This window comes from Halomonas sp. AOP25-F1-15 (assembly GCF_052378675.1).
Lineage (GTDB): Bacteria > Pseudomonadota > Gammaproteobacteria > Pseudomonadales > Halomonadaceae > Vreelandella > Vreelandella casei.
Map to the genome: position 1 here is coordinate 1 of NZ_JBQSXV010000002.1, position 111,189 is coordinate 111,189.

113 protein-coding genes and 4 pseudogenes (1 of these 117 only partly in view) are annotated in these 111,189 nt (G+C 53.1%); 66 read left to right on the plus strand and 51 right to left on the minus strand.

Features of this window, described 5'->3' with window-relative positions:
- The first annotated feature begins 31 nt into the window (after window positions 1-31).
- The 10 genes from ACT3TF_RS03315 to ACT3TF_RS03360 all read left to right on the plus strand — a co-directional run bounded on the left by ACT3TF_RS03315 (window position 32) and on the right by ACT3TF_RS03360 (window position 5,164).
- Window positions 32-358 carry a DUF7709 family protein gene (locus ACT3TF_RS03315; protein ID WP_096279477.1) on the plus strand — a complete coding sequence of 109 codons (327 nt, stop codon included), beginning with the start codon at window positions 32-34 and terminating at the stop codon, window positions 356-358.
- Window positions 359-461: 103 nt separating this feature from the next.
- Complete coding sequence (locus ACT3TF_RS03320) at window positions 462-929, plus strand: hypothetical protein (protein ID WP_444671575.1); 468 nt, start codon at window positions 462-464, stop codon at window positions 927-929.
- Window positions 930-1,016: 87 nt separating this feature from the next.
- The gene (locus ACT3TF_RS03325; RefSeq protein WP_444671576.1) at window positions 1,017-1,499 is read left to right on the plus strand and encodes a shikimate kinase; all 483 of its coding nucleotides are present in this window, start codon (window positions 1,017-1,019) and stop codon (window positions 1,497-1,499) included.
- A gap of 73 nt (window positions 1,500-1,572) precedes the next feature.
- Window positions 1,573-1,974 (plus strand): GFA family protein, encoded by a 402-nt coding sequence (locus ACT3TF_RS03330; protein WP_444671577.1) that lies wholly within the window; start codon window positions 1,573-1,575, stop codon window positions 1,972-1,974.
- A 153-nt stretch (window positions 1,975-2,127) separates the two neighbouring features.
- Complete coding sequence (locus tag ACT3TF_RS03335) at window positions 2,128-2,727, plus strand: pentapeptide repeat-containing protein (RefSeq protein ID WP_444671578.1); 600 nt, start codon at window positions 2,128-2,130, stop codon at window positions 2,725-2,727.
- Window positions 2,728-2,889: 162 nt separating this feature from the next.
- The gene (locus tag ACT3TF_RS03340) at window positions 2,890-3,270 is read left to right on the plus strand and encodes a VOC family protein (RefSeq protein WP_444671579.1); all 381 of its coding nucleotides are present in this window, start codon (window positions 2,890-2,892) and stop codon (window positions 3,268-3,270) included.
- Between the two features lie 158 nt (window positions 3,271-3,428).
- A complete protein-coding gene (locus ACT3TF_RS03345; protein WP_444671580.1) occupies window positions 3,429-3,944 on the plus strand; it encodes a GNAT family N-acetyltransferase in 516 nt (171 codons plus the stop codon).
- A gap of 25 nt (window positions 3,945-3,969) precedes the next feature.
- On the plus strand, window positions 3,970-4,515 hold the full coding sequence (locus ACT3TF_RS03350; protein ID WP_226938651.1) for a hypothetical protein: 546 nt from the start codon (window positions 3,970-3,972) through the stop codon (window positions 4,513-4,515).
- A gap of 92 nt (window positions 4,516-4,607) precedes the next feature.
- Entirely contained in the window at window positions 4,608-4,778 is a 171-nt protein-coding gene (locus tag ACT3TF_RS03355) for a hypothetical protein (protein ID WP_192536229.1), read from the plus strand.
- 71 nt (window positions 4,779-4,849) lie between these two features.
- Window positions 4,850-5,164 carry an antibiotic biosynthesis monooxygenase family protein gene (locus tag ACT3TF_RS03360; protein WP_096282407.1) on the plus strand — a complete coding sequence of 105 codons (315 nt, stop codon included), beginning with the start codon at window positions 4,850-4,852 and terminating at the stop codon, window positions 5,162-5,164.
- Window positions 5,165-5,212: 48 nt separating this feature from the next.
- Here the strand turns inward: ACT3TF_RS03360 and modF are convergent, their stop codons facing one another.
- A complete protein-coding gene (gene modF, locus ACT3TF_RS03365; RefSeq protein WP_096281645.1) occupies window positions 5,213-6,697 on the minus strand; it encodes a molybdate ABC transporter ATP-binding protein ModF in 1,485 nt (494 codons plus the stop codon).
- 140 nt (window positions 6,698-6,837) lie between these two features.
- Complete coding sequence (ilvC, locus tag ACT3TF_RS03370) at window positions 6,838-8,310, minus strand: ketol-acid reductoisomerase (protein WP_096281643.1); 1,473 nt, start codon at window positions 8,308-8,310, stop codon at window positions 6,838-6,840.
- Window positions 8,311-8,534: 224 nt separating this feature from the next.
- Here ilvC and ilvY point away from each other — a divergent pair, with 224 nt between their 5' ends.
- Window positions 8,535-9,413 carry an HTH-type transcriptional activator IlvY gene (gene ilvY / locus ACT3TF_RS03375; RefSeq protein WP_441684892.1) on the plus strand — a complete coding sequence of 293 codons (879 nt, stop codon included), beginning with the start codon at window positions 8,535-8,537 and terminating at the stop codon, window positions 9,411-9,413.
- Between the two features lie 110 nt (window positions 9,414-9,523).
- On the opposite strand, the gene ACT3TF_RS03380 is transcribed toward ilvY, so the two are convergent.
- From ACT3TF_RS03380 to ACT3TF_RS03390, 3 genes are all read right to left on the minus strand, one after another.
- Window positions 9,524-9,655, minus strand: a complete 132-nt coding sequence (locus tag ACT3TF_RS03380; protein WP_217990293.1) for a putative transporter small subunit — start codon at window positions 9,653-9,655, stop codon at window positions 9,524-9,526.
- Between the two features lie 73 nt (window positions 9,656-9,728).
- On the minus strand, window positions 9,729-11,381 hold the full coding sequence (locus ACT3TF_RS03385; protein WP_444671581.1) for a sodium:solute symporter family protein: 1,653 nt from the start codon (window positions 11,379-11,381) through the stop codon (window positions 9,729-9,731).
- 429 nt (window positions 11,382-11,810) lie between these two features.
- Window positions 11,811-12,371 carry a manganese efflux pump MntP gene (locus ACT3TF_RS03390; RefSeq protein WP_096281637.1) on the minus strand — a complete coding sequence of 187 codons (561 nt, stop codon included), beginning with the start codon at window positions 12,369-12,371 and terminating at the stop codon, window positions 11,811-11,813.
- A 589-nt stretch (window positions 12,372-12,960) separates the two neighbouring features.
- On the opposite strand from ACT3TF_RS03390, the gene ACT3TF_RS03395 reads away from it, so the two are divergent.
- The 9 genes and pseudogenes from ACT3TF_RS03395 to ACT3TF_RS03435 all read left to right on the plus strand — a co-directional run bounded on the left by ACT3TF_RS03395 (window position 12,961) and on the right by ACT3TF_RS03435 (window position 21,495).
- Window positions 12,961-13,425, plus strand: a complete 465-nt coding sequence (locus ACT3TF_RS03395; RefSeq protein ID WP_217990292.1) for an Lrp/AsnC family transcriptional regulator — start codon at window positions 12,961-12,963, stop codon at window positions 13,423-13,425.
- Between the two features lie 43 nt (window positions 13,426-13,468).
- On the plus strand, window positions 13,469-15,076 hold the full coding sequence (locus ACT3TF_RS03400) for an aminotransferase class V-fold PLP-dependent enzyme (RefSeq protein WP_444671582.1): 1,608 nt from the start codon (window positions 13,469-13,471) through the stop codon (window positions 15,074-15,076).
- A complete protein-coding gene (locus tag ACT3TF_RS03405) occupies window positions 15,073-16,539 on the plus strand; it encodes an NAD(P)-binding domain-containing protein (RefSeq protein ID WP_444671583.1) in 1,467 nt (488 codons plus the stop codon). Before ACT3TF_RS03400 ends, ACT3TF_RS03405 begins: the two co-directional genes overlap by 4 nt.
- A gap of 52 nt (window positions 16,540-16,591) precedes the next feature.
- The gene (locus ACT3TF_RS03410; RefSeq protein WP_444671584.1) at window positions 16,592-17,086 is read left to right on the plus strand and encodes a CMD domain-containing protein; all 495 of its coding nucleotides are present in this window, start codon (window positions 16,592-16,594) and stop codon (window positions 17,084-17,086) included.
- Complete coding sequence (locus ACT3TF_RS03415; RefSeq protein ID WP_441684881.1) at window positions 17,083-17,661, plus strand: peroxidase-related enzyme; 579 nt, start codon at window positions 17,083-17,085, stop codon at window positions 17,659-17,661. Before ACT3TF_RS03410 ends, ACT3TF_RS03415 begins: the two co-directional genes overlap by 4 nt.
- 47 nt (window positions 17,662-17,708) lie before the next feature.
- A complete protein-coding gene (locus ACT3TF_RS03420) occupies window positions 17,709-18,692 on the plus strand; it encodes a TRAP transporter substrate-binding protein (protein ID WP_444671585.1) in 984 nt (327 codons plus the stop codon).
- 79 nt (window positions 18,693-18,771) lie between these two features.
- Window positions 18,772-19,278, plus strand: coding sequence for a TRAP transporter small permease (locus tag ACT3TF_RS03425; protein ID WP_441684879.1), 507 nt, complete (start codon window positions 18,772-18,774; stop codon window positions 19,276-19,278).
- Entirely contained in the window at window positions 19,275-20,564 is a 1,290-nt protein-coding gene (locus tag ACT3TF_RS03430; protein WP_096281624.1) for a TRAP transporter large permease, read from the plus strand. The genes ACT3TF_RS03425 and ACT3TF_RS03430 overlap by 4 nt, the downstream gene beginning before the upstream one ends.
- Before the next feature lie 246 nt (window positions 20,565-20,810).
- A pseudogene (locus ACT3TF_RS03435) lies at window positions 20,811-21,495 on the plus strand (IS5 family transposase).
- A gap of 14 nt (window positions 21,496-21,509) precedes the next feature.
- On the opposite strand, the gene ACT3TF_RS03440 reads toward ACT3TF_RS03435, so the two are convergent.
- The 4 genes from ACT3TF_RS03440 to ACT3TF_RS03455 all read right to left on the minus strand — a co-directional run bounded on the left by ACT3TF_RS03440 (window position 21,510) and on the right by ACT3TF_RS03455 (window position 25,638).
- Window positions 21,510-22,580 (minus strand): AbrB family transcriptional regulator, encoded by a 1,071-nt coding sequence (locus tag ACT3TF_RS03440; protein ID WP_217990291.1) that lies wholly within the window; start codon window positions 22,578-22,580, stop codon window positions 21,510-21,512.
- Entirely contained in the window at window positions 22,567-24,081 is a 1,515-nt protein-coding gene (locus tag ACT3TF_RS03445; protein WP_096281622.1) for a tripartite tricarboxylate transporter permease, read from the minus strand. Before ACT3TF_RS03445 ends, ACT3TF_RS03440 begins: the two co-directional genes overlap by 14 nt.
- Window position 24,082: 1 nt before the next feature.
- The gene (locus ACT3TF_RS03450) at window positions 24,083-24,535 is read right to left on the minus strand and encodes a tripartite tricarboxylate transporter TctB family protein (protein WP_444671586.1); all 453 of its coding nucleotides are present in this window, start codon (window positions 24,533-24,535) and stop codon (window positions 24,083-24,085) included.
- Between the two features lie 104 nt (window positions 24,536-24,639).
- Window positions 24,640-25,638: a Bug family tripartite tricarboxylate transporter substrate binding protein gene (locus ACT3TF_RS03455; RefSeq protein WP_096282403.1), complete on the minus strand. Its 999-nt coding sequence runs from the start codon at window positions 25,636-25,638 to the stop codon at window positions 24,640-24,642.
- A gap of 179 nt (window positions 25,639-25,817) precedes the next feature.
- Here ACT3TF_RS03455 and ACT3TF_RS03460 point away from each other — a divergent pair, with 179 nt between their 5' ends.
- Both ACT3TF_RS03460 and ACT3TF_RS03465 read left to right on the plus strand, forming a co-directional pair.
- A complete protein-coding gene (locus ACT3TF_RS03460; RefSeq protein ID WP_096281617.1) occupies window positions 25,818-26,501 on the plus strand; it encodes a GntR family transcriptional regulator in 684 nt (227 codons plus the stop codon).
- A gap of 76 nt (window positions 26,502-26,577) precedes the next feature.
- A complete protein-coding gene (locus tag ACT3TF_RS03465) occupies window positions 26,578-27,546 on the plus strand; it encodes a D-2-hydroxyacid dehydrogenase family protein (protein ID WP_096281615.1) in 969 nt (322 codons plus the stop codon).
- A 31-nt stretch (window positions 27,547-27,577) separates the two neighbouring features.
- Here the strand turns inward: ACT3TF_RS03465 and ACT3TF_RS03470 are convergent.
- The 10 genes and pseudogenes from ACT3TF_RS03470 to ACT3TF_RS03515 form a co-directional block, all read right to left on the minus strand.
- A pseudogene (locus tag ACT3TF_RS03470) lies at window positions 27,578-27,865 on the minus strand (IS3 family transposase); the annotation flags it as partial.
- A gap of 186 nt (window positions 27,866-28,051) precedes the next feature.
- Window positions 28,052-29,188, minus strand: coding sequence for a molybdenum ABC transporter ATP-binding protein (modC, locus tag ACT3TF_RS03475; RefSeq protein ID WP_444671587.1), 1,137 nt, complete (start codon window positions 29,186-29,188; stop codon window positions 28,052-28,054).
- Window positions 29,178-29,876 (minus strand): molybdate ABC transporter permease subunit, encoded by a 699-nt coding sequence (modB, locus tag ACT3TF_RS03480; RefSeq protein WP_176483442.1) that lies wholly within the window; start codon window positions 29,874-29,876, stop codon window positions 29,178-29,180. Before modB ends, modC begins: the two co-directional genes overlap by 11 nt.
- Window positions 29,876-30,661: a molybdate ABC transporter substrate-binding protein gene (modA, locus tag ACT3TF_RS03485; RefSeq protein WP_096281607.1), complete on the minus strand. Its 786-nt coding sequence runs from the start codon at window positions 30,659-30,661 to the stop codon at window positions 29,876-29,878. The genes modB and modA overlap by 1 nt, the downstream gene beginning before the upstream one ends.
- A gap of 82 nt (window positions 30,662-30,743) precedes the next feature.
- Window positions 30,744-31,121 (minus strand): winged helix-turn-helix domain-containing protein, encoded by a 378-nt coding sequence (locus tag ACT3TF_RS03490; protein WP_096281605.1) that lies wholly within the window; start codon window positions 31,119-31,121, stop codon window positions 30,744-30,746.
- Between the two features lie 127 nt (window positions 31,122-31,248).
- On the minus strand, window positions 31,249-31,488 hold the full coding sequence (locus tag ACT3TF_RS03495) for a TauD/TfdA dioxygenase family protein (protein WP_141393055.1): 240 nt from the start codon (window positions 31,486-31,488) through the stop codon (window positions 31,249-31,251).
- A gap of 214 nt (window positions 31,489-31,702) precedes the next feature.
- Window positions 31,703-32,359, minus strand: coding sequence for a methionine ABC transporter permease (locus ACT3TF_RS03500; protein WP_444671589.1), 657 nt, complete (start codon window positions 32,357-32,359; stop codon window positions 31,703-31,705).
- Window positions 32,337-32,918: an NIL domain-containing protein gene (locus ACT3TF_RS03505; RefSeq protein ID WP_444671767.1), complete on the minus strand. Its 582-nt coding sequence runs from the start codon at window positions 32,916-32,918 to the stop codon at window positions 32,337-32,339. The genes ACT3TF_RS03500 and ACT3TF_RS03505 overlap by 23 nt, the downstream gene beginning before the upstream one ends.
- Window positions 32,919-32,936: 18 nt before the next feature.
- A pseudogene (locus tag ACT3TF_RS03510) lies at window positions 32,937-33,470 on the minus strand (ATP-binding cassette domain-containing protein); the annotation flags it as partial.
- Window positions 33,467-34,333, minus strand: coding sequence for a MetQ/NlpA family ABC transporter substrate-binding protein (locus tag ACT3TF_RS03515; protein WP_441684867.1), 867 nt, complete (start codon window positions 34,331-34,333; stop codon window positions 33,467-33,469). The gene ACT3TF_RS03515 and the pseudogene ACT3TF_RS03510, both read right to left, overlap by 4 nt.
- A 398-nt stretch (window positions 34,334-34,731) precedes the next feature.
- On the opposite strand from ACT3TF_RS03515, the gene ssuD (ACT3TF_RS03520) reads away from it, so the two are divergent.
- The 6 genes from ssuD (ACT3TF_RS03520) to ACT3TF_RS03545 all read left to right on the plus strand — a co-directional run bounded on the left by ssuD (ACT3TF_RS03520) (window position 34,732) and on the right by ACT3TF_RS03545 (window position 39,806).
- Window positions 34,732-35,868 carry an FMNH2-dependent alkanesulfonate monooxygenase gene (gene ssuD, locus ACT3TF_RS03520; protein ID WP_096281598.1) on the plus strand — a complete coding sequence of 379 codons (1,137 nt, stop codon included), beginning with the start codon at window positions 34,732-34,734 and terminating at the stop codon, window positions 35,866-35,868.
- 53 nt (window positions 35,869-35,921) lie between these two features.
- Window positions 35,922-36,497, plus strand: a complete 576-nt coding sequence (gene ssuE, locus ACT3TF_RS03525) for an NADPH-dependent FMN reductase (RefSeq protein WP_444671590.1) — start codon at window positions 35,922-35,924, stop codon at window positions 36,495-36,497.
- A gap of 21 nt (window positions 36,498-36,518) precedes the next feature.
- A complete protein-coding gene (locus ACT3TF_RS03530) occupies window positions 36,519-37,472 on the plus strand; it encodes a sulfonate ABC transporter substrate-binding protein (protein WP_217990290.1) in 954 nt (317 codons plus the stop codon).
- Window positions 37,473-37,590: 118 nt separating this feature from the next.
- Window positions 37,591-38,838: an acyl-CoA dehydrogenase family protein gene (locus ACT3TF_RS03535; protein ID WP_444671591.1), complete on the plus strand. Its 1,248-nt coding sequence runs from the start codon at window positions 37,591-37,593 to the stop codon at window positions 38,836-38,838.
- 414 nt (window positions 38,839-39,252) lie between these two features.
- Entirely contained in the window at window positions 39,253-39,453 is a 201-nt protein-coding gene (locus ACT3TF_RS03540) for a hypothetical protein (protein WP_444671592.1), read from the plus strand.
- The gene (locus ACT3TF_RS03545; RefSeq protein ID WP_255249109.1) at window positions 39,450-39,806 is read left to right on the plus strand and encodes a serine O-acetyltransferase; all 357 of its coding nucleotides are present in this window, start codon (window positions 39,450-39,452) and stop codon (window positions 39,804-39,806) included. Before ACT3TF_RS03540 ends, ACT3TF_RS03545 begins: the two co-directional genes overlap by 4 nt.
- A 115-nt stretch (window positions 39,807-39,921) precedes the next feature.
- Here the strand turns inward: ACT3TF_RS03545 and ACT3TF_RS03550 are convergent, their stop codons facing one another.
- The 9 genes from ACT3TF_RS03550 to ssuC form a co-directional block, all read right to left on the minus strand.
- Window positions 39,922-41,355, minus strand: coding sequence for an LLM class flavin-dependent oxidoreductase (locus ACT3TF_RS03550; RefSeq protein ID WP_441684857.1), 1,434 nt, complete (start codon window positions 41,353-41,355; stop codon window positions 39,922-39,924).
- Window positions 41,356-41,358: 3 nt separating this feature from the next.
- Window positions 41,359-42,573, minus strand: coding sequence for an SfnB family sulfur acquisition oxidoreductase (locus ACT3TF_RS03555; RefSeq protein WP_444671593.1), 1,215 nt, complete (start codon window positions 42,571-42,573; stop codon window positions 41,359-41,361).
- Between the two features lie 10 nt (window positions 42,574-42,583).
- On the minus strand, window positions 42,584-43,840 hold the full coding sequence (locus ACT3TF_RS03560) for an SfnB family sulfur acquisition oxidoreductase (protein WP_444671594.1): 1,257 nt from the start codon (window positions 43,838-43,840) through the stop codon (window positions 42,584-42,586).
- A 6-nt stretch (window positions 43,841-43,846) separates the two neighbouring features.
- Window positions 43,847-44,653, minus strand: a complete 807-nt coding sequence (locus tag ACT3TF_RS03565; protein WP_441684851.1) for a MetQ/NlpA family ABC transporter substrate-binding protein — start codon at window positions 44,651-44,653, stop codon at window positions 43,847-43,849.
- A 236-nt stretch (window positions 44,654-44,889) separates the two neighbouring features.
- Window positions 44,890-45,474 (minus strand): RBBP9/YdeN family alpha/beta hydrolase, encoded by a 585-nt coding sequence (locus tag ACT3TF_RS03570; protein WP_441684849.1) that lies wholly within the window; start codon window positions 45,472-45,474, stop codon window positions 44,890-44,892.
- Window positions 45,475-45,651: 177 nt separating this feature from the next.
- Complete coding sequence (gene ssuD / locus ACT3TF_RS03575; RefSeq protein ID WP_441684847.1) at window positions 45,652-46,830, minus strand: FMNH2-dependent alkanesulfonate monooxygenase; 1,179 nt, start codon at window positions 46,828-46,830, stop codon at window positions 45,652-45,654.
- 1 nt (window position 46,831) lies between these two features.
- A complete protein-coding gene (locus ACT3TF_RS03580) occupies window positions 46,832-47,806 on the minus strand; it encodes an aliphatic sulfonate ABC transporter substrate-binding protein (RefSeq protein ID WP_444671595.1) in 975 nt (324 codons plus the stop codon).
- 76 nt (window positions 47,807-47,882) lie between these two features.
- Window positions 47,883-48,680: an ATP-binding cassette domain-containing protein gene (locus tag ACT3TF_RS03585; RefSeq protein ID WP_444671596.1), complete on the minus strand. Its 798-nt coding sequence runs from the start codon at window positions 48,678-48,680 to the stop codon at window positions 47,883-47,885.
- A gap of 2 nt (window positions 48,681-48,682) precedes the next feature.
- Window positions 48,683-49,480 carry an aliphatic sulfonate ABC transporter permease SsuC gene (gene ssuC, locus ACT3TF_RS03590; RefSeq protein ID WP_444671597.1) on the minus strand — a complete coding sequence of 266 codons (798 nt, stop codon included), beginning with the start codon at window positions 49,478-49,480 and terminating at the stop codon, window positions 48,683-48,685.
- 241 nt (window positions 49,481-49,721) lie between these two features.
- Here ssuC and ACT3TF_RS03595 point away from each other — a divergent pair, with 241 nt between their 5' ends.
- From ACT3TF_RS03595 to ACT3TF_RS03610, 4 genes are all read left to right on the plus strand, one after another.
- Complete coding sequence (locus ACT3TF_RS03595; protein WP_444671598.1) at window positions 49,722-51,305, plus strand: rhodanese homology domain-containing protein; 1,584 nt, start codon at window positions 49,722-49,724, stop codon at window positions 51,303-51,305.
- Between the two features lie 234 nt (window positions 51,306-51,539).
- Window positions 51,540-52,535, plus strand: coding sequence for an aliphatic sulfonate ABC transporter substrate-binding protein (locus tag ACT3TF_RS03600; RefSeq protein WP_444671599.1), 996 nt, complete (start codon window positions 51,540-51,542; stop codon window positions 52,533-52,535).
- Window positions 52,532-53,389 (plus strand): ABC transporter permease, encoded by an 858-nt coding sequence (locus ACT3TF_RS03605; protein ID WP_444671600.1) that lies wholly within the window; start codon window positions 52,532-52,534, stop codon window positions 53,387-53,389. Before ACT3TF_RS03600 ends, ACT3TF_RS03605 begins: the two co-directional genes overlap by 4 nt.
- 15 nt (window positions 53,390-53,404) lie before the next feature.
- Window positions 53,405-54,139 carry an ABC transporter ATP-binding protein gene (locus tag ACT3TF_RS03610; RefSeq protein WP_441686882.1) on the plus strand — a complete coding sequence of 245 codons (735 nt, stop codon included), beginning with the start codon at window positions 53,405-53,407 and terminating at the stop codon, window positions 54,137-54,139.
- 341 nt (window positions 54,140-54,480) lie between these two features.
- Here ACT3TF_RS03610 and ACT3TF_RS03615 read toward each other — a convergent pair whose 3' ends face one another.
- The 5 genes from ACT3TF_RS03615 to ACT3TF_RS03635 form a co-directional block, all read right to left on the minus strand.
- On the minus strand, window positions 54,481-55,560 hold the full coding sequence (locus tag ACT3TF_RS03615) for a sulfate/molybdate ABC transporter ATP-binding protein (RefSeq protein WP_441686883.1): 1,080 nt from the start codon (window positions 55,558-55,560) through the stop codon (window positions 54,481-54,483).
- Between the two features lie 38 nt (window positions 55,561-55,598).
- Entirely contained in the window at window positions 55,599-56,486 is an 888-nt protein-coding gene (gene cysW, locus ACT3TF_RS03620; RefSeq protein ID WP_176483410.1) for a sulfate ABC transporter permease subunit CysW, read from the minus strand.
- Window positions 56,487-56,498: 12 nt separating this feature from the next.
- The gene (gene cysT, locus ACT3TF_RS03625; protein ID WP_096281592.1) at window positions 56,499-57,329 is read right to left on the minus strand and encodes a sulfate ABC transporter permease subunit CysT; all 831 of its coding nucleotides are present in this window, start codon (window positions 57,327-57,329) and stop codon (window positions 56,499-56,501) included.
- Window positions 57,330-57,390: 61 nt separating this feature from the next.
- Window positions 57,391-58,482 carry a sulfate ABC transporter substrate-binding protein gene (locus ACT3TF_RS03630; protein WP_444671601.1) on the minus strand — a complete coding sequence of 364 codons (1,092 nt, stop codon included), beginning with the start codon at window positions 58,480-58,482 and terminating at the stop codon, window positions 57,391-57,393.
- 132 nt (window positions 58,483-58,614) lie between these two features.
- Window positions 58,615-59,547, minus strand: a complete 933-nt coding sequence (locus ACT3TF_RS03635; protein ID WP_192536049.1) for a CysB family HTH-type transcriptional regulator — start codon at window positions 59,545-59,547, stop codon at window positions 58,615-58,617.
- 186 nt (window positions 59,548-59,733) lie between these two features.
- Here ACT3TF_RS03635 and ACT3TF_RS03640 point away from each other — a divergent pair, with 186 nt between their 5' ends.
- Window positions 59,734-60,144 carry a DUF1090 domain-containing protein gene (locus tag ACT3TF_RS03640; RefSeq protein ID WP_444671602.1) on the plus strand — a complete coding sequence of 137 codons (411 nt, stop codon included), beginning with the start codon at window positions 59,734-59,736 and terminating at the stop codon, window positions 60,142-60,144.
- Between the two features lie 6 nt (window positions 60,145-60,150).
- On the opposite strand, the gene ACT3TF_RS03645 is transcribed toward ACT3TF_RS03640, so the two are convergent.
- The gene (locus tag ACT3TF_RS03645) at window positions 60,151-60,876 is read right to left on the minus strand and encodes a CDP-alcohol phosphatidyltransferase family protein (protein WP_444624627.1); all 726 of its coding nucleotides are present in this window, start codon (window positions 60,874-60,876) and stop codon (window positions 60,151-60,153) included.
- Between the two features lie 368 nt (window positions 60,877-61,244).
- On the opposite strand from ACT3TF_RS03645, the gene ACT3TF_RS03650 reads away from it, so the two are divergent.
- From ACT3TF_RS03650 to ACT3TF_RS03665, 4 genes and pseudogenes are all read left to right on the plus strand, one after another.
- Entirely contained in the window at window positions 61,245-62,225 is a 981-nt protein-coding gene (locus ACT3TF_RS03650; RefSeq protein ID WP_444624628.1) for a zinc-dependent alcohol dehydrogenase, read from the plus strand.
- 78 nt (window positions 62,226-62,303) lie between these two features.
- Window positions 62,304-62,702, plus strand: coding sequence for a 6-pyruvoyl trahydropterin synthase family protein (locus ACT3TF_RS03655; RefSeq protein ID WP_441686892.1), 399 nt, complete (start codon window positions 62,304-62,306; stop codon window positions 62,700-62,702).
- Window positions 62,699-64,636: a glycosyltransferase gene (locus tag ACT3TF_RS03660; protein ID WP_444671603.1), complete on the plus strand. Its 1,938-nt coding sequence runs from the start codon at window positions 62,699-62,701 to the stop codon at window positions 64,634-64,636. The genes ACT3TF_RS03655 and ACT3TF_RS03660 overlap by 4 nt, the downstream gene beginning before the upstream one ends.
- A 43-nt stretch (window positions 64,637-64,679) precedes the next feature.
- Window positions 64,680-65,504, plus strand: a pseudogene (locus ACT3TF_RS03665) (lysylphosphatidylglycerol synthase transmembrane domain-containing protein); the annotation flags it as partial.
- Window positions 65,505-65,609: 105 nt separating this feature from the next.
- On the opposite strand, the gene ACT3TF_RS03670 reads toward ACT3TF_RS03665, so the two are convergent.
- Window positions 65,610-66,509 carry a RibD family protein gene (locus ACT3TF_RS03670; protein ID WP_444671768.1) on the minus strand — a complete coding sequence of 300 codons (900 nt, stop codon included), beginning with the start codon at window positions 66,507-66,509 and terminating at the stop codon, window positions 65,610-65,612.
- A 107-nt stretch (window positions 66,510-66,616) separates the two neighbouring features.
- Between ACT3TF_RS03670 and ACT3TF_RS03675 the strand changes: the two genes are divergently transcribed.
- Window positions 66,617-67,720 carry a GTP cyclohydrolase II gene (locus ACT3TF_RS03675; RefSeq protein WP_444671604.1) on the plus strand — a complete coding sequence of 368 codons (1,104 nt, stop codon included), beginning with the start codon at window positions 66,617-66,619 and terminating at the stop codon, window positions 67,718-67,720.
- A 24-nt stretch (window positions 67,721-67,744) separates the two neighbouring features.
- Here ACT3TF_RS03675 and ACT3TF_RS03680 read toward each other — a convergent pair whose 3' ends face one another.
- A complete protein-coding gene (locus ACT3TF_RS03680; RefSeq protein WP_444671605.1) occupies window positions 67,745-68,524 on the minus strand; it encodes a creatininase family protein in 780 nt (259 codons plus the stop codon).
- 60 nt (window positions 68,525-68,584) lie between these two features.
- On the minus strand, window positions 68,585-70,105 hold the full coding sequence (locus ACT3TF_RS03685) for a glucan biosynthesis protein (protein ID WP_444671606.1): 1,521 nt from the start codon (window positions 70,103-70,105) through the stop codon (window positions 68,585-68,587).
- Window positions 70,106-70,364: 259 nt separating this feature from the next.
- Between ACT3TF_RS03685 and ACT3TF_RS03690 the strand changes: the two genes are divergently transcribed.
- Together ACT3TF_RS03690 and ACT3TF_RS03695 are read left to right on the plus strand one after the other, a co-directional pair.
- The gene (locus tag ACT3TF_RS03690) at window positions 70,365-71,945 is read left to right on the plus strand and encodes an alkaline phosphatase (protein ID WP_444671607.1); all 1,581 of its coding nucleotides are present in this window, start codon (window positions 70,365-70,367) and stop codon (window positions 71,943-71,945) included.
- Window positions 71,946-71,986: 41 nt separating this feature from the next.
- Window positions 71,987-73,396 (plus strand): mannose-1-phosphate guanylyltransferase/mannose-6-phosphate isomerase, encoded by a 1,410-nt coding sequence (locus ACT3TF_RS03695; RefSeq protein ID WP_444671609.1) that lies wholly within the window; start codon window positions 71,987-71,989, stop codon window positions 73,394-73,396.
- Window positions 73,397-73,419: 23 nt separating this feature from the next.
- Here the strand turns inward: ACT3TF_RS03695 and ACT3TF_RS03700 are convergent, their stop codons facing one another.
- The 3 genes from ACT3TF_RS03700 to ACT3TF_RS03710 all read right to left on the minus strand — a co-directional run bounded on the left by ACT3TF_RS03700 (window position 73,420) and on the right by ACT3TF_RS03710 (window position 75,256).
- Entirely contained in the window at window positions 73,420-74,355 is a 936-nt protein-coding gene (locus ACT3TF_RS03700) for a lysophospholipid acyltransferase family protein (protein ID WP_441684611.1), read from the minus strand.
- A 2-nt stretch (window positions 74,356-74,357) separates the two neighbouring features.
- Window positions 74,358-74,744: a DUF4870 family protein gene (locus tag ACT3TF_RS03705; protein ID WP_441684609.1), complete on the minus strand. Its 387-nt coding sequence runs from the start codon at window positions 74,742-74,744 to the stop codon at window positions 74,358-74,360.
- 128 nt (window positions 74,745-74,872) lie between these two features.
- Window positions 74,873-75,256 carry a VOC family protein gene (locus tag ACT3TF_RS03710; protein ID WP_441684607.1) on the minus strand — a complete coding sequence of 128 codons (384 nt, stop codon included), beginning with the start codon at window positions 75,254-75,256 and terminating at the stop codon, window positions 74,873-74,875.
- 561 nt (window positions 75,257-75,817) lie between these two features.
- Here ACT3TF_RS03710 and ACT3TF_RS03715 point away from each other — a divergent pair.
- From ACT3TF_RS03715 to ACT3TF_RS03735, 5 genes are all read left to right on the plus strand, one after another.
- Window positions 75,818-77,191 carry an MFS transporter gene (locus tag ACT3TF_RS03715; RefSeq protein WP_096281558.1) on the plus strand — a complete coding sequence of 458 codons (1,374 nt, stop codon included), beginning with the start codon at window positions 75,818-75,820 and terminating at the stop codon, window positions 77,189-77,191.
- A gap of 137 nt (window positions 77,192-77,328) precedes the next feature.
- Window positions 77,329-79,116 (plus strand): acyl-CoA dehydrogenase, encoded by a 1,788-nt coding sequence (locus ACT3TF_RS03720; protein ID WP_444671610.1) that lies wholly within the window; start codon window positions 77,329-77,331, stop codon window positions 79,114-79,116.
- Between the two features lie 112 nt (window positions 79,117-79,228).
- Window positions 79,229-80,857, plus strand: a complete 1,629-nt coding sequence (locus ACT3TF_RS03725) for an acyl-CoA synthetase (RefSeq protein WP_444624636.1) — start codon at window positions 79,229-79,231, stop codon at window positions 80,855-80,857.
- Window positions 80,858-80,879: 22 nt separating this feature from the next.
- Complete coding sequence (locus ACT3TF_RS03730) at window positions 80,880-81,728, plus strand: 3-hydroxybutyryl-CoA dehydrogenase (RefSeq protein WP_444671612.1); 849 nt, start codon at window positions 80,880-80,882, stop codon at window positions 81,726-81,728.
- A 145-nt stretch (window positions 81,729-81,873) separates the two neighbouring features.
- Window positions 81,874-82,647: an enoyl-CoA hydratase/isomerase family protein gene (locus ACT3TF_RS03735; RefSeq protein ID WP_096281550.1), complete on the plus strand. Its 774-nt coding sequence runs from the start codon at window positions 81,874-81,876 to the stop codon at window positions 82,645-82,647.
- Window positions 82,648-82,758: 111 nt separating this feature from the next.
- Here ACT3TF_RS03735 and ACT3TF_RS03740 read toward each other — a convergent pair whose 3' ends face one another.
- From ACT3TF_RS03740 to ACT3TF_RS03750, 3 genes are read right to left on the minus strand one after another with little or no spacing between them, the layout of a single operon-like run.
- Entirely contained in the window at window positions 82,759-83,769 is a 1,011-nt protein-coding gene (locus ACT3TF_RS03740) for an L-idonate 5-dehydrogenase (protein WP_444671614.1), read from the minus strand.
- Between the two features lie 32 nt (window positions 83,770-83,801).
- The gene (locus ACT3TF_RS03745; RefSeq protein ID WP_096281543.1) at window positions 83,802-84,572 is read right to left on the minus strand and encodes an SDR family oxidoreductase; all 771 of its coding nucleotides are present in this window, start codon (window positions 84,570-84,572) and stop codon (window positions 83,802-83,804) included.
- A gap of 9 nt (window positions 84,573-84,581) precedes the next feature.
- Complete coding sequence (locus tag ACT3TF_RS03750) at window positions 84,582-85,961, minus strand: GntP family permease (protein ID WP_096281541.1); 1,380 nt, start codon at window positions 85,959-85,961, stop codon at window positions 84,582-84,584.
- Window positions 85,962-86,243: 282 nt separating this feature from the next.
- Between ACT3TF_RS03750 and ACT3TF_RS03755 the strand changes: the two genes are divergently transcribed.
- From ACT3TF_RS03755 to ACT3TF_RS03775, 5 genes are all read left to right on the plus strand, one after another.
- The gene (locus ACT3TF_RS03755; RefSeq protein WP_444671616.1) at window positions 86,244-86,945 is read left to right on the plus strand and encodes a glutathione S-transferase family protein; all 702 of its coding nucleotides are present in this window, start codon (window positions 86,244-86,246) and stop codon (window positions 86,943-86,945) included.
- 67 nt (window positions 86,946-87,012) lie between these two features.
- Window positions 87,013-87,552: a YaeQ family protein gene (locus tag ACT3TF_RS03760; protein ID WP_096281537.1), complete on the plus strand. Its 540-nt coding sequence runs from the start codon at window positions 87,013-87,015 to the stop codon at window positions 87,550-87,552.
- Window positions 87,553-87,773: 221 nt separating this feature from the next.
- A complete protein-coding gene (locus ACT3TF_RS03765; RefSeq protein ID WP_192536051.1) occupies window positions 87,774-88,763 on the plus strand; it encodes a lipid A deacylase LpxR family protein in 990 nt (329 codons plus the stop codon).
- Between the two features lie 53 nt (window positions 88,764-88,816).
- Complete coding sequence (locus tag ACT3TF_RS03770; protein ID WP_096281533.1) at window positions 88,817-89,137, plus strand: hypothetical protein; 321 nt, start codon at window positions 88,817-88,819, stop codon at window positions 89,135-89,137.
- A gap of 80 nt (window positions 89,138-89,217) precedes the next feature.
- Entirely contained in the window at window positions 89,218-89,535 is a 318-nt protein-coding gene (locus ACT3TF_RS03775; RefSeq protein WP_444671617.1) for a DUF6693 family protein, read from the plus strand.
- A gap of 102 nt (window positions 89,536-89,637) precedes the next feature.
- Here the strand turns inward: ACT3TF_RS03775 and yghU are convergent, their stop codons facing one another.
- The 3 genes from yghU to ACT3TF_RS03790 form a co-directional block, all read right to left on the minus strand.
- On the minus strand, window positions 89,638-90,510 hold the full coding sequence (gene yghU, locus ACT3TF_RS03780) for a glutathione-dependent disulfide-bond oxidoreductase (RefSeq protein ID WP_444671618.1): 873 nt from the start codon (window positions 90,508-90,510) through the stop codon (window positions 89,638-89,640).
- Window positions 90,511-90,675: 165 nt separating this feature from the next.
- Window positions 90,676-91,110 carry an organic hydroperoxide resistance protein gene (locus ACT3TF_RS03785; protein WP_096281527.1) on the minus strand — a complete coding sequence of 145 codons (435 nt, stop codon included), beginning with the start codon at window positions 91,108-91,110 and terminating at the stop codon, window positions 90,676-90,678.
- Between the two features lie 115 nt (window positions 91,111-91,225).
- Window positions 91,226-91,675, minus strand: coding sequence for a MarR family winged helix-turn-helix transcriptional regulator (locus tag ACT3TF_RS03790; RefSeq protein WP_096281525.1), 450 nt, complete (start codon window positions 91,673-91,675; stop codon window positions 91,226-91,228).
- Between the two features lie 258 nt (window positions 91,676-91,933).
- On the opposite strand from ACT3TF_RS03790, the gene ACT3TF_RS03795 reads away from it, so the two are divergent.
- From ACT3TF_RS03795 to ACT3TF_RS03805, 3 genes are all read left to right on the plus strand, one after another.
- Window positions 91,934-92,464: a gluconokinase gene (locus tag ACT3TF_RS03795; RefSeq protein ID WP_096281523.1), complete on the plus strand. Its 531-nt coding sequence runs from the start codon at window positions 91,934-91,936 to the stop codon at window positions 92,462-92,464.
- 77 nt (window positions 92,465-92,541) lie between these two features.
- Window positions 92,542-93,537, plus strand: coding sequence for a gluconate operon transcriptional repressor GntR (gene gntR, locus ACT3TF_RS03800; RefSeq protein ID WP_096281521.1), 996 nt, complete (start codon window positions 92,542-92,544; stop codon window positions 93,535-93,537).
- Between the two features lie 59 nt (window positions 93,538-93,596).
- Window positions 93,597-94,445, plus strand: coding sequence for an MOSC domain-containing protein (locus tag ACT3TF_RS03805; RefSeq protein WP_441684587.1), 849 nt, complete (start codon window positions 93,597-93,599; stop codon window positions 94,443-94,445).
- On the opposite strand, the gene ACT3TF_RS03810 is transcribed toward ACT3TF_RS03805, so the two are convergent.
- Entirely contained in the window at window positions 94,399-95,304 is a 906-nt protein-coding gene (locus ACT3TF_RS03810; protein WP_096281517.1) for a DMT family transporter, read from the minus strand. The two genes, ACT3TF_RS03805 and ACT3TF_RS03810, sit on opposite strands and share 47 nt — an antisense overlap.
- A gap of 204 nt (window positions 95,305-95,508) precedes the next feature.
- On the opposite strand from ACT3TF_RS03810, the gene ACT3TF_RS03815 reads away from it, so the two are divergent.
- The gene (locus ACT3TF_RS03815; RefSeq protein WP_096281515.1) at window positions 95,509-95,931 is read left to right on the plus strand and encodes an OsmC family protein; all 423 of its coding nucleotides are present in this window, start codon (window positions 95,509-95,511) and stop codon (window positions 95,929-95,931) included.
- A gap of 213 nt (window positions 95,932-96,144) precedes the next feature.
- Here the strand turns inward: ACT3TF_RS03815 and ACT3TF_RS03820 are convergent, their stop codons facing one another.
- Complete coding sequence (locus ACT3TF_RS03820) at window positions 96,145-96,555, minus strand: PRC-barrel domain-containing protein (RefSeq protein ID WP_441684585.1); 411 nt, start codon at window positions 96,553-96,555, stop codon at window positions 96,145-96,147.
- 430 nt (window positions 96,556-96,985) lie between these two features.
- Here ACT3TF_RS03820 and ACT3TF_RS03825 point away from each other — a divergent pair, with 430 nt between their 5' ends.
- Window positions 96,986-97,957, plus strand: a complete 972-nt coding sequence (locus ACT3TF_RS03825) for a L,D-transpeptidase family protein (protein WP_444671619.1) — start codon at window positions 96,986-96,988, stop codon at window positions 97,955-97,957.
- 16 nt (window positions 97,958-97,973) lie between these two features.
- Here ACT3TF_RS03825 and ACT3TF_RS03830 read toward each other — a convergent pair whose 3' ends face one another.
- Window positions 97,974-98,642 (minus strand): 2OG-Fe(II) oxygenase, encoded by a 669-nt coding sequence (locus ACT3TF_RS03830; protein ID WP_441684583.1) that lies wholly within the window; start codon window positions 98,640-98,642, stop codon window positions 97,974-97,976.
- A complete protein-coding gene (locus ACT3TF_RS03835; RefSeq protein WP_176483408.1) occupies window positions 98,639-99,310 on the minus strand; it encodes a CoA pyrophosphatase in 672 nt (223 codons plus the stop codon). The genes ACT3TF_RS03830 and ACT3TF_RS03835 overlap by 4 nt, the downstream gene beginning before the upstream one ends.
- Before the next feature lie 94 nt (window positions 99,311-99,404).
- Between ACT3TF_RS03835 and ACT3TF_RS03840 the strand changes: the two genes are divergently transcribed.
- Window positions 99,405-99,962, plus strand: coding sequence for an NUDIX hydrolase (locus tag ACT3TF_RS03840; protein WP_096281504.1), 558 nt, complete (start codon window positions 99,405-99,407; stop codon window positions 99,960-99,962).
- A 27-nt stretch (window positions 99,963-99,989) separates the two neighbouring features.
- Here the strand turns inward: ACT3TF_RS03840 and ACT3TF_RS03845 are convergent, their stop codons facing one another.
- Window positions 99,990-100,301, minus strand: coding sequence for an NGG1p interacting factor NIF3 (locus ACT3TF_RS03845; protein WP_096281502.1), 312 nt, complete (start codon window positions 100,299-100,301; stop codon window positions 99,990-99,992).
- A 144-nt stretch (window positions 100,302-100,445) separates the two neighbouring features.
- On the opposite strand from ACT3TF_RS03845, the gene ACT3TF_RS03850 reads away from it, so the two are divergent.
- The 10 genes from ACT3TF_RS03850 to ACT3TF_RS03895 all read left to right on the plus strand — a co-directional run.
- The gene (locus ACT3TF_RS03850) at window positions 100,446-101,396 is read left to right on the plus strand and encodes a sugar-binding transcriptional regulator (RefSeq protein ID WP_096281499.1); all 951 of its coding nucleotides are present in this window, start codon (window positions 100,446-100,448) and stop codon (window positions 101,394-101,396) included.
- Window positions 101,397-101,547: 151 nt separating this feature from the next.
- Entirely contained in the window at window positions 101,548-102,870 is a 1,323-nt protein-coding gene (locus tag ACT3TF_RS03855; RefSeq protein WP_096281497.1) for an ABC transporter substrate-binding protein, read from the plus strand.
- Between the two features lie 92 nt (window positions 102,871-102,962).
- Window positions 102,963-103,853, plus strand: a complete 891-nt coding sequence (locus ACT3TF_RS03860; protein WP_441684579.1) for a carbohydrate ABC transporter permease — start codon at window positions 102,963-102,965, stop codon at window positions 103,851-103,853.
- A gap of 29 nt (window positions 103,854-103,882) precedes the next feature.
- Window positions 103,883-104,749 carry a carbohydrate ABC transporter permease gene (locus ACT3TF_RS03865; RefSeq protein WP_407647818.1) on the plus strand — a complete coding sequence of 289 codons (867 nt, stop codon included), beginning with the start codon at window positions 103,883-103,885 and terminating at the stop codon, window positions 104,747-104,749.
- 11 nt (window positions 104,750-104,760) lie between these two features.
- Entirely contained in the window at window positions 104,761-105,909 is a 1,149-nt protein-coding gene (locus ACT3TF_RS03870; protein WP_441684577.1) for an ABC transporter ATP-binding protein, read from the plus strand.
- On the plus strand, window positions 105,906-106,577 hold the full coding sequence (locus ACT3TF_RS03875; RefSeq protein WP_096281490.1) for an HAD family hydrolase: 672 nt from the start codon (window positions 105,906-105,908) through the stop codon (window positions 106,575-106,577). Before ACT3TF_RS03870 ends, ACT3TF_RS03875 begins: the two co-directional genes overlap by 4 nt.
- A gap of 21 nt (window positions 106,578-106,598) precedes the next feature.
- On the plus strand, window positions 106,599-108,086 hold the full coding sequence (locus ACT3TF_RS03880; RefSeq protein WP_444671621.1) for a mannitol dehydrogenase family protein: 1,488 nt from the start codon (window positions 106,599-106,601) through the stop codon (window positions 108,084-108,086).
- The gene (gene xylB, locus ACT3TF_RS03885; RefSeq protein ID WP_444671622.1) at window positions 108,086-109,573 is read left to right on the plus strand and encodes a xylulokinase; all 1,488 of its coding nucleotides are present in this window, start codon (window positions 108,086-108,088) and stop codon (window positions 109,571-109,573) included. The genes ACT3TF_RS03880 and xylB overlap by 1 nt, the downstream gene beginning before the upstream one ends.
- 20 nt (window positions 109,574-109,593) lie before the next feature.
- Window positions 109,594-110,547: a transaldolase gene (gene tal / locus ACT3TF_RS03890; RefSeq protein ID WP_096281484.1), complete on the plus strand. Its 954-nt coding sequence runs from the start codon at window positions 109,594-109,596 to the stop codon at window positions 110,545-110,547.
- 314 nt (window positions 110,548-110,861) lie between these two features.
- Window positions 110,862-111,189, plus strand: partial view of a TolC family outer membrane protein gene (locus ACT3TF_RS03895; protein WP_096281482.1) — the 5' portion only. The gene runs 1,160 nt beyond the window's last position; 328 of the gene's 1,488 nt are visible here — the first part of the coding sequence; its start codon is at window positions 110,862-110,864; the stop codon falls past the right edge of the window.

The window sequence follows — 111,189 nt, forward strand, 5'->3', positions numbered from 1 at the left end:
CTATCACGAATAATTGTTGAAGGAAATAGAGATGCTTGAAAGCTCGCCAGATAACACCGAACAGCTCAGGTCGATCAATAAAAAGATCGTGGCCGACGGAGAAGAGCTTCCCGCCGTCACTCTCAAGGACGGGAGTAGGGTGCAAACAGGTACGGTCGCGACGATGCTTCGCAATGTCGCTTTGTACAACGCAGGCGAACGCGGAGAAGTAGAAGAACACTTGGAAGTGGCCGTTCCGACGTTGATTAAAGTCGGACTGTTTGAATTGTTTTCAGTTGATGAATGGATTAACGGGTCAAATGCTGGGCGTAGTTTCGTTGGCCAGCGCGCTAAAGAATACCTTGCCAAACAAAGCTAACAGATCGCTGCAGTTGACCGCCCAAAGCGCTGCCGCGCTTCGGGTTCCCTCCGCGGCCTTCGGCCGCTCCGGCGGCAACTGAGCTAAGGCGTTAGGAGAAGCAATGAATTATCAGCGTGCCCGTCTCCGCTATCAATTCAGTAAGCTGGAGCCAATACGAGAAGGCATTTTTCCGGAATACGGTGGTAACGTTGAGTTTGAATTGTTTTCCTTTTTTGAGATCTGTTATCACCTAAAAGACTGGGTTAAACATAGCCCTGAGTACAGTGGCTTTAGCGATGTTGAGGATTTTATTAACGAAAGCCCGGCGATGAGAATTTGTGCTGACATATGTAATCGACTTAAGCACAAAAATCTGAGAACGAGAAGAAGCAATTCTGAGATCGGCGTTTTTCATTTAAAAACAAGCATGACCATCGGTCCTGATCCAAGTATGGCGCGGGTCGGTCTGGAAGAAGCCACAATAGAAACTGAGCGTGGTGAAGAATGTTGCTATGAGTTGGCAAAAGAATGCATTCAGGAATGGGATCGCTATTTTTCTGAAAATGGGGCTGGCAGTGGCAACTCCTAACAATCGCAGGCACAGGGACAAAATTTCCGCTGCGCTTCAATTTTTCCCGTGCTGCGGGCGTTATTCCTAAATCAAGAACGGAGGCCCATGAGAAAAATAATCATTTTTGGAAACTCTGGTTCCGGGAAATCTACTTTAGCCCGAAAATTTAATAACCAAGGGTTAACCCACCTCGATTTAGATGCTTTAGCGTGGCTGCCTTCGAACCCGCCAGAACGACGACCGGTAGGTCAGGTGTATGAGCAGATTCAGGCTTTCATTGGTGAAAATAAAGAGTGGGTCGTAGAAGGCTGTTACGCTGACTTGCTTGAGCTGGTAAAGCCGTTCGCAAGTGAAGCAATATTTATGAATTTGCCCGTTCATCTTTGCCAGGAAAATGCGAGAAATAGACCGTTGGAGCCTCATAAATACGCATCAAAAAAAGCACAAGATGACAATCTTCCCATGCTCCTTGATTGGATTGCGGGATATAGGGAAAGAGATGACGCTCTTTCATACAGTGCGCATAACGCTCTTTTTAAAGACTTTCAAGGCAGTAAAATAGAGCTAACCTACAATGAAAACACATAACAATGGGATCAAAAAAGACGTTGAAAAGTGCACGTTTTAAAGCGTTGTTAAATACCAAAAGAGAGATCGTCGAGTGGGACTGAAAGGAAGCTGTTTGTGCAACGAGATTGGTTACGAAATAGATTCCTTGGATATGCCGATCGTGCATTGTCATTGTCAGGCGTGTCGTAAGGCGCACGCGGCCCCATTTGCCTCAACGGCGGGTGTAAAACGTGAACATTTCCGCTGGCTCAAAGGTCTTGAATCTCTTTCAACCTACGAATCATCACCTGGGAAGCTCCGTCATTTCTGTAGGCACTGTGGCTCTCACTTGGTGGCGGAAAGGGTCGCGCAGCCACATGTCATTGTTCGAGTGGCCACGTTGGATGATGATCCTGATTTGAAACCTGAAGCGCATATTTGGGTTTCACACGATGTACCATGGCTTGAATACGAAAATGTTTGTAAGTACTTAGAATGGCAGAATAATGTGTAACAAGTTACGGTCTATGGCCGCCGGACGCAACTGGCGTGTCGCCACTATGCTCAGCGCCATTGTTCATGAAATAGCCAGGAGCAACAGCCTGCCGATTCCTCGCTGTCGCAAACCGGTGACTAACCCCCAGCGTTAAGCTATTCAGAGGATACGATGACAGCATTAAAAAATAGCGAGCATTATTTCGACGTTTCTTTTGAGAAGCTTTCGTTACCTGATGAACACTATATCGGCATCGAATTCGAAGGTTGCCGGTTCTCCGATTGTGATTTCTCAGCATCTAAATTTCAGAACTGTAAGTTCACTAGCTGCACATTTGATCGTTGTAATCTCAGCTTGGTTGATTTTTCAAATACAAAGCTATTTGAGCTTGATTTTCAAGATAGTAAGCTGGTTGGAGTTGATTGGACGAAAGCGACGTGGTCAGCTTTCCACTTAGATTTTGAGCTGAGTTTTAGGCGCTGTATTTTAAATGACTCGTCTTTCTTTGGTCTTACCTTAAGTGAGTTGGTTTTTGATGATTGTAAGTTACATGATGTCGACTTTCGTGAAGGTAGTTTTGTTAGTTCGAAAATGACAGATAGTGATTTCAGTCATAGTGTGTTTATGAGAACAAACTTGCAAGAAGTCGATTTTAGCGAGTCAACGGCGTATGCCATTAATATACTAGAAAATAATGTCCAAAAGGCTAAGTTTTCACGATATGAAGCGTTAAGCTTGTTAGAAGTCTTAGGTGTTGAGTTGGTTGATTAATAGTCTAAAGCTGTTTTAGTAGAAGCGGTCTGAATTGATCCAGCTTTCGTAGATATCTTTAGAACATCACTGTTGGCTGGAAGCTTTTCGCCGCGTCGCGTTACTAAAGTGACAGCTTCAAAAATTCACTACAAGTACCCACAACACTAGGAAGTGCCATCAATGTTTACAGTTACATCAACCCAGCATGTCCTTGCAGTCAAAGATATTGAGAGCACCGAACGCTACTTCCTCGACAAGCTTGGCTTTTCCGTTCGATTCCGAGTGGAGGGTTGGTCGTTTTTAAGCCTAGGCAGTTTTCATATCATGTTAGGCCACTGCCCTGATGAAGTGTCTGCGCGAGATACGCATGAACACTCGTACTTTGCCTATGTAAACTGTGAGGGTATCGACGAGATTTATCGGGACTACCAACGCCGTGGGGCGGATGTTTTTCAGGCAATCGCTGACAAACCGTGGGGCCTGCGAGAGTTTGGTATCGAAACACCCGAGGGCCATCGAATCATGTTTGGTGAAGATATTGAGCCAGCAACTAGCTCATAACTCTTCGCTCAAGCATGTTCTCGGCCTCGCAGGTGTTCACCGGATGCGCCCTAATTATTAAGCACGTTGAGTTTATACGCTTGAGAAGCCCAAAAGAGGCTGATCAATTCTTTAGGAGTATAAATAGATGAGTTGGCGTTATGCCCTAAGGCCATGCGATGGATGAATTCGAGATCAGTTTATTAACGCCAGAAGATTGGGTTTTATACAAAACAGTCAGATTGAAATCCTTAAGGGATGCCCCAAACTCGTTTGGGTCAACGTATGAGCAGGAGGCCGTATTATCAGATGCGGAGTGGCAGTTACGCCTAGACCTTCAATCGCGAGCTCTAAATGCGCTTCCACTTATCGTACAGATTGGCGACCTGCCCGTCGGTCTTGCTTGGGGCGTGATACATAAGCCTGATGTGGCAACGGCGCATATCTATCAAATGTGGGTTTCGCCAGCGCTAAGAGGAAAGGGCATCGCAACATCTCTTCTGCGGGCAATTAAAGCGTGGGCAATTGACCAAGGGTGTCATCTATTAGCGCTTGCCGTGACGATAGGCAACGAAGACGCCGTTAACTTATATGAATCGTCTGGTTTTATCGCAACAGGGCAGCTTGAAGCGTTGAGAGTCGGTTCGGCGCTTTGCGTACAGCCAATGGTGATGCAGCTGGGTAGCGCGGTATAGCCTAACGCTGGGGACTATAAACAACATGATGAGAGTGCTGCTATCGATATGCCTAATGCTGGCCACTCCCGCCGTTTTAGCGCAGGAAACGGACCTTTCCCCCAAAACAAAGCCAGTGCCGGCCATTGCGCAGGCTGATTGGGAAGCGTATCGGGATGACTATCAGCAAAGCCCTTTGTGCGATCAGGAAGAGGCCACGCTGTGGAGCTGTGAAGCGGATAAGCGTATATTTTCGCTCTGCTCGTCGCCTGTGGTAAACCGGACGTCTGGCTATATGCAGTACCGCGCGTCACGCAACGGCCAAGTTGAGTTTGTTTATCCATCTGAAAAAAGGCCGCCGCTGGGATTTTTCAGCTACTACGCCGCGAGTAACGGTGACGCCTCCATCGAGTTTTCAAATGGCGGCTACGATTACAGGCTGCTTGACCCGCTCAGAACATATTCTTCCATATCGGTAACGGGGCCTCCTCCAGCAGGGCGAGGTAGCGAGATTGAGTGCGACGGTAACCAAACTCTTCAGCTCAACTACACTATGCGCCTCATGTATGATTCAGGCCTTTGGGAACGCTAAATGTTTAGTGTTTAATAGCGCGAATCACGCCACACACCAGCTGAGCGACGTTAGTCGCCCAGGTTTCAATCGTTATATATCGGGTACATGTCATGTCGAAGAAAGTAGTGATGTTTGAATACGAAAAAGAAACCAAAAATAGCGTGCGCTACAAGGAAGTGCCTGATGAAGGAACGGCGCCTATCGTGGGTACGCTGTACGTTCAGAAATGGTTTGCTGGCGACAGTAAAACTATTGAGATAACGATAGATAAAAAAGACTAATAGAGCATCCAACGATGGCTGTGGAGCAGGTTAAGAAAGCGGTGGACGTCACAACATTTCCAGAGGACGCAATGTCAATTGCCAACACCCCCAGCCCACCTTATTACGCGGTCATTTTCAGCTCTGTGCGCACCGAGCAAGATAATGGCTACGGGGCAATGGCTGACAGAATGCTCGCGCTTGCCTCCCAGCAGAAAGGGTTTCTGGGCATTGAGTCTGCGCGTGAGGCGGTGGGTATCACCGTCTCGTACTGGGCAAGCGAGGAAGCCATCAAGCGCTGGAAGCAGAACGCTGAGCATCTTGAAGCCCAGCGCTTGGGCCACAAAGCGTGGTACTCAACGTTTAAAGTTCGGGTGGCCAAGGTGGAGCGGGATTATGGCATTTAAGCGCTCAATCATGAGCGCTGTTGCTGGTGCGCATCGCTTAACTCTGCGCTAGTGATTCTTTTCCAAGCCTAAGTAATGCTCTATGCCCGTTATCTGGTCTTCCGCGTGGTGGTTGACGTAAAGCACCGTGGTTTCGAAGCCTTGGCAGATTTTTTCGATCAGAGCCAGGACGAGTTGGCGGTTCATTTCGTCCAGGCCAAGGCAGGGTTCGTCTAGAATCAGCAGGGGCGGATGTTTGACCATCGCGCGGGCGATGAGTAGCAGGCGCTGGTCGCCGTAAGAAAGCTTGTTAAACGGCTGGTCGGCGCGCTCTGTCATGCCCAGTAGTGCAAGCCACTGGTCGGCAATTTTTTTCTGGCTGTCGGTGGGCTTGGTGTACATGCCGATGCTGTCGTAGAAGCCAGAAATAATCACGTTTTTGCAGCTGGTGCTAACGCGGTATTCCCATTGCAGGTTAGTGGATACATAGCCGATAAACTGTTTAATCTGCCAGATGCTTTCGCCGTTACCGCGCTGGAATCCAAACACAAAAATATCGTTGGTATAGCACTGCGGATGATCGCCGGTGATCAACGACAACACACAGGTTTTGCCGCTACCGTTAGGCCCACTCAACTGCCAATGCTGGCCCCGTTCTATGGTCCAATCGAGCTTATCAACAATCACGGTGTCGCCGTATTGGATCGTCGCCTGCGTAAGCTTTACCAATGGCTGGCTTGGATCGAGAGCCGGTAGCTTATGGGTAGGGTCGGCCTCTGGCACGCTTAGGTCGGTGGTTTTCAAATGCAGCAACTGGTAGAGCTCATTAAAGGCGGCTTCGTCTTGACGATCTACCGTGAGCGCTAGGCGCCCTTGGTCGCCAGTCTTTTTACCTTTTCTATTGTCCGCGCTTTTTTTATCTAGATAGGCCACGTGCGTGATGAAATCCGGCATTTCATCAAAGCGATTCAGCACCATGACCATAGGAACGGTGTCGATAATAGAGGCGAGATGTGCTTGCAGCATGGCCAGCGTGGCCACATCTAGGCCATCGAACGGCTCGTCTAAAATAAGTAAATCCGGCTTGTTGGCCAGTGCACGAATCAGCATGACTTTACGCGTTTCGCCGGTGGAAAGTTTGCGAAACGCGCGATCGAGTAGCGTTGTCAGCCCGAACTTTTCTACCAGTTCGCTGGCGATTTGATGATCTTGGCAATGGTCGAAAATCATTTCACTGACGGGCGTGCCGAGTGAAATGACGTCCATAATATCGGCGTCGTCTTTTTTGAGCTCTTGAGCGATAAGTTCCGCCTGGGCTTCAAAAGAGACGATGCCCACGTTGCTGGGAAGCCCTTGAATACTTCCTCCCGTAATGTCGCCAATGCCCGCTAGCGCAGCCGCCAGGGCAGACTTTCCCGCGCCATTGGTGCCCGTAATCACCCAGTGTTGATCTGGCGTAATGGTCCAATCAATCTCGCTTAGCGTGAAGCGATCATCAAAGCTAACCGTCGCTTTTGTTAAGCGGATAGTGCCTGGGCGGATTAATGGATCCATTACTGTCTTCCTTACACTGTTCGATAGAAGTTGTTTAAGCACAGAAGAGTCAAAAAAGCCGAGCATATCGTGATGATAGCTCGGCTTTTTTTGGCGGTTTAGATTTTGATAACCTGAACGCCTATCGCTTAATCAGGCGATTAAACGATTTTTTTCATGTCAGCCATGTAGCCACGCAGAACCGAGCCAACGGCTTCGACGGGATGTGAACGAAGGGCAGCGTTAACTTCGATCAAGCGAGCGTTATCCACACCGTTGTCGTCTAAAGAAAGTCCTTTACCGATCACGTCGGATTTAATGCCTTTCATAAAGTCTGCCAACAGCGGTACGCAGGCGTGGTTGTAGAGGTAGCAGCCGTATTCTGCGGTATCAGAGATCGTCGCGTTCATTTCGTAGAGCTTCTTACGCGCGATGGTGTTGGCGATGAGCGGCGTTTCGTGCAGAGACTCATAGTAAGCCGATTCAGCAACGATGCCCGCCGCTGTCATGGTTTCGAACGCAAGCTCAACGCCGGCTTTAACCATGGCGACCATCAAAATACCGTTGTCGAAGAACTCTTGTTCAGAGATTTCTACATCGCCAGCCGGGGTTTTCTCGAAGTTCGTTTCAGCGGTATCGGCACGCCACTGCAGTAGATTTTTGTCATCATTGCCCCAGTCTTCCATCATTGTATGAGAGAAGTGGCCACTGATGATGTCGTCTTGATGCTTGTTGTACAGCGGGCGCATGATGTCTTTTAACTCTTCAGAAAGATCAAACGCTTTGATCTTCGCTGGGTTAGAAAGACGATCTAGCATGTTCGTCACGCCGCCGTACTTCAGCGCTTCGGTGACGGTTTCCCAGCCGAATTGGATCAAGCGAGACGCGTAGCCTGCATCGATACCTTCTTCGATCATTTTGTCGAAGCACAGCAGAGAGCCCGTTTGCAGCATGCCGCAAAGGATCGTTTGCTCGCCCATCAAGTCGGATTTAACTTCCGCGATGAAAGACGACATCAACACGCCCGCCTTGTGGCCGCCAGTACCTACCGCGTAGGCTTTTGCCAGCGCCAGGCCTTCACCTTTAGGGTCGTTGGCTTCGTGAACAGCGATCAGGGTAGGAACACCGAAACCACGCACGTATTCAGCGCGAACTTCAGAGCCTGGGCACTTCGGTGCCACCATGATGACGGTTAAGTCTTCGCGCACTTTCATGCCTTCTTCTACGATGTTGAAACCGTGAGAGTAAGACAGGCAGGCGTCTTTCTTCATCAGCGGCATCACCGCTGTCACAACCGACGTGTGCTGCTTGTCGGGTGTCAGGTTCAAAACAACGTCTGCGGTGGGGATTAACTCTTCATAAGTGCCCACCACAAAACCGTTTTCAGAGGCGTTTTTCCAAGACTGACGCTTTTGCTCAATGGCTTCAGGGCGCAGTGCGTAAGAAACGTCTAGGCCGCTGTCGCGCAAGTTCAAACCTTGGTTAAGGCCCTGTGCACCACAGCCGATCACTACCATTTTTTTGCCTTTTAGTGCTTCGACGCCATCAGCAAACTCAGCGCTGTGCATGAAGCGGCATTGCGCTAGCTGAGCCAATTGCTCGCGTAGCGGTAAGGTATTGAAATAGTTAGCCATCGTTAACATCCTAATGTTTGGTGAGCATAATATTGATATAAAAAATCGCTGTAAGACACGCCGATACTTTGAATTCGGTATTAAAAATGCATGACATGGCCGCTCAAGATGGAGCTCAGCGCCATGTGAATAAGGCTAATCTATACAAAAGTGACTATTTCTTAAATTGATATATTTGCAATAACACATCCCGTTTTATGCAATGACGAGATAGAATGACACCTATGAATTTTAAAACCTTAAAACAATTCCTCGCCTTGGCAGAAACGCTGCATTTCGGGCGCGCCAGCGATGAGTGCCATATCAGCATTTCTGCGCTGTCGCGTAACATTCGTCATTTAGAAGACGAGCTGGGGGTGTCGCTGTTTAATCGCGACAATCGAACCGTGGCGTTGACCCAGGAAGGCCAAAAATTTCTTAAATACGCGCGCGATACCAGCAGCCAGTGGAACTTGATCCGCCATGAGTTAACCGATAATTCTGATCAGTTAAGCGGTGAAATCAGCTTGTATGGTTCCGTCACCGCTAGCTACAGCTTTCTTTATGAGCTGCTGCGCCGCTTTCGTATTGCCTATCCTGCGATTGAAATAAAGCTGCGTACGGGGGATCCAGAGCACGCGATTGCGCATGTTTTAGATGGTAAAGAGGATCTCAGTATTGCGGCTCAGCCTGCAAACTTAGCGCGAGGCCTGGCATTTAAACCTATTGCGACGTCGCCATTGCTGTTTATTGCGCCGCTTGAGCAGCAGGTGCCAAATGTGCCCATGAATTCGCCAACGGCAGCGGAGGAGTGGGCAAGCATCCCGATGATTTTATCTGAAAGCGGTGTTTCAAGAGCGCGTGTAGACGAATGGTTTCGCCAACGAGATATCGCCCCGCGCATTTATGCACAGGTCACCGGTAATGAGGCGATTGTGAGTATGGTGAGCTTGGGCTTCGGGATTGGCGTGGTGCCAAAGATTGTGCTTGATAACAGCCCATTGATGGACCGTATCCGGGTGCTCGACGTGACGCCTGAGCTGGAACCCTACGATATTGGCTTGTTTACGTTAAAGAAAAACTTAAAGAACCCGCTGGTTGATGCATTTTGGAGCTTGATGTAGACCTAGTCATGGACCTGAAATAGAGACAGACCTATAAGACGCGGCAGTCCCTTGCCGTGCCTTGTCCCCTTACTGCTTAAAACGGTGCTAACCGTTTTTTAATCGTTATTTCACACCAGTTCGCGTTTATCGCGTCGCGCTACGCGAATGTCGTTAACGGTGGCAATGCCGATGATCGCGAAAATGGCGAGGGAGATTAACGGCCAGATGAGTACATATAGCGCCAATACTAAGGTTTGCATATTCACTCCTATTGTCTAGCGGGTGCGCTATTGCACACCCGTTAATGAAAGTGGTTCTTGCGATGCGAAGGCCTTAAGCCTGAACAGCAGGCTTGACCGGATCGTAGTTAATGACGTCCTGGTTAATCTGCGCGAAGTCGAACTTGCTGGAGCTCAGCAGGCTGACGCCGATACACACAAGGGTGCTGACGCCATAAGCCATTAACGAGGCTAGTAATACCGTGTAGTCGCGCAGGAAGCCGAAACAGAAGTAGGCGAGCACGATGGTGCAGAGGGCACCGAAGACCACACCGACCCGACGACCGCAGAAGCCAAAGGCCATCAGACCCAGCACCACACCACCGCCCACGGCGGCCAGTAACTCAAACAGCCCAGCGGTGACGCCGACCATTGGCACTAGTTCAAAGCGGGCGACGCAGAACATCACCAGGCCCGCGATGACCGCGGAGGTGAAGGCCTTATTAGTCACTCGGTCCCAGAAACAGCTGGCGATAACGGGAAATACAATGGCACCCCAGAGCGCGCCGACAAACACCAGCATGATCAGAATGTCCATCGAGAAGCTGGCCAGAATCACGCCGATCAACGTGGCAATGATCATCGTCAGCCTGCCAATAAACAGCATCTTGGTGGGATCAGGTTTGTTTTTGGCGATATTCTTGCCGTGCACATCGGCCATCACAATGGCGGACATGGCGGAAAGGTCAGAGTCGGCGGTGGAAGAGAGCGAACCGATAACGAGAATAAAGAACAGCCCAATAAATACCGGTGACAGATACATCGACACCATTTGCGGTATCAGGTTGTTCATATCGCCATCGATGGGCTCCATGCCGGTCATCAGTGCCATCAAACCAATCATGCCCAGGCCGATAACGATCGCGCCGTAGCCAATCGTCGCGGTGATAAAGGTCGGTTTGATATGGTCTTCACGCACCGCGAATAGCCGCTGGGAAATAGTCTGGTTGCCAATAGCGTAGGCCAACACGGCGACGAAGAAGGGCGCACCCTGATTGAGAATCGCGTCCATCGAGAACAGATTTGCCTGCTCTGGCGTCAGTAGGCTCATTCCATCGGATAGCGTTTGCGGGCCACCGAGTGCGAACATGACTGCTGGAATGATCAGGATGGCGACGGCCATCATCGCCATTAGCTGGGCAAAGTCGGTGAGCACCGATGCGCGAAACCCGGACCATAGCGTGTAAGAAAGTACGCCGACACCGGCAATCACAACGCCTGCTTTGAACGACAGCGGCGAGAGTACTGAGACCAGCGCACCCGAAGCCGTGAAATTGACCATCAGACTAATGATACTGCCCAGAATATTAGAAGAGGCGAGGATTAGCTGGCTGGAAGAACCATGCCGTGCATGAATCAGCTCGCCTAAGGTGTGCGCATTGGGAGCCAGCTTGCGAAAGCGACGCCCAAACGGGTAGATGAACAGAATCATCAGCGCACCCCATAGCCCGTAATGCAAGGGGCCTGAAATGCCGTAGGTATAGCCCGAGGTAGCGGCACCATAGAAGGACGCAGCCCATATCCAAGTGGCGGTCATACTGGCGGCGCCTAGGCCAAAACCGATTTGATGGTTGGACACCATGAAGGCGTCGGTATTTTCCTTTTTCTTTTTGATTAGCAAGGTCAGCAGATAAGTGCCGCCATAAAAGGCCGCCAATAAGGCGAGCACGGTCAGTGTAGAGAACTGATAGAAACTTTCTTCGTTCATTGAATACCCATAGGCTTTGCAGCCTTAGCATCCTTTATAGCAACCCACACTCCATTCACGGAGCGGTCGCCACAGGAAGTAAGCAAAAAACAGAACATCTTTCTAGTTATGTCTGTAGCGAGATGAGACTGCGGTTAGCCGTCTGGTAAAGCAATATCCGACGTTGGAGACGCCGTCGTAAGGGGGCCAGATCAATACCATCATTAAGCCGCCATAAGGCGCAGGAGGTATCGAGCAGGTGGCATACCCTACTCCTTAAAGCCTGAACAGTACAGGTTGGCGCCCTGGTGGGGCCGGTGTTTAAGGGGCGGGAGTGATGGGGGAGTGGTCGCGCAGGTGCCTATCTAAAGGCTGGTTAGGTCGGCTATCGTTGGCGATAGCTGACCTTTATGTGGCGTGCAATGCAGGGTCTAGGCGTGCTGAAAAAATCTAAAAAATGGCGGTGTGCTGTGCCAGTACCGCCAGCCCAATCCCAATCAATACAATACCGCCGATTAACTCTGCCCAATGGCCAACAAACTTACCAAGCCGGTGGCCCAGCAGCGTGCCCATTGAAGCCATGATTGTTGTGGCCAGACCAATGGCAAAGCTAGTAGCGATAATGTTGGCATCGATAAAGGCAAGGCTTGCGCCGACCGCCATCGCATCAATGCTGGTCGCGGTGGCGGTGATGACTAATAGCCAGAGTGTTTGCTTGCGATGCTCTACTTTGCCGTCCTTTTTGAGCCCGGCGTAAATCATATGCAGGCCAATCACCGAAAGCAGGGTGAATGCCACCCAGTGATCCCAGGCTTGCACATACTGCTGCGATGCCTTTCCCGCCGCCCAGCCGAGCACCGGCGTGATGGCTTCAATGATGCCAAAGACTAAGCCAATACCGATCGCATGGCGAAAAGTGGGCTTCTTAAGTTCTGTGCCTTTGCTGATGGAGGCAGCGAAAGCATCCGCTGACATTGATACGGCCAGGAACAGCAGGGTGATCGGTGTCATAACTTAAAAACTCTTTCTGAGTAGGCGCTTTAGCAATAGAAACTCAAGCAATAGAAACGCTAGCTGAAACAAATGACTGCGTATATCTACTGACGAGTATGGCGATAGAGCCATACCTGAGTGCAAAAGTCGGGTATTCAATAGCGATGAATCCTAGCATGCTTTAATGATTAAAAAAGTGTAATGATTAAAAATAAAGTTTGTAATGGCGAACTAACATAGCCTTTGCTAACAATGTATGTGGTAGCTGATTATGTTGTATTTTTAAAGCTAAAGGGTGGGGTTGCCTATTCAATAGATTTTTTTGGTTAGCTTATAGTATTTTATGATTTTGAGTTTGGCTGCTTTTTAGTGTTTTATTAACGCTGGTTTTTAACGCTTATATTCAATTGGTGAGAAGCATTGATAATATGCTGTCTACAAAGTTTTCCTGATTTTATAAAGAGTGTGATTGCCCCACCAGACTTTATATAATTCCATTATTTGCTTTTTTATCGACGGGATGGCAGAGGAATTTATTTTCCTTGACGGAGCAATATTTTGAATATATAAAAAATTATTCTAATAATTTTATCTGAAGGGAAATAAATTGCTTATTGATCGCTTTGATTTAAAAATTCTTGAACAGCTTCAGCATGATGATAGTCTTTCTATTGCCCAGCTAGCAGAAGGGATTGGGTTGTCGGTAACCCCGTGCTGGCGAAGAATACAGCGGTTAGAGAAAGACGGGTTTATAGAAAAAAGAATTGCCGTTCTCAATCCTGAGAAGCTAAATCTTCGCCTTGTTGTGTTTGTCATGATTAAAACAGACAAACATAACCAAGCCTGGCTAGATACATTTCAGGAGGCTGTTCAGTCTTTTCCTGAAATTATGGAAGTTAATCGTTTGGCCGGTGAGTATGATTATTTGCTTAAGGTCATTACACGCGATAATCAGTCTTTCGACGCCTTTTATAAAAGGCTAATTTCGACAGTAGAGTTAAGCAATGTCACATCATGTTTTTCAATGGAACAAGTCAAAAAAACCACCGAGCTGCCTCTCGGGCAATTCTAGTGAGTGGGTAGCGTTTCTTCGCGATGACGTGATAGGCGAAGGCATGTCTATTCCTACCGCGTTTGGCATGCGCCCGCTGCTTTATGCTGATTACACGGCTTCAGGGCGTGCGTTAGGCTTTGTTGAAAACGCCGTTTACCAGCAACTGCTGCCGTTTTATGCCAATACGCACACCGAGACTTCTTTTACCGGCAAAGTCACCACCCGCTATCGCGAGTCCGCGCGCCAAGCGGTGGCCCAGGCTGTTGGGGCTAATGACGACTATGCGGTGTTGTTTGCTGGTGCCGGGGCAACGGCAGCGATTGATCGCTGTTGTAAGATTTTAGAGCTAAAGCAGGGGGGCGATACGTTGGGTGACGTTAGGCCGGTAATTTTTATCGGACCTTACGAGCATCATTCCAACGATCTTATCTGGCGAGAATGCGATGCCGACTTGGTACGTATTTCGCTAGGCCAAGATGGCCTTATCCGCCTGGACGAACTAGAAGCGCAGCTAAAGCGCTACGTTGACCGGCCGCTAAAAATTGCCGCGTTTTCGGCAGCCTCTAACGTAACCGGCATCAAAACGGACGTTTCGGCTATCGCCACGCTGGTGCATCGTTACGATGGGCTGGCGCTTTTTGACTATGCCGCCAGCGGCCCTTACGTCGATATTAATGTGGCGGGCACCGGCAAAAATGATCACTTAGACGCGGTTTTTGTCTCGCCGCATAAGTTCGTAGGTGGGCCGGGTAGTTCCGGCGTCTTGGTGATTAGAAAGGCGCTGTGCCGTAATGCCATCCCCTCGGTTGCAGGCGGCGGCACGGTGTCTTATGTCACCGCGACGGAACACCGCTATGTGAGCGATATTCAACGCCGGGAGGAGGGCGGCACCCCGGATATATTAGGCAACATCCGAGCGGGCCTTGCCTTTCGCGTTAAATCGCTGGTTGGTGTGGATTACATTGAAGCGCAGGAAAAAGCCATGATAGCGATGGCCATGGCGCGCTGGTCAACGCTTGATAACTTAACGCTTTTGGGGCCGGTGGATGCGCCGCGGCTGTCTATTTTCTCTTTTAACGTTCGCGCCGGGCAGCGTGACATTCACCACAATCTCATTGTTGCCATGCTCAATGACCTGTTTGGCATTCAGGCAAGAGGCGGCTGTTCGTGTGCAGGCCCTTATGGTCATGAGCTGCTTTCAATTGATGCGGACACGGCGTTAGAGCACGAACGCTTAGTCCAAAAAGGTCGAAGCTTATATCGTCCAGGCTGGGTAAGACTCGGATTTCATTTCTTTTTTAGCAATGAGTCGGCTAACTATGTAATATCTGCCGTCGAGTTTATTACACGTTACGCGGCGGTATTAATGAAGCTCTACACCGTCGATGAAAAATCCGGTGTTTGGAGCGTTCGCCAACACTTGGTGGAAAATCAGCCCAGCATGCCAGCGATATGTCTGGACGCGCTTTTCACCCAGGCGAGCCCTGCATCAGACGCCACGTTCGAAGAAGGCGAGGATTACTTCGCTAAGGCACGGGATATTGTTGCGTTGGCAGAACAGGCCGACCTGCCCGCAAGCACTGCTAGCTCAGATGTACCTATCCGTTGGTTTTGGTGGCCTCATGAAGCAGACAAGGCTAGGCAGTCCCAGATTGAGATGACGCAATGACAGTAACTTCTTCCCCCTCACAGGTTGGCGCTGGTCTTGAAGCGCTTAATGAACGCGTCCGCTATGACTTGGCGTGTTTAAACCTGCCCCGTGAAAACTGGGTGCCTAGCCGAGCCGCTCACGATGGCCGACATATTTATGATGTCGTCATCATAGGCGGCGGGCAGTGCGGTATGGTCGCAGCGTTTGCACTGTTAGCTGCGGGTATTCGCAATATTCGTGTCTTCGATCGAAATGCCGCGGGTCTTGAAGGACCATGGATGAACTATGCGCGGATGGAAACGCTACGTTCGCCTAAAACGCTACCTGGCCCTAGCTATGGATTCGCGTCGCTGACATTTCGCGCCTGGCATGAAGCTCAGTTCGGTAACGAGGCATGGGAAGCACTGGATAAAATCCCCCGCCCCATGTGGATGGACTATTTATGCTGGTATCGTCAGGTGCTGGCACTGCCGATCGATAATAACGTTAACGTTGAGCATGTTAAGCCAGAAGGCGATTTATTAAGCCTTGAACTTTCGGGTACCGGTGCCCGCAGCGGGTCGGTGCTGACCCGTAAACTCATCATGGCGACCGGGCGTGAAGGCACCGGCGCACCCAAGATTCCGGGTTTTGTGGCCACCTTGCCTGAGCGGGTGTGGGCGCATACCGCAGATGATATCGACTTTACTGCGTTAAAAGGCAAGCGGGTTATTGTCGTAGGCGTGGGCGCGTCGGCCATTGATAATGCCGCCGAAGCGCTGGAGAACGGCGCGCAATCGGTGCGCTTTCTGATTCGCCGTCCGCAAATGCCCACCGTCAATAAAATGATGGGTATCGGTTCGTTTGGCTTCACTCAAGGCTATGCCGGCTTGAGCGACGACTGGCGCTGGCGCTTTATGCACTACTCCTTTATTACCCAGACCCCGCCACCGCGTGGCTCTACCTTGCGCGTTAGCCGCCATGACAACGCCTATTTTCATTTTGACTGCGGTGTCCGCTCAACGCGAATGGACGGCGATGACGTTGTGCTCGAAACACAGCAGGGCGAGGTTCGCGGCGACTTTCTGATTATGGGAACCGGGTTTGAAGTCGACCCTTTGGCACGCACTGAATTAGCGGGTTACGCCGACCGTATTCTGCTATGGCGCGACTGCTATCAGCCGCCGCGCGAGCTTGAGGATGACGAGCTGGGTAAATTCCCGTATGTCGGGCGCGACTTCGCTTTTCAAGAACGTGAGCCTGGTTCAGCGCCATGGTTACGCCACATACACTGCTTCAACTACGGTGCGTCCGTCAGTCTTGGCAAAGTAAGTGGCGATATCCCGGGCATTAGCGAGGGAGCCAGCTGGCTGGTTAACGCCATCGCTGCGTGTTTTTACCAGCAAGACGTTGAGCGCCACTGGCAGCAGTTTCAGGACTATGACACCCCGGAACTCCTGGGCGACGAGTGGCAGGCATCGCCGCTGCCGTCACCGTTATAAAGCGGTTCCCTTTGATAAGAAGCGCTTGGCTGATCCGTTTAAGGACATAAAAATGACAAATGTAATAGAAGCAGCGGCCAATGTGCCGAGTACCGGCCCCCTCGCTGACGCGTTAGCGATGCGTAGCAAGCTGATGGACTTGACGCAGGCCTCTTATAAAGCCGCCCTGTTGCCCAGCGACCCAGGTGGGCTGGCGCTTGAAACCAGGGCAGTGTTTGCCTGCCGGATGGCGAAAATGTGCCAGCAAGAGGGGCTAACGCGCCACTATGCCGAGCTGCTGTCCAGCTACGGCAGCGAAGCCGACCCGCTGAGCTTGGCAACGACGGACAGCCACCCACCGGCAAGTGAGCCGCGTCTAGCTGCTATGGTGAGCTATGTAGATTTAGTCACTCGCTCACCCAAAGATGCCAGCGAAAGCGATATTGAACGGCTGCGTAAAGCGGATATCAATGAATCGGACATTGTGCGCTTAGCCGGGCTGGTCGCCTTTGTTAATTATCAGCTGCGAGTTGCCGCTGTGTTAAGTGTGATGGGAGAAACGCAATGAGCCGCGTTATTCATAAGTTTACGACGCGTGTCCCTACGTGGCGCCCCCATATCACGCCGATTGATTATGAGCAGGCGACGCCCGCCCAGCGCGAAGCGCTGAAGGAAACGCCCTCTAATACCAAGATATCCGATTACGTGCTGGTGTTGGCACACGACCCGGAGTCGCTGCGCATTCGCACCTCGCTGTTCAACGGCATTATGTACGACAAGGGTGGCCTTGCCCGCGAAGAGCGTGAACTGGGCGCGGTGGCTGCGTCTGTGGTCAATCGCTGCATATATTGTGCTGCTGTTCATGCCCAGCGTTACAATAATATTGTCGGCGATGATCGGGTCATGGGGGATATCTTCCTGCGTGGCAAAGAGGCCGATCTTGACCCGCGCACGCGCGCCATTTTGAAATTCGGTATGCGTCTTTCCGAATGTCCTCCCAACGTCACCCAAGAAGATATTGGAAGTCTGAAAGAGGTGGGTTTAAACGATCAAGAAATCTTGGATTTAACGCTTTCAACGACGCTGTTTGGATGGGCCAACCGCCTAATGCACACGCTCGGCGAGCCGGTATCGGGCAAGTAGCCATACGGCCTTTTTGCTAACCATATATCGACAAAGGAATCTCCACGATGACCCGCACTCTCTCAAGCATTGCCCTATTAAGCGCGGCGGCCCTGTTGAGCGCAACGCCAGCATTGGCAGAAACGCTGCGCCTTGGTACCGTCGTCACCGCGCCCCATCCCTGGGTTGATGCGGCGGAAGCCTTTAAAACAGAAGTCGAAGAAGCTACCGATGGCCGTGTGAAAGTACAAATTTTTCAAGGTGGGCAGCTGGGCAACGACCAAACCATGGTCGACGAAATACGCATTGGCACGACCGACATGATTATTGGCGGGGTCATGAATGTTTCGCCCTATATTCCTGATTTCGAGATCTTCAGCCTCAACTATTTGTTTGATGATATGGACGACTTTCGCGCAGCCACATCGTCTGATTCTCCTGTCTATGCGTATTTCGACAATGCCATGAGCGAGTCTGGCGTTGGTTTGAAGCTGCTGAGCTTAACCGGCGGCGGTACGCGCAACTTAAGCAGCAATGTGGGGCCGATTGTTGAGCCTTCCGACCTTGAAGGCGTCAAAATGCGCGTTACCGGCTCACGCCTTGACGCAGAAATGTGGCAAGCGGCGGGGGCGTTGACTACCTCGCTCCCCTGGACAGAAATCTACACGGGTATGCAAACCGGCGTCGTCGGTGCCTTTGAAAGCACCATCAGCGGCTACTTCTCAAGCCGACTCTACGAAGTCGCCCCGTATCATGCCAAAACCGAGCATCAGATCATGATGAGCCACATCTCTATCAGCGAGAACCGCTTTAATCGTTTCTCAGAAGAAGATCAGGCCATTATTCTCGACGCGGCGCAGCACGCGGGTGAGTACGGAACAGAAAAAGGCGTTGAGTATGATGCCGAAGTCATTCAGCAGTTTGCAGACCTGGGTGTAACGGTAACGGAGGTCGACAAGCAGGCCTTTATTGATCAAATCGTTCCTCTTCATGACCAGTTTGCTCAAGAGCGCGATTTGACCGAACTGCTTGAAACGATTCGTAATCTTTAAGCCGTCACCGATAAGTCACTTGGTTAGCTGACCGCTCCCCGTTAACGGGGAGCGTTACCGCGAAGGAAAGGGCGCACGCATGCGACGAATAAACAATGTAATAGAGAAGGCGCTGACGTTTGTGGCGAGCAGTTTGTTTGCGGGCTTTATTCTTACGGTTCTCTATCAGGTTGTGGCGCGCAACTACTTGAAAATTTCGGTTTCCTGGACCGATGAAGTAGCCATGGCGTTTTTCGTATGGTCAGTGTTTCTGGGTGCCGCTATTGCGGTGCGCAGGCGCAGTCACTATGTGGTTGATGTCTTTCCATCGCATTTTGTGATCACCCAGCGGGCGCTGCGTCTGTTTGGCAACGTCGCCTGCTTGCCGGTGATCTATGTGTTAATTGTCCACGGCAATGTGCTGGTTGATATGGGCTGGAGCCGGCGTTCGGTCGCGCTAGGAACGCCCATGGCCTATATGTTTGCCGCGATTCCAGTAGCGGGATTAGCGATGTTGCTATTTTCCTTTGAAATCATAATGGATGATATTGCGATGCTCAAAAAAGCTAACAGCGTGGATAGCGCGCGTGAGGCAACCAAAATATGAACCCTTTGTTGGTCTTGATTGGCAGCTTTTTGCTTCTTATTGCGCTTAGCGTACCCATTGCGTTTGCCATTGGCTTAGCATCTATTATTACGATCACCCAGCTAGGGCTACCGTTGACCTCGGTCGTTAACCAGATGTTTGCCAGCATCAATTCATTTCCGCTGCTGGCCGTGCCGTTCTTTCTATTGTTAGGCCGGCTGATGAACGACGGCGGCATTACCGATCGCCTGTTGAACTTTGCTGACAGTACGGTCGGGCACGTTCGCGGGGGGCTTGGGCACATCAACGTCATGGTGTCGATGATGTTTGCCAGCCTGTCGGGCTCCGCCGCTGCTGATACGGCCAGCGTCGGCGCCGTACTTATTCCCGCGATGAAGAAGTCCGGATACCCCGCGCCTTTTGCTGTTGCCTTAACGGCGGCGTCTTCAGTACTGGGCGGTATTATTCCACCCTCGATCTTGATGGTGATTTACGGTGCTTTCGGCAATGTGTCTGTCGGGGCGTTGTTCATGGGCGGCGTATTGCCTGGTGTGCTGGTAGGTTTGATGCAGATGGGCTACGTCTATTACGTTGCCAAGCGTCACGGTATCAAGGCAACAGGCAAGTTTTCGTTCTCAAAAGTGGGCCGCACCGCCCTGACGGCGGCACCTCCCATGATGTTACCGCTGGTCGTGCTAGGCGGTATTACCGCCGGCGTATTTACCGCTACAGAAGCAGCTTCAGTAGCCGTTCTGGTCGGTGGGCTTCTAGCCTTTGTGTTTTATCGTGCGATTCATATTAAGCAACTGCCGGGTATTTTAGCCGATTCCGTGGTGAGCTTTTCGCTGCCGATGTTCGCCGTTGCGTCAGCGGGGATCATGGGGTGGCTGATCTCGTACCTGGGGATTGCTCAGGAGGTTGCCGACTTTATCCTGTCTGTTACCCAGGCCCGAGTCGGTATCATGCTGCTGGTGATGTTTTTCATGCTCGTCATCGGCACAGTGCTTAGCCCGGTGACGGCGGTGATCATCTTCCTGCCTATCATTCAAGGGCTTTGCGTGTCGGCAGATATCAACCAGATCCATATGGGCCTGGTGGTGATTTTGTCGCTGACGCTGGGACTGATCACGCCGCCATACGGTATTTGCCTGCTGATAGCCACACAGATAGGCGAGGTGTCGATGGGGCGCGCTTTCGTGGCTGTCATGCCGCTCATCGTGCTTATTATGCTAGTGATTATTGCCATGATATTGCTGCCGAGCGTGTTTCTATACCTGCCGCAAATGATGTTCCCCAAAACGTTCTAACGATGCCTTTCTATCGCTCACGCAGCACTTAACGTTGGCCCGACAAGATGGTTGTCGGGCCAACTGTTTTAGGGAGCTTTTTGTACTGAACTGGTTTTTATTGTTAGGGCCTGTTGACGTTTGGACGAAAAGGATTTGGCAGGATAAGAGCAAGCTCGCAGAATAGAGGTTCTCACACCCAAAAACTGCGAGCCTGCGATGCCTCGATGAATGCTCACGGATGAAAACTGACCGAAGCTAAAACCTATCCTGCTTCAACAAGGTATCTATGACAAGGCCAACCTACTACTTACTGTGGAAGGTATTCTGCACCGGATGCGCACGGGGTGTCAGTGGCGGGACTTACCCGAAGCATTTGGGCTTTGGAGTACTCCCTACAAGCGCTTCAACGCCTGGTCAGCAGCTGAAAAACTGATGATGCTTTCCGGCACTCTGGTGGATGATCCTGATATCGAGTGGCTACCCTTGTGTCAAAGCACACCAGGACATTACCGGGCCGCCACAGAGGAGACAGAAACCATTGGTAAAAACCGTGCAGGCAACGCCAGCAACATTCATTTGGCCTTCGACGCTTACGGACTTCCCGATGGATTCAGGATAATGAGCGGTGAGGTGCATAACAGAAGTCCAGGAATTAATTAACGACTTGCCGTCAGATGATGCACTGGCCGCTGACAAAGGCTAAGACAACGAGTGTCCCCGTGAGCAGACTGAAGCAAAGACTATGAAGGCCGTAATTCTACGCAAGCGTAATTCGAAATAGAGAAATGCTAGTTTGGACCGAGGGTTATATCGCTATCGGCATATCGTGGAGAATGCCTTTGCGCGATTGAAGCCGTATCGCGCAATAGCGATGCGTTACGATAAGCTCAAGCGAAACTATGAAAGCAGGGTAGTCTTGGCCTGCGGACTTTTGTGGCTACCCATGTGAAAGGTCAACAGGCCCTAGCCTTGCTGAATTTGTTTTCCTAGCCAACTGGCGATCAGAGGAAGCATCGCTAGGATCAAGAAAACACGAAGTACATGATGGGCTGCCACCATGGCAGGATCTATGGATAACGCAAGCGCTACGACGCCAAGTTCCGGTGCCCCTCCAGGCAAATAGGATAAGAATAAAGGTGTGTCGTTTAAGCCTATAATAGGTGCAAGCAACAGGGCTGCAACGAAGGAGCCGAGGGTGAGGAGTACGCCAATCATTGCGGCTAGCCAGCCATCTTTTAAAATTTGTGGAAGGGAGTAATGCGTGAATCGCGCTCCTACTCCTGCGCCAATAATAATCTGTGCTGCGCTGGAAAGTATGGGGGGAACATGGACCGTCAAAATATCAGTAGCGTGCAGTAATCCTGAGCTGAGCAATGGAATCAATAGCATCGCTGAGGGGAAGTTCAATCGCCAGGCTAGCCAGCCGCTGGCTATCGCCACCAGTGCCAGGATTCCATGTTTAAAAGGATCTATTGCTTCCGCGTGAGTAAAGCTTGCAAGGCTGGCGTCAGCGAGGTTAATGCCGGAAATAGCCTGGATGATAATGGGCGCAGCAATTAGCAATACCACTAATCGCGCTGTATGACAGAGGGCAACGCGGCTGACTTCGGCTCGATAATTTTCTGCCAAAACAGACACTATTGAGAGCCCGCCTGGTATGGCGGCGAATAAGGCAGTAACTCGATCCATTCTCCCTAAGCGATAAAATATTTGATAAGCGATAAAACAAAATGCCAGCGATAACAAACTCATGACAATCAGGCTTATGGTCCAGTCTCCGGCCTGGCGTACGACTTCTGGCGTAAAACTGGTGCCTAGCATGGTGCCGATAGCAACCATGGCGTAACTGCGCCATGGGCCAGGAAAACGAGGCTGAAAAGATGTCGTCTGAGTACATAGAAGTGAGGCCGTTAGACTGCCAAGTACCCATGGTAACGGTAGGGAGAGTGCAAAAAAAGCGAATCCGCCTAAGGCGCCGATGCAAAAAGTAATGCCTCCTCGAAGTTGAGGAGGCATTTGTTTAATTAGATTCATGGCTAGCACGGCGAGAACGAAGTGCTTTCAATGCTGGGGCACCCATCAAAACAAGCAGCATTATGATGAAAAGAGCAAGAGCAATGGGTCGCTCCAGCATGTATTCAAAAGGTCGGCCACCGGACACCTGTAAGGTGCGCACAACTTCTCCTTCCATCATGCGGCCAAGCAGTAAACCGATGACCGCGGCTGCGACGGGATAGTTGTTTTGTCGCATGAGCCAGCCGAGCCCTGCAAAGGCGGCAACCGTTAGCGGTCCAGCGATAGTGCCGGTTATGCCATAGCCACCCCAGGCACACATTGCTAATACGCTTGGCACTAGATAAGCCAGTGGAACGCGCACCACCATGCCCAGTAAGCGAAGGCTAAGTAATCCCATAAACGCTAGAAGTACTACTTGACCCAAATTGCCGAGAATAATCGAATACACGATATCGGTCTGGTCTCTTATAAACGATGGCCCACCAATAATATTGTGGAAAGAGAACGCGGCCAGAAGTACAGCAGTCGCAGCCCCACCAGGAATGCCAAGAGCTAGTAGTGCTGTCATTGAGCCGCCCTCCGAGCTGGAGTTTGCTGATTCGGCCGCCACAACACCCTCGGGTGCTCCCTTGCCGAATACTTCAGGTGTCTTCGACGTTCGCTTGGCCTCGCCATAAGAGACAAGGTTGGCTACCGACGAGCCCACGCCCGGAATGGCGCCGATCAGTGCGCCAATGAGGCTGCCGCGTAGTAAGATGCCGGGATGGCGAAACGTCTGCTTGACGCCTTTGAGAATAAGAGAAAACGAAATATTACGCTGGGCCTCATTTTGTACTAGAAATGAGCCTCCTCTCAGGCGTAATAACTCAGAAGCGGCGAATATGCCGATCATGGCGGGCACAACCGGGATGCCATCAAGAAGATAGGGGTTGCCTATTGTAGTACGCATAATGCCCGTCGTGGACATGCCAATTTGGCTGAGCATGAGACCCAGAAAGCCGGCCAGCAGACCCTTGGCCATACTGCTGTCATTGAGTGTCGCGATAAGGGTTAGTCCCCACAGTACCACCACGACCATTTCCAGCGGACCTACTTTAAGTACAAAAGCAGCCAATGGGTTGATTAATAACATCAGAAGGCTGTAACCCACGAAAGCGCCCACCACGGAAGCACAAAGGCCAAGGCCGAGTGCTTCATTGTGTTGACCCTTTCGCGCCATCGGGTATCCGTCAAATGCCGTTGCAATTGATGAAGATGACCCGGGGATATTCATAAGAATAGCGGTTACCCCGCCACCGTAGGCACCGCCAGTAAATATGGCGGTTAAAAACAGCATGGCTTGAAGAAAATCCATGCCAAAGGTCACTGGCAGGAAAACGGCCATGGCCATTGAAATTTGTAGCCCGGGAATCGCACCGAAAACTAGGCCGATAAATAAGCCAGGGATAACCCAAAGCCAAGGGCTTAGATCAGTAAAAAGAAGAGTAAACGCCTGAGATAATGCGAGTTGATCAATCATGTTAAAGCACTAGTGTGGTCATTGGATAAGGGAATAGAGAGCCAAAACCCTTGACAAGAAAAACAGTAAACACGAGTGCATATAGAGGCGGTTGCCATTTTCCTTTGCCCCCACACATAAGAACGCCGACCCAGACAAAAACGAAAGTAGCAACGTCAAAGCCGACGTTGGTTAACGCAAAGCAAAAGGCGGCAAATCCTGTAAGAAGCAGTATGTCGCTCCATATAGATGATTTATCAGCACTGCTGGGCGAAGGCTCTGATACTGGCTTCAATAAGGCTTTAGTGGCAATCCCAATGGACAAAAGCCCAATGATTATTGCGCTGGGAGCCACTATCACTAGATTGTTCAGCGTTGTGGAAGCCTGAGTGGCGCTCCAGGTAATAAAGCCCGCTATAGCCAGTATGAGGCCTAACAAAAAGGCATGCGTTGCAGAAATCTTTCCTGTTACCATTTTATAGTGTCTCCACATTGAAATAATAATGGGACCAAACGTAAGTTGATCCCGTGGTGATTATGTGCAAAGCACCAGTGCTTATGCGCCAGCAGTGACGTTATTCATTCTGCTTCTGGTGAGTATTGCTTCAAAATTTCAAAGTTGGATTCGATGATCTCTGTCGTGCGCTCAGGCCCCAGCCACTCTGCACCAATATCTTGGGCTTCTAGCCGACTAACGAATGTCTCATCTTGCAGCGCATTGTGATAGGCATCGACCATTTGTTGAAATGCTTCTGGGTTACTCTCTTTAAAGGCAGCATGCGCGGCGAGGCCTCGCATTGACCCTGCCAGTACCGGGACTGGCTCGTATCCGCTCTCTTCAAGCGCTGCATTCAGCGTTGGAGCATCCCAGTCTTCTGATGCGGTATCAGCCGCTAAGGCAAGAGGGCGTATGTACTCCTGGATTGATAGCGTGCCGTCTGCAGCCAATACGGTCATGTCTACCTGCCCACCGGCGACCGCCGTACGCGCAGCACCGCCAGACTGGTAGGTGACAATATTGACGGCTGTTTTATCGAGTCCAAAGGCTTCAAGAGCCAGTTCAAGGTTGATAGCGCCGGTCGAGCCAGGTACGACAGAAACGCTTAGCCTTCCTGGATTGTCCTTGGCTGCCGCCATGAAGTCCGCCAGCGTTTCATAAGGCGTATCCGCATTGACGGCGAAAAGATCGTAATCATTCCACTGTCCGTTGATAAATGCGAAGTCTGACAAATCATAAGTGGCATCAAAGCCAAGAATCGCATTCGAGATGTAGGGATGTATTGAGGACGCAAGGAAATAGCTCCCATCAGCAGGCATATTGTGGAAGTAGGTATGGCCGACATGCCCCCCCCCTCCATTTTGATTTACGACTGAAATTGGCGTGCCTAGATCTTCCTGGAGCCGCTGAGCCAACGCGCGAGCGGTGCGGTCAGCGGATCCGCCAGGGCCAAGCGCAACAACGAAAGTGATTTTTTGTGTTGGCCAGCTTTCCTGGGCTGTGGCGGTGAGGGGGGTAATCGCAGCCGTCAGGGAGAAACCCAGCATAGCTGTAGCAATGACTTTTTTCTTATTAATCATGGTGGCCACTCCGCTTTTCTTTAGATAATTGTATGACAATCATTTGTGAGTAAATATAGAAGTACATATAGTAGTTTCTGTAGATCCTCGGATATGTAGGCAAAAGGTCTAATTTTTAAGATATTTTTTGAAAATTATTGAAAGTTATATAAAGCTGTATGCATTCGAGGAGAATTGCTTTGTCTACAATAAAAGAAGAAGCGAATGGTTTGGCTGCTGAACGAGTAGCTAGTGGTTTATACGGTGAAATACTTAAAGGTCTGTTGCAGGCTGGTGCTCGTCTTGGCGAGGTTGCGTTGGCTGAGCGCTTTTCTGTCAGCCGAGGGCCTGTGCGTATGGCGCTCAAAAGCCTTAGCGAGTGTGGGCTTGTAACCATCGTGCCGAACAGTGGAGCGCATGTGCGTGAAATGCGGTACGAAGACGCTCGGGCGATCTACCAGGTTAGAACTGCTCTTGAAACTGAGGCCGCTATGTTAGCAGCCGGTCGTGCCAATGCATCCACTGGCGATGAGTACCTGGCGTTACTGCAGTTACATGCCAGCCAAGTGACATCTCATCCTGAGGGGGCCTATCTCCAGGAGTCCGAGGAGTATGACTTTCATTTAGTTACCGCACGCATGTCCGGTAACCTACTCATTGAGCGTTATTTAACACACGAGCTTCGTCCGCAGCTAACCCTGCTAAGGAACAAGCATCGGCATGTTACGGGGCGCGGAAAAATCGCACTTTATGAACATGAGCGCATAGCCTCAGCTATCTCGGAAGGTGATGTAGAGGTGGCGGGCTTATTGATGCGGCGGCATATACAGAGCAGTTGGGAAACACTTGAAGAACAGCTACTCAAGAGAGACGCCCTTAATTAAACAGTAATTGAGTGATAATCGCGGAGTCCAGACAAGGTTTTGTTTGGCTTTAGCCTGCACTAGGGAGTGAGTGTGTATGAAAACTGTAATTCTTGATGATTGGGAAGGCTGTATGAAGGAGCATTCTGCCGTATCTCGCCTGCGTGAATTCTCTGAGGTGGAGATCTATGGTGACATGCCTACCTTTGATGCCCTGGTGAGTCGACTTCAAGGAGCCGATGCGATCATCCCGCTGAGAGAGCGCACCTTGATTGGCCGGGACCTTATCGCGGCTTTGCCCGACCTAAAGTTAATCGCTCAAACCGGTACGGGCCTTGCGCATATGGATAAAGACGCAGTGGCACAGGCGGGGATTTCGGTTGCAACGACGCCGGGTGGGTCTACGGCGGCGGTAACCGAAATGACTTTTGCCTTTTTGCTTAACCTCACCAAGCGAGTTGTTGAGGTGGATCGTCGGATGTCCGCTGGGGAGTGGCCAACGATCGTGACCAGCAATTTGAGCGGTAAAACCATTGGTCTGATTGGTCTGGGCAAGATTGGATGTTCCGTGGCGAAAATGGCACAGGCCTTTGGCATGCGGGTAGTTGCATGGGGCCCCAGGTTGACTCAGGAGCGAGCAGCCCAAATGGGAGTAGAGTACGTTTCATTGGAAGGCCTACTCACCCAAGCGGACGCCGTTAGTATCCATGTAAGGCTGATACCTGAAACGGAGGGGTTATTGACGACGGAGCATTTTAAACTAATGAAGCCAGGTGCGATTCTGATCAATACCTCACGCGGAGCCATCATTGACGAAGCGGCGCTCATTGATGCTTTGCAGAGTAAGAAGATTGGTGGGGCGGGGCTAGATGTTTTCTGCGAAGAGCCGCTACCGCAGTATAATGCTTTTTCGGCACTGGATAATGTCATAACAACGCCACATATGGCATGGAAAACTGAAGAAACCTTTTCGCGTTTTCTCAATGGATCGGTTGATAATATCCAGGCATTTTTTGTAAAAAAAGAGCCCCGAAATATCATTAACATTTCCGATGGAAAAACATGAGGCGATCCTGCCCAGTAATAGTGGACACGGGTTAAGCGATCATTCGGGCTTCAGAAATCTCGGGACTGATTATTCCAATAGCACTGTGCCGCCGTTGCTTGTTGTAGTCCAGTTCAATGTACTCAAATACCTGCCTTCGCATCGCATGGCGTGTATCAAACCGTTCACCATGAATCGCTTCTACTTTAAGACTATGAAAAAGGCTCTCGGCGCAAGCATTGTCGTAGTAGTTGCCTTTAGCACTCAAGCTGCATGTCGGCTCGTACTTGATCAGCAGCGACTGATAAAGGGTTGAACAGTACTGACTTGCTCGATACGTGACCAGTCAATGAGATTATTGATGCTATCCAGCTCTTTCAAAGCATCATGATCAATCTGCGTTGTTTGATATCCTCCTAAGCCATCCTGAGATCCCGTTGTGATAGCGCTGGTTCGCTATTATCTGATTTATTACAGGGAGAGGTGACTCGTGCAAAGGTCTCGTAGACTATTAATATAAGAAATATCAATAGTGAGCAACCGATACGCTGCGAATGAGTGCCGTGATCTGTTTGCCGATATGTAGCCCCATTTCATCCCAGGACTTTCGCGTTAGCCTTGCCCTTAGGCGGATATCGCCAACGTTCAAAAGTAGCTCTACGGAGTGCGGGCTTGTCGATAGTGAGGTCATGTCTTCAATAGTGGCGCTGAGCTGGTTGCGGTAGCTGGTTGACTGTAATGGCGTCAGCGCTAAGGCAATATCGCGTGCGAGAATACGCACCCGTAATGGGCTGCCGATAGGAGCCGACGTGCCCGGTATGACTAATCGATGGGTGTCATTAAGGGCGAGGTGAGTCAGATTGTACGTCGCGTCGTGCTCATCTACGCAGCCTTCAAGAATCGATGCAGCGTCAAACCCACCGAGTTCGTGAGTCAAATCAAAGCGCTGTAGCAAGTGATTCAATCGGTCGCTGGCCACGACACGGCCCGCCTTCATCAGCACCAGATGATCGGCGATAGCTGAAATCTCCTCCGCATCATGGCTGACGTAAATTACCGGAATGTCTACCTGCTTGGTCAGTTGAGCAATAAAGCGTAGTAGCTCGTCTTTGCGTGCGCCATCTAGCCCTGTCAGTGGCTCATCCATCAGCAGCAGTTGAGGGTCGCTGAGCAGTGCGCGGCCAATGGCAACCCGCCTGGCTTCCCCGCCCGATAGCGTGCCGGGCATACGTTCGAGCAACGCTTTAATACCCAGGAGCTCGACGATTTCATCAAAGCGGGCTGATGCATGCGCTGGCATGCCATAGGTGAGATTGCCGCGTACTCGGTAGTGAGGAAACAGCCGGGCTTCCTGAAACACGACACCGATTCTACGTTTATGGGCGGCAACGCTAATGCGGCGCCGGGTATCCAGCAGCACTTGGTCACCCAGCTGAATAACCCCGCTATCGGGATATTCAAGACCTGCAATAAGGCGCAGCAAGCTGGTTTTGCCGCTTCCTGACGTGCCAAAAATGCCGGTCACGCCGTGGGCGGGGAGTACCAGCTCGGTTTGAAGATGAAAACTACCGAGCCGTTGGTCGATAGACAATGACAGCGAAGAGGAGTCCACAGGCAATGCGGGATGACGAAGGTTACTAGGATTACTAGGATTAGTAGGCATCGCGTTCCTGCAGTCGTTGTTTAGTACGTCGAGCTAGCCACTCAGAGGCGATCAATGAGAACAGGGCGATGATGATAGCGATAACACAGAGCCGCGCTGCCGCTGATTCCTGGCCGGGCGTCTGAATTAGCGTATACAGCGCCAGCGGCAAGGTACGTGTTTCGCTTGGGATATTAGAGGCAAACGTGATGGTGGCACCAAACTCGGAAAGCGCGCGGGCAAAGGCCAAGACGGTGCCCGTCAGCAGGCCTGGAATGGCCAATGGTAGCGTAATGGTGGTAAACACTCGCCAGCGATTGGCGCCTAGCGTTCGCGCTGCGGCTTCAAGCTTGGGGTCCACCGCTTCCAATGATAGGCGTAGTGCTCGTACCAATAATGGAAATGCCATCACGCCGCTGGCAACGGCGGCGCCTTGCCATGTGAAGGGTAGTGATACGCCGAGAGTGGCATATAACCACTGGCCGACCACCCCTTGTCGACCGAGCGATACTAAGAGTAAATAGCCCACTACCACGGGTGGCAGCACCAGCGGTAGATGAATAAAACCATCGACGATGGATTTGCCTCTGAAGTCGTGTCGGGCTAACCACCAGGCAACCGCAATGCCCGGTGGTAAAATCCAGGCCACTGCCGCTAAGCCAATGAGGAGACTAAGGCGGATAGCCTCCCATTCGGCTGGCGACAGTATCACGGGCTGCTAATGTCGGTGTCGAAGCCATAGTCAGCAAAAATAGTCAGCGCTTCTTCGCTCGCTAACCACTCGCGCAGCGCCACGGCCGCGTCGTTTTGCTCTGCCCCTATTAGTGCAATGGGGTAGGTGATGGGTTCATGGCTGGAGGTGGGAAATAGCCCGAGTACCCGCACGCGGTCACTGGCAAAGGCATCAGTTTGATACACAACGCCAAGCGGCGTTTCCTGTCGTTCTACCAGTGTTAACGCCGCGCGGACGTCGTTACCACGTGCAAGCTTTGGCTCCAGCTCTTCCCACTCACCGAGAAATTCCAGCGCTTGCTGGGTGTAGATACCGGCCGGCACGTGATCCGGGTCGCCGACGGAAAGACGATCACGCTCTTCTAGCAGCGTTGCAATGCGTGCCTCGTCGCCTGGGACGAACTGTTCTGGCAGGTCAGGGCTCGCTGATACCAGCGCCAAACGGTTCTGGAGTAAGTCGCTGCGCTGTTGGATGTTGACGCCTTGCTCTTCGAGCCAGTCCATCCACTGCACGTTGGCGGACAGGAAGAGATCCGTGGGGCTGCCATTGGCGATTTGCCGAGCAAGCGTCGAGGACGATGCATAAATGGGCGTCACGTCAACATCATGCTGAGCTTCATAGACGGCAATGGCGTCATTGAGCGCATCGGTAAGCGAGGCGGCGGCGGCGACTTGAATGTTGTCAGTGGCAAAGGCTGAGGTTGGAAGTGCTAGTGTCAGCGCAGTGGCTAATAAACGGCGATTCATTGCATGTGTAAGCATTGTATTAATTCCGTTATTTCCATATGGATATAGCGGAGATTACACAAAACGGCTCACTAGCTCAATACGATAATAAGCACGTTCAGGGATTGGGATGGCTGGCCGGGGCCAATAGCGAAAGCAGCGCCTGAGCGTCAGTCGAGTCCTCCAGCGAGAGCTGGCGTTCCAACGCACGGTAGTGAGTCAGCACCTGCTTGCCAAGCTCCGTGAGATGAGCACCGCCGCGCTCGTTACCGCCAGAGCTGGTCGATACAAGAGGGGATGGAAAGTGGTTGTTCATAGTATCGATGAGCTGCCAGGCTTTTTTGTAGCTCATCTTGAGTGCGCGGCCAGCGGCTGAAATTGAACCTGTCTGGCTAACCATTTCTAGCAGTTCTGCTTTGCCCGGCCCAATAATCACGTCACGATGCAGCACCAAGCGTAATTGAAACGTTGGCTTTAAATGGTGGGTCCGTGTCATTAAGTGTCTCCAGCGATTGGGCAGCGTTGGGCTAGTTTAGCAGCGACCGATCGTTCAAGGTCCATCCTTCAGCCTTATGTAGGTGTACTAGCATTTATATTTTTGGTAAGCGGCAAAGCAATACTCGTTACCCGACGAGTCCCCATTCGATTTCAGCAGCGGTTTCACTGACATAAGGTCGGTCGCCTTTAACGGTAACGCGTTCACCACGGCGGGCTTGGCCCGCATAGTCAAAAATGGCGCGGTGCTGGGTGCAGCGGTTGTCCCTGATAGCCAAAGTATTTAGGCGTACGGTGAATTCCGGTGCTTCCTGATGGCGATACAGAAACTCAAGCAGTGCCTGGCTTTCAGTATGGGAAAGCTCGATCGCGGGTAAAACCGCGGTTTACAAACAGGCTTTTGCGGCCCGTTTCCGGGAGGTGTTGGGGGGTTGCTCCGCGACGCTTGTTTGTCATCATGTTTCCTCGTTAGCACTACGCTGAAGATACTACTCCAGCGCCTTGGTGAAGCTATGCTCTTTCCCCAAAACTTTTTCTGAATGGATTGGGTGCCTACCTTAATTAAGAGTTAGAAACATTGGCCTACCTGTTTTTTAAAAGGTAAACATAGCGGTCACCGGCATACTGGATGATGGCAACAATGGCAATAAGAATGGCAATAACGGCAAGCATTACGGTGGTATCGTAGCGCTGGTAGCCATAACGAATAGCTAAGTCGCCTAACCCGCCTGCACCGATGGCACCTGCCATGGCAGAGGCAGAAATCATGGCTACAAGCGTGATGGTGAAGCCGCCGATAATCCCCGGTAAGGCCTCAGGCAGAAGAACGTTGAAAATGATATGGCGCTTTTGGCAACCCATCGCCTGGGCAGCCTCAATCACCCCTGAGCTGACTTCGCGCAGACTGACTTCAGCAATGCGAGCAAAGAAAGGCGTCGCGCTCACAGTAATAGGCACAACGGCTGCCCAAATGCCAATGGTTGTACCAGTAATCAAGCGGGTAAGCGGGATCAGCGCAACCAGTAAAATGATAAAGGGTGTGGCGCGGAAGCCGTTGACAATGCTGCCTAGCACTCTATTAACCAGCGGGGCTTCAAAAATTTTCCCCCTGGCGGTGGTCACCAAAATAATGGCCAGTGGAATACCCACAAACCATACAATCGCCGCTGATACACCCACCATATAAAGCGTATCGAGAAAAGCTTGCCAAAGTGCATCAAGCATTCGCTGGGACAGCATAGCCGAGTACCTCCACGGTTGAGATAAGGTCATTAATAGTTTCGAGGCGTTGTGCTAGCTCGTGTTGCTGGTAGGGCAGGCTGACAAGCAGCTCGCCTTGTGGATGGCCTTGAAGTCGACCAATGCCACTCTGCAGCAGCCTGAGGTCGCCGCCTAAACGCTGGCTAAGGATGCCCAGGGGCAGGTAGGTGGCGGCGGTTCCATCGAAAAACAACTTAACAATCGCTCTGGAAGTGCTATTCGCCGGCGTAGCAGATATCGCCTGAACAATATCGTCAGCTACTTTAGGTTTTAATGGCGCCAGTAACGCCTGAGTGGCTTCGTGTTCAGGGCGCCCGAACACGCGCCAAACAGGCCCTAGTTCAGCCAGCGCGCCATCTTCAAGTACCGCCACACGGTCACATATTTGACTAATCACTGACATCTCGTGAGTAATCAGTACGACGGTCAATTTTAGCGTTTTATTAATCTCTTTGATGAGGCTCAAAATGGATTGCGTCGTTTCAGGGTCGAGTGCCGAGGTCGCTTCGTCGCATAGCAGAATTTCTGGGTCTAGCATCAGCGCACGGGCAATGCCAACGCGCTGTTTTTGTCCACCGGAAAGGCGAGAGGGGTAAACATCTTCTTTTCCCTCTAGGCCCACTAAGCGCAGAAGCTCTTGTGCCCGTTGCCGGATGCGCTTCTTATCACGAATGCCCGCCGCTTTAAGCGGAAGCGCTAAATTTTCAAATACGGTCGCTGAAGAGAGCAGATTAAAGTGCTGAAAAATCATCCCAATGCGGCGGCGTAGTATAACGAGACCACCTGTATCGAGGGATTGGATATCGACGCCATTAATCAGCACTTTACCGGTAGTGGCATCTTCAAGGCGATTCAGCGTGCGTATCAGGCTTGATTTACCCGCACCACTCCTCCCTATAATGCCGAAGATCTCTCCCTGGTAAATATCCAAATTGATATCTTTAAGCGCCTCCACACGCCGCTGACCAGATACATAGGTTTTACTGACACCTTCAAGTCTCAGATGCAGAGGGGGACGGGGAGACGTTTTTTGGCTATAAGCAGCCCCCGAAGGGGCTATCTTACGATAGGGGGCAACGGCAATATTCATTCACTCAGCTCCAAGGGAGGAAAGTATTCCCATGCCAATTGATACAGCGAGCTATCGCCGAAGGCTTCTTCAAGAGAGGCCTTTACTTCAGGCGCCTGCTGGTAGATTGAAATGAACTGATGAATAGCGGGAGCATCTTCGTTATCAGGATGCACAACGAAACGCAGCGCGAAAGTATGCGTATCGTCAATATGAAATAGCAGTGCATCTGCAGGATCAGTCACCCCGGAAGATTTTATGTAATGTGGGTAGCTAAGAATAGCGGCAACATCTTCAAACGCGCGAGGTAACTGTGGCCCTGGTAGCTCTACAAAAGACAGATCCAACGGATTGTCTTCAATATCGTACAGACTGGCATGGTAGCCAATGCCTTCAGGCAAGGTTATTAATCCAGCTTGCTCTAAAAGCAGCAATCCTCGGCCCTGATTAACTGGGTCATCGGCTACTGCAATGGTGCTACCCGCCGGTATGTCTTCTGCTTTATCAAATTCCTTTGAGTAAATGCCCATTAAGCCCTCAACCCCGTAGGCAAGAGGGATTAAATCAAAGCCGCGCTCCTCCTCGGCATTGGTCAGAAAAGGTTCATGCTGAAAGTAGTTGATATCGATATCTTTATTTAGCACGGCGGTATTAGGAAGAACCCAGTCGCTAAATTCAATCACTTCAACGTTGATACCTTGTTCTTTTGCAAGGTCAGCCGCGACATAGATCGAATCGACAATCAGTCCATTTGAAACAACACCAATTTTAACGTCTTCAGCTTTGACCTGTGAAATAGCGGTAAAGGGCAATAAAAGGCTGGTAAGCCAGTATTTTCTAGCTTGGGCAAAAGAGAAAAAGCGAGTGAGAGGGGGGGGTCGCATAATGATGTACTCAGTCATGGTTAGTAATGCAAGACCATAAATCACTATGCCGATGCTTAAAAATAGTTATGGATGCTTTGTAATTCATGATTAGCAAATTGTTTTTAGTGATAGGTTTTTTAGTTAAATGTATTTTTCATAAGAAATTGATTGGTTTTTTTATTGATAAGGTGGGGTTTAGTAGCGGAGGCTATATAGCCTGAGAAGGCTTGTGATGCGAATAGTTAAAATAAAAGTGGTCGGAAATTTGATGGCGTTAGACTGGCTTTTTGTGTTCTTAATATTTATATCTAATAAAGTGATTTGTGTGGCTTTTATCCATTTCTTTATGCTGTTGGTAATCAGTGCTTAATGCCCCTTGCAACCTGGCTACAGGTTATTGACAGGATGATGACGCGATGAGTTTAGATATTTTCTGGTTTTTGCCTACGTCTGGCGATACGCGTTATTTGGGTAAAGGTAGTGGGCGGCCACCCAGCAACGCTTATTTGCAGCAAATAGCGGTTGCCGCAGAACACCATGGTTATGATGGCTTACTCATTCCTACGGGATCCAGCTGCCTAGACCCTTGGGTGGTGGCTTCAAGTTTAGTACCCGTCACTCAGCGGATTAAATTATTGGTGGCTTTGCGCACCTCTATTTCAGGCCCTACTGCCTCCGCTCGCCAGGCGGCAACGCTGGATCAGGCGTTAAAAGGCAGGTTGTTGCTCAATGTAGTGCCGGGTGGCGATGCCGCTGAGCTGGCGGCCGAAGGGGTTCACTTGACCCATGACGAGCGCTATGAAGTGGCCGATGAATTTCTAACGGTTTGGAAGCGCCTGTTGGAAGGCGAAAGTGTTGATCATCAGGGCAAATACTTTCAGATTGAAGGAGCCAAGAATTTTTTTGATCCTGTCCAGAAGCCTTATCCACCGCTTTATTTTGGCGGATCTTCCCCCGCCGCTCATCAATTAGCCGCAAAGCATGTTGATGCCTATCTAACTTGGGGCGAACCCCCTGCCGCTGTCGCGGAAAAAATCGCTGAGGTACGTGCAGCCGCAGCCAAGTACGGGCGCGAGGTAAAATTTGGCGTGCGCCTCCATGTGATTGTGAGAGAAACCCGCGAAGAGGCGTGGCAGGCGGCAGATAAGCTGATTGCCAGTCTCGATGACGAAACCATTCAAAAAGCTCAAGAGAATTTTTCCCGCATGGATTCCGTTGGGCAGCGGCGCATGGCCGAGCTGCACGGTGGAAGGCGCGATAAGCTCGAGATAAGCCCTGATCTTTGGGCAGGTGTCGGGCTGGTAAGAGGCGGAGCAGGTACGGCGTTGGTGGGTGACCCGGAAACGGTGGCGCAGCGTTTGAAAGAGTACGCGGATTTGGGCGTGGATACGTTTGTGCTCTCGGGTTATCCGCATCTTGAAGAGGCGATCCGCTTCGCTGAACTCGTCTTCCCTTTGTTGCCCGGTAAACAGGCGGTGACAGAAGAGGGCGTATTTACAGGCGGTGCTTTTGATGCGAGAGCTACGCGCACGCCTCAGGAATCAGCCTCTTAAATCACTGTTTCTATCCATGACATCTTAGCTATTTGTTGAATAAGGAGCTTGTTATGAGTGTTGTACTAATTGCAGGAAGCCCAGGCCGTTTGTCACGTACCGCAGCGTTAATCGACTTTATTAACAGCGAGCTACAAGAAAAAGGGATCGAAACAGACGTATTCAACGTTAATGAGTTTGACGGTAATGAAGTGTTTTTTGCTGATTTTACAGCCCCTCAAATTGTTCGCTACCGAGAGGCGATCGCCAAGGCAGATGCGGTTGTGTTGGCAACGCCCGTTTACCAGGCCTGCTTTTCAGGGGCACTTAAGCTGCTGCTGGATTTAATACCTGAGCGTGGGCTGAAAGGCAAAGTAGTGTTGCCTCTTGCCAACGGCGGCTCTGACAGTCATCTACTGGTGATCGATTACGCGTTAAAGCCGGTGTTGTCAGCGTTAGGGGCCAGCAATGTGTTGGGCGGTGTCTACGTCAACGCGAAACAGCTCACGCTTGATGGTGAAACGCGCTATCAGGTGGGGGAGGAGGCAAGCGCTCGGATCAGTCGCTCTATTGAAGAGCTGATTGAAACGCTCCCCAGTCAGAGTTCGGCATCAGCGAGTGCCTACCAGCGCTCTGTTGCCTACGCTTAATTTTCTTGGATGGGCTCTATTATGATCAAACAATCGGCCTTATCTGCCGCCGTACTGTCGGGAGTGTTGGCCTTCTTGCCTCACTCATTATTGGCTGCCGATGACCCTGAAACCTTGCGTATTGGTTTCCAAAAGTATGGCACGTTGGTACTGCTCAAAGAGCGTCAAGCGCTGGAAGAACGATTTTCTGATCGTAATATCAATGTCACCTGGACGGAGTTTCCTGCTGGCCCACAAATGCTGGAAGCCCTTAATGTAGGCAGCATTGATTTTGGCACGGTAGGTGAAACACCGCCGGTCTTTGCCCAAGCTGCCGGGGCGGATCTTGTTTATGTGGCCCACCAGCCCCCAGCGCCTCAAGCAGAAGCGATTCTTGTGCACGAAGATTCGCCTATCCAAAGTGTGACCGAGCTGGAAGGCAAGCGCGTTGCGCTAAACCGTGGTTCTAATGTCCATTACCTGTTGGTACGTGCGCTACAGGATGCCGGGCTATCGATCCACGATATTCGCACTGCCTTTTTAACCCCTTCGGATGCGCGCGCAGCATTTGAGCGAGGCAGCGTCGATGCCTGGGTCATTTGGGAACCCTACTTGGCTGCTGCCGAAGATGCATTAGGAACACGTATTCTGACCGACGGTACCGATTTAGTCAGTAACCATGAGTTTTATATTGCCGCAGGGCCATTGGTAGAGCAGTACCCGCATGTTGTTGAAGAGATTGTACAAGAGCTACAGGAACTAGATAGCTGGGCAGCTGATAACCTGCGTGAAGTGGCTGAGCTGCTAGCCCCTTCCATCGGCCTTGATCCGGATGTGGTGTATGTAGCCGCGAATCGCGCAAGCTACGGTGCTCAATATCTGTCTGATGAAGTGATTGCTCAGCAGCAGGATATCGCCGATACCTTCTTTGAATTGGAGCTTATTCCCCACGAGTTGGATATCGCTTCTGTGGTATGGCGGCCTAGCGATGAGTAATACACCGTATCCTTACCCACTAACGGCGATTGAGCCTCAGGGTGCCTGGGCCTGCGTTTTACCGTTTGATGGTTCTTTTTTCTGGTTTTTGCATTAATGCATTGAGGAGAGTGGCCGCATGAGCATTGGAAATGCCTATCCAGATCAGTCTGAACGATTGAGAGCGGTGGATCCCAAGCGAGACGTTCTGTCGAGCGATGATCAGCAGCATTGGCTGACCATTGCTGATCAGTTGGCAGCGCGCCTAGCCGAAAGTGCCGTTGAGCGTGATCGCCTGGGTGGGCATGCCTCTTTTGAGCGCGAGCTGATTCGTGACAGCGGTTTGTTGACGCTTGCTGTACCCACTGAGTATGGCGGTCAGGGGCAGCCATGGTCACTTGTTTATCAAGTGGTCAGACGCTTAGCCAGGGTGGATTCAGCACTTGCCCATGTGTTTGCTTTCCACCACCTGCAAGTGGGGTCGGTATTACTTTACGGCAATCAACACCAGCAGCAGCGACTTTTAGCCGCCACTGCTCAAGAACATCTTTTCTGGGGCAATACCCTTAACCCGCTGGATAAGCGCACAGTCGCTACCGAACGCGATGGTGGCGGCTTTATCCTGCAAGGCAAGAAGGGGTTCTGCTCGGGAGCAAAAGGATCAGACTATCTGACCGTCTCAGCGTGGCATGAGCCGACCCAAAGTCTAGTGATTGCGGCGTTGCCCACTCACCGCCCTGGCATTACCGTGCATGATGATTGGGACGCTATCGGTCAGCGGCAAACCGATAGCGGTACCGTGAGTTTCGAGCAGGTGGAAGTGCTAGAGCGCGAAGTCCTGCTACCGCCTGGTTTTGCGTGGTCCCCGCCGGCTCAGTTTCGCGCCTGTTTAGCCCAGTTAGTGTTAGTCAATCTATACGTCGGCATTGCCGAAGGGGCGTTTGAGGAGGCTAAGCGCTTTACGCTTGAGCATGGGCGACCTTGGTTAGCCTCTGACGCAGCTCAAGCGCAAGATGACCCCTACCTTCAGCGCCACTTTGGTGAACTATGGGTCAAGCTGCGTAGTGCTCAAGTATTGGCCGATATAGCAGGCGATATAGCCCAGCGCCACTTTGTGAAACGTACCGCTATTAGTGCCGAAAACCGGGGTGAGGCCGCGATTGCCATTGCAGAGGCGAAAGTCGTGGCGCACCAAGCGGCTTTGGATGCTAGCAGCCGGTTGTTTGATATTGCAGGTGCGAGGGCGACTGCGCGGCCTTTGGGGCTGGATCGTTTTTGGCGCAATGCACGCACCCATACACTCCATGATCCGATGGATTATAAAATACGCGATCTAGGCCGGTGGGCACTGCTGGACCAGTATCCAGTGCCGACGTCTTATTCGTAGTCAGGGCAAACTATCAAGGCTTGAAACAGAAGAGGCCCACGCTGAGATGAGTGAAAAAGACCACAATGAGCCATCTCCTTGGCCATTAGACAGTGTGGTGACAGAGTTACGCCAGGTTAAGGCACGAGTGGCGCGAGCGCCAAGGCCGGGAGACCGACCTGGGCACCCGGGAGCTTCCTGCTCACCGCCATATACATGAGGTGATTGATGCCTTATGCGGCATCTTATTTCCCATGCGTTTAGGACCCTTCGATCTCAAACAGGAGAGTGAAGATTTTTATGTGGGGCATCAGCTTGGTCACGCGTTGAATATTCTGGTTACCCAGGTGCGTTTAGAACTGAGTTGCCAGCAGCCGCGCCTGGAACCCCAGGCTCAAGATTGCAAAGCGAACGAATTTGTCCGGCGTTGCCACCATGCTGCCTGCACTGCGTCGGCAATTGGATCAGGACGTGATAGCTGCCTATCGCGGCGACCCGGCAGCGTCCTCGGTAGACGAAATTTTGCTTTGTTACCCAGGGCTATTGGCAATTATTCATCATCGCATAGCAAATGTGTTCTATGTGGAAGGGCTGAGGATCCTCGCCAGAATCATTGCCGAAAAGCCCACTCGGTGACAGGTATTGATATTCATCCTGGCGCAACAATTGGCAGCCATTTCTTTATCGACCACGGCACGGGGGTTGTGGTTGGTGAAACGGCGGTCATTGGTGAGCGGGTACGCCTTTATCAGGCGGTGACGCTAGTAGCGGTAAGATTCGATGAAGACGATCAGGGTGCACTCACCAACGGCGAGCCACGCCACCCCATTGTGGAAGACGACGTGGTGACCTATGCCGGTGCCACCATTCTTGGCCGTATCACCATTGGTCGCGGCGCTGTGATTGGCGGCAACGTTTGGCTAACCCGCGATGTACCTCCAGGTAGCAGGATTACTCAGGCGGTACTGCGGCAGTCGGTAGATACTTAGAATACCTAAATTCACAATCCTATCATTGCTAGGCTAAGCGATAGCACTTCTTATTATGACTTACCCAGGCTCGTATTAAATATCGCTACGAGCTTGGGTTTTGCTTCGCTATCTATTATTCCTCTTGTTTAACCCAGTGCTCTTCGGTGATCGTTTCCTCTGAAACCTGTTGAATGTTGAGGTGGCTATTTAGACGACGATACTGAGCTCCAGCGTGGTAGTCAGGAAGACGGTCCCCGGCACTAAAGAGTTTGTGGCGTAGGCTGCCTTCCTGGTAGCTGGTTTTGTAGACACCGCGATTTTGCAGCTCCGGCACGATGAGATCGGCAATATCGTCAAAGCTTTCCGGTGTGACCGTGCGCGATACGTTGAACCCATCAATGCCGACGTCAGTGATCCATGACTCAAGTTCATCGGCGATATTGGAGGGGTCGCCTACTAGGGTGGGGTAGCGACTGCCTAGCTTGAAACGTTCCAGTAACTTACGCTTGGTCATGGCGTTGGCTTGGGCACTGCTCGCCGCCGACTGAATGGCATTGCTGTTGCCGTAGTGAATCGGCTCATCCATCTCAAAGCGATCAAAATCGATGCCGACGCTGCTAGAAAAGTGGGCAAGTCCTGCTTCGGGGCTGGCATAGCGGCGGTAATCATCGTACTTATCCTTCGCCTCCTGTTGGTTAGTGCCCGTAATCATCGCAATGCCCGCGAAGATTTTGATATCGTCAGCTTTGCGCCCCGCTTCAACGGCTTCACGACGCAGGCTATCCACTGCCCGTTTTGCCTCACCCTTATCCTGGGCGCTGATAAACACGGCTTCTGCATGGCGGGCGGCAAACTGTTGCCCACGGGTTGAACTGCCTGCCTGATAAAGTACCGGCGTGCGCTGTAGGGAAGGTTCACTTAGGTGGTAGCCTTCCATCTGGTAGTAAGGGCCTTGATGAATGATTTTGTGCACTTTCGCGGGGTCGCTAAACACGCGAGCCTGGCGGTCGCGCAGTACGGCACCTTCTTCCCAGCTGCCTTCCCATAGCTTGTAGAGAAGTTCTAAGTAATCGTCCGCGCGGTCATAGCGCTCATCATGAGGGGCTAGTCCATGGAGACCGGCTGCTTTAGAACCGCTATCGAGATATCCTGTGACGATATTCCAACCGATGCGGCCACGGGTGAGGTGATCGAGTGTCGACATGCGGCGAGCAAAGAGATAGGGCGGCTCAAAACTTAAGTTGGCGGTAATGCCGAAGCCTAAATGCTGTGTCACTGCAGCCATCGCCGAGACGAGTACGGCAGGGTCATTGAGAGGCAGCTGTACTGACTCTCGCAACGTCGTTTCAACACTATTTTGATAAACGTCGTACACCCCGATGATATCGGCAATAAACAGGCCATCAAACAGGCCGCGCTCCAGAGTCTTTGCCAACTCTGTCCAGTATTCCAGCGTGTTGTAGTCTGACGAGTTATCCCTTGGGTGAGTCCATAACCCGTGATTGATATGGCCCACACTGTTCATGTTGAACGCATTAAGCAGAATATGTTTTTTGGGCATTGGCATCGTTTAGATAGCTCCGTGACGGGGTGGGCGTTGATCATTGAGGTAGAAATTGCCTATTGCGTGCAGCTTCCAGCGTGCAGGGTCATGTAAGGTATGTGTGCGGGCATTACGCCAGAAGCGATCTAACTGCCGGTTATCCAACGTTGCCCCCGTGCCGGATAGCTCGAATAACTGTGAACCCGCCAACAATGAAACCTCGGTGGTGAGTACTTTCGCCTCGGCGACATCGATGGAGGCTTGCGCCACGCTGTCGTCATCGGGCGTTTTCTGGGCAATGGCAACGCTGCCAGCCGCTCGTTTAAGCAGGCTCTTTGCCGCTTTTAGGCGCACGGAGAGATTTCCTACCCGCTCAATTAACAGCGGGTCTTCGTTTGCCTGCTCTACGCCTGCATCAATCCAAGGCCTAGCATGCTGTTTGACGAACGCCAGTGTGGCGGCGAAAGCGCCTTGAGCAATGCCCAAATCAATCGCGGCGTGCATCAACTGGGCAAAGGGGCCGATAGCGGTGGGCCGTTCAAAGGAGTCGGTAAACGGCACTACCCATAAGGGGTCTACCAAAACGTTCTCCAGCTGTACTGATCCACTTCCCGTGAGGCGTTGGCCAAAGCCGTCCCAGTCGTCGGTAATGGTGACTCCGTGTGCTGATTTGGGAATGAAAACCAGCTGCTGGCGGCCTGCTTCATCCACCACTAGAGTGGGTATCCAATGGGCATAAAGAGCGCCGGTGCAGTAAAATTTTTGTCCATTGACGCGCCACTGATGACTGGCGTCTCTGTACAATCTGGTGCGGCGTTTGTAATCCTTATGACCTATTTCCGCTAGTGCATTACCCAATCGCTTACCGCGGATGACCTCTGAATAGAAGAAGCGCTTTTGTGCTTCACTGCCGCCTACGCGCAACACCTCAAGGGCATAAAAGTGGTTTTGGGGGATTTGGGCGATGGAGCCATCGGCTGCAGCAATGATGGCCATTACTTGAGTAAGTGCGTCACTACTTAGCTCTGAGCCACCATAGTCAGCTGGTACGGTGATCGCCCATAGGCCGCTTTTCGTAAATTCATCAAGCTCTTGCCAAGGCAGGAGGCGTTCTTTATCACGCTTAGCTGCTTGCTGTTCAAAACGTCTAGCGAGGATGTGCGCGGCCGCAATCGCTTGCTGATCGCTGATGATCAACCCCGCGCGGTTTGCTTGAGGAGACGAGAGGGTAGCTCGAGTCATGGTTGCTCCCTTAATTCCATTGATGGCGCGCGGGTAGCACGTCATTGAGGTAGTAGTTGCCGAGTAAGTGATATTTCCAGCGAACCGGGTCGTGCAGGGTGTGGGTACGCGCGTTACGCCAATGGCGATCCAAGTTGTGCTTGGCGCGGGTGGCAGATGCCCCGGCAAGCTCAAAGAGTCGCTCACTGGCTTCAAGCGCTACTTCCGTGGTGAGAATTTTCGCTTCTGCCACCGCAACGGAAGCTCTTGCACTGCCTTTATCGTCAATCGGCTGGCTAGCGATCTCATCAAGCGTCGCGGCAGCTTCCTGAAGCACTGCGTTGGCGGCATGGAGGTCGATTTTCAGGCGGCCAAATGCATGAATGATATAAGGGTCATCGCTGGCGCGAGCAACGCCGGAATCTGTCCAGGGGCGGGCGTGTTCGCGCACAAACTGAATAGCATCGTCGATAGCGTTACTGGCAATGCCTTCATCAATAGCGGCCTGAATGAGCTGTGAAGATGGCCCGCTCAGCCCAGGCTTATTGGCGATTTTCCACACCGCCAGGGTATGTTCCAAGGGAACCTGAACGTCGTTAAACGTGACGGTGCCACTGGCCGTGATACGTTGACCAAAGGCCGACCAGTCGTCGATAACGTCTACGCCTGGCGCTGAGCGTGGCACAAAAGCCAGTACAGCACGGCCCTGTTCATCCAGAGCGCGGGTAGGAATCCAGTGGGCATAGAGTGCGCCGGTGGAGTAGAAGCGTGTGCCATTAAGGCTGAGGTTATCTTGGCCTTGCTGTTCAGCAATGCGTGTGCGCTGATGCAGAATGGTTTTGGTTCCCCGCTCTGGCCCTGCGTTGCCAAATCGCTGACCTTTCAAGACGAGGTCAAACCAGTGCGCTTTCTGCTCTTCGCTAGCCAGCTCTTTCACTACGCCGATTACGCCAAACTGGTTTTGAGGAATTTGACCCAAAGCGGGGTCAGCAGCACTCAAAAGGCGAAAAACCTCCGCAACGGTTTGATAAGAGACATCCGCCCCGCCGTATTCGCGTGGTACGGTTATTCCGCCTAAGCCGCTGTAAGAAAACTCATTAATTTCTTTCCAGGGCAGCCGCCGTTCAGCATCGCGAGTGGCGGCTTCCTGTGCGAAGCGCTTGGCAAGTGCATGTGCCGTGGAGATTGCTTCCTCGTCACTACGGATAATACGAACACGGTCGGCGACAATGGGGAGAGGCTCCATTAAGGAGCCATCCGCTGAGGCAGTAGTGGGTGATGAGCTCATAAGTAACTACTCTACCCAGGGGAGCGTATAGAGATCAGGGTTGCCGCCATAGCTGGCATCAATGGTTTCCCTTACGGCAGGAGACGTTTGGAATTGGTTAATGACATCCAGAAGAAGAGCGTCATCCGTTCGGCTCTCCTGGGCCACAAAGCCAATGGCGTAGAAGGTATCGTCAATCCCTGAATAAAGAAGCGCCTCGCCAGCTTGCTCCGAACGCCCTGCATTCACAAATTGGCTGGGCCATGAAACGGCTAAATCCACATCATCCAGGCTGCGTATGATTTGTGGTCCATCAATTTCATGGAAACGGAGGTGATGGGGATTCGAGGTAATATCGTGCACGGTAGCGCCAATGGCATCACTATCACTTAATTCGATTAATCCTGCGCGCTGAAGTAGCAATAGCCCCCGCCCTTGATTGACAGGATCACTGGCAACCGCCACCCGGGCTCCTTCGGGAATATCCTCCAATGCGGTGAGGGTATTGGAGTAGATACCAATATTTTGCAATAACCCCAGCCCCAACATGCTGAGCTCATAGCCACGCTGGTCGATCGCGTTATCTAAAAAGGCTTGGTGCTGGAAAAAGTTGAGATCGATATCGCCATTGTTAAGCGCTTCATTGGGGAGCGTCCAGTTGCTAAATTCAATGACTTGAAGGTCAATACCTTGTTCACTAATTTCATCACTGAGCGCTAGCAGTGAATCTGACGTAACCCCAGACGTTGTACCAATGCGTACCACATTATCGGCATAGGAGGCCGTTGCAACCGCTATGAGTGCTGAAGAAAGTAATAATGAGCGAAGTTTCATCGTAAGTCCTTATCCTTAATAAGTGTTTATAAATCAATGCAGGGTGGTTAGTGATTGCGCATCGGAAGTGCTTCTGTAAATGATCATCTATTTATAAATAAAAGCTTAGGAAGTATTTTAGATGTTGATATTCATAAATAAGACATAAGTAAGATGATAAAAAATCCCTCTTAACGAGGGATGAAAGATGACGCTGAAGGAGAAAGGAGAAGACTATGATTTTTTAGCAAAAGACATTAAGCACTGCGTCGCTGATCACTATGTAGCTCGCGATAATAATTAAAGCACTTTAGTAAGCGAAGACCGTCACTCCAATGCGTATGCCCTGATGCACTATTAATATGACCTGCATCGCGGATAATATGTAGAGCGCTTTTCCATTCGTTAGCAAAATGCTGAATACGTTCGAGACTCGCGGTATGGTCGTTGGTAGACCCGACTACCAAACTGGGAAAAGGTAATGGCGTTAAGGGAATAGGGCCAAACGCCGCCAAGCTCTGATTTACACTCCCTCGTTCTACGTCAGCAGGTGCGACGAGCAAGGCGCCTTGTATCTTGGTCCTTAAGTTTGGCCTTGTGGCTGCCCAATGCGCTACAGTAACGCACCCAAGGCTGTGAGCAATCAGGACAATAGGCCCCTTGGCCTGAGCAATAGCATGTTCAAGTGATGAAACCCAATCATTTAATTGAGGGTGGCTCCAACTATTAACATGTGTACGTGAGCTATTAAGCAGCTGTGTTTGCCAATGGCTTTGCCAGTGATCCGAACCAGAGCCATTCCAACCGGGCACTATCAGATAGTGTTTGTTTAATGACGTCATCCTTAAATCTCCCAGATTGAAATTGCTGCAATTAAAAAGAGTATGTCGTACGGGGAGAAAATAACAATGGCTGGTAAATAAGGATAAATGAAAAGCTTATTAAGAAATAAAGATAAATAAAAAATATGCCTCTTTGAGAAAAGAGGCATATTGAGTCCTGAGTTAAAAAGTGTTTGTTTAGCGAGGCTTGGTACTGTTAGCAACTATTTCGCCGCGCACCGCTGCGCGAAGAGTGTCGAGTTCGGGTGGCGGCTCGTGGTCTTTTGGCAGCAGTGGAAGTACCTTTTCACCAAAGTGGTAGGCCTCTTCCAAGTGTGGGTAACCTGAGAAAATAAAGGTATCGACGCCCACCGCCATATATTCTCGAATACGCTCGGCCACGGTTTCAGAGCTACCCACTAATGCGGTGCCTGCGCCGCCGCGCACCAGGCCCACCCCTGCCCATAGGTTGGGGCTGACCTCAAGTTTATCCCGCCGCCCACCGTGTAGGGCGGCCATCCGGCGCTGGCCTTCGGAATCCATACGTGAAAACGTCTTCTGTGCAGCGGCAATGGTCTCATCATCCACATGCTCAATGAGTTTATCCGCCGCTGCCCATGCTTCTTCATCCGTGTCGCGTACAATGACATGCAGCCGGATGCCAAACGTTAATTCACGGCCCGCCTTGTTGGCTGCTTCACGCACGGTAGCAATTTTGTCGGCCACTTGTGCCGGTGGCTCACCCCAGGTGAGATATTTATCAACGATATCCGCCGCTACTTCGATACCTGCTACCGATGAACCACCAAAATATAGTGGTGGGTAGGGCGTTTGAGCCGGTTCAAAAATCAGTTGGCCCTCTTCAATGTGGATATGCTTACCCTGATAGGTAACATTTTCACCGGCAAGCAAGCGACGGTAAACGTCCAGGAACTCCCGGGTAACTTCATACCGTTGGTCGTGGGGCAGGAAGATGCCATCGCCCTTATTCTCAACGGGATCGCCTCCGGTCACTACATTGATCAGCAATCGGCCATTGGAAATGCGGTCAAGGGTTGCGGTCATACGAGCTGCCACGGTGGGCGACTGCAACCCCGGGCGCACCGCAACGAGAAAGCGCAAGCGCTCGGTGGTGGGTACCAGAGCGGAGGCAATCACCCAGGAATCTTCGCAGCTTCGGCCGGTGGGAAGAAGAACCCCGTAAAAGCCGAGTTGGTCTGCTGCTTGGGCAATTTGCTTAAGGTAGCCAAGGCTGACTTCGCGGCCTCCTTGGGCCGTTCCCAAATAGTGCCCATCTCCATGAGTGGGTAAAAACCACAGAAACTTCCCTTTTTTGACAGGCGCTGCTGTTTGGGACGCGACAGAAGATGCGGTCATCTTATTCTCCTGGTTGCCAAATGGGCGAGTCCGTTGCATCAACGGCATGAGGCAGAATCTCCGCGGCGAAGAAGGCATCAGCAATTTTCTGTTGCTCTCCAAGGCCTTCCAGCGTGACAGGCTGAACGTCATAGCTACGATTTAGGTTGGCCGTTTGTACAATGTCAGGGTCAAGATTGCCCCAGAGCGGTGCTAACAGCTCGGCGGCTTCTTCTGAGTTCTCGTTTACCCAGTTGCCCGCTTCGTTTAGCGCTTCATAAACGGTTGATATCGCCTCAGGGTTCGCCTCTACATAGGGCGTGGCTGCCAGGTAATAACGTGTGTAGCTGGCCAACCCGTCGCTTCCATCTGTGATAGTGCGAGTCTCAAGGGTTGCGCGGGAGGCAGAGAGGAAGGGTTCCCACGCAATCCAGGCGTCTACATTGCCTTGGGCAAAGGCAGCACGGGCATCGGCAGGTGGCAAATAGGAGACGCGTACGTCATCCAACGTGAGGCCAACGCTTTCAAGGGCGGCAATCAGTAAGTAATGGTTGCCCGCGCCACGTGTCACGGTAATTCGCTTACCGGCGAGGTCTTCCAATGTTTCTATGTCGCTGTCTTCGAGAACGATCAGTGCCTGACCGGCAGGCGAGGGGGCTTCACTGGCATAGAAGGTGAGGTCGGCGCCGGCCGCTTGGGCAAAAATCGGCACGGTATCAGCGACATCAGCGCTGATGTCGATATTGCCAACATTTAAAGACTCAAGCATCGGTAAGCCGCTGGTGAATTCGTACCAGTTGATGGTGACGCCCTGCTCAGCGAGTTTCTCTTCAAGCGAATTGTTATTCCTTAAAACACTCATCAGAGTAGACGAGCGCTGATAGCCAATACGTAACTCTTCGGCCAGGGTAAGCGGTGCTTGAAGTAGTGTGGCTGTTGCTAAAGCCCCCACGATGGCGGTTCGTTTAAAGGCGAGTGGCAGAGCGAAAGGTTTCATGGAGTTATTCCTTAATGGGCACATTCCGTGTGCTTTGGGGTTATGAGAAAAGCTAAGGGGTAAGGTCAGATGGTTGTTATTGGCTTAAGACGCGTTTCAGTACTTTTCCTTCAATGGCAGTGACATCAGCGCTGGCTTGTTCGCGGGGTCTGGCAAGATCTACTGCCTTATCCATGCCAATTTGCCCTTGTTCCAGAACAATCACGCGGTCCGCCAGTTGCACAGCTTCCTGAACGTCGTGGGTAACCAGTAATACGGTGAAACCATGCTGTTGCCATAATCGCTCAATGAGGCGCTGCATCTCGATTCTGGTGAGTGCATCCAGCGCACCAAGAGGTTCATCCAGTAGCAGTAGCTGCGGCTGATGAATAAGTGCACGTGCGAGGGCAACACGCTGGCGTTGTCCACCTGAAAGTTTGGCGGGCCACACATCGGCTTTGTCGGAAAGGCCGACCTCTTCTAATACTCTTAACGCGCGAGGCTTCCAGTCGCCTTTAAGGCCAATCCCAATGTTGTCGATAACGGATTTCCAGGGCAGCAGCCGGTCATCCTGAAACATTAAACGGATATCCGTGGAGGCGAGGTCAGCATGGCCATCGGCACTTAAGGTGCCCGCATTGTGGCGATCTAATCCGGCAATCAGGCGGAGTAGCGTACTTTTTCCGCATCCGCTACGACCCACGATAGCAATGAACTGGCCGTTCTCGATCTCCAGGTCGATGCCTTTAAGTACCTCTAGCTCACCAAACTTTTTAACCACACCCTTGAGGTGTAAATGCGTACCTCCTTTCGACGAAGAGAGGGAGGTGCGAGCACTGCTGGCAGCGCGCTCTTTAACTGACGTCGTTGTTTCTGAATAGGTAGAAAAGCTCATGTTCAGTCTCTCTTAACATAGGCGGGGTGCCAGCGCAGCCAGCGACGCTCTAGGAAGCGGGCAGCTTCATCAGCTAACTTGCCTAGTAACGCATAGAGCACAATGGCGAGCACGACGACGTCGGTTTGCAAAAATTCACGAGCATTCATGGCGAGATAACCAATGCCTTCACTGGCTGAAATAGTTTCCGCCACGATAAGCGTTAGCCACATCAACCCAAGCGAGTAACGCATGCCCACCAGGATTGACGACATGGCACCCGGTAAAATCACGGTGGTAAAGAGCGGCCAGCCAGACAGGCCGTAGCTGCGCGCCATCTCCATCAGGTTGGAGTCAATATTGCGAATGCCATGGAAGGTGTTGAGGTAAATGGGAAAGGCCGTACCCAATACCACGAGAAAGATCTTGGCTGTTTCATCAATGCCAAACCAGAGAATGACCAGCGGAACCAGTGCCAGATGTGGGATGTTGCGAATCATTTGCACGGTGCTATCCAATAATTTTTCGCCCCAATGAGACAGCCCGCTGATCAGGCCAAGCCCGAGCCCTATGCCTCCTCCAATCACAAACCCTAGCGCCGCGCGCTGAAAACTGATGCCTAAGTGATAAAAAATTTCACCCGAGGCGGTCAGTCTCCAGCCTGCTTCAAGAACGGCCAGCGGGGCAGGCATAATGCGGTTAGAAATCCATCCGAAAGTGACCGCAAGCTGCCACAGCAGTATGAGTGTTATAGGCACTGCCCAGGGCAGCGCAGTGTCGGCGAGCCTGTGTGATATTAATCGTTTAGAAACAATAGCCATCGAGAGGCACTCCAATGAAAGTGGCAAACAAAAAAATCTATAAAAGTGGCAATGCTAAGCTGGTTCAGTGGTGGTTTTATGCTAGCAATAGGCTGGCCGTCTGCTTAAATAGTTAAAAGAGAAAAGCTTATTCAATAAAAAATAATAAATTAATGAATAGGTGGTGTTTTAATGAAATAAAGGCGTTTCATGTTATTGGTTATGTCGTTGCTAGTTACCCCATTTTTAATAAGGAGGCGGTATGTCGCTTTACCCGCTCAAAGGTTTTTTCAGGATTAAAGAGGCTTTGTTGCAGTCTCAAGAAATCGCCATTATCGATGTCCGTGAAGAAGCCCTGTTTGCAGAAGGGCACCCACTCTTTGCTACCAATATTCCCCTGTCTCGCCTCGAACTGGAGGTTTTAACTCGGGTCCCTAGTTTCAGTACACCGGTAGTGGTGTATGACAACGGTGAGGGGCTGGCAGAGCAGGCTTATCAAAAGCTTTCTATATGGGGATATAGTGATGTGGCGCTTCTTGAGGGCGGCCTAAAGGGATGGGAGGCAGCGGGGGGTGAAATTTTTCATGACGTTAATTCTCCTAGCAAAGCGTTTGGAGAACTGGTTGAGTCTGTAAGGCATACGCCCTCTTTGACCGCGGAAGAAGTGAAAGTATTGCTCGACTCTAATGCTGATGTGGTGGTGCTAGACGCGCGTCGCTTTGATGAGTATCAAACCATGAGTATTCCGACGAGCATTAGCGTGCCTGGTGCGGAGCTTGCGTTGCGTATAAAAGAGCTTGCCCCCAACCTCTCTACCCAAGTGATCGTTAATTGTGCCGGGCGTACGCGTAGCCTTATTGGTACCCAGTCGTTAATTAACGCGGGCATCCCCAATCAAGTGGCGGCGCTGCGCAATGGCACTATCGGTTGGGTACTAGCGGGGCAAACGCTTGAGTATTGCCAGTCCCGGTGTTTCCAGCCGGTTAGTGATGAAACGCGTTTAGCGGCGGCGACCTCTGCGCGCGCGTTGGCGGATCAAACCTTGGTTAAAAGAGCCACGCTAGAGCAGCTTTCTGCTTTGCAGCAAGAGCCGGCTCGCACCACCTATCTATTCGACGTACGAACCCCTGATGAATTTACTGCAGGGCATTTTCCTGACGCCTTCTCTGCACCAGGAGGTCAGTTAGTTCAAGAGACGGATCATCATGCGGCGGTGAGAGGCGCCAGGGTGGTGCTGGTAGACGACGATGGCGTACGTGCCAACATGACGGCATCTTGGCTGGCGCAAATGGGGTGGGAGGTCTATGTGCTTGAGGGCGTCGAACCTAGTCATTTCACAGAGTCAGGCAATGAAAAACGCCGGTATCCGCCGGTGCAGTCTGCCGACGTGGTGACGGCGGAAAGCCTAGCGATACTGCTGGGTGAAAGCGGAGTAACGATTTTCGATCTTACGACGTATCAGCGCTATCAAAAAGGCCACATTCCTAGTGCTAAATGGGTGCTGCGTACGGATGTGGTCTCCCAAGTAAAAGCCCTGCCCCAGCCACAGGTTATCGTTTTAACCTGTGGCAGTGACCGCTTAGCCCGTTTCGCCCGGCAAGAGTTGGCCCAGCAAGTGCCCTATAAGGTGGTTGTGCTGGAGGGTGGCAATGCAGCTTGGCGAAGAGTGGGATTGCCGGAAGAAACGGGATCTGGTGAAGCATTGTCACCGCTGATCGACCGCTACCGGCGCCCATATGAGGGTACGGATAACCCCGAAGAGGCCATGCAGGCCTATCTGGATTGGGAGTTTGGTTTAGTCGCGCAGTTGGAGAAAGATGGGACTCATGGATTCCAAGTTATATAAGCAGCATCACATTAATGCTACATGAGTGGATGTCAACGTTAATCAGAGACTCCATGGTTTTATTATTGTTGTTTTTTGAATTTTAAAAGCCCCTGCTCTGTGCCGGGGCTTTTTTACTTTTGTTATATAGGCTTTTTGATACCTTTATCATGTTAAGTGATTTGTCTCGAGTGCTGAACTTGATGACTATGTTTTCTCCCCTTGATCCTTCCTAGTTGTTGTGGAGAAAAAGAAGTGAAAGCTAAAAAAGTAAAACTCTTTTCATTGGCTGCTGTAATAATAGCTACGTCGACGCTTGGCGTGTCTACAGCCTCGGCGGAGGTAAGCTACCCTGATCAGTTAAGTCTGGACTATGCATATTACTCTCCTCAAAGTTTGATTATTAAAAACCATGGGTGGCTAGAAGAAGCATTGGAAAACCATGATGTAAAGGTCAACTGGGTTCACTCTCGCGGTAGTAATAATTCATTGGAGTTTCTCAATAGTCGAGCAACTAGTTTTGCTCTTACATCAAGCATTTCTGCTTTTATTAGTCGTGCCAATGGGCAGCCGGTTAAAACAATTTATAGCTATTTATGGGCTGAGCCCAGTGCGTTAATGGTGACTGAAAATTCAAGTATTACATCAATTGCAGATATTGAAGGTAAAACCGTAGCAGCTACCAAGGGGACGGATCCGTACTTCTTTTTACTCCGTGCATTGGAGGCCAATCAGCTTGAGCCTGGTGATATCAACATCGTCCATTTGCAGCATCCCGATGGAAAAACGGTACTTGAGCAGGCGCGTGTGGATGTTTGGGCCGGTTTGGATCCTCATATGGCTTCAGCTGAGCTCGCTGGTAACCGCTTTATTTATCGTAATCCTGAGTTTGGGCTGGGTGCATCGCTTAATACCACCGAAAGCTTTCTGCGTGACTACCCCGATGTCGTCACTCTCGTGCTGAAAACGTATGAGCGTGCTCGCCAATGGATCATTGATAACCCTGGTGAAACCGCACAGTTAGTGGCCGATGAGACACAACTGCCGGTTGAGGTTATTCAACTCCAACTGGCACGTTATAACTTCGATTCGCCCATTCCAGATGAACGATTTATTGCAGCCATTGAGCCTGTCATTCCACTACTCCAAGCAGATGGCATCTTACGTCGCAATGCAGATGTAGAGGACGCCTTGGATAGCCTGGTCGATGCAACCTTAATCGATAAGCTACTTGAGGTAGAGTCACCATGACACGCGTGGTTCCATCGCATAGTGACGTGCGCGATGCTTCGAATGCAGATAGCGGACAGGCCCGTCCCCGACCCATGCTCAAAAACGTGGCACGGGGTAGGCGCCGCTGGCGAGGATGGCTGCTTCCGATGTTTTTAATAGCTCTACTGGAAGCGGTAGTGCGTAGTGGATTGGTGCCTTCTTATATAATGCCAGCTCCTAGTGAGTTGGCAGCCACGCTGGTGGAATTAGCAGAAGGGGCATTGTGGCAGCACATTGCAGCTAGCACCGGGCGTGTCTTTGCAGGATTTATATGCGGTGCGGTATTGGCACTAGTGCTCGGCGCGCTGGTAGGCATTAGCGGTTCAATCGAGGCGTATGTAGATCCAACGTTTCAGGCGCTAAGGGCTGTACCCGGGCTTGCTTGGGTACCTTTACTGCTAATTTGGCTAGGTATTGGTGAGACTTCCAAAATTACCCTCATTGCCATAGGTTCTTTCTTTCCTGTTTATATGAGTTTGGTCGCCGGTATTCGTAACGTTGATCGCAAACTTGTCGAGGTGGGGGATATGTACCACTTCTCCCACCTTGATAAAATTCGGCGTATCTTTGTGCCCGCCGCCCAGCCTTATCTATTTACGGGGCTACGAAACGGCCTGTCGATGGCATGGTTATGTGTCGTTGCCGCTGAACTATTAGCCGCCACCCAGGGAATAGGATATTTGCTAACCGATGGTAGAGAGGTCTCTCGACCTGATCTGGTGCTTATTGCCATCGCCTCATTGGCGGTAATGGGCAAATTAACCGATACCCTTTTGAAGTTTGTCGAAGAGCGCAGCCTACGCTGGCGAGATGCTTTTAGCACAGCCCATTGAGGAGCGGCAGACATAATGACAGATGTATTGAGACTTGATGTTCATGAGAAGCGCTTTGGCGATACGCTAATCCTTGATCATGTTCATGTGGGGATTAAGCCCCGGGAAGTTGTTGCGTTGCTAGGCCCCAGCGGCTGCGGGAAAAGCACATTGCTAAGAATCGCATCGGGCCTGGATCGCGATTTTGTCGGTCGGGTAAGACTTCTTGAGCACGCACGTCAGCAACAGAGCATGCGTCGGGTCGCCTTTATTTTCCAAGAGCCTCGCCTGATGCCGTGGCTTACAGTGGAGGAAAATGTCAGCTTTTCTGATGGTAAGCGGGCTGATATCGGACGAGCGCATGAACTGCTCTCTGAGGTGGGATTGGTAGGGTGGGAGAGAGCGCTGCCAAAGCAGTTATCCGGTGGAATGGCTCAGCGTGTTGCGATTGCGAGAGGATTATATTCGCGGCCAGATGTACTGCTACTGGATGAGCCGTTTAGCGCGGTGGATGCATTTACGAGGATGCGGTTGCAGGATTTGCTACTGTCGATTGCCGACTCCCATAGCATTGCTATCTTGCTGGTTACCCACGATATCGATGAGTCGCTGTATCTGGCGGATCGGGTATTAGTGATGGGAAGTCATCCAGGTACGATACTGCATACGATTAACGTACCACTTCCTCGTCCGAGGGAGCGCACGCATGGTTTGTTGAGCACGTTAAAGGTGGAAGCTCTTGAGTCGCTCCACGGTGCACATGCTTTTTAAATCAGTGGTTAGTGAGAGCAGGGAAGCTCTCATGATGGCATGACTTAATATAATCGATCATTACTAACAGATCTGTTCTGACAGAGAGTATAACCACACCACTCTGTAATGCTAAGCGTAATTGGACAATAGACATTGAATGATGGTTTTAGCCGCTGATAAGTACCTAAACGTTGAGAAGTATCCCGTGAACTGTATCGTTTATTTCTACTCAAGGCCCATCGATCCAATCCATAATGTCACGAGGCCCAAGCCAGGGGGGGAGTTTTGATTTGTTTGGTGCCATGGGGGCTGGTCGCTGGTGGCGCTCGCACCAGCGACGAAATCTGCCCATTAAATGCTTAACCGTTTGAAACACGTTCATCAGGCAAGAAAATACGGCTGTACATCGGGCGAATCCAAGCATCTCCATTTTGGGCTAGTCCTAACGCGCGAAAGCGGTGCTTGGTGAGTTCAGCGTGGATCAGCGCTTCGCTGTTATTGGTACGCAGTTCAAGCCGAACGGTGGGACCGACAACCGAGACCAGCTCGATTTTGGCATGCAAAGCATCAGCATGCTCACGCCCAGCAAACACTTCGATTTCATGGGGTCGCACGTAGGCCTGGCCTAGCTCATTCTTATAGCCTGCAAATTCCGGTGCCGGCAGCTGCACATCGCCAATGCGTGCAACGCCGTCATGAACCCGTGCATGAAACAGGTTCACGTTACCTAAAAACTGGTAAACGAAAGGATTGGCAGGGTGGTCATAGACCTCCTCTGGCGAGCCATCTTGCTCAACGCGGCCTTTATTCATGACGACGACGCGATCAGAGACTTCCAACGCCTCTTCCTGGTCGTGAGTGACGAAAACGCTGGTAACGTGGATATCGTCGTGGAGCCTGCGTAGCCAGCGGCGAAGCTCTGCGCGTACCTTGGCATCCAGCGCGCCGAAAGGCTCATCCAGCAGCAGCACTTTAGGTTCGACCGCCAGCGCGCGAGCCAACGCTATGCGCTGGCGCTGGCCACCAGAAAGCTGGTGCGGATAACGATGTGCGGTCCAGTCCAGCTGCACTAGCTCTAGTAGCCGCATGACCTTTTGCTTAATCTCGGTTTTACTGGGGCGGGTTTTGCGTGGCCGAACGGTGAGTCCGTAAGCCACGTTTTGAAACACGGTCATATGTTTGAACAGCGCATAGTGCTGAAATACAAAGCCAACGCCGCGTTCACTGACGTGCAGGTCAGTGGTATCTTCGCCGTGAAAGCGGATGCGTCCGGTATCGGGTTGCTCAAGGCCGGCAATGATCCGCAGCAGAGTGGTTTTGCCCGAACCAGAAGGGCCGAGTAGGGCAGTCAGTTCGCCATCACGGAAAGTGAGGCTGACATTATCTACCGCCACAAAGTCGCGAAAGTGTTTGTTAACGTGATCAATTTCGATGCTCATGAAGGCTCTCTCTTATCTCTGTGAAGAGCTAAAGGGGGTCATGCGGCGGCAATGCGCTGACGGCGCTCTTCGTTCCACTCAACGGCGCTTTTAATCGCGATGGTGACCAGCGCTAGGCCTGTCAATAGCGAAGAGACGGCAAAGGCGGCGGTGAACATGTATTCGTTGTAAAGCACTTCGATATGCAGCGGCATGGTGTTGGTTTCACCACGAATGCGGCCAGACACAACGGCCACCGCGCCAAACTCGCCCATTGCGCGGGCATTACACAGAATGACGCCGTAAATCAGCCCCCATTTGATATTGGGCAGCGTGACGTACCAGAACGTTTTCCAGCCGTTGGCGCCCAGCGTTAAAGAAGCCTCTTCTTCCTCTTTACCCTGCTGCTGCATAAGCGGGATAAGCTCGCGTGCAACAAACGGCAGAGTGCCAAAAGCGATCACGATGACGATGCCAGGAATGGCGAAAATAATCCGCATATCGTGAGCCGAGAGCCAAGGCCCAAGCCAACCCTGTGAGCCGAACAAAATGACGAAGATTAGGCCCACCACCACGGGAGATATCGCAAAGGGCATGTCGATGAGCGAAATTAAAATCGACTTGCCGCGAAACTCAAACTTGGCGATAGACCAAGCGGCCGCCACGCCGAACAGCGTATTGAGCGGTACAACAATGACCACGATGAGAAACGTTAAGCGAATCGCCGATAGCGCATCAGGGTCGCTTACCGCGCCGTACCAGACGCCAATACCTTGTTCAAAGGCACCGTAAAGCACGACCGTTAACGGCAGCACTAAAAAAAGACCCAGGAAGATTAAGGCGATGGTGATGAGGATGATTCGCAGCCAAGCGGGCTCTTCGGTCGCGCGTCGCCAGCGTTTAGCGATAGTGTCATGGGTCTCAATGACCGTTGATGACGTTGTCACGGCGTACTCCTGTTATCCATGGCGCCGACTGGCCCACCACTGCAGGCCGTTAATGACCAGCAGCATTAAAAATGCAGCGACAAGCATGACTGTGCCGATAGCGGCTGCGCCGTGGTAGTCGTATTGTTCAGCCTTGGCGACGATCAATAGCGGGGTAATTTCGGTACGAAATGGCAGATTGCCAGAGATAAAGACCACCGAGCCGTACTCGCCCAACGCCCGTGCGAAGGCCAGTGCGTAGCCGGTGAGCAGGGCGGGGAATAGCGCGGGGAAAATAACCCGACGTATGGTGGTGAGGCGGTCAGCACCCAGGCTTGCGGAGGCTTCTTCCAGCTCGGCTTCTAAGTCTTCCAACACCGGTTGTACGGTACGCACCACAAACGGTAAACCGATATAAGTAAGGGCAATCACCACGCCCAGCTGTGTGTAGGCGATGCGAATGCCAAACACATCCAAGTATTGCCCCACCCAGCCGGTGCTCGCGTAGAGCGTTACTAGGGCGATACCGGCTACCGCCGTTGGCAGGGCAAACGGTAGATCAACCAGCGCATCGACCAAACGCTTACCAGGAAACCGGTAACGCACCAATACCCAGGCAACCAATGCCCCAAACACCAAGTTGATTGTTGCGGCAATTAAGGAACCGCCAAAAGACAGTTTGTAGGAAGCGACGACCTGACGCTGAGTGACCGCACTCCAAAATGTGTCCCAGCTCATGGTGGTGGTATAGAGCAAAAAGGCGCCCACCGGGATCAGAAACACCAACCCCATATACAGCAGGGTGAACCCCATGGTGAGACCAAACCCTGGGATGACGCGACGCTTGGCAGGGGTGATCGACATAGTGGCTTCTCGTTAAAATACCGGGAGGCGATAGCCCCCTGGCAGGTTGGTTACACGCGATTTACTGGGTGTTGATCGCTTCGAGAATGTCGTCAAATACACCGCCATCATTGAAGAAGCGCTGCTGGGCTTCTTGCCAGCCGCCGAAGACCTCATCGATGGTAAAAAGATCGAGTGCTGGAAACTCATCACTATACTCAGCCAAGATTTCCTGATTGCTTGGCCGGTAGTAGTGTTTAGCTGCTAAGTGCTGGGCTTCATCGGTATAGAGATGTTCTAAATAAGCTTCTGCTACTTCGCGGGTGCCCTTACGATCAACGTTGGCATCCAGCACGGTCACGGGTGGCTCAGCAAGAATGCTCTGAGACGGCACAATGATTTCGTACTCACCCTGTCCTAGCTGCTCCACTGACAAGAATGCTTCGTTTTCCCAAGCGATAAACACATCGCCAATGCGGCGCTGGACAAAGGTGTTGGTCGCGCCGCGGGCACCTGAGTCGAGCACCGGCACGTTTTCATATACCTGGCGCACGAAATCATAGGTCTGCTGTTCATCACCATCGAACTGCTCTAAGCCGTAGCCCCACAGCGCCAGGAAGTTCCAGCGTGCTCCGCCTGATGTTTTCGGGTTGGGCGTAATGACGTCAATGCCTTCTTGGGCTAAGTCATCCCAATCCTGAATGTTTTTAGGGTTACCTTCTCTCACCAGTAGAACGATGGTGGACGTGTAAGGAGAGCTGTTATTAGGAAGGCGCGACTGCCAGTCTTGCGGAATTAAGTCAGCACGTTCATGAATTGCGTCAATATCGTAAGCGAGTGCCAGTGTCGCCACATCTGCATCAATACCGTCGATGATGGCGCGGCCTTGCGAGCCTGAGCCACCATGAGACTGGCGAACGGTCACAGATTGGCCGTGCTCAGCTTGCCAAAATTCGTCAAACAGTTCGTTGTATTCGCGATAGAACTCACGGGTGGGGTCGTAAGAGACGTTGAGAAGCTCAACGCTTTCACTTTGAGCCTGGGCGGTGGTGCTAAAGGTAACCGCCAGCACGGCGCCGGCCAGCAGAACGGCGCCTGTGAGTTTGGAGAGTTGCCAAATACTGGAAGAAGAGCTAGTTGAAGAAGAGCTGGTTGATGAAGAGATAGTTCGCATAGTTAGGCTGCTCCAGAGTCGGATCTTGAACGATCGTTTATTGATGTGATGGGAGCAGCCTAACGGGGTTCTATATGCTAATTAACGAATAAAAAATGGATTGCTTATGTTTTTTTGTGATTAAGAGGTGGATTAATCCTGACGGCCAGCTAGCACCTTCTGGACGGTCTCTTCGTCTAAGTTTTCACGGCAAAGCTTCAAAAACTGATAGGCATAGCCGCGTAAAAAGTGGCCGCGCCTCAGCGCAAGATAGGTGGTGTTGCGCGGAAATAAGCTGCTGGCATCCAGCAGTTTTAAGCCCTGGTCGCGCTGCTCGTGATAAGCCATCGATGCGATCAAACCAACGCCCATGCCTAGCTCAACGTAAGTTTTGATGACATCCGCATCAAGCGCGGTTAGCACAATGTCAGGGTAGACATCGGCTGTCGAAAACGCGGTATCGATTCGCTTTCGACCCGTATATCCTTCGTGGTACGTCACAATAGGATGCTCGGTAATGCGCTCAAGCGTCAGTGGTAATCCATCATTAAGCGGGTGTTCTTGAGGCACTACTACGCCGTGATACCAATGGTAGAAGGGGAAGCAGGCAAATAGCGGCCCTTCCTCGTTAAGCGCTTCCGTGGCAATGCCGATATCGACCTTGCCCGCTTTTAATAACGAGACAATTTCCTCCGGGCTGCACTGATGCAGCTCCAAGTGCACGTTGGGAAAGATTTTTTTAAAACGGGCGATAATCGGTGGCAGGGCGTAGCGGGCCTGGGTATGCGTCGTCGCAATGGCCAGGCTGCCTTGATCCTCATGGGTAAGCTGATGCGCCGAGCGTTTGAGGTTTTCGACATCCAACAAAATACGCTCAATACAATCAATTAGCGTACTGCCCGCCACGGTCAGCCCTAGAATACGCTTGCCGCGCCGTTCGAATAGCTCAACGCCCAGCTCTTGTTCTAAATCACGGATATGCTTGCTGGCCCCAGACTGTGACGTGAACAGCGCGTTGGAGGCTTCTGTCAGATTAAAGTGTTGACGCACGGTCTCGCGTACGATGCGTAACTGCTGAATGTTCATAGCGAGCGGTGTCCAATGCTTTGAAGAGATTTTGCTTTGAAGAGATTCTATATTCTTATAAAGAATATAGAATATTTCTTTTATGCAATAAATTGTATTTTGTGATAACTATATCGCATTTGCGCCGTAAGGCAGTGCTGTAAAATGATTAGCCAGGAAAATTCGTAAAACAGGCAGGAGAGAGCTATGCAAAAGCAATCATTAACCATGCTCGGGTTCATCATGATGGCAGGCGTTGTCACCATGCCGTTGGCACATGCCACGGACATGTTGTGTGAGGACAAGACAGCTGACGTTCAAGCACAGCTTGAATACGCCCGTGAGCATGGTAATCAACATCGTATTGACGGTTTGCAGCGTGCGTTAGACGCTATAGAAGCCCAATGCACCAACGAAGGCGTGCTAGACGATGCTGCAAAGGACGTGCGGGAAAGCCAGGAGGAGGTTCAAGAGCGTCAGGCTGATCTTGAAGAGGCTCTCAGTGAAGGCGATGCCGGCGATATTGAAACAAGACGTGCCAAGCTAGAAGACGCAACCCGCGAGCTAGAGGCCGATACTAACGCGTTAAATGCGCTTCAGAATCGGCTGGCCGATTAGCTCTGCTTAGGGTTTAGATCTTGCGTAGAGCCAACGTACATCGACCCCGAATGAATAAGCTAACGAAACTAACGCGCTGAGCGTTAGTAAATTAGCCATTAGCGGCGAGTTGAGCGGCGTCAGTGCTAGGAGTAGCGCCGCCACTTGCCATACGCATACTGCTTTGCGGCGAAAGCTGGCAAACAGAGGGGCGGTTAGCCACTTGAATCGCCAGCCCGCCATCACAAACAGATAGCGCATGCCGCCAATGAGCAATACCCAGGCGCCCAGCGATTCAAACTCCCACAGCCCGACGCATAGCAGCATAATCAGCAGGGCGTCTAGCTCCATGTCAAAGCGCGCGCCAAAGGTTGAGTGGCTGTACGTGTATCGCGCGATCCAACCGTCCACGCCGTCAAGCAGCAACGCTATTACCGCAATCAACAGCCACTGCCAAATAGCGTTTTTAAAAGCGCCTGCGAGCAAGCCAGCAGCCACTATGGCCACCAGCACCGCGCGTATCAGCGTGACGCGATTTGCCCATCCGAGCGCCCCGTGGGGCCAGAAAATTAGAATCAGTATAGAAATAAACGCGTAGAAACCACCGGCCACCCACCAGTTGCTGGAGCCCAGCATAAGTAACGGCAAAGCATTGCCAAGGATGATTAATGTCAGACTGCCTAAAAGCAGCTCAAAAGCGGTATAAAGCGACTTGTGCGGAGTGCAGGAAGACGCGTTTGAGAAAAGCGGCATGTTGGCTCACGAAGCGGCGTCGCTGTCCGCAGTTAAAGTAAGTGATGCAACTATTTTTATATGTACCATTCTTGTAGAAGAAGGTAGGGTTGTACATAGAGCAACTTAACGTTGAAGGCAGTGATAGTATCAAGTGTTTAAAAATTGTTAATCGAATATTTTCTTTCCAAGCGCTACGCTGAATTAGGTGAGCCATTGAACACTATTCTGAAGGTGGCCACTGGCTATGCGACAACGCTAACGGGCTTATGGTGCAAGACGTTGTTAGTTCGCAGACTAGCTAGTTCGCAGCCTAGCGATAAAACGTAGCATTCAATGGAATGAGCATGGGCTCGGGTTGGTTGAGCTCGCAACGAAAAGGAATGGCTATGCTGGCGCCTGACTACGCCACTGCCTTTTGGGTGACCAACCCCCAGCAAGGCGAGATGCGGCGTGAAATACTCAAGCCCCCTGGGCAAGATGAAGTGCTTGTACGCACCTTGTACAGTGGGATTAGCCGGGGTACCGAATCGTTGGTATTCAATGGCCGTGTACCGGCGAGCGAGTTTGCGCGCATGCAGGCTCCTTTTCAAAAAGGGACGTTTCCTGGCCCGGTAAAATACGGCTACTGCAGCGTTGGGCGTGTCGAGCATGGCCCCGATGAACTGCTGAATAAATCCGTTTTTTGTCTGTTTCCCCATCAAGATCACTATGTGGTGCCCGCCTCGGCGGTCGTTGCCATTCCTGCAAATGTGCCTGCTCAACGCGCGGTGCTGACTGCCAATATGGAAACGGCGATTAACGGCGTGTGGGACGCAGAGCCCATGCTGGGCGAGCAGGTGTGCGTCATCGGCGCGGGCGTAGTAGGCGCTTTAGTGGCGTATTTGTGCATCCAAATTCCCGGGGTGAATGTACACCTAATCGATATTAACCCTGAGCGCGAGACCGTTGCCGCCCACCTAGGGGTGGCGTTTAGTACTCCCGACCAGGCCCCTCACAATCAAGACTGCGTTATTCACGCCAGCGGGCACCCTGACGGGCTGCGTCAGGGGCTTGACCTACTGGGTAACGCGGGCCGACTCATTGAGATGAGCTGGTTCGGCGAAGATGACGTGACATTGCCTTTGGGCGGCGCCTTTCATTCCCAGCGCTTGACGCTTCGCGCTAGCCAAGTCGGCCAACTGCCTACGAAACTGCTTTCCCGCTGGGACTATCGCCGCCGCTTAGCGTTAGCGCTAAATTTGCTGGACGACGATCGGCTGGACATTTTAGTGAGTGGTGAAAGCGACTTTCACGATTTCCCCGCGCTTGCACCGCATCTATTGGGGTCAGGAAGCACCGCGCTGTGCCACCGATTACGCTATTCGTAACTTTTTTTATAGCTGTTTTTTATAACTATTTTTTCATAGCTACATTTCAGAACTAATTATTGATGACAAGGAGTCTCTATGTACCGTTTATGCGTCCGTGACCATTTTATGATTGCGCATAGCTTTAAAGGCGAGATTTTTGGCCCTGCCCAGCGTACGCATGGGGCGACCTATGTCGTGGATGTGGTTTTTCAACGCCCTGAGCTAGATGAAGATGGCCTCGTGATCGATATTGGCCTGGCGAGTGAAACGGTAAAAGAGGTGCTTGCGGGCTACAACTTTCGCAATTTGGACGAAGAAGCCGAGTTCTCAGGCAAAAACACCACCACGGAATTTATGGCCAAGGCGATTTTTGACAAGCTCGCCGGCGCGATTGGCGAGGGGGAAATGGGCCAGACGGCCCGTGGTATTACGCATATGGAAATCAAACTCCACGAGTCTCATGTGGCCTGGGCAAGCTTCGAAGGCGCGCTATGAGTCGGCATTTCACGTTAATCGTTGCTGGCGACCCTGCGCAACGCACCGGTGGCTATCTTTACGATGCGCACATCGTCGCAGCCTTGCGTGAGCAGGGCTGGGAGATCGACGTGATCGGCCTTTCTGGTGCGTTTCCTGATCCCGATAGCGAGGCAACACAGCAGCTCACCCAAGCGCTTGAGTCGTTGCCACAAGGGGCGTCGGTGGTGATTGATGGGCTGGCCATGGGGGCATTGCCAGAGGTGATCGCTCTACACGGGCAGCGCTTGGATATTACCTCTCTGCTGCATCATCCGTTAGGTGATGAGCTGGGTCTGAGCGAAGCGGATCAGCAGCGCTTTCATCGCAGTGAACTTGCGGCCCTTGCAGGCGTGGCACGCATTATCGTCACTAGTCATTTTACCGCTCGGCGTGTGCTGGAACTGGCAACGAACTACGCCATGCCGCTCAATGCCGATGTTTCGGTCGTTGAGCCGGGAGTCGCTCAAGCGCCGGTAAGTCGCGCCGACGAGCCAGGCGAGTCGCTGAGGCTACTGTGTGTGGCGACGGTAACACCTCGCAAAGGGCAGGATATTTTAGTTCAGGCGTTGGCAGGCGTAGCGGGGGATAACTGGCAATGTGACTGCTATGGCGGTGCGCGCGACGCTGCGTTTACCCAGCGCGTTCAGCAGCTTATCGAGCAATATCAGCTTGCCGATCGAGTAATCTTGCACGGTGAGTGCGATGATGAAACGCTTGAAGCAGCATACCAGCGTGCCCACGCCCTCGTGTTGCCGTCTTGGTATGAAGGGTACGGCATGGTGATTACTGAGGCGCTGGCCCACGGCCTGCCGGTGATTACCACCACCGGTGGTGCGCTGCGCGATACGCTGCCGCCGGGGGCGGGTTTGAGCGTTCCGCCGGGTGATAGCGAGGCGCTGCAAGATGCCCTTAATCGATTTTGCGGTGACCCCGATTTACGCCATCAGCTTCGTCAAGGCGCTGCGCAAGCACGCCATAGCCTTAATGACTGGCAGGCGGCAGGCGCTGACTTTGCTGCTGCGTTAACCACGCCGAGGGCTCCGCTTGGCTTTAGTGCCGGCAGCCAGTTTGCAGCAGACTGGTTGACGCTGCGCGAAGAGGCTGACATTGCCTCGCGCAGCCAACCGCTGGCCATGCAGGCGTCTGAGTGGCTCAGTGCGCGTGCAGCATCACCCCGCATAGCGGATCTTGGCTGCGGCCGAGGCAGCAATATGCGCTTTCTTGCCCCGCATCTGGGCAGCTACCAGCGCTGGAAATTAATCGATCATGACGCTGGGCTGTTAGAGCAGGCCCAGCAGCGAGTGGTGGAGTTTAGCGATTGTCAGGGGTTGCCCGTAACGGTTGAAACACACTGCGTATCGCTTGAGCCGCTGAGCGATGTGCCGATCAACGACTCACACCTAGTGACCGCGTCAGCGCTGCTTGATTTGGTTTCACAGCAGTGGATTGATGAACTGGTCACTCGCTGTGCTCATCAGCATCAGGCCCTATTGATTGCCTTAAGCGTGACCGGCGAGTGGTACTTTACGGATGTCCTCGACGCCCCGGTAGTAGACGATGAAGATCACTGGATGCTGGCGATGTTTATGGCTCACCAGCAGCGCGATAAAGGACTAGGTGCCGCGCTGGGTGGCCAGGCCCATGACGCGTTAGTCGCCGCCTTAGAAAAGGCGCAGTACCGCATTGAGCAAGCTGAAACGCCTTGGCATCTAAGCGCTGGCAATCGCGAGCAGCTGCCGTTGATGTCGGCGCTGTTGGAAGGCTGGGCGCTGGCCGTAACAGAACAAGTGCCTGAATCATCGGCACGTATTGCCGCCTGGTTGCAGCATCGTCAGCAGGCGGTTGCTGGCGGTGAATTAGGTATCTGGGTGGGGCATCGTGATCTGTTCGCCATGCCCCAGGAAGAGGCGTAAACCAATGGCCCAGGCGCCGAGAGTCCGCACGCAGCTACACGCGATGTTAGGCAGCCCATGGCTTCACCGTGGCGTTGTCAGCGTCGCCCTGCTGGGAGCAGTCGCACTGTGGGTTGACCCTAGGGCGATCGTTGATGAGGTGCAGCGTTTCTCTGTCGGCTGGGTAGTCCTGGCGTTTGTTATCAGTACGCTACAGATCATGCTCAGCGCTTGGCGTTGGCAGTTCACCGCGGGGCTAATTAACGTGCCGCTGAGATTCGGCTATGCGCTGCGCGAGTATTATCTCGCGCTGTTAGTCAATCAGCTGTTGCCGGGAGGAGTGCTAGGCGATGCAGGCCGCGCTCATCGTCATGCCCGCCAAGCGCAGTCCCGGGGCAAGGCCTGGCGGGCGGTGATTATTGAACGTGCGTCGGGCCAGCTAGCGTTAGTGCTATTAACGCTAACGGCGCTGCTGTTTTCGCCGCTTTGGCATGCCGCCTTGGGTATGCCCGTGATCACGGTGGTTGGCCTCAGCATAGTGATAGGGCCAGCCTTAGCGATCGCCGGCGGGCTGTTGCTGCGCCATCGCTTTAGCGCCTGGTCTGGGCGGCTGCCAGACTGGAGCCAAGCCTTAGCACGCGATATTAAGCGTGGCTTATTGCAACGCGGCGTATGGCCTCGGCAACTGCTCTCGTCGCTGATGATTGTCTTGAGCTATGGCTTAGTGATGGTCTGCGCAGCCCGTGCAATTGGCGTTGAGCTACCCGTGTTGCGGCTGCTCGCGCTCACGCCGGTATTACTCTTAGCGATGGTGATCCCTTTCTCGGTCGCGGGCTGGGGGCTACGTGAAGGTGCCGCGGCCGGTGTTTGGGCGCTGGTGGGCTTGCCGGCAGCCCAGGGCGTGGCGGTATCGCTGGCTTACGGTGTGTTAGTGCTGCTGGCCAGTTTGCCGGGTATCTGGGTTGCGCTGAGCCGTCGTGAAAAGGTGTCGCCCTCAGGGAGCAGCCTCCCTCAGCAGCATGTCGAACAAGGTGTCCTCACCGCAGCGGAAGGTTCGCGTGGGCGGACGCAGCGCTTTATCAAGCGTGTCGATGGGCGTCATTTTCAGCCCCGGCCTGCCGGAGCCAATCAGCAGCGGGGCGATGAGCAGATGCAAGCGGTCAACGGCGTGCGCTTCGATGAACTGAGAAACGGTAATGCCGCCACCTTCCACCAGCACGCGATGCAAGCCTTTCTCGGCCAGCAGCGCAATGACATCTTGAGGGTTGAACTGGCTGCTAGCGTTCAGCGGCAGCACGCAGCGCTCAACGTGGGAATGAGACGTCGTCGCCGATACCTCCGGCCCCACAATATGCAGCGTCGGTGCGGTATCGGTTTGCATCAGGGCAAGACTGCTGGGTACCCGCCCGCGAGGGTCCAGCACGACGCGGGCCGGGTGCTCGCCGCTAACGTGGCGCACGGTCAACTGCGGGTTGTCGGCACAGGCAGTGCCCGCACCGATCACCACGGCGTCGACCATGGCGCGCAGCCGATGCAGATGCACCAAGCTTTCGTGGCCGTTGATATAGTGCGAATGACCGCTTTCCGTTGCGATGCGGCCATCAAGGCTTTGGCCCAACTGAGCGACAACCCATTGAGATTGGCTGGCCAGCGGCGCCAGGCAGTCCAGCAGCTCGCGGGCGTCAGCGCTAACGGCCAGAGACGTTGCCCATTCGCCGCTAGGCGTGAGCTTAATCATCACCGAGCAGGCGCGACAGTAGCGCAGCGCCAGCAGCCACTCCCAGGCATCAGCCGCCTCAATACGGCTATCTTGATGGATGGTTGGCGAGGTAGCGTCCGTGTTGACGTTGGGATCGGGCATGACGTCTCCGTAATGAAAAGTCCGCTTAATCATGCGGGCGCTGCTTGGTTAAGAGCAAGCACTTCGAGTCAGCACTTCGCAGCAAGCAGCGCCCAGCGCAAGCTATAACAACTCCCACGCCAGGAAGCCAGGAGGCCAACATGTATCAGATTGAACGCGCTATTTTCGATATTCGTCGTGGTTTTCCCGTGGTGATTAATGCCGGCAAACAGCGTTTATTAGTGCAGGCGCTGGAAGGCAGCGAGTCGATAGATGCCCTTGCGCAGCTGGCCGGTAGCCCCCCTTCACTAGTGCTTACCCGCCACCGCTTAGCGGCTATCGGTGTGGCGGTCATCGCTGAGGCGGCAAGCTTACCGCTAGCAGCGAACATTGGCGCTGGTGAACTGCATCGTTTAGCCACCTCAGAAGATCAGCCGTCAGCGGGCAGCGAGCGATTAAAGGGCTTAAAGCCAGCGGCGCTAGCGGAAGTAGGTGCGGTGACGCTCATGCGTCGCGCCCTGCTCATACCCGCAGCACTCTGCGCGTTTGTGAGTGAAAAAGCCGCCGCGGATATTGAGCAGCAGCTTGCCGAAGGGCGGCTGTTAGCCGTTAATGCCGAGGATGCTCAGCAGTGCTTGTCCGGTGTGCCGGGCATGCTTAAGCGGGTGAGCGAAGCGCATATTCCGTTGGAAGAAGCGGCCGACAGCCGCTTCGTGCTCTTTCGTGAGCCTGACGGCCTGCGCGAGCATGTGGCCGTGGTCATTGGCAAGCCGGAAGAGTGGGAAGCAGCGGTGCCGCTGCGTATGCATTCGGCCTGCTTAACGGGAGATCTCTTCGCTAGCCTGCGCTGTGACTGCGGTGAACAGCTGCGCAATGCCGTAAAGGATATTCAGGCCATGGGGGGCGGTGTGCTGCTCTATTTGGCTCAAGAAGGGCGTGGCATTGGTTTAGCTAACAAGCTGCGTGCCTATACGTTGCAAGACGGTGGGCTGGATACGGTCGATGCTGACCAAGTGCTGGGTTTCGGCGATGATGAGCGCCAGTATAGCGTCGCGGTGGACATGCTCAGCGCCCTTAAAATCGACCAGGTGCAGCTGCTGACCAATAATCCGCTGAAAATGGACGCCCTGCGCCAAGGCGGCATCGAAGTGGTGTCGCGCCAAGCGCTCTACGGCAGCGTTACCGATCACAATCAGCGCTACCTAAACGCTAAGGCAACCCGTGGCGGGCATCTCTTGGACGATGTGTTAAGCAGCCAGCGCTAATCGCAACCGCCGCTCGTCAGAGCGTTATTCTTGCTCTGCTAACGGTGGCAATTGGGCGGTTTCTGTTACTACCATGGCAAGTTGGCTTGCGTAGTGGCGTACTAACCGCTCGCCTAATTCAATGCTAGCGAGAGTGGCATCACCTGCCACGCCCTGAGCACTTAGGTCTTCTGCTAGCCATGCAAACGCCGCGGCGCCCTCTGCACTGACTAATGCGTTGCCCTGTGGCGCCGCGGTGGGGGCGGCTTGGTAGTCATCAAGCTGCACAAGCGATGGTGCTAAGTGCCGCATCATCGCGGTCTCCAGCAGTCCGCCGTGTAATCCATAGCGTAGTTCTTCAGCATCAATGCCGTCTTCAAGAGGAGGTAGCCGCGTATAGGTCGCTTTTACCACACGCATGGCATATCGCCGCCGCAGCGTTAGCCCGGCGATGTCCATCACCGCTTTGTTACCGCCATGGCTGTTTAGCAGTACCAGGCGGCGAATGCCCGTCTGGGCTAGGCTATCGCCATAGGCTTCCAGAGTGGCAATAGCAAGCGGCGTGGGCAAGCTCAGCGTGCCGGGAAAACTTGCATGCTCATCGCTGGTGCCCACGGAAATTGGCGGTAGGCAAATGACATTAAGCGATTCATTCAACTGCTCCAGCATGGCCGCCTGAAGGCCTAGGCCAATAGTGAGATCAGTGGCTAAAGGCAGGTGAGTGCCATGCTGCTCTATGGCACCGAGCACCAGTACCGCCACCGGGTCGCGCTGGGCGATATCGGCGAGTTGTGAAGAGGTAAGCGCTTGCCAGTGGTAAATCATAGCGTGAACGACCTATAGCGGATGATGAGCCAGATAAGGGATAGCGTTGTGTTGCTTGGGTCAGACATCCGGATACCACACGTAATTCCAGGTTTCGCTAACCGGTTCGCCATTTAAGGTCAGTCTGAGGCTAACATCGCTAGGCTGATCGCTGGCGGGGAGTCTGAAGCTAGCGCGCCAGCCCTTATTAGGTAGGGCGGTGACTTGAGGCAACAGCACCTCACCGTCTTGGATACTGATATCTAGCTCAACCGGTTGGTCGGCCGTTAGCTCATCTAGCGCGCCACCCTGGAAGTCGATAATAAACTGGCGCTGTCCTGACGAGGCTGAACCTTCCTGCTCGATAATGCCGACACGGCCATGACGGGTGCGAATGACTTGCCCAAGCATTGCGTCTTCTGGCTGAGCATTGAGGGTGTAGGTGCGGTAGTGCAGGCGGCGAGACTCACCGGCCTTCAGCGCGTCATCGGCGACCCAGAAGGCAACAATGTTGTCGTGAGTTTCATCGGCAGTGGGGATCTCAACCAGCTCAACGTGACCAGGGCCCCAGTCGTCTAAAGGCTCCACCCACTGGCTGGGACGGCGATGATACTGGGCCTCCGTATCTAAGTAGCGGTTAAAGTCGCGCTCGCGCTGCATGAGGCCAAACCCCTGTGGCGATGCGTCAATAAACACCGAGGTGTGAAGATCATCAGGGTTATTCAGCGGGCGCCAAATCCACTCATCGCTACCGGTATGCATCAGTAGCCCATCCGAGTCGTGTACCTGCGGGCGAAAATCGTCCGGGCGCTCGCGGCTCGCTTCGCCATAAGTAAACATGCTGGTGAGTGGGGCAACGCCTAGCTTGGCAATATCGTCTCGCGCAAATAGCTCGGCTTCTACTTCCACCTGCGTATCGTCACCGGGCCGGATAATAAAGCGATAGGCGCCGCTGACAGAAGGGCTATCCAACAGTGCCAATAGCTCAAGGTGATCGGCATCAGCAGTGGGCTTATAAAACCAAAATTCGCGGAATGCTGGAAACTCTTCGCCGTCGGGGGACGCCGTATCGATTGCCAGCCCCCGCGTCGAAAGCCCATACACTTGGTCGCGTCCTACGATGCGAAAATAGCTCGCGCCAAGGAAAACCGCTACTTCGTCTGCGTATTCTTCGTTATTGAGTGGATAATGCAGGCGGAACCCCGCATGGCCGCTACCCGATAAATCCTGTTCCTTCAGCGCTTCAGCATTTCCTTCGTAGTTGTAATCCTCGGGCGCAAACGGCAGAGAGGTTACGCTGTCGTTTTCAATGCCCTCGTTCTCAATAACATTGAGCACAATGGGGGTTTGGAAAAGGAAGCCGCTGTGAAATAGCTGTAAGTTAAACGGGCTTTCTTCTTTCCAGTAAGCATGCTCTGGATCAAAGCGAATTTGCCGATAGGTATCGTAACTAATATCACGCAGCGCATCAGGCAGCGTTCCTTCAGGGGCTTGATACGTATTCTCAGCAAGCTGTTGCGCACGTTCAATCACCGCGTTGAAGTGCTGGTCATCGTCGGCAAACGCAGTCGATGCGATCGTGCAGCCGAGTAACACTGTCAATTTGCCAGCCCGCACTCTCCTAGCTCTGTCTTTGCGAGCCCTGTCTTTGCCAACCCGGTCTTTACCAACTTTGTTTTTATCAACCTTGCCTCTATTAACGCTGCTAACACACATGGGCGAAATCCTTTCGACATACATTATTATGGTGTTTTTCAGCAGCCCTATGCCTTGCGCCTGTCTATTGCCTTTCAATAAGGTAGGACACTGATAGCTCTTATCTTAGGTATCTTAAGCTAAAGCAGACACACACGAGAATGCGATGACTCGATTATTATCAACGGTACTGCTGCTCAATCTGCTGCTCATCGCGCCGCTGTGGTGGCGTTTTAGTGCTATCAGCTCACATCTGATTGCCTGGGAAGCGTTGGTCATCGCGCCTTTAATGCTGCTGCTTCCTCGTGGCAGGGCTCGCCTCATCGTGGCAGTGGGGCTGGTGAGCTGGGTGGTATTGGCAACGGCAACTAACCTGGGAACTGCCGCGACGCATATGGCCTTTGCCAGGCCACTCAACCTCTATCTCGATTTGCCTTTAATGAGCGCGGTTTATAACTTGCTGGAAGGTAATCTCGGGCAATTTTTGGCCGTGTGCGCAATGCTGGCCGGCGCCGGCTTGCTGCTGGGTATTGCTGCGGGCTTGGCATGGCTGCTACTGCCACCAGCGTCTTACGTTACTAAGCGCATACCCAGAGTGGTTGCATTAGCGCTGCTAGTGATGGCGACCGGCGGTGCAGCGCTTGAGCTTAACGGTATGCGATTAGTGGATAGCGCCCGCCTGCCTTTGGTCAACATCACGCGTTTTCAATGGCAGCAAGTAACTGATACCCATGCTGCTCGCCGTGAATTTATCGCGCAGTTGGAAGATGCGCCTATGCAGGCCCAGGCCCTGCCAGGGCTTGAGGGACATAATGTGCTGCTGACTTTCATTGAGTCTTACGGCATCTCGGCGCTGAATGACCCGCGCTATGCTGACGTGTTGCTGCCCATCCTTGCCGAGATGCAGCAGCGCTTAGAAAAGCGAGATATTCACGTCGTGTCGGGTATGTTAGAAGCCCCGATTCGCGGAGGGCAGTCGTGGCTGGCGCACGCGACCACGCTCAGCGGCCGGTGGATCGACAACCAGTTGTGGTATCGGCTGATGTTAGACAGCGGCCATTCCACGTTGATTGATGATTTTCGTGCCACCGGGCAGCGCACGCTAGCCGTCATGCCCGCTATTACCATGGCGTGGCCGGAAGGCAAGATTTACGGTTTCGATGAAATAGCCGCCGCCAACGATATCGACTACGCCGGCCCTGCCCTTAACTGGGTGACTATGCCCGACCAGTTCACTCTCGATTACACCCAAAAATACCTGCTAGGCGACTCGCCGGTGTTTGCCCAGCAGGCGTTGATTTCTAGCCATGCGCCCTGGACACCGATACTGCCGGTCATTGAAGACTGGTCGTTAATCGAGGATGGCCGCATTTTTGCACCGTGGGAAAACGCCGGCGCCCCGCCAGAAGTGCTGTGGCAAGACATCGAACGTATTCGCGATCACTATGCTTGGTCGGTGGACTACGCTGTAAAAGTCACCGGGCGCTGGGCGGAGCGGGTGGTGGACGACAAAACGCTGATGATCGTTCTTGGTGATCATCAGGCTGCGCCGTTAATTACCGGTGATAATGCTAGCGCGGCGGTGCCGGTGCATATCATCAGTGCAGACCCCGCGCTTCTGGCGCCGTTTATCGCCCGCGGATTTGTACCCGGCACGCTGCCTGCGCTCGAACAGGCTGAAAATGCGCCTAGAATGAGCGAGCTGCGTCACTGGTTACAGGCCGATTTCGGTGAGCCTATTCGCTAAAACGCGTGCTCTGATGCAAGGATGACCACAAGGATGGAACCATGATTCAGCCGGTAATTTTAAGCGGTGGTAGCGGCACTCGGCTTTGGCCGCTATCAAGAGAGCAAATGCCTAAACAATTTTTGCGCTTAACGTCGCCGCAGAGTTTGTTGCAGCAAACGCTGAGGCGCTTAGTCGGGCTGACCGATAAAGCCCCGATGCTGATGGGGCATCAGAGCCACCGGTTCTTAATGGCCGAACAGCTGCGCGAAATGAATCAAGCGGCCACGCTGGTGCTTGAGCCCGAAGGGCGTAATACCGCACCCGCGATTGCCTGTGCGGCATTGCTGGCGCGGCAAGCCGGCGATGATCCGCTACTCCTGGTGCTGCCGGCGGATCATGAAATAGGCGATGTTGGCGCATTTCAGCACAGCGTTGCGCTTGCCACGCCGCTCGCCGAAGCAGGCTACCTGGTGACGTTTGGCGTCGTGCCGACCCAGCCTGAAACTGGCTATGGCTACATTGCCTGCGGTGCGCCTTTAGACGGGGGGCATCATCTTGCCGCATTTATCGAAAAGCCTGACGCCGAGCGCGCCGCTAAGCTGGTAGCAAGCGGCGACTACCTGTGGAACAGCGGCATGTTTTTGCTGCGTGCTTCAAGCTATTTAGAGCAGTTAGAGCGCCTGCAGCCGACGATGCTTGCGGCCTGCGTGGAGGCGGTTAGCTCGGCCCATCGCGACTTAGATTTTCTGCGCCTGGGCGAAGAGGCATTTTGCCGCTGCCCGGGGGACTCTATCGACTATGCGGTCATGGAACACTGCGAGCGCGCCGCGGTGGTGCCGCTGAGGGCGCAGTGGAGCGACATCGGTAGTTTTGATGCGCTGTGGGCAACGGTAGTGCCTGATGAAGCTGGTAACGCTGCCAAAGGCGATACCTGGCTAACCGATACCCAGGACTCGCTGGTAATTGCCGAACATCGCTTGGTGGCAACGCTGGGTGTGCAAAATCTGATTGTCGTGGAAACATCTGACAGCGTATTAATCGCTCACCGTGAGCAGGCACAGCAGGTCAAACAGCTGGTGGCGGCACTCTCTCTGGCGGGGCGTCGCGAGCCTGAATGCGCGCCTCAGGTTCAGCGTCCTTGGGGAAGCTTTCAAGCGATGGATAGCGGCGAGCGTTATCAGGTGAAGCACATTACCGTGAAACCCGGTGGGCGGCTGTCGTTGCAGCGCCACCATCACCGCGCTGAACACTGGGTAGTGGTGAGCGGCACGGCACGGGTGACGATTGAAGAGCGGAGTTTCTTAGTCTGTGAAAATCAGTCGACCTATATTCCCATCGGGGCGCTTCACCGGCTGGAAAACACTGGCAAGATTCTTCTTGAATTGATCGAAGTGCAGTCGGGAAGCTACCTGGGCGAGGACGATATAGAGCGCTTAGACGATGTGTATGCCCGTGACAATAACGAGTAATCTGCCGTAAGAATGAGGCGTTATCAATACGGTCGGAAGTCGCGAAAGTTGGGCAATTGCTGCTGTTCTTGCACCACTTTACGGTAGCGTTTGTACTCCCACTGATACTGCGCGGGGTCCAGGGCAATGGCGTTTTCTACGCAAGCGTTGACCCCCGTGGCAGACTCCACGTCATCGGCGCTATAAACGCGCTCGTCGGCATCTAGAAAGTGGATCTCAAAGCCTTTGCCAGGAACGCGCAGCGCCACGCCGGTGACGACTCTTGCTTGGGTACGCGCCACTAGTTTTGGCAGCAGCGTGGCGGTGTAGGCATCGCGACCAAAAAAAGGTGCGAAAACACCGCTGCCCCAGTCGGGTTCTTGGTCGGGCAATATGCCAATAGCTTCGCTACGCTTAAGCGCTTTGAGTAATGCCGCGACGCCGCGAGGATTCGTCGGCACTAGGCTTGCTCCCATACGCTCTCGGCCATGGCGAATGATGGGGTCTAAAGCGGTAATTTTGGGTGGCTCGTACATGGCGGTAAAGGGGAAGTGGCTCGACAGCCAAAAGTTGAGCACTTCCCAGTTACCAAAGTGCGGGGCTAGCACAATCACTCCACGGCCTTGCGACCGGGCGCTATCGAGTTTGTCACGCCCATAGACCGCCAAAATTCCCGCTTCAACGTTATCCGGCTCCGCCATCCAGGCATGCCCAAGCTCTAACATGGTTGCCGTTGAGTGGCGCAGGCTATGCCTGGCAAGCGTCTTGCGTTCGGCAGTCGAAAAATGGGGGTAAACAACGCCCAAGTTGCGCTCTGTGATAAAGCGTTCACGCTTGCTAAAGCGGTAAACCTGAGGCCCTAGCGCTGAGGAAACCCGCCACAGGCGTGAGAGCGACCAGCCTGACAAATGACGCCAAAGCCCGCTAATGGCACTGGCTTTTGAGAAACGCCCATCGGATTCAGACCTGTGCTGAGTCATTATTAGAGCAGCCAAGTATCTACGTTGGTGGGTGCACGCTTCTCTTGCAGCCCTTTAAAGCCCTTAACGCAGCGGATGATCAGCCATACGCCGAGCGCCAACAGTAATGGAAAACCGATCAGTATGAAGGTCAAGAGCGAAAACACGATGCCGTACACCAGCCCTATCCAGAAGGTGCGAATCTGGTAGCGATAGTGCTCTTCTAGCCAGGCAGGGCCTTTGCCTTTATACACATAGGCGATGACCACCCCGATAACTGACGTAAAACCGAGAAAAAAACTGGCCAGATAAAGCGCATAAATAACCATCGCCAGCGTGGTGTCGGGCTGGTGGCGCTGTTCTTCGCTGATTATTTCGCCTTCAAGCGGCGCATTGGCATTATCACGCATAGCGTTTCCTTTCGATCAATCTGTATAAGTGCATAGAGCTCGCTGCGCATTACCCAGCACAGCGGCTGCTGTTCAAGGGCCGTATGATACCTTGCGATCCCCGGCTTGGCATTAACGCGGGCCAATGCTTAGCGTGAAGAAGGTCGGCAAATCTCCAGCAGGTTGCCGTCCGGGTCGCGCAGATAAATTGACTCAATCGGCCCGTTGGCGCCCTGGCGAGCCACAGGCCCAAGCTCCACGTCAATCGTCAAGGCGTCCAGATGCTGCTTAAATTCGTCCAGCGGCAGCTGGCAGCGCAGGCATAAATCCAGGCTGCCGGGAGTAGGCGTTGCGGAGACGGGGGCGATATCGGTGTCTGTTTGATGCAGACGTAGCGCGGTATCCCCAAGCATTAGATCGACCCGCTGGGCATCGCGATAGCGTACGTCTAAGCCTAGCACGCGGGAGTAAAAATCCACCGCGCGTCCCATGTCCGTGACGGTAACAACAAGATGATCCAGACCTGTTAGCATGCCTCTTTCCTTAAACCATAGCGATAAGCCAGAGAATACGATGATGCGCCGCTGCCCGCTATGCGCGGAAACTCACACTGCGCTTTACCACAGGGACCAGCGTCGTGACTATTACCAGTGTGCCACGTGCGCGCTGGTATGTGTTCCCCCCGGAGCAGCATTTGAGCGCCGTCGCTGCAAAAGCCGAATACGATAAACATCAAAACTCGCCGCATGATACGGGATGCCGACGCTTTTTAGGGCGTTTATTTATCCCACTGGCACTATATTAACGACCCCACGCACGTTAGCTTTTTTAGTGAAGCGACCTTTCGCTGGTGGGCACAAGAGAATAATTTGGTAGTGGAATTTGCTGGCCCCGACACGGTTATTGTTTAGAAACCGCCAGCGCGAGTGAGCGAAGCATTCGAAAAGCATTGACTTTGCACCATTGAGGGCAATAATTGCGCGCCGATACCCCAGCCTGACTAGGTGTGCCAGGTGAGATGACGGTGGTTTTGAGCACATTTGGCAACATGTTTCATGCGTGTTTTTCACTCCTGTAGGCAAGGTGAGGTTTTCATGTCGCGGCAACTATTAGCCATGGCGCTGGCGCCCCTGTTAGGGCTATTCATTCTCGGGATTGGCAACGGTTTTCTTGCCACCTTAATTACCGTGCGTCTGGACGCCGCCGGTGAGTCGGCCACGGTGATCGGTATTGTGTCGTCGGCTTACTTTATCGGCTTAGCGCTGGGTGCGCTGGTGAATGATCGCCTGTTGCTGCGCATTGGCCACATTCGTGCCTACGGTAGTTTCGCCTCACTCGTCGCAGTTACGGTGCTGCTGCAGGGCTTGTTTTTCGACCCATGGGCCTGGTTTGGCCTACGCCTGATTGGCGGCTGGGCGACGGTGGGCGTTTATCTGGTCATTGAAAGCTGGCTGCTGACCGCCGGGGATCAAAAGGTCCGCGGCCGCCTGTTGGCGCTGTATATGATTTCGCTATATGGCGCCGGGGTCCTGGGCCAGCTACTGCTAGGCGTGACTAACGCCATGGGCGTCACCGCGCCCTTTATGGTGATTGGTTTGCTGGCCTCGCTATCCGTCCTGCCAATGGCAATGATTCCCCGTGTCTCGCCGATCATGGAACATGCCGAACCGCTGCCTCCCCATCGTTTGATTATGCTGACACCCACCGGGGTGATGGGTAGTTTGGGCTCGGGCATGGTAGTGGCGGCGGCCTATACGCTGCTACCGCTCTATTTGCAGCGTAACGGTATGAGCGTTAGCCAGGTAGGGCAGATGATGGCCGTGGTGATTATGGGCGCCATGCTGCTGCAGTATCCGATTGGCCGCTGGTCGGACCGCCACGACCGTCAGATGGTGTTGATTGGGATTAGCGGTTTCTGTGTATTGATCTCGGCGGCGATCCTCTGGCTGCCGCTCTCAACACCGCTGTTAGCAGGGCTGCTGTTCTTGCTCGGCGGCGGGGTGTTTGCCCTTTACCCTGTCGCCGTTAGCCATGCCGCTGACCGTGCACCCGCGGGCGCCTTAGTGCGTATGAGCCAGGGGTTGCTGTTGATCAATTCGATTGGCGCCACGCTAAGCCCGCTAATGATTTCACCGGTCATGACGGCGATAGGCGACGCAGGTCTATTCTGGGCTTTTGGTTCGCTCAGCCTGTTCCTCGTCATGTTCTTTTCCTGGCGTCGCCATGTTCGCCCAGCGCCGGTGCCCGTGGCTCCATTTACGCCAACAACGCCAATGACCGCAGCGGGTGCCGAGCTAGTGGTGACCGAAGAATTAATGCAGGGCGCGCTAGAGCACGAGCACCTGGAAGATTTGTCCGACGCGGTATGGGATGTTGACGCCGTTGAGCCCGTGGTAGGGCCGCCTGCCGAAGATGAAAGTCATATCACCTATTATGATGACGTGGAGCAGATGGGCGTGCGCAAGTAGCGCAATATAGAGGCATTATTGGCGGCGGCTGATACCTTGGGCTAATGGTGTCTGGGCGAGAGTATTACTACTATCGTAGCGCTACTTTCAAACAATTGTTTAAGAACGCCCAGATTCACTCTCTGCCGAGGTTCGCCATGAATGTTTACGCTGCGCCCGTACGCGACTTGCGCTTTGTGCTCGAAGAGCTGCTCGCGCATCGCTCGCTAAGCCTGCCAGGCTTTGAAGAAGCTACGCCCGATTTAGTTGAGGCAGTGCTTGAAGAAGCGGCAAAGCTTGCGGGCGATGTCTGGGGGCCGCTAAATGCTAGCGGTGATCGACAGGGTGCCAAGCGTCATACCGACGGCAGCGTGACGTCACCGGATGGCTTTGCAGCGGCTTATCAGGCGTATGTAGAGGGTGGCTGGAACGGTATTGGCGTGTCCGAGGCGTTAGGTGGGCAGAATTTGCCTGAAGTGGTGGCCAGTGCCGTTCAGGAAATGCTTCACGGTGCCAATATGGCGCTAGGTCTTTGCCCCATGCTAACCGCTGGCGCTATCGAGGCGCTGGCGCACCACGGCAGCGATGCCCTCCAATCCACTTACTTGCCCAAATTAGTGGAAGGTAGTTGGACGGGCACGATGAACCTTACCGAATCCCAAGCGGGGTCGGACCTTTCCCAGGTGCGCACTCGCGCCGTGCCCGAAAACGATCACTACCGCATTAGCGGCCAGAAAATCTATATCACCTGGGGCGAGCACGACGCCGCTGACAATATCATTCATCTAGTCCTGGCCCGAAAGCCCGATGCGCCGCAAGGCAATAAAGGCATTTCACTGTTTTTAGTGCCCAAGTTTTTGGTCAATGACGACGGCTCGCTTGGAGAGCGCAACGACGTCACCTGTGCATCCATTGAGCATAAGCTGGGCATTCACGGTTCCCCCACCTGCACGCTAAGCTTTGGTGAAAATGGCGGTGCGATTGGCTACTTGGTCGGCCAGGAAGGGCGTGGTCTGAATCATATGTTTACCATGATGAACGAGGCTCGCCACAAAGTAGGTGTCCAGGGCATTGGCGTGGCTGAGCGTGCCTGCCAGCATGCCTTCGCCTACGCGCTTGAGCGTCGTCAGGGGCGAGCGCCGGCATCGCGTGGCGGTGCTGAATGCAGTATTAGCGATCATTTCGACGTGCGCCGTATGCTGCTTTCAATGCGCTCGCGTACCGATGCATTGCGGGCACTGGCGCTGTATTGCGCCGCCGAGCTGGATACAGCCCGTCATGCAGACAGCTGCGATACGCGCAGCGCTGCACAGGCCCGCGCCGATATTCTTATTCCGGTGATTAAAAGTTTTTCCACTGACCAGGCGGTCGATATCGCGTCCATGGGCATTCAGGTGCACGGAGGGATGGGCTACGTGGAAGAGACCGGCGCAGCTCAGCTGCTGCGCGATGCGCGGATTGCTCCGATTTACGAAGGTACTAATGGCATTCAGGCGCTTGATTTGGCAGGGCGTAAGCTTCAACGCGATGGTGGCGAGGCGCTAACTGCGCTGCTAGATGACGTTGCCACTACCGTCGAACAGCTCAACGCGAACCCTGCGCTTGCTGCGTTAGGCAGTGGCTTAGCCGCCGGCTTAGACGATCTAAAAACCGCCCAAGCGATAGTGCTCAAGCAGGGCGCCGACCCTGAAAAAGGGGCGGACGCGGTGCAGGCCTACGCCACGCCGTTTCTCAGCTTAGCGGGGCACGTGCTGTGCGCCTGGCAAATGGGGCAAGCGGCGCTCAGTGCTCAAGTTGCGCTTGATAACGGCAGCGACGACCCTTTCTACGCTGCCAAGCTGCGCAGCGCAGAGTTTGCTATCACTCAATGGCTGCCGGTTGGCCGTGCCCAGCGCGCGGTCATTGAGGCGGGCATGCAATGCCTTAGCGACTTTGAGATTCATTGACGCGAATCACATAGCTACGCGCCGCCGCCTTAAAGGCGGCGGCGCTGTTTGTAGGCTATCAAAACATGCATTTAAAACGATCGCTTTTAATAACAATAGGTAGGAGTCGACTATGAGCGCTATCTTCGAGCAAGGCTTACCCAAAACCGTTGCCAATCACGTGCCGCTTTCGCCGCTGACCTTTATCGAGCGCTCCGCGTCGATTTACCCCGATTATCCCGCCATCGTGCATGGCAGCACTCGCCGCACCTGGGGCGAAACCTGGACGCGCTGCCGCCAGCTTGCCTCTGCGCTCAAACAGCGTGGTATTCAGCCGGGTCAAACGGTGGCGGCCATGCTGCCTAATATTCCAGCTATGTTTGAAGCGCATTTTGGCGTGCCACTAGCGGGCTGTGTGCTCAATACCTTAAATATCCGCCTGGATGCTGAGGCGATCAGCTACATGCTTGCGCATGGCGAAGCCAAGGCGATTCTGGTGGACCCCGAGTTTGCTGACGTTATCCAGCAGGCCGTTGCCAAGCTCGAACATAAGCCGCTGATCATCGATGTGGCCGACGTGGCGTTTCTGGGTGAAATAGACGGTATTGGGGAGATTGAGTACGAAGCGCTGCTCAATGAAGGTGACGCCGATTTCGCTTATCAGCTACCTGACGATGAATGGAATGCGATCTCACTCAACTATACCTCTGGCACAACGGGAAAACCCAAGGGCGTGGTTTATCACCACCGTGGCGCTTACCTGAACGCGGTGAGCAATATTATGGAGTGGGCGATGCCCCACCACCCGATCTATCTGTGGACGCTGCCTATGTTCCACTGCAATGGCTGGTGTTTTCCATGGACGATTGCCGCCAATGCAGGCGTCAACGTGTGCCTGCGCCGTGTCGAGCCTAAAAAGGTTATGCAACTGATTGCTGATGAAAAGGTTAGCCACTTCAGCGGCGCACCGATTATTCTCAATGGCTTAGTTAATTTGCCCGCTGAAGATAAGCGCCAGTTCGATCATTCGGTGAAAGTTACCACCGCCGGTGCTGCGCCGCCTGCCGCGGTGATTGCTGGCGTTGAAACTCTAGGCATCGAGGTTACCCACGTTTACGGCTTAACCGAGGTGTACGGGCCGGTGACCGTTTGTGCCTGGCGTGAGGCGTGGGATGAGTTGCCGCTTGAGGCGCGGGCGAAAATAAAAGCTCGCCAGGGTGTGCGCTATCACATGCTCGAAGCACTATGCGTGGCCGACCCGCTCACGATGGAACCTGTCTCCAAAGACGGTCAAACCATGGGTGAGATACTGATGCGCGGTAATAACGTGATGAAGGGCTACTTAAAAAACCCTGAGGCAACCGAGCAGGTGCTGGCGGGTGGTTGGTATCACACCGGCGATTTGGCTGTGTGGCACCCGGATGGCTATATCGAGATCAAAGACCGCTCTAAAGACATCATTATTTCCGGTGGTGAAAACATCTCGACCATCGAAGTAGAAGACGCTATTTACGGCCATCCTGCCGTTGAAGAGGCGGCGGTGGTGGCTAAGCCCGACGAGAAGTGGGGCGAAACGCCCTGTGCATTTGTGAAGCTGAAAGTCGGCTACGGGGAAGTCACTGAGGCCGATATTATCGCCCACTGTCGCGAACGTTTGGCGGGCTACAAAGTGCCTAAGACGGTGATTTTCAGCGAACTGCCGAAAACCTCAACGGGTAAGATACAAAAATTCGTATTGCGTGAAGAAGCTAAAAATCATTGATAGTGGATTAAGGAGAAAGTGAATGAGTGACCAACTAATTGGCGTCGTCGGCGCGGGTACGATGGGGCAGGGGATTGCCCAGGTAGTGGCCGCCAGCGGGTTTGCGGTACGTCTTTTTGATGTGGCCGAAGAGCAGCTGGGTCGCGCCGAGGCGAACGTCGACAAAGGCTTAGCCAAGCTGGTTGCTAAAGAAAAGATCACGGAGGCAGATAAAAAGGCCGCTTTGGCGCGCCTCTCGACCACGACCTCGTTACAGGCGCTTAGCGACTGTGCGGTGATTATTGAGGCAGCGCCTGAGCAGCCAGCACTCAAAGAGACGCTTTTTCGCGATCTAAGCCAATTGAACAGCACGGCTATTTTGGCCTCCAATACCTCATCGCTGTCGCTCACCCGCTTGGCGGCGGTGTGCGAACATCCCGAACGCGTGGTAGGCATGCACTTCTTTAACCCCGTGCCGGTGCTCAAATTGGTAGAAGTGATTCGCGCCGAGCAGACCTCTGACGCTACCGTTGAGCGTATCGAGCAGCTTGCCAAGGCATTAGGCAAAACCGCCGTGCTGGTGGGCGATGCGCCGGGCTTTGCAGTGAACCGCTTACTAGTGCCGATGATCAACGAGGCGGCGTTTATTGTTCAAGAGGGTACCGCCACCCCAGAAGCAGTTGATGACGCCATGAAGCTAGGTGCCGCACATCCCATGGGGCCGCTAGCGCTGGCAGACCTGATTGGCCTAGATGTCTGTTTAGCGATTATGAACGTGCTTCAAGAAGGCTTTGGCGACCCCAAATATCGCCCGTGCCCGCTGCTTAAACGCATGGTAGCCGCAGGCTATCTCGGTCGAAAAACCGGCCGCGGCTTTTACCACTACGATTAATTGAGAGCGGGATGGTCTCAATGCTAAGCCGAGAAAGGCTGCATAAATAAGTCATTGCCACTCAACCAAGCGTTCGCTAGGGTTGAGTGGTATTTTTCTGGCTACGATATAACAGCGTATGCCCATAACAATTAAGGAGCCCGCCATGAGTGAGTCAGTGATTGAGAAAGTTGATAACGATGGAATGGTGCGATTAACCATTAATCGTCCTAAGGCGCTCAATGCGCTAAACAGCGAAGTGCTCGCCGCATTAGAAGCCCATTTAGTGGCGCTGGAAGCTCACCCGGGTTTACGCGCGGTGCTGATTACGGGGGCGGGCGAGAAATCCTTCGTGGCGGGAGCCGATATTACCGAAATGCGCGAAAAAACGCCTGAAGAGGCGCGAGCATTTGCCAGCCAAGCGCTACGCACGATTAAACGCTTAGAGACATTGCCAGTGCCGGTGGTCGCGCTGGTAAACGGGTTTTGCCTTGGCGGCGGCTGCGAATTGGCACTGGCCTGCGACTGGGCCGTAGCCAGCGATAACGCCGTGTTTGGGCAGCCAGAAGTGCTGCTGGGTGTGATCCCCGGCTTTGGTGGCACCCAGCGCTTGCCGCGTCGCGTTGGCCCCGCCATGGCGATTGACCTTGTCACCACGGGTCGTAAGATTGATGCCCAAGAAGCGCTGCGTATCGGGCTCGTTAACCGAGTAATGCCGCAGGCTGAGCTGGAGAGCTACGTCGAAGAACTCACCAAGCAGCTTAAAGGCAATGGCCCGCAGTCCGTGCGCGGCGCTAAACAAGCGGTTCACGATGGATTAGACCAAGACCTTGATAGCGCGCTGGCGCTGGAAACGAGCCTGTTTGCCCTCTGTTTCGCCGGTGAAGAACAGAAAGAAGGTATGAGCGCCTTTGTAGAAAAGCGCAAAGCTAACTTTTAACATCTCGCTTTAAGGTCTGCTTATAAGCATTTGGTTAATAAATTTTGACTGGGAGTGGGGGTGACGCCGGCGTCACCCCCGTTTTATTTCTACGATTTATGCCTGTGTTTGTTACTTCCAAAGCTCGATCAACACTTTGCCGGATACTTGCGCATCTTTAGCAATAGAAAACGCGTCTTGGGCGTCTTTGGCAGGCAGCACGTGAGTGATGACGCTATCGAAGCGGGCATCGGCAGCGAGCAGCCTGATGGCTTCATCAATTTCATCGTTGAAACGGAAGCAGCCTCTCAGCTGAGCCTCTTTTGAAATCAATGACGCTAGCGCAATCGGCTGTGGCGTTGCAGGCATCATGCCTATTTGAACGATAACGCCTGCACGACGTACGGCGAGAATAGCGCTGTTGATCGATGCGGGAACGCCGGTGCACTCAAGCACCACATCAAAAGCTTCTTGAGGCAGCTCATCCGTGCCTACCTGAATAGTGCTATGCACCCCCAGTTTGCGGGCGCGGTATAGCGGGCCATCCAGAACGTCGGTAATGCAAACTTCGCGGGCCCCTTTGGCAAGCGCTGCCGCTGCGGCGAGCAAGCCAATGGGCCCCGCACCGCATACCAATACGCGCTTTTGATCGACCCCGCCGGCTACCTGGATGCCATGCAAGCCCACGGATAAGGGTTCTGCTAGGGCGGCGCGCGCCAGAGGCAAGGTACCAGGCAGTGCCCTTAGCATACTGATATCGGCATCTAAAAACTGGCTCATGCCACCCTGCGTATGCGGCCAGGTAGAGGCAGAGCCTAGATAAGCACCATTGGGCCACAGGTGCGGCTTGTCTTCGATGCCGGGCTGGCTGTTGCCAAACGTTGCAGGGTGCAGCGTGACCGGTGTTCCCTGCGGCCATTGCCCGCTAGGGTCTTCCTCGACGATTCCCGACATCTCGTGGCCGGGAATCATTGGTTCACGAATCACAAAAGCGCCATTGGCTCCCTCATGATAGTAGTGAAGATCTGAGCCGCAGATGCCGCCGAAAGACATACGCAAACGTACTTTTCCAGAGGCTAATGCGGGCAGTGTAATGCTTTCTTCCCGTAGATCTTGCTTACCGTGAATGACTAATGCTTGCATGGCGCTGCTTCCTAAAGGGAAGGTCTGGGCAGTTATACGACCGAGGTCATCCCGCCATCGACGAAAATATTTTGTCCCGAAACGAAACTTGAGGCGCCCGAGCAGAGATAGATAAGCGTGCCCACCAGCTCGTCGAAATGCCCCCAGCGCTGGGCTGGCGTACGCTTTTCGACCCATTGGTTAAAGGCTGGGTCTTGCCACAAAGCGGTATTCATTTCGGTCTTGAAATAGCCGGGAGAAATACAGTTGACCTGGATGTTGAAGCGGGCCAAATCCGCGGCCATGCCCTGTGTCAGTAGCGCAACGCCGCCTTTTGTGGCGGAGTAAGGCGCGATGGTTTCTCTGGCAAGTTTAGACTGCACGGAGCCGATGTTAATGATTTTGCCGGAGCCGCGTTCGCTCATAGCAGGCGTTAAGGCGCGGGAAACATAAAATAAACTCGACAGATTGGTCGCGATAAGAGCATCCCAATCAGCAGTGTCAAACTCATTGAACGGTGCGCGGCGCTGAAGCCCGGCATTATTGATCAGAATATCCGGCGTTCCGTAGTTATCAATCAGTGTTTCAAGCGCCTGCTTGGTAGCGTTAGCATCGGTGACATCGAAACTGATCGCTTCAACGGTGGCCCCTGTGTCTTGCGCCACTTTATCTGCTTCTGCCTTCACTTTGTCTAGATCACGCCCGTGTAGGATGACCCGCGCGCCCTGGTGTGCCAATCCTCTTGCGAGAGCATTGCCAAGCCCTCTAGAAGAGCCGGTGACCAGCGCTAAGCGGTCGCTAATATCGAAAAGTGCCTGCTTCATAGTGGTCACCTAAAACATCATGAAAATGATATACGCGAAGATAAAGCCGACCACTGACTCAAGGGCCTGCTGGACGGTCCACGTTTTCAGCGTTGTTTTGACATCCATACCGAGCAGCCGACCCACTAGCCAGAAGCCTGAATCATTCACGTGGCCTGCAAACACGGAGCCTGCGGCCGTGGCTAACGTAATCGCCACTACTTGCATTGAGGTGAAATCACCGCCAATCACGGCGGGCGCCATTAGCCCCGCCGCCGTTACCAGTGCGACCGTTGCCGACCCTTGGGCGAGACGCATAATCACTGCAATTACATAGGCCGCCAGGATGATAGGCAGGCCAATATCGCTTAACGAGCTGGATAGCGCATCGCCAATGCCCGATGCGCGCAGCACGCCACCGAACATGCCGCCAGCGCCGGTAATCAGCACCACCGAGCAAATCGGCCCGAGCGAGGAATCGAGCACTTTTTCTAACGCATTGCCTTCCATTCCTTGGCGACGGCCCAGCACTAACATGGCTACTAACGTTGAAATGAGCAGTGCGATAGGCGTATTGCCGAGCGCTGAAAGCAGCTGAAACCACAGTTGGTCGCTGTCAACCGCGCCGATGGAGCGCAGCGAGTTAAGGCCGGTGTTCATAAAGATCAGTACAAGTGGCAGCATCAGCATGCTGATCACCACACCAACGGAAGGCGGATTGGTCACTTCGTCGTCGCTAATGTCGCCAAACAGTCCCTTACTCAGCGGGAACGGATGGCGTTTCGCGACAACTTTTCCCCACATGTAGCCTGAGATCCACCAGAGTGGGAAGGCAATTATCACGCCGGTTAGCAGAAGGAGACCTAGGTTGGCATTGTACAGTTCCGATGCGCTCACCGGGCCTGGATGAGGGGGCAAGAAAACATGCATAACCGAGAATGCCGCGGCCGCAGGCATGGCGTAGAGCAGTATCGGGCCGCCTAAACGGCGCGATACCGCAAAGATAATCGGCAGCATGACGATTAAGCCAGCGTCAAAGAAAATGGGAAAACCCATTAGCAGCGAGGCGATACCCAGTGCAAACGGCGCGCGCTTTTCGCCAAAGACCTCAATCATTTTGTCAGAAAGCGCCTTCGCGCCCCCCGAATGCTCGACAAGCTTGCCAAGCATCGCACCCAGGCCGACAAGCAGCGCAACGGCCCCTAGCGTGCCACCGAAACTATTCACCAGCGTGGGCACAATGGCGTCAATAGGTATTTGGGTAGCTAGTGCGGTGAGCAGGCTCACCAGCATCAACGCCAAGAAGGCGTGCATTTTAAACCTGATGATTAACACCAAAAGGGATAAGACAGCCACTGCGGCAATGCTTAGCAGTGGTCCTGCGGACATCGTCTGAGTCCATCCATTCATGCGAGCGCTCCGAAAAAGTAAGGCTAATGACTGTCGATGTTATCGGTAACATTTTACAGCTTGAATGCTGGCTGGATACACGACCTTGGTTTAAATGGACGGGCAACGGCGTTGAGATAATCACTAGTCCGGCGACAGCAATTCTGCTAAACAGATAGACATAGGATGTGCGCCGATACGGCTGTTTTTACTAGATTTGTGTTTGCTAGGTTTATTTTTACTAGGTTTGTGCGTGTTTATGGCATCAATTGTCGTTCAGTCTCTATATAAGCTGAGGTGTGCATGTTTGATCTTTATATCGCCAATAAGAATTACTCGTCCTGGTCGCTGCGCCCATGGGTATTGATGAAGGTTCTAGACATTCCGTTTAATGAACATCTCATGCCGTTTGAAGGTGGCTTGGGTGAAAGTCGTGACACCTTCCTGCGTTTTTCACCCTCAGGCTTAGTGCCTTGCTTAGTCGATATGACGGCCAGTGGCGAGCTGGCGATATGGGATTCGCTCGCTATTATTGAGTACTTAGCCGAGCACCATAAAGCGGTGTGGCCATCGGATAAGCTCGCACGTGCCTGGGCGCGCTCTGCTGCCGCTGAAATGCACAGCGGTTTTGGTGCCCTGCGTGACGATTGTTCAATGAATTGCGGCGTGCGCGTTGAGCTAAAGGGATTGTCTGATAGCCTTAAAGCCGATGTTGCTCGTTTGGATACGCTTTGGCAGCAGGGGCTTGAGCGCTTTGGCGGGCCTTATTTGGCGGGCGCAAACTTCACCGCGGTGGATGCTTTTTATGCCCCGGTGGCGTTTCGCGTTCAGACGTTTAATCTGCCGGTTAGTGAAGACGCTAAGGCTTATGTCGAGCATTTACTTGCGCTGCCTGCCATGCGGGCGTGGTATCAGTCTGCGCTTGAAGAGCAGTGGCGTGAGCCTATGCACGAGACTGAAACGCTGAAGAATGGCGCGCTAATAGCGGATTACCGACAGCCTTAACTCGCCCAGTTCACTCGATGCGTCATGCATCAGGTACACTGGCGCAAATTTTCGTTTGGAAACATCCATGGCCCTTAGTGCAACGCCCTATAAAGTTGATATTAATCTGACCGATCTGGATCGCAGCGTGTACGAGACGCTGCGCTTTACCGTGGCGCGTCACCCCTCGGAAACTGAAGAGCGCATGACCGCGCGCCTGCTTGCCTATGTCCTGTGGTACAGCGAGACGCTAGCTTTTGGCCGCGGGCTTTCCGATGTGGACGAACCCGCGCTATGGGAGAAAAGCCTGGATGGTCGTTTGCTGCACTGGATTGAAGTCGGGCTGCCCGATGCCGAGCGTCTTACCTGGTGCTCGCGCCGGGCAGAGCGGGTTTCGCTGCTTGCATACGGCCGGGTCGACTTATGGGAAAGCAAAGTACTGCCTAGCGTATCCTCGTTGAAAAATGTGCATGTGGCGAGGCTTCCGCAAGAGGCGCTAGCGGTGATTGCTAAAGATCTGCCAAGGGCTATCAACTGGGCCATTATGATCAGCGAAGAATCGCTGTTTATTACCGATGAGAACGGCCAGCATGAAATCACCCCTCAATGGCTGCTGCGCGAGCGTTAATCTTTATTGTTGGGTTTATTCGCCTAAGCTATAAATATGAAAAGGGATGACCCATTGGTCATCCCTATTGTTTCAACTGCTTAGTCTTTTCCACATAAGGAAAAGAAAAACTATAGCTTGCTATCTTTTTGCACAACTACATACAATCAACAATGTTTGTTGGCGATCGCAAAAAGCTGTCTCAAAAAAACTGTCTCAAGGCCTCTCTCAAGGAACGAGCAATGCGCGGATACCCCTCTTTACGATGGCAGCTGCTCCCGCTAGTAGCAGCCATTAGCCTGCTGCCAGCACTAGCACACGCCGACAACAGTGTGTTCACGATTAAGCATGAAAATGACGCCATCGCTAGCGGTGACGATGGTCACTTCACTAGCGGTTTTGAGCTTAATTGGATGTTTGAGCCTGAGGCACAAAGCTGGACCCAGCGTCTAGCCACCGCGTTACCCGATAGCATTATCGGCAGTGCAGACATGGCTGCTTATCGTTTGGTGCATCAGATTTATACGCCCAACGATATTATGCAGTCGGGACTGATCGAAGATGATCGGCCGTATGCCGGGCTTGTTTATGGTGGCGTGTCGCTTTACGAAGATGTGCCCATGGGTAGCTGGGTTCAGTCGACTGACCTGCATCTAGATATTGGGTTGGCAGGGCCGTCATCACTTGCCGATAGTATTCAGCGTGAAGTACACCGTATCACCGGCAGCGACCGTCCTAACGGCTGGGATAATCAAATTGGCGATGAGCCAATCGTCAATGCTGCTATGCGTCGCCAGTGGTGGAACAGCACGCCGTTTATCGGTAAAGAGTTTGCCCATGGGCCGAGTGTCAGTGCCGCACTAGGTAACCTGTATACCTACGCTGGCGCGGGCTACAGCGTGCGTTGGGGCGATGAGGCTGCTGGCATTCCTACACTGACGCCTAGCCCCGGTAGCCGCTACTATATGACGGGAAGGCAAGGCTTGCAGTGGTATCTGTTTGCGAGCGTAGACGGCTACTACATGGCGCAAAACCTAACGCTTGATGGCAATACTTTCAAAGACAGCCACTCGGTTGATCGTAAAGAGTGGGTGGGCGATGTCTCGGCAGGGCTGGCGCTTGCCTGGGAAGATTGGCAGGTCACCTACGCGGTTGTGCAGCGCTCGCGTGAATTCGACGGCCAGGAAGAGCAGGATAAGTTTGGTTCTATTGCGCTATCGAAGCGTTTCTAAGCGGCTTAACGCGTGAAATATTGTTAAGCGTCTTTCAATAGGGGAGGATATGCATGGCCAATAAATATCCTCACACGCCTGATGGGCGCTACTTTATCGCTAAGAATCGACTATGGCGCTGTACTGATCCGCGTTTAAGTGAAGACGAAAAGCGCGAACACATTAAAGCCTTGATGAAAGCTCGACGTGCGGTGAGAACCACCCAGCAACAGGACGATGAAGCGGGATTAGGCCGTGCCCGCGAGGCGGTGCAAGCCGCTAAAGAAGCATTGGGTGAGCGGGGCTCAGTATGGTGGGAGGATGATGCGCCCGATGAAACGGGATTCGCCCCGCATAATAGTTCTTATGCCAAGTGGTGGGAGAATCTGGCGTAGGCTGCAGCTTTGCTGATTTAACTGCATGTTTGCATTTTGTGATGATATTCTGCGCCGCTCTTATTCTTTAAGGATGCAGCGTGAACATTAAAGCGGATCTCTCCATTATCGACATCATTGGCCATCTGGTTCTTTGGCTAATACTGAGTGTGATTACCTTCGGTATAGCGTTATTTTTCTTTCCATACTCGTTTGCAAGATTTGTTATTAACCGCACTTCCGTTATCGACACATCGACAGGCGTGGAGCGGAAAATGGTGTGTAATATCAGCCTCTTCAGCAATATTGGCCACATTATCCTGTGGGTGATCATTTCACTATTAACGTTTGGGCTTGGGTATATTTTTTACTTTTATCGAGTATGGAACTATGCACTTAATAATTCGCGCACTCAATAACTCACGCATTCAAGAGCGCTTAGCGTAAAACAGCCAAGCGATATGTGTCAGGCACGGGCACCTTTAGTGATGTTAAAGGCGCCCGTGCTGTATGCCGTCAGCTTACTTATCGCCAGTCAACTTGTCTTGCGTTTTAAGCGTGAAATCGCTGGCGTCATGGCGCTCATGCAGCTGCTCGCTAGGCTCACCCCAGGTGCGGTTCACCATGCGCCCACGCTTGACGGCGGGGCGCTCATCAATTTCCTCGGTCCAGCGCAATAGATTCTTGTAAGTGTGTGCTTCCAAGAACTCAGCCGCTTCGTAAACACGGTTTTTGACCAGTGCGCCGTACCAAGGGTGAATCGCCATATCGGCAATGGTGTACTCATCCCCGGCCATAAAGCGGTTTTCTGCTAAATGGCGATCAAGTACATCAAGCTGGCGCTTCACTTCCATCGTGTAGCGATCAATCGGGTACTGATATTTTTCTGGCGCGTAGGCGTAAAAATGCCCGAAGCCGCCGCCTAACATTGGTGCACTGCCCATTTGCCAGAACAGCCAAGAGAGGCATTCTGTGCGCTTCATTGGGTCAGTCGGCAAGAAGGCATTAAATTTCTCTGCCAGATAGAGCAGGATGGCGCCGGATTCAAACACCCGCTGAGGTGGAGTGGTGGAGTGATCCATCAGTGCCGGGATTTTGGAGTTGGGATTTACCTCAACAAAACCGCTGCTGAACTGATCGCCTTCGCCAATTTGAATCAGATGGGCGTCGTACTCTGCGTCTTTAATTCCCTGCTCCAGCAGCTCTTCGAGCATCACGGTAACTTTTACACCGTTAGGTGTAGCTAGGGAGTAAAGCTGAAGGGAATGCTTGCCCACGGGCAGCGCTTTATCGTGGGTAGGGCCTGCTATGGGGCGGTTGATATTGGCAAATTTACCGCCGTTGCCAGGTTCCCATTTCCAAACGTTGGGAGGCGTATAGGTGTTATCGCTCATCGTTTCCTCGCTATTAACCGATATCGGTAACTGCTGGGCACAGAGGTAAACCTATCCTTTGCGCGGCGATGCTAACGCTTTTAGGGGGTGGCTCTTAGGACACCACCGCTTTGCATGCGCAGAAAGCGGTGGTGTGGGCGCTAGCAGATTAAGCTAATAGCTCGGTTATACCAGCGTCAAGGTGACGTTAATATTGCCACGGGTGGCATTGGAGTAGGGGCACACGATATGGGCTTTATCAACTAGCTGCTGCGCGACGTCTTGCTCAAGGCCGGGCAGGCTGATTTTTAGCTCAACTTCGATGCCAAAACCGGTAGGAATTGCGCCGATGCCTACGTTGCCTTCAATTTGAGTGTCTTCGGGAAGCGTTACTTTTTCTTGACTCGCTACATGCTTAAGCGCACCTAGAAAACAGGCTGAGTAGCCAGCCGCGAACAGCTGCTCGGGATTGGTGCCTTCACCGCCAGCGCCGCCCAGCTCTTTAGGCGTACTGAGTTTAACCTCTAGCGCGCCATCCGATGATTTAGCTTGGCCTTCACGGCCACCAGTAGCGGTAGCCTGGGCGCGGTAAGCAACTTTTTCGATAGTAGTGGTCGTCATATTGAATCTCCTGTCAGCGTTATTAGTTATGTTAACCGCCTCAATCTAGCGCAGCTTTATTTTGCGCACAAGATAAATGATAAATAAAAACTACCCTTTTGCCGTGGCCATCGGGTCACTGGTTTTTTTGCAGGCTGTCGCGTAGCCGCACCAGGTCCTCTTTCAGCTCAGTCAGCGTTTCTATTGACTGCTCGCTCGCGTGCACGACGCAGCTAGGAATGTGGCAGGCCTGCTCACGCAGCGCTTTGCCTTTTTCGGTAAGGTATAGCTCTACCACGCGCTCGTCTTGATGGCTGCGCTTACGATTAAGCAGTTGATCGGCTTCAAGTCGCTTAAGTAACGGCGTCAACGAACCGGGGTCGGTTAGTAGGCGCTTACTCATGGTGCCAACGGTCATGCCATCGTTTTGCCACAGTACCAGCATGGCAAGGTATTGCGGGTAGGTAAGCCCCAGCTCTTTAAGCAGCGGTTTATAAACCTTCGTCATCATCAACGAGGTTGAGTAGAGCGCAAAGCAAAGCTGGTGATCCAGTTCTAACGCGCTGCAAGATGGTTGCACAGACATGGGTGCTCCGAAACGAAAGACGTAGGCTAATGTAGCTTGATGGAGCGCCAGTGGCTAGATCTAGACGTTGGTCGCAGGTTAACAGTTTTGTTTTGACAAGCAATGAGCGCACCGTTAGCCTTTTCTTTTGATTGTTACCGGTAACAATTGCAAGGCCCTTGTTTATATCGATTTCTTACCCCACTGCATTTTGAGCGTCATGTACACTGTCGTTTCAACCTTTTGCACCGTAGGCTTCACATTTGGAGAGCTAGCCCAATGATTCCCTCGTCTTATCGTATCTTAGTTATGGGCGCATCCGGGTGTGGAAAATCGTTGATTGGCGAAAATCTGGCACAGGCGCTAGGCGCCACCTTTATTGATGGTGATGATTACCACTCGCCAGAGAACGTGGCCAAAATGGCGAGCGGAACGCCGCTTAATGACAATGATCGCCATGGCTGGTTGGACACGCTGGCAGCGCTATTTGCCAATTATAAAGCGCAAAACGAGACAGTAGTGATTGCTTGTTCGGGGCTTAAACGCCGCTACAGAGATCGCTTAAGAAACGGCGATTCTGAACTGCGCATTTTATACCTGGAAGGCACGCGCGAGCTGCTGCGAGAGCGGTTGGAAACCCGGGCGGGGCATTTCTTTAAGGGCGATAGCATGCTGGCAAGCCAGCTAGCGGACCTAGAGCCACCGGGCAGCGATGAGGCAAGGACGGCCTCCATAGCGCTTCCTCCCTCAACCATTGTTGGCCAATTTACCGCAACGCTAGCGCCGCCGCTTAGCCAAACCTTCGGCTAAAGAGGGGATAGGCATGGGGGCTCATTGTTGGTTAGGGTAGACCCCAACGCTCCCTCGCTTCATAAGGCCGCAACACTTTGAAGAAAAAACGCCCCACTCTGCAGGATATTGCCAACCATGTAGGGGCTACCAAAATGACGGTAAGCCGCTGCCTGCGCGATCCTGAAACGGTTTCTGAAGCACTACGCGCGCGCATCTTCTCAGTGGCTGAACAGGTCGGCTACATACCTAATCGAGCCCCGGATTTACTCTCCCGAGCGACCAGCCACTCTATCGGTGTGCTGGTGCCGTCATTGACCAACCAGGTCTTCGCCGATGTGATTGTCGGCATCGAATCGCTGACGGAACCCGCGGGCTATCATCTGATGCTTGCTCATTATGGCTATAGCCCTGAGCTTGAAGAACGTAGCTTGGCCTCGCTGCTCTCTTATAACGTCGACGGGGTGATTCTTTCTGACCGCGATCACACCCCGCGCAGCCTGCGTATGCTGGAAACCGCCGGTATACCGGTAGTTGAAATTATGGATACTTACCGGCCCGCGCTGCAGCAGGCGGTGGGCTATAACAACGTTCAAGCCGCTTATGACATGGTCAGTGCCATGATTCAGCGGGGTCGACGTCAGGTGATTTACCTGGGCGTACGGCTAGATGAGCGTACTCGACAGCGCGAGCAGGGCTATCGCCTTGCTATGGAAGAGCACGAGCTAACGCCGATTGCGCTGAAAAGCACACAGCGTTCCTCTTATAGCGTGGGGGCGGCACTGCTAAAGCAGGTGCTAGCTGACTATCCAGACGCCGATGGCGTGTTCTGCACCAATGATGACGTTGCTGTGGGCGCTTATTTTGAGTGCCAGCGATGTGAGATTGACGTGCCTGGGCGCATGGCCTTGGCGGGGTTTCACGGCCATGACGTAGGGCAAGTGATGGCACCTAGGCTTGCTAGCGTGGTTACGCCGCGTCAGGCCATCGGCGAAGCAGCGGCGCGCGAGCTTTTAGCCCGTATACGGGGTGAGCCGTTAACGCAGAGCGTGATCGACTTAGGTTATCGAATCGAAGCAGGCATGACGCTATAGCGTGACGGCGGCTGTGGGACTGGCTAAAGTAGCATTTTTCCCTTGCTATGAGGCCACCCGTGGAAATTGCTCAGCTCAATATCTACCCCGTTAAGTCATTACAAGGCATCAGCTTGAGCCAAAGTGTGTTGCAGGAGCACGGGCTAGCCTGGGACCGCCGCTGGATGCTGGTTGATGCCCAGCAACGTTTTGTGACGCAGCGTCAGTTGCCTGCGCTGGCCACAATCGGCGTTGAATTGACCGACGAGCACCTTGTGCTTTCACACCCCGCCGTTGACCCGCTGCGCCTGCCATTAGCTGAGCCGGAGGGAAACCTGCGCCTTGTTAATGTGTGGAATGATCACTGCAAAGCGCGGCCTGAAAGCGAGGAAGTAACGCGATGGTTAGAAGCTGCCCTGGGCGAACAGGCTCAAGGGCTGAGCTTGGTACGCTTTGCCACGGAGTTTAGCCGTGCGGTTGAAGAAGATTTTCTCGACGGCGGGTCGGCCCATACTTATTTCGCCGATGGCTATCCCTTTTTGATTACCACTACCGGCTCCTTAAATGCCCTGAATCAAGCCCTGGTCGATGGCGGGCAATCGCCGGTGCCGATGAATCGTTTTCGACCTAATATCGTTATTAAGTGCGACCAGGCATGGGCTGAAGATCACTGGGTGACGCTTTCAGCGCAGAGCGGTAACTTTCAACTAACGCTGCGTAAGGCCTGCAAACGGTGCAAAATTATCACGATTGATCAGCAGTCGGCGGCGGTGCCTGCGCCTGCAGAACCGCTGAAAACGCTGGTTGTGCTTAATACTCAGCCTACCTTGAAAGGCGCGCACTTCGGCCAAAATGCCACCCTGCTTGTCGGTGCGGGCAGCGTTATTCGCGCGGGGGATGCGTTGGCGGCAGTGGTCCGCGAGATTTAAGGCGCAGCAGGTTGGTAGCAATGGCCGTACCTATCAGCGTAATTACCATACCGGCGATAATCTGAAGGCTTAGTGTTTCGTCCAGCAATAGATAGCCCCATACCAGTGCGCTCACCGGCACTAAGAAAGTGACCGTCGAGGTTGCTGTAGCCCCGGCATTGGCGAGTAAGCCAAAATACAGCAGGAATGCCAGCGTGGTGCTAAGTGTGGCGAGCGAAATAGCGTTGCCCCAAGCCAGAAGGCTGATGGGGGAGCTTGGCCATAACCAAATGCCGGGGATCAATAGCACCAGCGCCGACATCGCGCAGCTGCCCGCGGCCAGAACGCGGGTAGGGAGGTGGCCTAGGCGCGTTTTAGAGTAGTTGCTCGCAATGCCATAGCAAAACGTAGCCCCGAGTGCCGCCACAATAAACCAGCCGTCGCCACCTAGCGCAAAGTCGAGTCGATTTGCTGAGAGCACATAAACCCCCAGCAGCGCCAGGGCGAGGCCCCAGTACTGTTGGCGCTGTATAGCGGTGGCGAAGAAGCACACGCCTATCAATGCAGTGAAAATAGGCGTAGTAGCGTTAATCAGTGACGTGAAACCTGCTTCAAGGCGAGTGGTAGCGAGTGCCAGCAGTGAAAAAGGCAGTACGTGATTGACGATTCCCAGCAGTAATAGCGGGCCTTTATGCTGCCAAATTAGGCGTAGATAGTGCAGGCTGATAAGCAGCGGCATTAATAGCAGCGCGCCTATTCCCATACGTATCAGCACCAGTGGGACCGGCCCGAACTCGGGGGCGGCTACGCGCATGAAGATGAAGGACAGACCCCAGAGCGAGGAAAGCAGTAGCAGACGCAGCGCATCAGCGGATGACATGGAATGCCCTTAGTGTTCAAAATGATGTAGTTAGATGGCTAGCTAGCTTACGACTGAACAGAGGCTGATGGAAGTTATTGGAGGCGCTTGCTGGGCAGAGCATGTAAAAATCAGCTACGCTGTTTAGGTAGCCTAGGTGGCATCTGCCGCTTGGGCTCAGAGCGACATATTTTTCTGCCTATTAGCACGTACAAGGAGTTGTTCATGGATCGCAAAGCTAGCGCACGTTGGGAAGGTGGATTGAAAGATGGTAAAGGCACCGTTTCAACCGAAAGTGGCGTATTAGATGCCAAGTACTCCTTTAAGCAGCGCTTTGAAGATGAAAAAGGCACGAATCCTGAAGAGCTGATCGGCGCAGCGCATGCCAGCTGCTTTTCGATGGCGCTTTCAATGATTCTGGGTGAGAAGGGTTATACCGCCGATTCTATCGAAACCAGTGCGAAAGTGACTCTTTCCCAAAGCGATGCCGGATTCGATATTTCTAAGATTCACTTAGACGTTGTCGCCGCCATCAGTGGCGCAGACGATGCAGCTTTCCAGGAAGCAGCGGAAACCGCTAAAGCCAATTGCCCGGTTTCTAAAGTCCTTAATGCCGACATTAGCATGACTGCTAAATTAAAAGGCTAATGTTGATCTATGTTATGGCGTCTTTTTTTTCTATGGGCTTTTAAGTGTTAGGCCCATTTCTTAATCAAGACGTCATGCCGCTTAAGTCTCTAATAAAAGGTATATGAGTTGAGTCTTTTTTAAATAGCACTAATGCCTTTTAAGTAAAGCGCGGTAAAACAAAAAGCCTTGGCGGTTGCCAAGGCTTTTATATTGGCTATTAGCGCCAATTCATTAGTCACGCGTATACTCTTCAGCGTCTTTGAGAGCATCTTCAGATGCATTAACGCTAATGACGTAGCCTTCGCCATCTTCTTCTTTGGTGAGTTCAAGCGAATCCCACTCGATAGCAACGCTTTTTTCACCCATACCTAGAAAGCCACCGACACCGACAACCACCGCGGTGACTTGGCCATCTTCATTGATCACGAGATCGGTAATGGTACCAATATCTTGATCATCCTCGACCGTGCTTTGAACCTGATTGCCGGTCAAAGCATCCGCATGGAAGGTGTTTTCTGGCGTAGTAGTGAGGTAGGTCGCTTCCATTGTTTCGGTCGTTTCTTCAGCGCTTGCCATACCTGCGGCAAGAATGAAGGCCGGAACGACGAGAGTACCTAGAATAGCGGGTTTAATCATTTTCATGTTTGCTTGCTCCTTGCATTATTATCGGGACTGAACGGCTCCGCGTTGCAGTCCTAGCGAACTAATAACGGCTGATAACCTTCCGAGCTGCCTTGCGCTGGAAATCTTCTTGCCGCTACTATTCCTAGTTTTATTAATCATCAAATCAAGCTAGATATTAAGCTGTACTAACTGCGTAAGATGATTAACGCCGCCTTGTGCTTAGTTGCACTAAGGCAATTAGCAGTTTAGTCGCTGTGTTCAGAAATACAATCGTTTCATTAAAACTTTTAGCAGGCTATGTGAGTGTTTAGGGCCGCCGTGCCGCTGCCATGCGACAATCTACCGAGTTGACCTACTCTTTGACAATGCTCATATTGCCGGGTCAAATGACCGCTTTCAGCCTACCTGCCGTGAATGTCAGGCCAAGGCCGCATAAAAAGGAAAACCCATGATATCGACTGCTAGGCGCTACCCCTTAACGCGTGTTAAGCAACTGTGGCTCGGCAGTATAACGCTGGGTGCATGGCTGTTGGCATCGTCTGCTGCTGCTGCCAGCGGCAGTGACTCTCCTCGAGGGCATTATCCGCTGCCTGAAAACGGCAATATGGTCGGCGAGGTCTCCACCGTCGCAGCCACAGAAGAAGATACGCTGATGGATATTGCCCGTGCTCACAACGTGGGCTACGAAGAAATTCGTATGGCTAACCCTGATGTCAGCCTTTGGGTGCCGGGGGAGGGAACCGAGGTGACGATCCCCGGTCAGTTCATTCTTCCCGATGAGGAGCGTACGGGCATTGTGATTAACGTGGCCGAGCTGCGCCTTTATTACTATCCCGATGTTAAGGCTGGCGAAACGCCGCGTGTCGAAACGTATCCGATCGGCATCGGGCGTGACGCCTTTAATACGCCGCTGGGAATTACGAAAACGACCATGCGCCTTGAGAATCCGGCCTGGTATCCGCCTGAATCAATTCGTCGTGAGGCGACCGAACGTGGCGACCCAGCACCCGCCGTGGTGCCTCCTGGTGCTGAGAATCCTTTAGGCCGCTTCACCATGCTGCTGGATATCCCAGGCTATATGATCCACAGCACTAACCAGCCAGATGGTGTTGGTATGCGCGCCAGCAGAGGCTGCATCCGCATGTATCCTGAAGATATTGAATCTGTGTTCTGGCGCGTGCCGGTGGGTACCCAGGTCAATATTATCGATGCACCAATCAAGCTAGGCTGGGGCGCCAACGATGAAAGCTTTGTGCAGGCCTTTACCTCGACAGACGAAAAGGCCTATGGCATGGAAACGCTGTTAAATGTCGTTGGTTTAATTGAGCAATACGAAGGCGGCAATCCGCGTAGCGTCGACTATGAGCAGGTGCGGGAGGTGCTAGATCAATCCAACGGCCAGATCGTTCCTCTCAGCTAGTTCAGCGTTTTCCCCGCTAGCGTGCGGGGTCAAGTACGCCGCCTAGCGAGGCATTGCGTCGAAACCAGCCTGCAATGCTGGTGCGCGACTGGCGGGTGGGAAGCACTTCGTGGGCGATAGTTTCAGACAAGAAGCAGGCGAAGGTGCCTGCTTCGGGCACTACCCGGGCGATCTCAAGACTGGAGTCGTCCGGGTGGTAGATCACCATTTCACCACCGGCATCGCTTGGCCAGTCGGGCGTTAAGTAACTGACAGTGGAAATCACGCGATTGGCGCGGCCACGAAAACTATCTACGTGGCGTTGATAAAAAGCGCCGGGGGGGTAGTGGGAAAAATGCGCTTCGTACTCGAACAGACCTAAAAACAGTGCATGATTAAGCGCCTGCTGTAGCTCGCTCATGGCATCTAAGTAACGCCGCTGAGCGGCGCTTTCACGATCCAGCCAGTGAATAGCGTCCCCGCGAATATCTTTACGCAGCAGATGCTGCTTGCCTCGGCCAATCCCCGCTTCATCTAATTTATTATAGGCCGCGCGGTGCAAAAGCTCGTGATTCAGCGCATCACATAGCTCAAGGTCAATAACCTCGCGGCCCACATACCAGCCCTGCTCGACCAGTGCATCCACCAGGGCATTTTGCGTTGCTGTTTGCAGCACGGGTGACGACGTTGTGGCGATCGGGGTCATTTGTTGGGTCTCGGTGGCGCCGGGCGAGAAGGCGTGGCAGATGACTTAGGAAGCCGGCTTTTGCGTTCAGGATAATGCTGTAGCGGGCCCTGCGGGCGTTGATATAAATCAATGGGCATGCCAAAGCCCTCTGCCAGTAATTCCACCAGCATCATTGCCGACAGCCCCCAGATGACATGGCCATCGACGTGATAGCTGGGTACATAGTGAGCAACGCCATCGACGGTAATGACATCGGTATGGGTGCGGTAGTCATCCAAAAAGTGGCTAAGTGGAACCTCAAAAATAGCGTCAAGCTCACCTGGGTCAGCAACCAGCGGTAAATCAGGCGGAATAATGCCAACCCAAGGGGTAACGCGAATCCCATGTAGTGAAATGACATCCGACAGCCTTCCCAGCGGCTCGACTAGGCTAGGGTCAAGGGCAATTTCCTCTTCAGCTTCGCGCAGGGCCGTTGCGTAGAGGTCGCTGTCAAAAGGTTCACGCTTACCCCCTGGAAAGGCCACCTGGCCGCTGTGAGTGCTTAAGTGGCTTGCGCGGCGGGTAAATAGTAAGGTTGGCTCTGGACGTTCGACAATGGGTAAAAGCACGGCGGCTTCGGGCATCACGATATGATCCAAACGCCGAGGAGTCAGTTGTTGCAGCTGTTGACGCAGTTTCTCTAACATAGGGTATCCAGTGACTTTGTTCTCTTTTACCCAGCAGCGGCCATTGACGTCAAGCGCGTCGAGGCTTCTATTCACTAGCCGTTGAGAATACGCGATGAATTTTTGTAGCCAGTGTGGTGATAAAGTACGTTTTGCCGTCCCTGAAGGCGATGATCGCCCACGCTACCTGTGTGATGCCTGCGGTACGATCCATTATCAAAACCCACGGATCGTGGCCGGCACGCTGCCGGTTAGTGGTAGCAAAGTATTGCTCTGTAAACGCGCGATTGCCCCGCGCAAGGGCTATTGGACATTGCCTGCTGGCTTTATGGAAAACGCTGAATCAACCCCGCAAGCGGCTACCAGGGAAACGCGGGAAGAGGCCTGTGCCGAGGTCGATCTGGCTAATCTGTATACGCTCATTGATCTGCCCCATATCAATCAGGTATTTATGATTTTCCGTGCCGAATTAGTCGGCGGCTTTAGTGCCGGGCCAGAAAGCCTCGACGTTGCCTTGTTTGAAGAGCACGAAATCCCTTGGGATGAGCTTGCTTTCATTACGATTGAACGTACGTTACGTCACTTTTACGCGGATCGCCCTCATGATGAATTCCCGCTGCACATCAGCATGGTGACACCGGAAGACCGCGAGCGTTATTTAGGCAGCGCCTAGACGGCTAAAAATAAACGGGCGCACGTGTTACAAATCGGCGAGTAGCCACACATCATAAGCGACTTCTTCATAGGGGTGGGCAAGTTTCAAGGCCGCAATAGCGCCGTGAATATGGGCCTCGTCGCATATCATCTCGATTTTGAACTCTTCAACGCTTGCCAAACTGCCGACCGTGCCGATATGCGGATTGGTGCCTTTCGTTGGCCGAAACTGGCCCGTGCCGCGGGTTTGAAAGCAGACATTCTCATACAAGCCAATATGCCCAGCGCCGGACTCAAATACGGCCTGCTTAACGCTTTCGGCATCGTCGATGGGTACGTAAAAAGCCAGTTTATACATGCATGATCTCCAAGTAGTGTGAGCGTGGTGAAGCGATATACCATTTGCCCATTAGCGCCGCTTTTCTATTAACGAATAGGTGACTTCTGATCTCGGCATTACCTTTGTATGATGACACGTAAATTAACATTGAGAGAGCAGCGTATGGATAAATTCGAGGTTAAGCTGGATCAGGCCGCCAGGGCCGCCTGGATGTCCTTCGTGGGCGGAATGACGCAGGATGAAATTGCCTACCAGCTAGGCGTCTCCAGGCCGGGAGTACAGCGGTTATTGGCCCTGGCGCGACAGGAAGGATTGGTCAAAGTCCATATTGATCATCCTATTTCCACCTGTATGGCGCTAGGCCGCACGCTGCGTGATCGTTTTAGCTTAGACTACTGCGAAGTGGTACCTGCTGATAATCACGCACCTGACAGCGCACTTTCCTATCTAGCGGTAGCCGCCGCAGAACGTATTGCCAAACTCGTTGAACGCAGTGAGCCGTTAACGCTTTCGTTAGGCTCTGGGCGTTCGGTGCGCGCCGCAGTGGAGTCGCTCAGGCGCGTTGAACGTCCACAGCATCGCTTTGTGTCGCTGGTGGGTAATGTCGCTAGGGACGGCTCGACGAACCGTTACGACGCCGTCATGTTGATGGCTGATAAAACCGGCGGAGAACGCTTTTTGCTGCCCACGCCGATAGTGGCTGGGTCGCTGGGCGAGAAAGAGGCGATGCTCACGCAGCGACTGTTCAAGGCGATTGCTGACGTGGCTACAGAATCAGAAGCCGCCTTCATTGGCATAGGGCGTATCGACCGGCAGGCCACGCTGTTTCGAGACCACTTCATTAGCGAAAGCGAGCTGGATGAGCTGTTGGGTTTAAAAGCGGTGGGCGAGCTATTAGGGTGGCCGCTTAACAGTGATGGCGACGTCATTGACTGTTCGATTACACGCCGCGTTACTAGCCTTCCCTTAGAGCGCTTTGGTAAACATCTCATGGTCGCCATTGCAGGTGGGCGTGAAAAAGCGCCGGCCATTCGCGCAGCGCTGCGCGGTGGTTGGCTCAAAGGATTGGTGACCGATGAGGTCGCCGCAAGGCAGATTGTAGAAGCGTTATAACGCGTCAGTGCGCGTAGCAGACACTAGGTTAGCGTAAAGTCTAAGCCCATGGGCTTTGCTTTTTTTCGGCTTACGTACGATCATTTGTTTGGTTGATGATCAATAAGATCAAGGCGACAACAATGCCAATACATGCCCATAGGAGTGCTTTATGCGACTCGCACGTCACTTGCCCGTCACCACGCTAGCCGCCGCCATTGCTATCGCGGGAAACGCCCAGGCGCAAACAGAACTTACCGTGGCGACGGTAAACAACAACGATATGGTGATCATGCAAAGCCTCACGGAGGCTTTCGAGGAAGCGCATCCCGACATTACCCTAGACTGGGTAGTGCTTGAGGAAAACGTGTTGCGCCAGCGTATGACCACCGATATTGCCACCGGTGGCGGTCAGTTTGACGTGATGACGATCGGTACTTACGAAGTGCCGATCTGGGCTGAGCGAGAATGGCTGGAGCCGCTGAATAACTTGCCAGACGAGTACGCTGAGGACGACTTGCTAGCCTCGGTGCGCGATGGCTTGAGCTTGGATGGCACGCTTCACGCGCTGCCTTTCTACGCTGAAAGCTCGATGATGTATTACCGCAAAGACCTGTTTGAGCAAGCCGGTATAGAAATGCCGGAGCAGCCGACGTGGGCGCAGGTGCGTGACTGGGCCGAAGAGCTTCACGGCAGCGAAGAGGGTTTGGCTGGGATCTGCCTGCGCGGCAAGCCAGGCTGGGGTGAGAACATGGCGCTCATCACAACGCTGGTGAACACCTATGGCGGGCGCTGGTTTGATGAGCAGTGGAACCCAGAACTCAACTCCGAGGCGTGGGTCAATGCCATTCAGTTCTATGTTGACCTACTGGGTAACTACGGCCCGCCAGGCGCTAGCTCTAACGGCTTCAATGAAAACCTAGCGCTGTTCTCACGAGGCAATTGCGCCATGTGGGTGGATGCCACGTCAGCGGCAGGCAAGCTTTACGATGCTAACGAGTCTGACGTCGCGGATAGTCTTGGCTTTGCGCCAGCCCCCATCGCTGAAACGCCTAAGGGCTCGCACTGGTTGTGGTCTTGGGCGCTGGCTATCCCTGCCTCCTCTGAGCATAAAGAGGCTGCGCTTGAGTTTATTACCTGGGCAACGTCGCAGGAATACATTGAGCTAGTCGGCGAAACCAATGGCTGGACCAGCGTACCGCCGGGAACCCGAGAGTCTACCTATGCCAATGAGCAGTACACCGACGCGGCTCCGTTTGCTGATTTCGTACTTAACGCTATCAAAGAAACGAACCCTAACGACTCAACCCTTGAGCCAAACCCTTATGTTGGCGTACAGACCGTCAATATTCCTGAATTTCAGTCGATTGGCACTCAGGTTGGGCAAAGCATTGCAGCGGCTTTAATCGGTGATACCACGGTTGAGCAGGCATTAGACGGTGCCCAGCGCGCTACCGAGCGCACCATGCAGCGAGCTGGCTACATCGAACGATAAATAGCCAACGCCTGCCCTTACTTGGCCGTTAGCATATAAGGGCAGGCGTTTTGTCGGTGTTTTCGCAAGTCTGTTGTCTCGCAGGTATTTCCATGAATAAAAAACGTGCTTCTGGCCGTACGGTCGGCGGGTTAAGAACGCTTTCCCTTCAGGCGCCCGCTGTAACGCTGCTGCTGCTGTGGATGATTGTGCCATTAGGCATGACGCTCTGGTTCTCCTTTCAGCATTACAACCTGCTAATGCCCAGCATGACGGGCTTTGCCGGGGTAGAAAACTATGAGTATTTGTTAACTGACCCTGCGCTGTGGCGCTCGATGATCAATACCCTACTGCTAGTGGGGTGGGTGCTGACGATTACCGTAGTGGGCGGCACGCTTCTGGCTGTGCTGTTTCAGCAGGACTTCGCGGGTCGTGGTATTGCTCGCGTATTGGCTATTTCACCTTTCTTCATCATGCCCACTGTCAGTGCGCTGGTGTGGAAAAACATGATGATGCACCCGTCTAACGGGGTGCTGGCATGGCTCTTTGAATCCGTTGGACTGCCGGCGGTCGACTGGTTTTCGGCATTACCGCTAACGTCCATCGTGATTATTGTCGCGTGGCAGTGGCTGCCCTTTGCGCTGTTGATTTTGCTCACCGCCATGCAGTCACTGGATGAGGATCAAGTGGAAGCTGCGCGCATGGATGGCGCGGGGCCGCTGGCTATTTTCTTCTTTATTACGCTACCGCACTTAAGGCGCGCGATCAGCGTGGTGATCATGATTGAAATGATCTTCCTGCTGACTATTTTTGCGGAAATTTTTGTGACGACCTCGGGCGGGCCTGGTTTAGCGACCACCAACTTGGCCTACCTGATTTATATCCGTGCGCTACTGGATTTTGACGTGGGCACTGCGTCCGCCGGTGGGGTGATTGCCATCATCCTTGCCAATATCGTGGCGATCTTCCTGGTCCGTATGGTGGCCAAAAACTTGGAAGACTAGACCGGCACTTGTGTCTTGGGAGCATTGCAATGACAACATTACGTTCCAAAACGGCTGCGCCACACTCGATGACGGGGTGGCGGTCAGCACAGGCAAAGCGGGCTTTTATAACCGTGCTGGGCTGGTCAATTGCCCTGGTGATCTTTTTTCCGATCTTCTGGATGATACTGACCGGATTCAAAACAGAAACAGCGGCGATTGCCGACCCGACGCTGATTTTTTCCCCGACGCTTGAAAGCTATCAGGCCGTACACGAGCGCTCTGGGTATGCACGCTTTGCGCTTAACAGCGTAGCGGTAGCCTTTGGCTCTACCTTCTTGGCACTGCTGATTGCGATACCGTGTGCCTACGCCATGGCTTTTTTGCCGACGAAGCGCACCAAAGGCACCTTGCTGTGGATGCTCTCCACTAAAATGCTGCCATCAGTGGGCGTGCTAGTGCCCATTTATCTGATCTTTCGCGATGTCGGCCTGCTCGATACGCGCACTGGGCTGATCATCATTTATACGCTGATGAACCTGCCGATTGTGGTGTGGATGCTCTACACCTTCTTTAAAGATATGCCCAAAGACATTCTAGAAGCAGGGCGGATGGACGGCGCTTCTACGCTGCAGGAAGTGTTCTTTTTGCTATTGCCGCTGACCCTTCCAGGCATTGCCTCAACCGGGCTGCTATCGGTGATTTTAAGCTGGAATGAGGCATTTTGGAGCCTCAATCTTACCACTTCAAAAGCGGCCCCCTTAACGGCGTATATTGCCTCGTTCTCAAGTCCTGAGGGTCTGTTCTGGGCCAAACTGTCAGCGGCATCCACTATGGCGATCGCTCCCATTTTAATACTGGGCTGGATGACTCAAAAACAAATGGTACGTGGCCTGACCTTTGGTGCCGTCAAGTAAAGGAGCTTCTCATGGCAACACTACAACTGCGCAATATTACCAAGCACTTCGGCGACACCCAGGTAATCAAAGGTATCGACCTTGAGGTGAATGATCGCGAATTCGTGGTCTTCGTGGGCCCCTCCGGCTGCGGTAAGTCGACCCTGATGCGCATGATCGCCGGGCTGGAAAGTGCCAGCGATGGCGATATTTTAATCGATGGCCAGCGTATCAATGACGTTGGGCCAGCGGATCGCGGCCTTGCGATGGTTTTCCAAAGCTATGCGCTTTATCCGCATATGACGGTGGAAGGCAATATGGGCTTCAGCATGAAGCTTGCGGGCGTGCCTAAAGAGGAGCGGCGTGCCAAGGTGCTGGAAGCGGCCAAAATCCTGCAGCTCGAACCACTGTTGGATCGCAAGCCGAAGGCACTTTCGGGCGGTCAGCGCCAGCGGGTGGCGATTGGCCGCGCCATTGTGCGCAATCCCAGTATCTTCCTGTTCGATGAGCCGCTTTCTAACTTAGACGCCGCGCTGCGTGTGCAGATGCGAATTGAGCTAGCACGGCTGCACGATGAGCTAGATGCGACCATGATCTACGTCACCCATGACCAGATCGAAGCCATGACCATGGCAGATAAAATCGTTGTGCTTCACGACGGCGTGGTGGAGCAGGTGGGTTCGCCTATGGCGCTCTATCACCATCCACGCAACCGCTTTGTGGCGGGGTTTATCGGCTCCCCCAAAATGAATTTTCTACCGGTAACGCTGACCGGCGTAACGCCTGAAGGAGTGGGTATTCGATTACCCGGTGGCGGTGAGCGCAGCGTACCGGCTGACGGCCAGCACTTGGTCGCCAACGCTACGCTTGAGCTAGGCGTTCGCCCGGAACATCTGGTACTTGATGAGCAAGGGCCGCTGAGTGGCGAGATTAAAGTGCTGGAGCGCCTGGGCGGCCAAACCTCGCTCTACGTTCAAATGGATGATGAGCTGGTCACGATTATGGCCGATGGTGACGTCGCCTATAGAGTGCACGACACGGTGCATTTTGGTTTTGCCCCTGAGCGTGCTCACTTGTTCGATGCGGATGGTCTAGCGTTATCCAGCTTGCAGCAGCACCCTCTGGCTGCGCTGACCCGCCATGATAACCGCGCCCCATCGCCTGCAGAGGACCCTGCATGAAGACGCTCATCTTTGACTGCGACGGAGTGCTGGTCGACAGTGAGGCGCTTGCTGAAGATACCCTCGTTGAGTACCTGTCGCGCTGGTTGCCTGATCTTAACGTCACCCAGGTGCTCAGTCAGGCACTCGGCATGACCACCGCCAATATTTTACGTCACCTTGAACAGCTAAGTACCCATACCTTGCCGCTCGATGCCACCGAACAAATGGATACGGCCATTGAGGCGCGTTTGGCAAGCGAGCTTCGAGCGATTGAGGGTGTAGATGAAGCCGTCCGGCGTATACCGCTTGCCAAGGCCATTGTCTCCAACAGCCGTCGTAGCCGCGTGCTGGCCTCGCTTGCCGGCACGCAGTTGGCGGATGCCTTTGGCGCAGTACCGATTTTTACCGCTGAACAGGTCGCTAAACCCAAGCCTGACCCAGCGCTTTATCGGCTCGCAGCGCATCAGCTGGGTCAATTGCCTAAAGACTGTTTAGTGGTAGAAGACAGCGTTTCCGGCGTGACCGCTGCCCACGCTGCCGGCATGTGTGTGATTGGCTTCGTTGGCGCCAGCCATGTGGATGCTGAACAGTCAGCACGACTGACTAACGCCGGTGCGTGGCGCATTTTAGACCATATGCGTGGTTTGGAAGCCTTGGTTAACGAGTGGCAGACCAACGCCAAGTGAGCCTTGACTGGAGAAATACCGATGACCCAACTTAACAACCTCAATCTAGCCAAGCTCAGTGCCGATGTTGCCACACCTGGCTATGACCGCCGTTCACTGACGCCCGGTATTGTGCATATTGGGGTAGGTGGCTTTCATCGCGCTCATCAGGCGATGTACCTAGATGCACTGATGAACCAGGGAGAGGCGCTGGACTGGGGGATTGTTGGCGTTGGCGTGATGGCTGGCGACAAACGCATGCAGCAGGCGCTGGCGGCGCAGGATTATCTGTATACGCTGGTGATCAAGCATCCTGATGGCCAATATGAGCCGCGTGTGATCGGCAGCATGGTGAATTACCTGTTTGCACTGGAAGACGGTGACGCAGTGGTTGAGCAGATGGCGGACCCGGCTATTCGTATCGTGTCGCTAACGGTTACCGAAGGGGGCTATAACTTTCATCCGGTGAGCGGCGAATTCGATGTTGAGAATCCGCAAATATGCGCTGATCTTGCCAATCCTACTCAGCCGTCCAGCAGCTTTGGCCTGGTCGTCGAGGCGCTTGCTCGCCGGCGTGCGCGGGGTGTGGCTCCCTTTACCGTGATGTCCTGCGATAATATTCAGGGCAATGGTGATGTGGCCAAACGCATGTTTGCTGCCTATGCTCAGGCGCGTGATCCTGAATTAGGCGCTTGGCTAACGACTGAGGTGGCGTTTCCCAATGCCATGGTAGATCGCATCACTCCGGTCACGTCGCCTGTCGATATTGACGAGCTGGCTCAACGCTTCGCGGTTGAGGATGCTTGGCCGGTGGTTTGCGAACCCTTTACCCAGTGGGTATTGGAGGACGATTTCCCCCTGGGGCGCCCCGCATTTGAGAAGGTGGGTGTTCAGCTAGTGGACGATGTTGAACCCTATGAGCTGATGAAGCTGCGCTTGCTTAACGCAAGCCATCAGGCACTGACCTACTTTGGCTATTTGGCGGGCTATCGCTATGCCCATGAAGTGTGTCAGGACCCGCTGTTCGTCAATTTTTTAATGGGTTATATGTGCGAAGAAGGCACCCCGACGTTATCGCCAGTGCCGGGCGTTGACCTTGAAGCCTATCGATTAACGCTGATTGAGCGTTTCGCCAACCCGCAAATTAAAGATACGCTGGCAAGGCTGTGCGCCGAAAGCTCTGATCGTATTCCCAAATGGCTCGTGCCGGTAATTCGCCAACAGTTGGCTCAGGGCGGTGATATAGCACGCAGTGCCGCTGTTGTTGCCAGCTGGGCGCGCTATGCTGAGGGTGTGGATGAGCAGGGCCAAGCTATTGAAATTGTTGATCGCTTAAAGGCGCCCTTGATGGCCATTGCCGCGCAGAACCGCACGCGACCCACGGCCTTTATTGAGAACCGTGAGCTGTTTGGCGATCTAAGCGACAGCCCTCGATTTGTTGACGCTTATCTAGCGGCGCTAACAGCGCTGCACGAACGCGGCGCACGCGCTACTCTAGAGGGGCTGGCCGTGTCCAAAGGAACGTTGTGATGTATATCGGGGTAGATTGCGGTACCCAAAGCACCAAGGTGGTCGTGGTAGACGTTGAGCGGGGAGGGATTCTGGCTGAGGCGAGCTGCCCCCATCGCCTTGATGAAGGCGAAAATGGCCGACGCGAGCAGGCACCCGCTGAGTGGTTAGCGGCCCTTAAAGGCGCTTTCTTTGCCGCGCTGGAGCATGCAGGAGTTCCCGCGAGTGACGTGCGGGGGATTGGTGTATCCGGCCAGCAGCATGGGATGGTGGCACTGGATGCCGACGGTGCGCCGGTTTACCCGGCCAAGCTGTGGTGCGATACCGAAACCAATGCGCAGAACATTGACCTAGTGGCGCGCTTGGGGGGCGAAGTAGGCTGTTTGGATAAGCTGGGACTGGTGCTGCAAACTGGCTACACAGCGTCTAAACTCGCTTGGCTGCGTGAGCAGCACCCCAATGCCTATCGACGAATTGACAGCCTGCTACTGCCTCACGATTACCTGAATTACTGGTTAACCGGTGAGCGCGTTACGGAGGCAGGCGATGCGTCAGGCACTGGCTATTTCGATACTCGCAACCGTTGCTGGCAGTTGGATGTGTTTGCTGAAATCGCCCCCGAACTCGACCCGGCGAAGGTATTGCCCCGCGTGCTAGAAGCCCATGAGCCAGCCGGGTTTGTGCGCCCAGCGGTTGCCCGAGAGCTTGGGCTGAGCGATCAGGTCGTCGTCTCTTCTGGCGGTGGCGACAACATGCTGGGCGCCATTGGTACCGGCAATATCACCCCAGGGCTGATTACGCTCAGCCTAGGTACGTCCGGCACCGTCTGCGCCTATTCGGCGACGCCTGTCGAATGTGACAGCGCCATGGTTGCTAACTTCTGTTCGAGTACCGGCGGCTGGCTGCCGCTTATTTGCACCATGAACGTTACTTCAGCCACCACGCGAGTGCGCGAACTGTTCGGTTTAGATCTGGCGGCATTTAGTGAGAAAGTAACCAGCGCGCCAATGGGCGCTGGAGGCGTTACCGTATTGCCGTTTTTTAATGGCGAGCGGGTGCCGATGCTGCCTGATGCGTCGGCGGACTTTCTCGGTCTAACTAGTTTAAATACCACCCAGGCTAATTTATGCCGGGGCGTGGTAGAAGGGGCCACGTTCGGGCTACGCTATGGGCTAGAGTTACTGGGTGATATCACCGCTGGCGCGAGCCAGATCAGGCTAATCGGTGGCGGTGCCAATAGCCCTGTATGGCGGCAGATGGTGGCCGATATCACCGGGACCCAGGTGATTTGCCCCGAGATAACCGATGCGGCAGCGCTAGGCGCTGCGCTCCAGGTGGCTTGGTGCGATCAGCGTGCAAACGGCGTAACGCTAGAGACGCTGTGTGAACGCTTAGTGCATTTGGATGCGCAGTCGCTGGCTGACCCACATCCAGAGAGGGTGGCCGCTTACCAACCCATTTATGCCCGCTATTGCGCGGCACTTGAACAACGCCATGGCGGCGCCTAACAGCCTATTAAGGAGATTGTATGACGAGTCAGTTGCAACAGTTGAAGCAACATTCGCTGGTAGTCGCCGATACCGGTGATCTTGACGCTATCCGCCGCTATCAGCCCCAGGATGCCACCACCAACCCGTCATTACTGCTTAAAGCCTTTAGCCTGGCAGGTTATCAAGGATTGATTGATGAAGAGCTGGGCAGCGTAAAAGCCTCAGGTAGCAGTCGTGAAGAGCAGGTTAGCCATGCCGTTGATCGGCTTGCAGTCGCCATGGGCAGTGAAATTTCAGCCGTGGTGCCGGGGCGTGTTTCTACCGAAGTTGCCGCGCGTCTTTCTTTCGATACCCAGGCCAGCATTGCCAAAGCCCATGAGTTGATCGAGCTTTATAGCGCCCGCGGTGTCGCCCGCGATCGTGTGCTGATTAAACTGGCATCTACCTGGGAAGGCATTCGTGCCGCCGAGGCGCTTGAGCGCGAAGGTATCCAGTGCAACCTAACGCTACTGTTTAGCGATGCTCAGGCCCAGGCGTGCTTCGATGCGGGCGTATTCCTGATCTCTCCTTTTGTGGGCCGTGTCACCGACTGGTACAAAAAAGAGACGGGCAATGATTACGCCCCTGCAAACGACCCAGGCGTTCAGTTTGTGCAGGGCGTGTGTGAGCGAGCCAATCAGGGTGGCTACGACACCGTGGTAATGGGCGCGAGCTTTCGTACTACGGGCCAGGTGTTAGCGCTGGCAGGCTGTCCGCGGTTAACCATTTCGCCCGCCTTGCTTGAAGAGCTGGAAGCCACTGAGGGCAGCGTCAGTGCGCAGATCAATGCTAGCGAAAGCAGTGGCAAGTCCGCGACAGCGTTAAGCGAATCAGCTTTCCGCTGGGGGCATAATCAGGATGCCATGGCGAACGACAAACTGGCTGAGGGGATTCGTCGCTTCCACGAAGATCAGCTTGAGTTAGAAGCGTTAATCGATAAACGGCTTGGTTAACCGGATAGCTTAGTCGCGTTTAGGAAAGCAGTATTAGCACAACGCCGCCCCAGCCAATTGGCTGGGGCGGCGTTGTTTTGTAAGTGGGGTATCGATTCGCGTGAGTTTCGCCAGCAAAAAAACCTATTTATCGTTAACCTATAATGCTTTGGACTAAGGTAAGCTTGACAATAGTGTGTACACACAAATTTCGATAGTTCAAGGCTAGCATACATACATGAATGTAACTATAATGCTCATCTTTCTGAATGGCCCAGTACGTTGATGACTTAGTACGCTCGCCATCCCGACGCTAATACTTAGAGGCAATACCCATGCGACTGGCACACTGGGCAGTCAATGCCCCTTTACGACCCTTGCTGTTAGCGGTATTCACCGCTTCTTTTGTGCTGCCTGTCCAGGCGGCTGATCTCATCACGATTACCCGTGATGCGTTAGATAATAACGCAGCACTTTCCTCGGCGCGCTCTGAGTATCTGGGCGTTGAAGCAGGCCGAGACGTTGCACGGGGTGCACTGTTACCTCAAGTTAATGCGACGGGTAATGTGGCGCATAACCAACAGTACGAAAGCCACGGAAGGTCTGGAATAGGTTCGGGCGCTGGTGATGTTGGATCGGGGGGGGCACAGCTTGGTAACGTCG

What these genes read in the sequence shown, in the direction of transcription:
- ACT3TF_RS03315 (WP_096279477.1), top strand. Translation starts at nt 32, where the DNA reads ATGCTTGAAAGCTCGCCAGATAACACCGAACAGCTCAGGTCGATCAAT.
- ACT3TF_RS03320 (WP_444671575.1), top strand. Translation starts at nt 462, where the DNA reads ATGAATTATCAGCGTGCCCGTCTCCGCTATCAATTCAGTAAGCTGGAG.
- ACT3TF_RS03325 (WP_444671576.1), top strand. Translation starts at nt 1,017, where the DNA reads ATGAGAAAAATAATCATTTTTGGAAACTCTGGTTCCGGGAAATCTACT.
- ACT3TF_RS03335 (WP_444671578.1), top strand. Translation starts at nt 2,128, where the DNA reads ATGACAGCATTAAAAAATAGCGAGCATTATTTCGACGTTTCTTTTGAG.
- ACT3TF_RS03340 (WP_444671579.1), top strand. Translation starts at nt 2,890, where the DNA reads ATGTTTACAGTTACATCAACCCAGCATGTCCTTGCAGTCAAAGATATT.
- ACT3TF_RS03345 (WP_444671580.1), top strand. Translation starts at nt 3,429, where the DNA reads ATGGATGAATTCGAGATCAGTTTATTAACGCCAGAAGATTGGGTTTTA.
- ACT3TF_RS03350 (WP_226938651.1), top strand. Translation starts at nt 3,970, where the DNA reads ATGATGAGAGTGCTGCTATCGATATGCCTAATGCTGGCCACTCCCGCC.
- ACT3TF_RS03355 (WP_192536229.1), top strand. Translation starts at nt 4,608, where the DNA reads ATGTCGAAGAAAGTAGTGATGTTTGAATACGAAAAAGAAACCAAAAAT.
- ACT3TF_RS03360 (WP_096282407.1), top strand. Translation starts at nt 4,850, where the DNA reads ATGTCAATTGCCAACACCCCCAGCCCACCTTATTACGCGGTCATTTTC.
- modF (WP_096281645.1), bottom strand. Translation starts at nt 6,697, where the DNA reads ATGGATCCATTAATCCGCCCAGGCACTATCCGCTTAACAAAAGCGACG.
- ilvC (WP_096281643.1), bottom strand. Translation starts at nt 8,310, where the DNA reads ATGGCTAACTATTTCAATACCTTACCGCTACGCGAGCAATTGGCTCAG.
- ilvY (WP_441684892.1), top strand. Translation starts at nt 8,535, where the DNA reads ATGAATTTTAAAACCTTAAAACAATTCCTCGCCTTGGCAGAAACGCTG.
- ACT3TF_RS03380 (WP_217990293.1), bottom strand. Translation starts at nt 9,655, where the DNA reads ATGCAAACCTTAGTATTGGCGCTATATGTACTCATCTGGCCGTTAATC.
- ACT3TF_RS03385 (WP_444671581.1), bottom strand. Translation starts at nt 11,381, where the DNA reads ATGAACGAAGAAAGTTTCTATCAGTTCTCTACACTGACCGTGCTCGCC.
- ACT3TF_RS03390 (WP_096281637.1), bottom strand. Translation starts at nt 12,371, where the DNA reads ATGACACCGATCACCCTGCTGTTCCTGGCCGTATCAATGTCAGCGGAT.
- ACT3TF_RS03400 (WP_444671582.1), top strand. Translation starts at nt 13,469, where the DNA reads ATGTCTATTCCTACCGCGTTTGGCATGCGCCCGCTGCTTTATGCTGAT.
- ACT3TF_RS03405 (WP_444671583.1), top strand. Translation starts at nt 15,073, where the DNA reads ATGACAGTAACTTCTTCCCCCTCACAGGTTGGCGCTGGTCTTGAAGCG.
- ACT3TF_RS03410 (WP_444671584.1), top strand. Translation starts at nt 16,592, where the DNA reads ATGACAAATGTAATAGAAGCAGCGGCCAATGTGCCGAGTACCGGCCCC.
- ACT3TF_RS03415 (WP_441684881.1), top strand. Translation starts at nt 17,083, where the DNA reads ATGAGCCGCGTTATTCATAAGTTTACGACGCGTGTCCCTACGTGGCGC.
- ACT3TF_RS03420 (WP_444671585.1), top strand. Translation starts at nt 17,709, where the DNA reads ATGACCCGCACTCTCTCAAGCATTGCCCTATTAAGCGCGGCGGCCCTG.
- ACT3TF_RS03425 (WP_441684879.1), top strand. Translation starts at nt 18,772, where the DNA reads ATGCGACGAATAAACAATGTAATAGAGAAGGCGCTGACGTTTGTGGCG.
- ACT3TF_RS03430 (WP_096281624.1), top strand. Translation starts at nt 19,275, where the DNA reads ATGAACCCTTTGTTGGTCTTGATTGGCAGCTTTTTGCTTCTTATTGCG.
- ACT3TF_RS03440 (WP_217990291.1), bottom strand. Translation starts at nt 22,580, where the DNA reads ATGAATCTAATTAAACAAATGCCTCCTCAACTTCGAGGAGGCATTACT.
- ACT3TF_RS03445 (WP_096281622.1), bottom strand. Translation starts at nt 24,081, where the DNA reads ATGATTGATCAACTCGCATTATCTCAGGCGTTTACTCTTCTTTTTACT.
- ACT3TF_RS03450 (WP_444671586.1), bottom strand. Translation starts at nt 24,535, where the DNA reads ATGGTAACAGGAAAGATTTCTGCAACGCATGCCTTTTTGTTAGGCCTC.
- ACT3TF_RS03455 (WP_096282403.1), bottom strand. Translation starts at nt 25,638, where the DNA reads ATGATTAATAAGAAAAAAGTCATTGCTACAGCTATGCTGGGTTTCTCC.
- ACT3TF_RS03465 (WP_096281615.1), top strand. Translation starts at nt 26,578, where the DNA reads ATGAAAACTGTAATTCTTGATGATTGGGAAGGCTGTATGAAGGAGCAT.
- modC (WP_444671587.1), bottom strand. Translation starts at nt 29,188, where the DNA reads ATGCCTACTAATCCTAGTAATCCTAGTAACCTTCGTCATCCCGCATTG.
- modA (WP_096281607.1), bottom strand. Translation starts at nt 30,661, where the DNA reads ATGCTTACACATGCAATGAATCGCCGTTTATTAGCCACTGCGCTGACA.
- ACT3TF_RS03490 (WP_096281605.1), bottom strand. Translation starts at nt 31,121, where the DNA reads ATGACACGGACCCACCATTTAAAGCCAACGTTTCAATTACGCTTGGTG.
- ACT3TF_RS03500 (WP_444671589.1), bottom strand. Translation starts at nt 32,359, where the DNA reads ATGCTGTCCCAGCGAATGCTTGATGCACTTTGGCAAGCTTTTCTCGAT.
- ACT3TF_RS03505 (WP_444671767.1), bottom strand. Translation starts at nt 32,918, where the DNA reads ATGCTAGACCCAGAAATTCTGCTATGCGACGAAGCGACCTCGGCACTC.
- ACT3TF_RS03515 (WP_441684867.1), bottom strand. Translation starts at nt 34,333, where the DNA reads ATGCGACCCCCCCCTCTCACTCGCTTTTTCTCTTTTGCCCAAGCTAGA.
- ssuD (WP_096281598.1), top strand. Translation starts at nt 34,732, where the DNA reads ATGAGTTTAGATATTTTCTGGTTTTTGCCTACGTCTGGCGATACGCGT.
- ssuE (WP_444671590.1), top strand. Translation starts at nt 35,922, where the DNA reads ATGAGTGTTGTACTAATTGCAGGAAGCCCAGGCCGTTTGTCACGTACC.
- ACT3TF_RS03530 (WP_217990290.1), top strand. Translation starts at nt 36,519, where the DNA reads ATGATCAAACAATCGGCCTTATCTGCCGCCGTACTGTCGGGAGTGTTG.
- ACT3TF_RS03535 (WP_444671591.1), top strand. Translation starts at nt 37,591, where the DNA reads ATGAGCATTGGAAATGCCTATCCAGATCAGTCTGAACGATTGAGAGCG.
- ACT3TF_RS03540 (WP_444671592.1), top strand. Translation starts at nt 39,253, where the DNA reads ATGCTGCCTGCACTGCGTCGGCAATTGGATCAGGACGTGATAGCTGCC.
- ACT3TF_RS03550 (WP_441684857.1), bottom strand. Translation starts at nt 41,355, where the DNA reads ATGCCAATGCCCAAAAAACATATTCTGCTTAATGCGTTCAACATGAAC.
- ACT3TF_RS03555 (WP_444671593.1), bottom strand. Translation starts at nt 42,573, where the DNA reads ATGACTCGAGCTACCCTCTCGTCTCCTCAAGCAAACCGCGCGGGGTTG.
- ACT3TF_RS03560 (WP_444671594.1), bottom strand. Translation starts at nt 43,840, where the DNA reads ATGAGCTCATCACCCACTACTGCCTCAGCGGATGGCTCCTTAATGGAG.
- ACT3TF_RS03565 (WP_441684851.1), bottom strand. Translation starts at nt 44,653, where the DNA reads ATGAAACTTCGCTCATTATTACTTTCTTCAGCACTCATAGCGGTTGCA.
- ACT3TF_RS03570 (WP_441684849.1), bottom strand. Translation starts at nt 45,474, where the DNA reads ATGACGTCATTAAACAAACACTATCTGATAGTGCCCGGTTGGAATGGC.
- ssuD (WP_441684847.1), bottom strand. Translation starts at nt 46,830, where the DNA reads ATGACCGCATCTTCTGTCGCGTCCCAAACAGCAGCGCCTGTCAAAAAA.
- ACT3TF_RS03580 (WP_444671595.1), bottom strand. Translation starts at nt 47,806, where the DNA reads ATGAAACCTTTCGCTCTGCCACTCGCCTTTAAACGAACCGCCATCGTG.
- ACT3TF_RS03585 (WP_444671596.1), bottom strand. Translation starts at nt 48,680, where the DNA reads ATGAGCTTTTCTACCTATTCAGAAACAACGACGTCAGTTAAAGAGCGC.
- ssuC (WP_444671597.1), bottom strand. Translation starts at nt 49,480, where the DNA reads ATGGCTATTGTTTCTAAACGATTAATATCACACAGGCTCGCCGACACT.
- ACT3TF_RS03595 (WP_444671598.1), top strand. Translation starts at nt 49,722, where the DNA reads ATGTCGCTTTACCCGCTCAAAGGTTTTTTCAGGATTAAAGAGGCTTTG.
- ACT3TF_RS03605 (WP_444671600.1), top strand. Translation starts at nt 52,532, where the DNA reads ATGACACGCGTGGTTCCATCGCATAGTGACGTGCGCGATGCTTCGAAT.
- ACT3TF_RS03610 (WP_441686882.1), top strand. Translation starts at nt 53,405, where the DNA reads ATGACAGATGTATTGAGACTTGATGTTCATGAGAAGCGCTTTGGCGAT.
- ACT3TF_RS03615 (WP_441686883.1), bottom strand. Translation starts at nt 55,560, where the DNA reads ATGAGCATCGAAATTGATCACGTTAACAAACACTTTCGCGACTTTGTG.
- cysT (WP_096281592.1), bottom strand. Translation starts at nt 57,329, where the DNA reads ATGTCGATCACCCCTGCCAAGCGTCGCGTCATCCCAGGGTTTGGTCTC.
- ACT3TF_RS03630 (WP_444671601.1), bottom strand. Translation starts at nt 58,482, where the DNA reads ATGCGAACTATCTCTTCATCAACCAGCTCTTCTTCAACTAGCTCTTCT.
- ACT3TF_RS03635 (WP_192536049.1), bottom strand. Translation starts at nt 59,547, where the DNA reads ATGAACATTCAGCAGTTACGCATCGTACGCGAGACCGTGCGTCAACAC.
- ACT3TF_RS03640 (WP_444671602.1), top strand. Translation starts at nt 59,734, where the DNA reads ATGCAAAAGCAATCATTAACCATGCTCGGGTTCATCATGATGGCAGGC.
- ACT3TF_RS03645 (WP_444624627.1), bottom strand. Translation starts at nt 60,876, where the DNA reads ATGCCGCTTTTCTCAAACGCGTCTTCCTGCACTCCGCACAAGTCGCTT.
- ACT3TF_RS03650 (WP_444624628.1), top strand. Translation starts at nt 61,245, where the DNA reads ATGCTGGCGCCTGACTACGCCACTGCCTTTTGGGTGACCAACCCCCAG.
- ACT3TF_RS03655 (WP_441686892.1), top strand. Translation starts at nt 62,304, where the DNA reads ATGTACCGTTTATGCGTCCGTGACCATTTTATGATTGCGCATAGCTTT.
- ACT3TF_RS03660 (WP_444671603.1), top strand. Translation starts at nt 62,699, where the DNA reads ATGAGTCGGCATTTCACGTTAATCGTTGCTGGCGACCCTGCGCAACGC.
- ACT3TF_RS03670 (WP_444671768.1), bottom strand. Translation starts at nt 66,509, where the DNA reads ATGATTAAGCGGACTTTTCATTACGGAGACGTCATGCCCGATCCCAAC.
- ACT3TF_RS03675 (WP_444671604.1), top strand. Translation starts at nt 66,617, where the DNA reads ATGTATCAGATTGAACGCGCTATTTTCGATATTCGTCGTGGTTTTCCC.
- ACT3TF_RS03680 (WP_444671605.1), bottom strand. Translation starts at nt 68,524, where the DNA reads ATGATTTACCACTGGCAAGCGCTTACCTCTTCACAACTCGCCGATATC.
- ACT3TF_RS03690 (WP_444671607.1), top strand. Translation starts at nt 70,365, where the DNA reads ATGACTCGATTATTATCAACGGTACTGCTGCTCAATCTGCTGCTCATC.
- ACT3TF_RS03695 (WP_444671609.1), top strand. Translation starts at nt 71,987, where the DNA reads ATGATTCAGCCGGTAATTTTAAGCGGTGGTAGCGGCACTCGGCTTTGG.
- ACT3TF_RS03700 (WP_441684611.1), bottom strand. Translation starts at nt 74,355, where the DNA reads ATGACTCAGCACAGGTCTGAATCCGATGGGCGTTTCTCAAAAGCCAGT.
- ACT3TF_RS03705 (WP_441684609.1), bottom strand. Translation starts at nt 74,744, where the DNA reads ATGCGTGATAATGCCAATGCGCCGCTTGAAGGCGAAATAATCAGCGAA.
- ACT3TF_RS03710 (WP_441684607.1), bottom strand. Translation starts at nt 75,256, where the DNA reads ATGCTAACAGGTCTGGATCATCTTGTTGTTACCGTCACGGACATGGGA.
- ACT3TF_RS03715 (WP_096281558.1), top strand. Translation starts at nt 75,818, where the DNA reads ATGTCGCGGCAACTATTAGCCATGGCGCTGGCGCCCCTGTTAGGGCTA.
- ACT3TF_RS03720 (WP_444671610.1), top strand. Translation starts at nt 77,329, where the DNA reads ATGAATGTTTACGCTGCGCCCGTACGCGACTTGCGCTTTGTGCTCGAA.
- ACT3TF_RS03725 (WP_444624636.1), top strand. Translation starts at nt 79,229, where the DNA reads ATGAGCGCTATCTTCGAGCAAGGCTTACCCAAAACCGTTGCCAATCAC.
- ACT3TF_RS03730 (WP_444671612.1), top strand. Translation starts at nt 80,880, where the DNA reads ATGAGTGACCAACTAATTGGCGTCGTCGGCGCGGGTACGATGGGGCAG.
- ACT3TF_RS03735 (WP_096281550.1), top strand. Translation starts at nt 81,874, where the DNA reads ATGAGTGAGTCAGTGATTGAGAAAGTTGATAACGATGGAATGGTGCGA.
- ACT3TF_RS03740 (WP_444671614.1), bottom strand. Translation starts at nt 83,769, where the DNA reads ATGCAAGCATTAGTCATTCACGGTAAGCAAGATCTACGGGAAGAAAGC.
- ACT3TF_RS03745 (WP_096281543.1), bottom strand. Translation starts at nt 84,572, where the DNA reads ATGAAGCAGGCACTTTTCGATATTAGCGACCGCTTAGCGCTGGTCACC.
- ACT3TF_RS03750 (WP_096281541.1), bottom strand. Translation starts at nt 85,961, where the DNA reads ATGAATGGATGGACTCAGACGATGTCCGCAGGACCACTGCTAAGCATT.
- ACT3TF_RS03755 (WP_444671616.1), top strand. Translation starts at nt 86,244, where the DNA reads ATGTTTGATCTTTATATCGCCAATAAGAATTACTCGTCCTGGTCGCTG.
- ACT3TF_RS03760 (WP_096281537.1), top strand. Translation starts at nt 87,013, where the DNA reads ATGGCCCTTAGTGCAACGCCCTATAAAGTTGATATTAATCTGACCGAT.
- ACT3TF_RS03765 (WP_192536051.1), top strand. Translation starts at nt 87,774, where the DNA reads ATGCGCGGATACCCCTCTTTACGATGGCAGCTGCTCCCGCTAGTAGCA.
- ACT3TF_RS03770 (WP_096281533.1), top strand. Translation starts at nt 88,817, where the DNA reads ATGGCCAATAAATATCCTCACACGCCTGATGGGCGCTACTTTATCGCT.
- yghU (WP_444671618.1), bottom strand. Translation starts at nt 90,510, where the DNA reads ATGAGCGATAACACCTATACGCCTCCCAACGTTTGGAAATGGGAACCT.
- ACT3TF_RS03785 (WP_096281527.1), bottom strand. Translation starts at nt 91,110, where the DNA reads ATGACGACCACTACTATCGAAAAAGTTGCTTACCGCGCCCAGGCTACC.
- ACT3TF_RS03790 (WP_096281525.1), bottom strand. Translation starts at nt 91,675, where the DNA reads ATGTCTGTGCAACCATCTTGCAGCGCGTTAGAACTGGATCACCAGCTT.
- ACT3TF_RS03795 (WP_096281523.1), top strand. Translation starts at nt 91,934, where the DNA reads ATGATTCCCTCGTCTTATCGTATCTTAGTTATGGGCGCATCCGGGTGT.
- ACT3TF_RS03810 (WP_096281517.1), bottom strand. Translation starts at nt 95,304, where the DNA reads ATGTCATCCGCTGATGCGCTGCGTCTGCTACTGCTTTCCTCGCTCTGG.
- ACT3TF_RS03815 (WP_096281515.1), top strand. Translation starts at nt 95,509, where the DNA reads ATGGATCGCAAAGCTAGCGCACGTTGGGAAGGTGGATTGAAAGATGGT.
- ACT3TF_RS03820 (WP_441684585.1), bottom strand. Translation starts at nt 96,555, where the DNA reads ATGAAAATGATTAAACCCGCTATTCTAGGTACTCTCGTCGTTCCGGCC.
- ACT3TF_RS03825 (WP_444671619.1), top strand. Translation starts at nt 96,986, where the DNA reads ATGATATCGACTGCTAGGCGCTACCCCTTAACGCGTGTTAAGCAACTG.
- ACT3TF_RS03830 (WP_441684583.1), bottom strand. Translation starts at nt 98,642, where the DNA reads ATGACCCCGATCGCCACAACGTCGTCACCCGTGCTGCAAACAGCAACG.
- ACT3TF_RS03835 (WP_176483408.1), bottom strand. Translation starts at nt 99,310, where the DNA reads ATGTTAGAGAAACTGCGTCAACAGCTGCAACAACTGACTCCTCGGCGT.
- ACT3TF_RS03840 (WP_096281504.1), top strand. Translation starts at nt 99,405, where the DNA reads ATGAATTTTTGTAGCCAGTGTGGTGATAAAGTACGTTTTGCCGTCCCT.
- ACT3TF_RS03845 (WP_096281502.1), bottom strand. Translation starts at nt 100,301, where the DNA reads ATGTATAAACTGGCTTTTTACGTACCCATCGACGATGCCGAAAGCGTT.
- ACT3TF_RS03850 (WP_096281499.1), top strand. Translation starts at nt 100,446, where the DNA reads ATGGATAAATTCGAGGTTAAGCTGGATCAGGCCGCCAGGGCCGCCTGG.
- ACT3TF_RS03855 (WP_096281497.1), top strand. Translation starts at nt 101,548, where the DNA reads ATGCGACTCGCACGTCACTTGCCCGTCACCACGCTAGCCGCCGCCATT.
- ACT3TF_RS03860 (WP_441684579.1), top strand. Translation starts at nt 102,963, where the DNA reads ATGAATAAAAAACGTGCTTCTGGCCGTACGGTCGGCGGGTTAAGAACG.
- ACT3TF_RS03865 (WP_407647818.1), top strand. Translation starts at nt 103,883, where the DNA reads ATGACAACATTACGTTCCAAAACGGCTGCGCCACACTCGATGACGGGG.
- ACT3TF_RS03870 (WP_441684577.1), top strand. Translation starts at nt 104,761, where the DNA reads ATGGCAACACTACAACTGCGCAATATTACCAAGCACTTCGGCGACACC.
- ACT3TF_RS03875 (WP_096281490.1), top strand. Translation starts at nt 105,906, where the DNA reads ATGAAGACGCTCATCTTTGACTGCGACGGAGTGCTGGTCGACAGTGAG.
- ACT3TF_RS03880 (WP_444671621.1), top strand. Translation starts at nt 106,599, where the DNA reads ATGACCCAACTTAACAACCTCAATCTAGCCAAGCTCAGTGCCGATGTT.
- xylB (WP_444671622.1), top strand. Translation starts at nt 108,086, where the DNA reads ATGTATATCGGGGTAGATTGCGGTACCCAAAGCACCAAGGTGGTCGTG.
- tal (WP_096281484.1), top strand. Translation starts at nt 109,594, where the DNA reads ATGACGAGTCAGTTGCAACAGTTGAAGCAACATTCGCTGGTAGTCGCC.